Source organism: Vreelandella jeotgali Hwa (genome assembly GCF_000334215.1).
Classification (GTDB): Bacteria; Pseudomonadota; Gammaproteobacteria; order Pseudomonadales; family Halomonadaceae; genus Vreelandella; species Vreelandella jeotgali.
This window is the reverse complement of record NZ_AMQY01000011.1, coordinates 171881-286525: the sequence shown is the minus strand read 5'-3', so window position 1 is coordinate 286525 and position 114645 is coordinate 171881. Positions and strand designations below refer to the sequence as shown.

102 protein-coding genes, 8 tRNA genes and 1 pseudogene are annotated in these 114645 nt (G+C 63.0%); 32 read left to right on the top strand and 79 right to left on the bottom strand.

Going from position 1 to position 114645, the window contains the following annotated elements; translation table 11 throughout:
- Positions 1 to 10: 10 nt before the first annotated feature.
- The 9 genes from ccmI to ccmA all read right to left on the bottom strand — a co-directional run bounded on the left by ccmI (position 11) and on the right by ccmA (position 7398).
- Positions 11 to 1249: a c-type cytochrome biogenesis protein CcmI gene (gene ccmI / locus C793_RS0104600; protein WP_017429779.1), complete on the bottom strand. Its 1239-nt coding sequence runs from the start codon at positions 1247 to 1249 to the stop codon at positions 11 to 13.
- On the bottom strand, positions 1246 to 1719 hold the full coding sequence (locus C793_RS0104595; RefSeq protein WP_017429778.1) for a cytochrome c-type biogenesis protein: 474 nt from the start codon (positions 1717 to 1719) through the stop codon (positions 1246 to 1248). The genes ccmI and C793_RS0104595 overlap by 4 nt, the downstream gene beginning before the upstream one ends.
- Positions 1707 to 2237 carry a DsbE family thiol:disulfide interchange protein gene (locus C793_RS0104590; RefSeq protein ID WP_017429777.1) on the bottom strand — a complete coding sequence of 177 codons (531 nt, stop codon included), beginning with the start codon at positions 2235 to 2237 and terminating at the stop codon, positions 1707 to 1709. Before C793_RS0104590 ends, C793_RS0104595 begins: the two co-directional genes overlap by 13 nt.
- Positions 2234 to 4237 carry a heme lyase CcmF/NrfE family subunit gene (locus tag C793_RS0104585; RefSeq protein WP_017429776.1) on the bottom strand — a complete coding sequence of 668 codons (2004 nt, stop codon included), beginning with the start codon at positions 4235 to 4237 and terminating at the stop codon, positions 2234 to 2236. The genes C793_RS0104590 and C793_RS0104585 overlap by 4 nt, the downstream gene beginning before the upstream one ends.
- 73 nt (positions 4238 to 4310) lie before the next feature.
- Positions 4311 to 4853 carry a cytochrome c maturation protein CcmE gene (gene ccmE / locus C793_RS0104580; protein ID WP_017429775.1) on the bottom strand — a complete coding sequence of 181 codons (543 nt, stop codon included), beginning with the start codon at positions 4851 to 4853 and terminating at the stop codon, positions 4311 to 4313.
- On the bottom strand, positions 4843 to 5085 hold the full coding sequence (gene ccmD / locus C793_RS0104575) for a heme exporter protein CcmD (protein WP_017429774.1): 243 nt from the start codon (positions 5083 to 5085) through the stop codon (positions 4843 to 4845). Before ccmD ends, ccmE begins: the two co-directional genes overlap by 11 nt.
- Positions 5086 to 5826 (bottom strand): heme ABC transporter permease, encoded by a 741-nt coding sequence (locus C793_RS0104570; protein WP_017429773.1) that lies wholly within the window; start codon positions 5824 to 5826, stop codon positions 5086 to 5088.
- Between the two features lie 11 nt (positions 5827 to 5837).
- Positions 5838 to 6581: a heme exporter protein CcmB gene (ccmB, locus tag C793_RS0104565; RefSeq protein WP_156804893.1), complete on the bottom strand. Its 744-nt coding sequence runs from the start codon at positions 6579 to 6581 to the stop codon at positions 5838 to 5840.
- Positions 6582 to 6750: 169 nt separating this feature from the next.
- Positions 6751 to 7398, bottom strand: coding sequence for a cytochrome c biogenesis heme-transporting ATPase CcmA (gene ccmA, locus C793_RS0104560; protein WP_017429771.1), 648 nt, complete (start codon positions 7396 to 7398; stop codon positions 6751 to 6753).
- 436 nt (positions 7399 to 7834) lie between these two features.
- Here ccmA and C793_RS13525 point away from each other — a divergent pair, with 436 nt between their 5' ends.
- Complete coding sequence (locus tag C793_RS13525; RefSeq protein WP_051038334.1) at positions 7835 to 8179, top strand: hypothetical protein; 345 nt, start codon at positions 7835 to 7837, stop codon at positions 8177 to 8179.
- On the top strand, positions 8179 to 8814 hold the full coding sequence (locus C793_RS0104550) for an IMPACT family protein (RefSeq protein WP_017429769.1): 636 nt from the start codon (positions 8179 to 8181) through the stop codon (positions 8812 to 8814). The genes C793_RS13525 and C793_RS0104550 overlap by 1 nt, the downstream gene beginning before the upstream one ends.
- A 35-nt stretch (positions 8815 to 8849) precedes the next feature.
- On the opposite strand, the gene C793_RS0104545 is transcribed toward C793_RS0104550, so the two are convergent.
- From C793_RS0104545 to C793_RS0104535, 3 genes are all read right to left on the bottom strand, one after another.
- A complete protein-coding gene (locus tag C793_RS0104545) occupies positions 8850 to 10172 on the bottom strand; it encodes a sodium ion-translocating decarboxylase subunit beta (RefSeq protein ID WP_017429768.1) in 1323 nt (440 codons plus the stop codon).
- A gap of 10 nt (positions 10173 to 10182) precedes the next feature.
- Positions 10183 to 11982: a sodium-extruding oxaloacetate decarboxylase subunit alpha gene (oadA, locus tag C793_RS0104540; protein WP_017429767.1), complete on the bottom strand. Its 1800-nt coding sequence runs from the start codon at positions 11980 to 11982 to the stop codon at positions 10183 to 10185.
- A gap of 221 nt (positions 11983 to 12203) precedes the next feature.
- Entirely contained in the window at positions 12204 to 12452 is a 249-nt protein-coding gene (locus C793_RS0104535) for an OadG family protein (RefSeq protein WP_017429766.1), read from the bottom strand.
- 160 nt (positions 12453 to 12612) lie between these two features.
- Here C793_RS0104535 and C793_RS0104530 point away from each other — a divergent pair, with 160 nt between their 5' ends.
- Positions 12613 to 13539 (top strand): tRNA dihydrouridine synthase, encoded by a 927-nt coding sequence (locus tag C793_RS0104530; protein WP_017429765.1) that lies wholly within the window; start codon positions 12613 to 12615, stop codon positions 13537 to 13539.
- Positions 13540 to 13621: 82 nt separating this feature from the next.
- Here the strand turns inward: C793_RS0104530 and C793_RS0104525 are convergent.
- From C793_RS0104525 to C793_RS0104480, 9 genes are all read right to left on the bottom strand, one after another.
- Positions 13622 to 13698: transfer RNA gene (locus tag C793_RS0104525), tRNA-Arg, on the bottom strand.
- A 132-nt stretch (positions 13699 to 13830) separates the two neighbouring features.
- Positions 13831 to 13907, bottom strand: a tRNA-Arg gene (locus C793_RS0104520).
- 22 nt (positions 13908 to 13929) lie between these two features.
- Positions 13930 to 14022, bottom strand: a tRNA-Ser gene (locus C793_RS0104515).
- A 152-nt stretch (positions 14023 to 14174) separates the two neighbouring features.
- Positions 14175 to 14417: a carbon storage regulator CsrA gene (csrA, locus tag C793_RS13520; RefSeq protein ID WP_017429763.1), complete on the bottom strand. Its 243-nt coding sequence runs from the start codon at positions 14415 to 14417 to the stop codon at positions 14175 to 14177.
- A gap of 194 nt (positions 14418 to 14611) precedes the next feature.
- Positions 14612 to 15862, bottom strand: coding sequence for an aspartate kinase (locus C793_RS0104500; protein WP_017429762.1), 1251 nt, complete (start codon positions 15860 to 15862; stop codon positions 14612 to 14614).
- A 165-nt stretch (positions 15863 to 16027) separates the two neighbouring features.
- A complete protein-coding gene (alaS, locus tag C793_RS0104495; RefSeq protein WP_017429761.1) occupies positions 16028 to 18640 on the bottom strand; it encodes an alanine--tRNA ligase in 2613 nt (870 codons plus the stop codon).
- 187 nt (positions 18641 to 18827) lie between these two features.
- The gene (locus C793_RS0104490; RefSeq protein WP_017429760.1) at positions 18828 to 19298 is read right to left on the bottom strand and encodes a regulatory protein RecX; all 471 of its coding nucleotides are present in this window, start codon (positions 19296 to 19298) and stop codon (positions 18828 to 18830) included.
- A 2-nt stretch (positions 19299 to 19300) separates the two neighbouring features.
- The gene (recA, locus tag C793_RS0104485) at positions 19301 to 20428 is read right to left on the bottom strand and encodes a recombinase RecA (RefSeq protein WP_017429759.1); all 1128 of its coding nucleotides are present in this window, start codon (positions 20426 to 20428) and stop codon (positions 19301 to 19303) included.
- A gap of 155 nt (positions 20429 to 20583) precedes the next feature.
- The gene (locus tag C793_RS0104480) at positions 20584 to 21114 is read right to left on the bottom strand and encodes a CinA family protein (RefSeq protein ID WP_017429758.1); all 531 of its coding nucleotides are present in this window, start codon (positions 21112 to 21114) and stop codon (positions 20584 to 20586) included.
- Positions 21115 to 21250: 136 nt separating this feature from the next.
- Here C793_RS0104480 and mutS point away from each other — a divergent pair, with 136 nt between their 5' ends.
- Together mutS and fdxA are read left to right on the top strand one after the other, a co-directional pair.
- A complete protein-coding gene (gene mutS / locus C793_RS0104475) occupies positions 21251 to 23821 on the top strand; it encodes a DNA mismatch repair protein MutS (RefSeq protein ID WP_017429757.1) in 2571 nt (856 codons plus the stop codon).
- Positions 23822 to 24070: 249 nt separating this feature from the next.
- Entirely contained in the window at positions 24071 to 24394 is a 324-nt protein-coding gene (fdxA, locus tag C793_RS0104470) for a ferredoxin FdxA (protein WP_017429756.1), read from the top strand.
- A 505-nt stretch (positions 24395 to 24899) separates the two neighbouring features.
- On the opposite strand, the gene eno is transcribed toward fdxA, so the two are convergent.
- The 10 genes from eno to pilM all read right to left on the bottom strand — a co-directional run bounded on the left by eno (position 24900) and on the right by pilM (position 35840).
- On the bottom strand, positions 24900 to 26189 hold the full coding sequence (eno, locus tag C793_RS0104465; protein ID WP_017429755.1) for a phosphopyruvate hydratase: 1290 nt from the start codon (positions 26187 to 26189) through the stop codon (positions 24900 to 24902).
- A 127-nt stretch (positions 26190 to 26316) separates the two neighbouring features.
- A complete protein-coding gene (gene kdsA / locus C793_RS0104460; RefSeq protein WP_017429754.1) occupies positions 26317 to 27186 on the bottom strand; it encodes a 3-deoxy-8-phosphooctulonate synthase in 870 nt (289 codons plus the stop codon).
- 6 nt (positions 27187 to 27192) lie between these two features.
- A complete protein-coding gene (pyrG, locus tag C793_RS0104455; protein WP_017429753.1) occupies positions 27193 to 28848 on the bottom strand; it encodes a CTP synthase in 1656 nt (551 codons plus the stop codon).
- Positions 28849 to 28975: 127 nt separating this feature from the next.
- Entirely contained in the window at positions 28976 to 30085 is a 1110-nt protein-coding gene (gene aroB, locus C793_RS0104450; protein WP_017429752.1) for a 3-dehydroquinate synthase, read from the bottom strand.
- Positions 30086 to 30199: 114 nt separating this feature from the next.
- Positions 30200 to 30766: a shikimate kinase AroK gene (gene aroK, locus C793_RS0104445; protein WP_017429751.1), complete on the bottom strand. Its 567-nt coding sequence runs from the start codon at positions 30764 to 30766 to the stop codon at positions 30200 to 30202.
- Entirely contained in the window at positions 30766 to 32895 is a 2130-nt protein-coding gene (locus tag C793_RS0104440) for a type IV pilus secretin PilQ (protein ID WP_026106105.1), read from the bottom strand. Before C793_RS0104440 ends, aroK begins: the two co-directional genes overlap by 1 nt.
- 45 nt (positions 32896 to 32940) lie before the next feature.
- Positions 32941 to 33489, bottom strand: coding sequence for a pilus assembly protein PilP (locus tag C793_RS0104435; protein WP_017429749.1), 549 nt, complete (start codon positions 33487 to 33489; stop codon positions 32941 to 32943).
- On the bottom strand, positions 33486 to 34160 hold the full coding sequence (locus C793_RS0104430; protein WP_017429748.1) for a type IV pilus inner membrane component PilO: 675 nt from the start codon (positions 34158 to 34160) through the stop codon (positions 33486 to 33488). Before C793_RS0104430 ends, C793_RS0104435 begins: the two co-directional genes overlap by 4 nt.
- Positions 34138 to 34749: a PilN domain-containing protein gene (locus C793_RS0104425; protein ID WP_017429747.1), complete on the bottom strand. Its 612-nt coding sequence runs from the start codon at positions 34747 to 34749 to the stop codon at positions 34138 to 34140. The genes C793_RS0104430 and C793_RS0104425 overlap by 23 nt, the downstream gene beginning before the upstream one ends.
- Entirely contained in the window at positions 34746 to 35840 is a 1095-nt protein-coding gene (gene pilM / locus C793_RS0104420) for a type IV pilus assembly protein PilM (RefSeq protein WP_245550188.1), read from the bottom strand. The genes C793_RS0104425 and pilM overlap by 4 nt, the downstream gene beginning before the upstream one ends.
- Positions 35841 to 36244: 404 nt before the next feature.
- On the opposite strand from pilM, the gene C793_RS0104415 reads away from it, so the two are divergent.
- From C793_RS0104415 to C793_RS0104405, 3 genes are all read left to right on the top strand, one after another.
- On the top strand, positions 36245 to 38746 hold the full coding sequence (locus C793_RS0104415; RefSeq protein ID WP_017429745.1) for a penicillin-binding protein 1A: 2502 nt from the start codon (positions 36245 to 36247) through the stop codon (positions 38744 to 38746).
- Between the two features lie 82 nt (positions 38747 to 38828).
- Positions 38829 to 39824 carry a ubiquinone anaerobic biosynthesis protein UbiU gene (ubiU, locus tag C793_RS0104410; protein WP_017429744.1) on the top strand — a complete coding sequence of 332 codons (996 nt, stop codon included), beginning with the start codon at positions 38829 to 38831 and terminating at the stop codon, positions 39822 to 39824.
- Positions 39825 to 39833: 9 nt separating this feature from the next.
- Positions 39834 to 40775, top strand: coding sequence for a U32 family peptidase (locus C793_RS0104405; protein ID WP_017429743.1), 942 nt, complete (start codon positions 39834 to 39836; stop codon positions 40773 to 40775).
- Here the strand turns inward: C793_RS0104405 and ubiT are convergent.
- The 4 genes and pseudogenes from ubiT to C793_RS13515 all read right to left on the bottom strand — a co-directional run bounded on the left by ubiT (position 40772) and on the right by C793_RS13515 (position 44645).
- Positions 40772 to 41245 (bottom strand): ubiquinone anaerobic biosynthesis accessory factor UbiT, encoded by a 474-nt coding sequence (gene ubiT, locus C793_RS0104400; RefSeq protein ID WP_017429742.1) that lies wholly within the window; start codon positions 41243 to 41245, stop codon positions 40772 to 40774. The genes C793_RS0104405 and ubiT overlap by 4 nt on opposite strands.
- 61 nt (positions 41246 to 41306) lie before the next feature.
- Positions 41307 to 42692, bottom strand: a complete 1386-nt coding sequence (hemN, locus tag C793_RS0104395; RefSeq protein ID WP_026106103.1) for an oxygen-independent coproporphyrinogen III oxidase — start codon at positions 42690 to 42692, stop codon at positions 41307 to 41309.
- Positions 42693 to 43005: 313 nt separating this feature from the next.
- On the bottom strand, positions 43006 to 43398 hold the full coding sequence (locus tag C793_RS0104390; RefSeq protein WP_017429740.1) for a hypothetical protein: 393 nt from the start codon (positions 43396 to 43398) through the stop codon (positions 43006 to 43008).
- A 150-nt stretch (positions 43399 to 43548) separates the two neighbouring features.
- Positions 43549 to 44645, bottom strand: a pseudogene (locus tag C793_RS13515) (RNA-guided endonuclease InsQ/TnpB family protein).
- Between the two features lie 424 nt (positions 44646 to 45069).
- Between C793_RS13515 and C793_RS0104380 the strand changes: the two are divergent.
- Complete coding sequence (locus tag C793_RS0104380) at positions 45070 to 45996, top strand: sensor domain-containing diguanylate cyclase (protein WP_017429739.1); 927 nt, start codon at positions 45070 to 45072, stop codon at positions 45994 to 45996.
- A 29-nt stretch (positions 45997 to 46025) separates the two neighbouring features.
- Here the strand turns inward: C793_RS0104380 and C793_RS0104375 are convergent, their stop codons facing one another.
- The 5 genes from C793_RS0104375 to C793_RS0104355 form a co-directional block, all read right to left on the bottom strand.
- Positions 46026 to 46280, bottom strand: a complete 255-nt coding sequence (locus C793_RS0104375; protein ID WP_017429738.1) for a YkoF family thiamine/hydroxymethylpyrimidine-binding protein — start codon at positions 46278 to 46280, stop codon at positions 46026 to 46028.
- 111 nt (positions 46281 to 46391) lie between these two features.
- A complete protein-coding gene (locus C793_RS13510) occupies positions 46392 to 47216 on the bottom strand; it encodes an alpha/beta hydrolase (RefSeq protein ID WP_017429737.1) in 825 nt (274 codons plus the stop codon).
- A 155-nt stretch (positions 47217 to 47371) separates the two neighbouring features.
- Positions 47372 to 48439, bottom strand: coding sequence for a DNA polymerase IV (gene dinB, locus C793_RS0104365; RefSeq protein ID WP_017429736.1), 1068 nt, complete (start codon positions 48437 to 48439; stop codon positions 47372 to 47374).
- A gap of 10 nt (positions 48440 to 48449) precedes the next feature.
- Positions 48450 to 49931: a protein adenylyltransferase SelO gene (locus C793_RS0104360; protein WP_017429735.1), complete on the bottom strand. Its 1482-nt coding sequence runs from the start codon at positions 49929 to 49931 to the stop codon at positions 48450 to 48452.
- Between the two features lie 36 nt (positions 49932 to 49967).
- On the bottom strand, positions 49968 to 50834 hold the full coding sequence (locus tag C793_RS0104355; protein WP_017429734.1) for an NAD-dependent protein deacetylase: 867 nt from the start codon (positions 50832 to 50834) through the stop codon (positions 49968 to 49970).
- A 183-nt stretch (positions 50835 to 51017) separates the two neighbouring features.
- Between C793_RS0104355 and C793_RS0104350 the strand changes: the two genes are divergently transcribed.
- Both C793_RS0104350 and C793_RS0104345 read left to right on the top strand, forming a co-directional pair.
- Entirely contained in the window at positions 51018 to 52190 is a 1173-nt protein-coding gene (locus tag C793_RS0104350) for a UbiH/UbiF/VisC/COQ6 family ubiquinone biosynthesis hydroxylase (RefSeq protein ID WP_017429733.1), read from the top strand.
- A gap of 78 nt (positions 52191 to 52268) precedes the next feature.
- A complete protein-coding gene (locus C793_RS0104345) occupies positions 52269 to 53372 on the top strand; it encodes a pyridoxal phosphate-dependent aminotransferase (protein WP_017429732.1) in 1104 nt (367 codons plus the stop codon).
- Positions 53373 to 53379: 7 nt separating this feature from the next.
- Here C793_RS0104345 and cfa read toward each other — a convergent pair whose 3' ends face one another.
- The 6 genes from cfa to C793_RS0104315 all read right to left on the bottom strand — a co-directional run bounded on the left by cfa (position 53380) and on the right by C793_RS0104315 (position 59376).
- Positions 53380 to 54534 (bottom strand): cyclopropane fatty acyl phospholipid synthase, encoded by a 1155-nt coding sequence (gene cfa, locus C793_RS0104340; protein ID WP_026106102.1) that lies wholly within the window; start codon positions 54532 to 54534, stop codon positions 53380 to 53382.
- 121 nt (positions 54535 to 54655) lie between these two features.
- The gene (locus tag C793_RS0104335; RefSeq protein ID WP_017429730.1) at positions 54656 to 55516 is read right to left on the bottom strand and encodes a universal stress protein; all 861 of its coding nucleotides are present in this window, start codon (positions 55514 to 55516) and stop codon (positions 54656 to 54658) included.
- A 29-nt stretch (positions 55517 to 55545) separates the two neighbouring features.
- Complete coding sequence (locus C793_RS0104330) at positions 55546 to 57030, bottom strand: SulP family inorganic anion transporter (protein ID WP_017429729.1); 1485 nt, start codon at positions 57028 to 57030, stop codon at positions 55546 to 55548.
- A 105-nt stretch (positions 57031 to 57135) separates the two neighbouring features.
- A complete protein-coding gene (locus C793_RS0104325) occupies positions 57136 to 58071 on the bottom strand; it encodes a DMT family transporter (RefSeq protein WP_017429728.1) in 936 nt (311 codons plus the stop codon).
- 94 nt (positions 58072 to 58165) lie between these two features.
- A complete protein-coding gene (locus tag C793_RS0104320; RefSeq protein ID WP_017429727.1) occupies positions 58166 to 58981 on the bottom strand; it encodes a slipin family protein in 816 nt (271 codons plus the stop codon).
- A gap of 41 nt (positions 58982 to 59022) precedes the next feature.
- Complete coding sequence (locus C793_RS0104315) at positions 59023 to 59376, bottom strand: NfeD family protein (protein ID WP_017429726.1); 354 nt, start codon at positions 59374 to 59376, stop codon at positions 59023 to 59025.
- 267 nt (positions 59377 to 59643) lie between these two features.
- Here C793_RS0104315 and C793_RS0104310 point away from each other — a divergent pair, with 267 nt between their 5' ends.
- Positions 59644 to 60663 carry an isocitrate dehydrogenase gene (locus C793_RS0104310; protein ID WP_017429725.1) on the top strand — a complete coding sequence of 340 codons (1020 nt, stop codon included), beginning with the start codon at positions 59644 to 59646 and terminating at the stop codon, positions 60661 to 60663.
- A 38-nt stretch (positions 60664 to 60701) separates the two neighbouring features.
- The gene (locus C793_RS0104305; protein ID WP_017429724.1) at positions 60702 to 61586 is read left to right on the top strand and encodes an NAD(P)-dependent oxidoreductase; all 885 of its coding nucleotides are present in this window, start codon (positions 60702 to 60704) and stop codon (positions 61584 to 61586) included.
- Positions 61587 to 61590: 4 nt separating this feature from the next.
- On the opposite strand, the gene C793_RS0104300 is transcribed toward C793_RS0104305, so the two are convergent.
- Both C793_RS0104300 and C793_RS0104295 read right to left on the bottom strand, forming a co-directional pair.
- Positions 61591 to 62367: a ZIP family metal transporter gene (locus tag C793_RS0104300; protein WP_017429723.1), complete on the bottom strand. Its 777-nt coding sequence runs from the start codon at positions 62365 to 62367 to the stop codon at positions 61591 to 61593.
- 88 nt (positions 62368 to 62455) lie between these two features.
- Complete coding sequence (locus C793_RS0104295; RefSeq protein ID WP_371827774.1) at positions 62456 to 63499, bottom strand: CNNM domain-containing protein; 1044 nt, start codon at positions 63497 to 63499, stop codon at positions 62456 to 62458.
- Positions 63500 to 63698: 199 nt separating this feature from the next.
- Here C793_RS0104295 and C793_RS0104290 point away from each other — a divergent pair, with 199 nt between their 5' ends.
- Positions 63699 to 64946 (top strand): dicarboxylate/amino acid:cation symporter, encoded by a 1248-nt coding sequence (locus C793_RS0104290; RefSeq protein WP_017429721.1) that lies wholly within the window; start codon positions 63699 to 63701, stop codon positions 64944 to 64946.
- Between the two features lie 181 nt (positions 64947 to 65127).
- On the opposite strand, the gene C793_RS14440 is transcribed toward C793_RS0104290, so the two are convergent.
- The 4 genes from C793_RS14440 to C793_RS0104275 form a co-directional block, all read right to left on the bottom strand.
- Complete coding sequence (locus C793_RS14440; RefSeq protein WP_156804891.1) at positions 65128 to 66489, bottom strand: hypothetical protein; 1362 nt, start codon at positions 66487 to 66489, stop codon at positions 65128 to 65130.
- Between the two features lie 428 nt (positions 66490 to 66917).
- On the bottom strand, positions 66918 to 67280 hold the full coding sequence (locus C793_RS13505; RefSeq protein ID WP_169330546.1) for a DUF1294 domain-containing protein: 363 nt from the start codon (positions 67278 to 67280) through the stop codon (positions 66918 to 66920).
- 50 nt (positions 67281 to 67330) lie between these two features.
- The gene (locus C793_RS14060; protein ID WP_017429719.1) at positions 67331 to 67768 is read right to left on the bottom strand and encodes a lysozyme inhibitor LprI family protein; all 438 of its coding nucleotides are present in this window, start codon (positions 67766 to 67768) and stop codon (positions 67331 to 67333) included.
- Positions 67769 to 67814: 46 nt separating this feature from the next.
- Positions 67815 to 68819: a virulence RhuM family protein gene (locus C793_RS0104275; RefSeq protein ID WP_017429718.1), complete on the bottom strand. Its 1005-nt coding sequence runs from the start codon at positions 68817 to 68819 to the stop codon at positions 67815 to 67817.
- Between the two features lie 226 nt (positions 68820 to 69045).
- Here C793_RS0104275 and C793_RS0104270 point away from each other — a divergent pair, with 226 nt between their 5' ends.
- Positions 69046 to 70587 carry a cryptochrome/photolyase family protein gene (locus C793_RS0104270; protein ID WP_017429717.1) on the top strand — a complete coding sequence of 514 codons (1542 nt, stop codon included), beginning with the start codon at positions 69046 to 69048 and terminating at the stop codon, positions 70585 to 70587.
- 67 nt (positions 70588 to 70654) lie between these two features.
- Here C793_RS0104270 and C793_RS0104265 read toward each other — a convergent pair whose 3' ends face one another.
- The 4 genes from C793_RS0104265 to C793_RS0104255 form a co-directional block, all read right to left on the bottom strand.
- The gene (locus tag C793_RS0104265) at positions 70655 to 70930 is read right to left on the bottom strand and encodes a TIGR03643 family protein (protein ID WP_017429716.1); all 276 of its coding nucleotides are present in this window, start codon (positions 70928 to 70930) and stop codon (positions 70655 to 70657) included.
- Between the two features lie 35 nt (positions 70931 to 70965).
- The gene (locus tag C793_RS0104260; protein ID WP_017429715.1) at positions 70966 to 72144 is read right to left on the bottom strand and encodes a methyltransferase; all 1179 of its coding nucleotides are present in this window, start codon (positions 72142 to 72144) and stop codon (positions 70966 to 70968) included.
- Positions 72145 to 72466: 322 nt separating this feature from the next.
- The gene (locus C793_RS14275; RefSeq protein ID WP_083871893.1) at positions 72467 to 73384 is read right to left on the bottom strand and encodes a restriction endonuclease; all 918 of its coding nucleotides are present in this window, start codon (positions 73382 to 73384) and stop codon (positions 72467 to 72469) included.
- A 114-nt stretch (positions 73385 to 73498) separates the two neighbouring features.
- Positions 73499 to 75781, bottom strand: coding sequence for an AAA family ATPase (locus tag C793_RS0104255; protein WP_026106099.1), 2283 nt, complete (start codon positions 75779 to 75781; stop codon positions 73499 to 73501).
- A gap of 221 nt (positions 75782 to 76002) precedes the next feature.
- Here C793_RS0104255 and C793_RS14435 point away from each other — a divergent pair, with 221 nt between their 5' ends.
- Positions 76003 to 76233, top strand: coding sequence for a hypothetical protein (locus tag C793_RS14435; protein WP_156804889.1), 231 nt, complete (start codon positions 76003 to 76005; stop codon positions 76231 to 76233).
- Between the two features lie 199 nt (positions 76234 to 76432).
- Here C793_RS14435 and C793_RS0104250 read toward each other — a convergent pair whose 3' ends face one another.
- From C793_RS0104250 to doeA, 6 genes are all read right to left on the bottom strand, one after another.
- A complete protein-coding gene (locus C793_RS0104250) occupies positions 76433 to 76900 on the bottom strand; it encodes an S-ribosylhomocysteine lyase (protein WP_017429712.1) in 468 nt (155 codons plus the stop codon).
- Positions 76901 to 76928: 28 nt separating this feature from the next.
- Positions 76929 to 77276, bottom strand: coding sequence for a putative quinol monooxygenase (locus C793_RS0104245; protein WP_017429711.1), 348 nt, complete (start codon positions 77274 to 77276; stop codon positions 76929 to 76931).
- A 174-nt stretch (positions 77277 to 77450) separates the two neighbouring features.
- Entirely contained in the window at positions 77451 to 78947 is a 1497-nt protein-coding gene (locus tag C793_RS0104240; RefSeq protein WP_017429710.1) for an NAD-dependent succinate-semialdehyde dehydrogenase, read from the bottom strand.
- A 180-nt stretch (positions 78948 to 79127) separates the two neighbouring features.
- The gene (locus C793_RS0104235) at positions 79128 to 79604 is read right to left on the bottom strand and encodes an Lrp/AsnC family transcriptional regulator (protein WP_040475317.1); all 477 of its coding nucleotides are present in this window, start codon (positions 79602 to 79604) and stop codon (positions 79128 to 79130) included.
- A gap of 22 nt (positions 79605 to 79626) precedes the next feature.
- The gene (gene doeB / locus C793_RS0104230) at positions 79627 to 80643 is read right to left on the bottom strand and encodes a N(2)-acetyl-L-2,4-diaminobutanoate deacetylase DoeB (RefSeq protein ID WP_017429708.1); all 1017 of its coding nucleotides are present in this window, start codon (positions 80641 to 80643) and stop codon (positions 79627 to 79629) included.
- Positions 80644 to 80691: 48 nt separating this feature from the next.
- Positions 80692 to 81891, bottom strand: coding sequence for an ectoine hydrolase DoeA (gene doeA, locus C793_RS0104225; RefSeq protein ID WP_017429707.1), 1200 nt, complete (start codon positions 81889 to 81891; stop codon positions 80692 to 80694).
- Between the two features lie 251 nt (positions 81892 to 82142).
- On the opposite strand from doeA, the gene C793_RS0104220 reads away from it, so the two are divergent.
- The 6 genes from C793_RS0104220 to C793_RS0104195 all read left to right on the top strand — a co-directional run bounded on the left by C793_RS0104220 (position 82143) and on the right by C793_RS0104195 (position 88179).
- Positions 82143 to 83078 carry a 2-hydroxyacid dehydrogenase gene (locus C793_RS0104220; protein ID WP_017429706.1) on the top strand — a complete coding sequence of 312 codons (936 nt, stop codon included), beginning with the start codon at positions 82143 to 82145 and terminating at the stop codon, positions 83076 to 83078.
- Between the two features lie 172 nt (positions 83079 to 83250).
- On the top strand, positions 83251 to 83931 hold the full coding sequence (locus tag C793_RS0104215; protein ID WP_017429705.1) for a hypothetical protein: 681 nt from the start codon (positions 83251 to 83253) through the stop codon (positions 83929 to 83931).
- 134 nt (positions 83932 to 84065) lie between these two features.
- The gene (locus C793_RS0104210) at positions 84066 to 84992 is read left to right on the top strand and encodes a LysO family transporter (RefSeq protein ID WP_017429704.1); all 927 of its coding nucleotides are present in this window, start codon (positions 84066 to 84068) and stop codon (positions 84990 to 84992) included.
- 22 nt (positions 84993 to 85014) lie between these two features.
- Positions 85015 to 85242: a DUF1656 domain-containing protein gene (locus C793_RS0104205; RefSeq protein ID WP_017429703.1), complete on the top strand. Its 228-nt coding sequence runs from the start codon at positions 85015 to 85017 to the stop codon at positions 85240 to 85242.
- Between the two features lies 1 nt (position 85243).
- Positions 85244 to 86104: an efflux RND transporter periplasmic adaptor subunit gene (locus tag C793_RS0104200; protein ID WP_017429702.1), complete on the top strand. Its 861-nt coding sequence runs from the start codon at positions 85244 to 85246 to the stop codon at positions 86102 to 86104.
- A 2-nt stretch (positions 86105 to 86106) separates the two neighbouring features.
- The gene (locus C793_RS0104195) at positions 86107 to 88179 is read left to right on the top strand and encodes an FUSC family protein (RefSeq protein WP_017429701.1); all 2073 of its coding nucleotides are present in this window, start codon (positions 86107 to 86109) and stop codon (positions 88177 to 88179) included.
- Here C793_RS0104195 and C793_RS0104190 read toward each other — a convergent pair.
- Together C793_RS0104190 and C793_RS0104185 are read right to left on the bottom strand one after the other, a co-directional pair.
- The gene (locus tag C793_RS0104190) at positions 88176 to 88889 is read right to left on the bottom strand and encodes a ZIP family metal transporter (RefSeq protein WP_017429700.1); all 714 of its coding nucleotides are present in this window, start codon (positions 88887 to 88889) and stop codon (positions 88176 to 88178) included. The genes C793_RS0104195 and C793_RS0104190 overlap by 4 nt on opposite strands.
- Before the next feature lie 22 nt (positions 88890 to 88911).
- Complete coding sequence (locus tag C793_RS0104185; RefSeq protein ID WP_017429699.1) at positions 88912 to 90258, bottom strand: DUF945 family protein; 1347 nt, start codon at positions 90256 to 90258, stop codon at positions 88912 to 88914.
- A gap of 175 nt (positions 90259 to 90433) precedes the next feature.
- Between C793_RS0104185 and C793_RS0104180 the strand changes: the two genes are divergently transcribed.
- The 4 genes from C793_RS0104180 (at position 90434) to dauA (ending at position 94974) form a co-directional block, all read left to right on the top strand.
- Positions 90434 to 91843, top strand: coding sequence for a HAMP domain-containing histidine kinase (locus C793_RS0104180; protein WP_017429698.1), 1410 nt, complete (start codon positions 90434 to 90436; stop codon positions 91841 to 91843).
- Between the two features lie 35 nt (positions 91844 to 91878).
- Positions 91879 to 92592: a response regulator gene (locus tag C793_RS0104175; RefSeq protein WP_017429697.1), complete on the top strand. Its 714-nt coding sequence runs from the start codon at positions 91879 to 91881 to the stop codon at positions 92590 to 92592.
- A gap of 141 nt (positions 92593 to 92733) precedes the next feature.
- The gene (locus C793_RS0104170; RefSeq protein WP_017429696.1) at positions 92734 to 93117 is read left to right on the top strand and encodes a hypothetical protein; all 384 of its coding nucleotides are present in this window, start codon (positions 92734 to 92736) and stop codon (positions 93115 to 93117) included.
- A gap of 120 nt (positions 93118 to 93237) precedes the next feature.
- Complete coding sequence (gene dauA / locus C793_RS0104165) at positions 93238 to 94974, top strand: C4-dicarboxylic acid transporter DauA (RefSeq protein WP_017429695.1); 1737 nt, start codon at positions 93238 to 93240, stop codon at positions 94972 to 94974.
- On the opposite strand, the gene exaC is transcribed toward dauA, so the two are convergent.
- From exaC to uraH, 10 genes are all read right to left on the bottom strand, one after another.
- A complete protein-coding gene (gene exaC / locus C793_RS0104160) occupies positions 94971 to 96491 on the bottom strand; it encodes an acetaldehyde dehydrogenase ExaC (RefSeq protein WP_017429694.1) in 1521 nt (506 codons plus the stop codon). The two genes, dauA and exaC, sit on opposite strands and share 4 nt — an antisense overlap.
- A 117-nt stretch (positions 96492 to 96608) precedes the next feature.
- Positions 96609 to 97037 carry a universal stress protein gene (locus C793_RS0104155; protein WP_017429693.1) on the bottom strand — a complete coding sequence of 143 codons (429 nt, stop codon included), beginning with the start codon at positions 97035 to 97037 and terminating at the stop codon, positions 96609 to 96611.
- Between the two features lie 29 nt (positions 97038 to 97066).
- Positions 97067 to 99613 carry a TRAP transporter permease gene (locus C793_RS0104150; protein WP_040475315.1) on the bottom strand — a complete coding sequence of 849 codons (2547 nt, stop codon included), beginning with the start codon at positions 99611 to 99613 and terminating at the stop codon, positions 97067 to 97069.
- A 358-nt stretch (positions 99614 to 99971) separates the two neighbouring features.
- Positions 99972 to 100952, bottom strand: a complete 981-nt coding sequence (locus C793_RS0104145; RefSeq protein ID WP_026106097.1) for a TAXI family TRAP transporter solute-binding subunit — start codon at positions 100950 to 100952, stop codon at positions 99972 to 99974.
- Between the two features lie 274 nt (positions 100953 to 101226).
- Positions 101227 to 101736, bottom strand: coding sequence for a DUF192 domain-containing protein (locus tag C793_RS0104140; protein WP_017429690.1), 510 nt, complete (start codon positions 101734 to 101736; stop codon positions 101227 to 101229).
- A 206-nt stretch (positions 101737 to 101942) separates the two neighbouring features.
- Positions 101943 to 102434: an ureidoglycolate lyase gene (locus C793_RS0104135; RefSeq protein ID WP_017429689.1), complete on the bottom strand. Its 492-nt coding sequence runs from the start codon at positions 102432 to 102434 to the stop codon at positions 101943 to 101945.
- Positions 102435 to 102457: 23 nt separating this feature from the next.
- Positions 102458 to 103288, bottom strand: coding sequence for a bifunctional allantoicase/(S)-ureidoglycine aminohydrolase (locus C793_RS0104130; protein WP_017429688.1), 831 nt, complete (start codon positions 103286 to 103288; stop codon positions 102458 to 102460).
- Between the two features lie 31 nt (positions 103289 to 103319).
- A complete protein-coding gene (puuE, locus tag C793_RS0104125; RefSeq protein ID WP_017429687.1) occupies positions 103320 to 104273 on the bottom strand; it encodes an allantoinase PuuE in 954 nt (317 codons plus the stop codon).
- Between the two features lie 148 nt (positions 104274 to 104421).
- Positions 104422 to 105624 carry a urate hydroxylase PuuD gene (locus tag C793_RS0104120; RefSeq protein ID WP_017429686.1) on the bottom strand — a complete coding sequence of 401 codons (1203 nt, stop codon included), beginning with the start codon at positions 105622 to 105624 and terminating at the stop codon, positions 104422 to 104424.
- A 15-nt stretch (positions 105625 to 105639) separates the two neighbouring features.
- Positions 105640 to 105993 carry a hydroxyisourate hydrolase gene (gene uraH / locus C793_RS0104115; RefSeq protein WP_017429685.1) on the bottom strand — a complete coding sequence of 118 codons (354 nt, stop codon included), beginning with the start codon at positions 105991 to 105993 and terminating at the stop codon, positions 105640 to 105642.
- Positions 105994 to 106134: 141 nt separating this feature from the next.
- Between uraH and uraD the strand changes: the two genes are divergently transcribed.
- The 6 genes from uraD (at position 106135) to C793_RS0104085 (ending at position 113525) form a co-directional block, all read left to right on the top strand.
- Complete coding sequence (gene uraD / locus C793_RS0104110; RefSeq protein ID WP_017429684.1) at positions 106135 to 106680, top strand: 2-oxo-4-hydroxy-4-carboxy-5-ureidoimidazoline decarboxylase; 546 nt, start codon at positions 106135 to 106137, stop codon at positions 106678 to 106680.
- Positions 106681 to 107313: 633 nt separating this feature from the next.
- A complete protein-coding gene (locus tag C793_RS0104105; RefSeq protein WP_017429683.1) occupies positions 107314 to 109017 on the top strand; it encodes an L-lactate permease in 1704 nt (567 codons plus the stop codon).
- 61 nt (positions 109018 to 109078) lie between these two features.
- Positions 109079 to 110578, top strand: coding sequence for a glycolate oxidase subunit GlcD (gene glcD, locus C793_RS0104100; protein WP_017429682.1), 1500 nt, complete (start codon positions 109079 to 109081; stop codon positions 110576 to 110578).
- Positions 110579 to 110595: 17 nt separating this feature from the next.
- Positions 110596 to 111696 (top strand): glycolate oxidase subunit GlcE, encoded by a 1101-nt coding sequence (glcE, locus tag C793_RS0104095; RefSeq protein ID WP_017429681.1) that lies wholly within the window; start codon positions 110596 to 110598, stop codon positions 111694 to 111696.
- A 14-nt stretch (positions 111697 to 111710) separates the two neighbouring features.
- Positions 111711 to 112943 carry a glycolate oxidase subunit GlcF gene (glcF, locus tag C793_RS0104090; RefSeq protein ID WP_017429680.1) on the top strand — a complete coding sequence of 411 codons (1233 nt, stop codon included), beginning with the start codon at positions 111711 to 111713 and terminating at the stop codon, positions 112941 to 112943.
- A 180-nt stretch (positions 112944 to 113123) separates the two neighbouring features.
- Positions 113124 to 113525, top strand: a complete 402-nt coding sequence (locus tag C793_RS0104085; RefSeq protein WP_017429679.1) for a heme-binding protein — start codon at positions 113124 to 113126, stop codon at positions 113523 to 113525.
- Between the two features lie 378 nt (positions 113526 to 113903).
- Here C793_RS0104085 and C793_RS0104080 read toward each other — a convergent pair.
- The 5 genes from C793_RS0104080 to C793_RS0104060 form a co-directional block, all read right to left on the bottom strand.
- Positions 113904 to 113980 (bottom strand) — tRNA-Asp (locus C793_RS0104080).
- Between the two features lie 114 nt (positions 113981 to 114094).
- Positions 114095 to 114170, bottom strand: a tRNA-Val gene (locus C793_RS0104075).
- A 22-nt stretch (positions 114171 to 114192) separates the two neighbouring features.
- Positions 114193 to 114269: transfer RNA gene (locus C793_RS0104070), tRNA-Asp, on the bottom strand.
- A gap of 40 nt (positions 114270 to 114309) precedes the next feature.
- Positions 114310 to 114386 (bottom strand) — tRNA-Asp (locus C793_RS0104065).
- 143 nt (positions 114387 to 114529) lie between these two features.
- Positions 114530 to 114605 (bottom strand) — tRNA-Val (locus C793_RS0104060).
- Positions 114606 to 114645 lie beyond the last annotated feature (40 nt).

Below are 114645 nucleotides of genomic sequence, written 5' to 3'. Positions count from 1 at the left end.
GGCCGGCGGATTACTTGAAGGTGCGGTTGATGGTGACCTCCACGGGGTCACCGTCGCCCACCGAGCCCACGGCGATGCCGTCGGCATCGCCAAAGAGGTCACCCGGCCGGGGCATGGCCTGCCCCGACGGCGACACCCGCACCACCAGGCGAACCTTATCCACGCCGGCGAGCGAGGCCTGCGGCGACATGGCATCGTTCTCGCTCAGCGTCACCGTGGTGGGCAGCTGGGCAACCGTGGTACGCACCACGGCCAGCGGCGGCTTTTCGCCCGCCAGGTCGCGGGCGGTGACAAACACCGTGGTGTCATCCTTCACCTGCGAGCGCAGCGATTCATCCAGCGTTACCCTGACGCGAACACCGTGGCGGTCAGCCTGAGCTTCCTGGGGGTCAATGCCCAGCCGCTGCTGTGCGACGCGGATGCCCTGCTTGAGCGACTCGACGGTATCCGGATTCTTCACGTTGGCCACGGCGCGACGCCAGCGGTCAATGGCCGTTTCATAGTTGCCCTGGCCAAAGGCGTGAATCCCCATCACCCCCAACATGGTGGGCTCGCGGGGGTCCTTGCGGCGAATTTCATCCACCAGCGACCGGACCTCGTCGGTGAGCTCGCGGTCGGCCATGAAAAACCGGATCTGCGCCAGCTGTGCCAGCAGCGGTGCCGGACGGCCTTCCAGCGCCAGCAGGTGTTCCAGCGCATCGGCCGCCTTGGCAGGCTTGCCGGACTGGCGGTAAAGCGGGAACAGCTCGCCCCAGACGCTGGGGTTGTCCGGCTGGCGTTCGGCCTGGGCTTCCACACGCTCGAGATACTCGCTGAGCGACCCATCGGGATCGCCCTGAACATCCTGCTGAATGGCATACAGCGTCAGGTCGCCTTCGGCGCCCTGGTACTGGTACCAGACGACGCTGGCCAGCGCCACTACCGCCATGATCAGCGGTACCGCCATGCGTCCGGCGCCGGCGGATCGGAGCGGACGCCGCGCAGCGCCCCGGGTGTCGTCGAGCAGGTTGCGCTCGAGCTCCAGGCGGTCCTGGTCGTAGCGCGTCGCGTCGATATCGCCGCGCTCCCGAGCCTCATCCAGCGATGCCAGACGACGCTGGAAAATCGCCACGTTCTGCTCGGCGGCGGTATCGTTGGCCTCGTCGTCGGCGAGGCGGTCGTGCAGACGCCGCGACTGGCGCAGCGGCATGGCCAGAAACCACAGCGCCAGCACCAGCAGTACGGCAAACGCAATCCACAGCGGTGTCATGGGGACCTCTTGCGGTTGATCAGTTTATCCAGGCGGTCACGTTCGCTGGCGCTCAGCGAGGCCGTTGAGGCATTGCGCCGGGCCCGCACCACCAGTACAACCAGCACACCGCCGCCCAGCAGCAGCGCCACGGGTATGCCCCAAAGCAGGTAGGTGCGGCTTTCGAGCCGCGGGTTGTACAGGATGTACTCGCCAAAGCGGTCCACCATGTGGTTGATGATTTCGGTATCCGACTGGCCATCCTGCAGCAGGGTATAAACGCGGTCGCGCATGTCACCGGAAATCGGCGCATCGGAGTCGCCGATGGCCTGGTTTTCGCACAGCGGGCAGCGCATGGACGATGTCAGGTCGCGGTAACGCTCTTTCTGTACCGGGCTGTCGAAGTCGCGTATTTCGATGCTGTCGCCTACCGCCTGGGTGGCGCAGGCCAGCAACAGAACAGCCGTCAGCCAGCGGATCAGCGGCGCCATTTTTCCACCTCCGGCATAATGGTGTCCTCGATATCCTCGGGCTTGATATACCCGGTGTGGTGATAGCGGATCACGCCGTCGGCATCGACGAGGAAGGTTTCCGGGGCGCCGTATACGCCCAGGTCAAAGCCCAGGTCGCCGTCGGGATCGAAGATATTGAGCTCGAACGGATCGCCATACTGATTCAGGAACTGCCGGCCCTTTTTGCGGGTGTCGCGGTAGTCCACGCCGATCATGCGGATGCCGCGATCCTCCAGCTCCAGCAGCTGGGGCATCTCCTGCTTGCAGGTCGGGCACCATTCGCCCCAGACGTTGACCAGGGTAACCTCGCCTTTCAGCAGCGAGGCGTCTACCCGGGTCTCCGGCTCGTCCAGCGTCGTCAGATCAAACGCGGGAAAATCCCGGGCAATCAACGCGGAGTCGCGGTACGAAGGGTCTTCGCCCAGGCGATAGTAGAAAAACGCCGCCAGCACCAGAAAACCGATAAGCGGCAGGAACAACAGCAGACGACGCTTCATGACGCTCCCTCCGACGGCGTTGCCGTCTCCGGCGTGCCGGCGCGGCGCGTACGCCCCGGCGCTCGGCGGTAGCGCTTGTCGGCCACGGCCAGCAAGCCGCCGGCGCCCATCAGCAGGCCGCCCAGCCACAGCCAGCGTACCAGCGGCTTGTATTGCAGGCGGATGGCCCAGCTGCCGTCGCCGAGATCCTCGCCCATGGCCACGTACAGATCACGGGTGAAGCCAGCGCGCAGCGCTACCTGGGTCATGGGCATGCCGGTCGCCAGATAGAGGCGCTTTTCCGGGCGCATCATGAAATGGCTGCCGTCTTCGCGCTCCACGCGGATCGTCGCGGTATCGGCCAGATAGTTGGGCCCGCGCCGCTCGCCCAGCTCTTCCATGATGAAGGTATAGCCGGCCATTTCGGTGGAGTCGCCCGGCGCCATGCGCACGTTGCGCTCGACGTTGTCGTTGGATACGACGGTCACGCCCACCAGCGTTACGGCAATGCCCAGATGGCCGAGCATCATCCCCCAGTGAGCCAGCGAGACCTTTTTCAGGCCGACAACCACGCTGCGGGAGGCGCGTACCCGGCTGACAAGGTCGCGCAGCATGGGCAGCACGATCCACAGTGCCAGAATCATGCCCAGCATGACCTTCGCGTTCCATTCGGGGCCGTAAAACACCGGAATCAGCGCGCCCAGTACCAGCGCCACCAGCCCCGACAGCCAGACCCGGGAATACAGCTCCCGCCCGGGCATGCGCTTCCAGCGGGCTATCGGCCCCAGCCCCATGAACAGCGCCAGCACGGTGGTCAGCGGCACGAACAGAGCGTTGAAGTACGGCGGGCCGACGCTGATCTTGCCCAGCCCCAGCGCATCCAGAATCAGCGGGTACAGCGTCCCCAGCAGGATGGTCACGGTCATGATGACCAGCACGATATTATTGACCAGCAGCAAAGAATCCCGGGACAGCCAGCCGAAGCCTACCCGGTGGCTGACACGCGGCGCGCGCAGGGCAAAGATCAACAGCGACAGCGTCACGGTGATCGCCAGCAGCACGAGAATGAAAAACCCGCGCGACGGATCGTTGGCAAAGGCGTGTACCGACGTCAGCACACCCGAGCGCACCAGGAAGGTGCCCATCAGCGACAGCGAGAAGGTGGCGATGGCCAGCAGCACCGTCCAGCTCTTGAACGCGCCGCGCTTTTCGGTCACCGCCAGCGAGTGAATCAGCGCCGTACCGGCCAGCCAGGGCAGCAGCGAGGCGTTTTCCACCGGGTCCCAGAACCACCAGCCGCCCCAGCCGAGCTCGTAGTAGGCCCACCAGCTGCCCAGCGCGATGCCCACGCTCAAAAAGGCCCAGGCGACGTTGGTCCAGGGGCGCGCCCAGCGCGTCCAGGCGGCGTCCAGGCGGCCGCCCAGCAGCGCGGCAATGGCAAAGGCAAACACCACGGAGAAGCCCACATAACCCATGTAGAGCATCGGCGGGTGGACCACCAGACCGAAGTCCTGCAGCAGCGGATTCAGGTCGGTGCCGTCCTCGGGCATGTTGGGCAGCAGGCGAGCGAAGGGGTTGGACGTCACCAGCACAAAGGTCAGAAAACCGGCCCCGATCAGGCCGAGAATGCCGGTAACCCGGGCCATCATGTCCCGGGGCAGGTTGCGTGAGAACAGCGTCGCCATGAGCCCCCAGGCCGACAGCATGAAGCTCCAGAGCAGCACCGAGCCCTCGTGGTTACCCCAGACCGCGCTGAACTTGTAATACCACGGCAGCAGGGAGTTGGAGTTGCTGGCCACGGTGGCCACGCTGAAGTCGTCGAGGAGATAGCTCACCGTGAGGCAGGCGTAGGCAATGCCGATAAAAACAAACTGGGCGGCTGCCATGGGGCGTGCGTAGGCCATCCACAACGGCCGTCGCGTTGCCGCCCCGGCCAGCGGCACCACGGCCTGCACGGCCGCCATCAGCAGCGCAATAATCAGCGCAAAATGGCCGATTTCAGGAATCATTTTCGTCAGCATGGGGACTCCGTATCAGGGCGGTCATGGCGCGTATGTGCCGGGCATGGCCGTCCGGCTGGCTTGCGAGGGTGCATCAGGCGCTATCGTCGCTGCCCGCTCGGGACGCTTCGCCGCTCGCCGCTTCATCGGCTGCCGCCTTGCCGCCGGCCGGATCGCCGGCGGCGGCCTCGTCGGCAAAGTCGGATGGCTGATAGCCGGCTTCCTCCAGCGCATCGGCGACTTCCGGCGGCATATAGTTTTCGTCATGGCGCGCGAGCACATCGTCGGCGCGCAAACGGCCGTCGTCCTGCAGTTCGCCCACGACAACCACGCCCTGCCCTTCGCGGAAGAGGTCGGGCAGAATGCCGCTGAAATAGACCTCCAGCTCACCCACGTAGTCGGTCACGGTAAACCGCACGTTGAGGCTTTCCGGATCGCGGTTGACCGAGCCTTCCTTGACCATGCCGCCGGCGCGTATCTGGCGCTCGATCGGGGCATCTCCCTGGGCGATTTGCACCGGGCTGAAAAACAGGTTGATATTGCTGCGCAGCGCATACAGCGTCAGCCCCACGGCTATCGCCACCAGGCTGACCAGCCCGAGAATAACAAAGAGTTTCTGCTTGCGTTTAGGCGTCATGATGACCTCCACCTGCCGGCGCGTTCTGCCCGCCGGTGCTGTTCTGCGGCGATGCGCGGTATGCCTGGTCGCGCCGTTGCCGGCGCTTCAGTCCCCGGATGAGCTGCCGACGTTCCAGGCGCGCATGCCCCACCGACGCCAGCAGAAAAAACAGCGTAACGCCCCAGGCCGACCACACATAAGGTGCATGGCCGCCCATGGCGAGAAAATCGGCAAACGAGCTGAACGCCATCTATTGCGCCTCCTGGAAAAGCTCTTTGACCCAGCGCTTGTTGGACTCCCGACGCAGGATTTCGTTGCGCGTACGCATCAGCGTCAGGGCGATGAAAAAGCTGTAGAAACCCACCACCATAACCAGCAGGGGCAGCCACATGCTGACCGGCATCGCCGGGCTGGAGGTCACGCTGAACGTCGCCGGCTGATGCAGGGTATACCACCAGTCAACCGAATACTTGATCACCGGAATGTTGATCACGCCCACCATGGCCAGCACCGACGCGGCCCTGGCGCCGCTGTGGCGGCTGGCAAAGGAGCCCCGCAGCGCAATCACGCCAAGGTACAGAAACAGCAGGATCAGCATCGAGGTCAGGCGGGCGTCCCACATCCACCAGGTGCCCCAGGTGGGCACGCCCCAGACCGCGCCGGAAAACAGCGCCACAAACGTCATGGCCGCACCGAACGGCGCCATGACCGCTGCGGCCATGTCGGCCACCTTGATCTTCCAGACCATGAAAACCAGCCCGGCGACCGCCATGCTGACAAACACCGACTGGGCGAGAAAGGCGGCGGGGACGTGAATATAAATGATGCGAAAGCTGTTGCCCTGCTGGTAATCCGCCGGCGCAAACGCCAGCCCCCAGAGCGTCCCGATAACAATCAACACCGCCGCCAGCGCCCAGAACCACGGCTGTAGCCGGGCGCTGAGCGCGTAAAACCACTTGGGCGACCCCAGCTTGTGAATAAATGCCCACATGGATGGCTTCCTCAACCGTTGATACTGATTCGCAGCGCGGCGGCAATGCCCCAGGGCGCGAGTGCCAGCGACGCGGCCAGCAGCGCACCGAGAATGGCCAGATGAGCGCCGGCACCGTCGCCCATGATGGCCGCCTGGACAGCGCCGGCGCCAAAGATAAGCACGGGAATATAAAGCGGCAACACCAGCAGCGACAACAGCACGCCGCCCCGGGCCAGCCCTACGGTCAATGCGGCGCCGATGGCACCGATCAGACTCAGACTGGCGCTGCCCAGCGCCAGCGACAGCGACAGGATGCTGTAACTCCCCGGCGGCAGCGAGAGCATGACGCCCAGCAATGGGGCCATCAGCGCCAGCGGCAGCCCGGTGAGCAGCCAGTGCACCGCCACCTTGGCCAGCGACAGCGCTGCCAATGGCTGCGGGGCGAGCAGCAGCTGTTCGAGACTGCCGTCGTCAAAGTCACCGCGAAACAGGCTATCCAGCGAGAGCAGCGCGGCGAGCAGCGCCGCCACCCACAGCAGCCCCGGCGCTATGCGCTGTAACAGCTCCGGGTCGGGTGAGATGCCGATGGGGAACAGCGTTATCACCAGGGCAAAAAACACCAGCGGGTTGAGCACCTCGCCGCGGTAGCGCAGCATCAGCACCAGATCACGCCTGAGCGTAGCCGCCAGCGCGATCCCCAGGCCGGACGACGGCGCGGCGTTCCGGCTCTCATCGCCTGCCGGTGCGCTCTGCTGTTTCACGCTTTCCGTCATGCCCTCTGTCATGGCCCCCGCTCTATGGTCCGGCGCTGTCCTGCCGGGATGTGTTCGTCCGACGGCGTGGCTCAAACGTCTCTCGCTGCACCGCCGCTTCTCATCGTTTGTTTGGCTTTCCCGCGTCAGCAGCCCGCCTTTTGCGACACCTTTAGTGGGCGCCTGCTGGCTATGCCTCAGCGGACGGCTGCATGGATTCGCCCAGCGGCAAGCGCCGCAGCAGGGGAGACGCTGCCAACTCGTGGTGCGTGGTGACAATAACGCTACCGCCCGCCCGGGCATGGTCCAGCAGCGTCGCCTCCAGTGCCGCCACGCCGTTGCGGTCAATGGCGGTGAAAGGCTCATCCAGCACCCAGAGCGCGCGCGGCGTCAGCTTCAGCCGCGCCAGCGCGATGCGACGCTGCTGGCCGGCCGACAGCTGGCCCGCCGGCACGTCTTCAAAGCCGGCCAGATCGACGTTGGCCAGGGCGTCCAGACGCCGGTCTTCGCTACTGCGTTCACCGCTCAACGCCTGATACCAGACGAGGTTTTCCAGCGGTGACAGCCCGGCCTTGACCCCCGGCGCATGCCCCAGATACAGCAAGTGGCGCAAAAACGCATCGCGCACGTCCTGCATGGGGCGGCCGTTCCAGAAAAGAGCGCCGGAATAGTCTCCCAGCTGGCCGGAAAGAATCTTCAACAGCGTGGTTTTGCCGCAGCCGTTGGGACCCTCCACGCGCACCACTTCGCCGCCCTGGATATCCACGTCGAGATCGGCAAACAGCGATCGATCATCGCGTTCGCAGGCCAGATTCCGGGCTTGAAGGCAGAGGCTCAAAGCTATCTCCAGGGCAGTCTATCGCGCGTGGACTTTACACGGAAACGCGGTACACGGAAAGGCAGTACACGCAAAGACAGTCGCCCGCCGGTCGGCCTGCGACCCTTCACCGCAGCCTTTATCACAGACGGTCGCCAGGACCCTTGCCACCGCCAGAGGCAACGTCGGCTGCACCTCAGCCGACAAAGCGCGATGAACCAGGAAAAAAAGCGGCAAGGGGTTTATCTGTATTAAAAAACACATACAATACATTCAGGCTGTATATAAGGCCATTTAGGCACTATACCCACATCCTCGGTAGCCCACCTGAATACCTGTGCTTCCCGGCCCGCCAGGTGCGCTGACTGCCAGACGCTGGAGAGAGATCATGCTTGCTCAATACGCTGCTCAACCCCAGGATTTTGCCCGGCCGCGGAACGCGGGAACCGCGCGGCAGATGGCACCTACAACCACGCCGACCCCGAGCCGGCAACCGACACCCCGGCGTGTCACGCGCCGCAACACCTACGCGGTGAGGATACGCAGCCACCGCATGCGCGATTGCAACCTCTTTGCCGGCGATGTCATTATCATCCGCCGCTTTCAGCACGGCGGCGGCGACGAAACGGCGAGTGCCGAAATCAACCGCCGCCCTGTCGCGCTCAAGCGGCTGTCCATCCACCATGACGGCCTGCACCTGACGTTTGCCCACGCCGATGACGCCGGCGTCTTCCTGCATAACCGGGATATTGAAGTGCTCAGCCTGGTCATGGGTATTGAACAACATGCCACGGAGCATTGATGCGCTACCCCGTTCCTGACCTGGCGTTGGAAAGCCGGCACAGCGAAAGCCTGGAGGTGGAAAAAAGCCGGTTTATTGCCTGGATCGCCCACACCCCCACGCCCGACGATCTCGATACCCTGCTGGCCGCCGCCAGGCAGGAGCACCCAACGGCGCGCCATCACTGCACGGCGTTTATTGCCGGACCGCCCGGTGAACAGCACGCCATCGGCTTTTCCGACGACGGCGAGCCCGGCGGCACCGCCGGTCGGCCGATGTTTCAGGTGCTGGACGGCAGCGGCCTGGGCGAAATCGGGTGCGTGGTCATCCGCTACTTTGGCGGCATCAAGCTGGGTACCGGCGGGCTCGCGCGCGCCTACGCCCAGACCGTCAGCAACGCCCTGGCAACGCTGCCCACGCGTAACGTGATCGAGCGCGACGGCTACAGGCTACCGCTGGACTTTGCCCAGGAAGCACTGGCGCGCGCCTGGTGTGCAGAGCATGACATTCCCGTGACCGCCGCCGACTACGACGGCCAGGGCGTCTGCCTGACCCTGGCCTGGCCGCGCGATGTCGCCGTCGATGCCGCGTCGCTGGAAAGCCGCCTGAAAACCTCAGTGACTCTTCAGGCGGTTGAAGCGAACAACACAGCTTGACCCGGATGCCTGCTCACAGTCCTTGACCCGGGCTATTAAGCGAAATACTTGATCATGACCCCGGCGGCGACGGCTGAACCGATGACGCCCGCCACGTTGGGGCCCATCGCGTGCATCAGCAGAAAGTTGTGGCGATTGGCCTCGAGCCCGACCTTGTTGGCCACCCTGGCCGCCATGGGCACGGCCGAGACACCGGCAGCGCCGATCAGCGGATTGACCGGGGTTGAGCTGATGCGGTTCATGAGTTTGGCCATCAACAGCCCGGCCGCCGTGCCGATACCGAACGCCACGATGCCCAGCCCCAGAATCCCCAGCGTTTCCAGCGCCAGGAAGCTGTCGGCCATGAGCTTGGAGCCCACCGACAGCCCGAGGAAAATCGTCACGGTGTTGATCAGCGCATTCTGCGACGTATCCGACAGCCGCTCGACCACGCCGCATTCACGCATCAGGTTGCCGAAGCAGAACATCCCCAGCAGCGGCGCGGCGTCGGGCAGAAAGAGCACGACCAGCATCAGCAGTACCAGCGGGAAAACCGTCTTTTCCACCCGGGACACTGGCCGCAACTGGGTCATGGTTATTTCGCGCTCGTGCCGAGTCGTCAGCAGCCGCATGATCGGCGGCTGGATCAACGGCACCAGCGCCATGTAGGCGTAGGCAGCCACCGCAATCGCGCCCAGCAGCTCGGGAGCCAGCACGCTGGAAACGTAAATCGAGGTCGGCCCGTCGGCCCCGCCGATGATGCCGATGGCGGCCGACTGCTGTAGCGAAAAATCCATGACGCCGAGCGCGCTCAGCCCCACGGCGCCGAACAGCGTGGCAAAAATGCCGAACTGTGCGGCCGCCCCCAGAAACAGGGTGCGGGGATTGGCCAGCAGCGGGCCGAAGTCGGTCATCGACCCGACTCCCATGAAGATCACCAGCGGCGCGGCGCCGGAGCCAATCGCCACCTGGTAGAAGTTGTAGAGCATCCCGTTGGCATAGCCGTTGCTCCGGGCCACGTCCCCCGCTGCGCGCACCAGCTCGGGCGCTGCCTCGCCGTCGACCAGGCCGCTCAACAGCTCGCGCCAGGTCTCCACGCCGGCCGCCGGGTCCAGCGACGTTCCCAGCGCGGCGGCCAGCTGCTTCAGCACCGCCGGATCGGCAACGGCAATCGCCTGTTCCAGCGCCGAAAGCGCCAGCCCGGCCTGGGGAATATTCGCCAGAATCCCGCCGAAGCCGATGGGCACCAGCAGCAGCGGTTCGAATTGTTTGCGGATGGCCAGGTAGAGCAGCAGCAGCCCGACGAGGATCATGACCAGCTGCCCCGGCGCCAGGTTATACAGCCCCGAGCCTTCCCAAAGGCCGATTATCTTGTCCATACCGGCCTCCTCAAAGCTCGATGAGCGTATCGCCAACGCTGACGCTATCGCCTTCGTTGACCTTGACGGCCGATACCGTTCCGGCATGCCGCGCGCGGACTTCGGTTTCCATCTTCATGGCTTCGAGAATGATCACGACATCGCCCTCGGCGACGGTATCGCCGGCGGCCACGCTGACCTTGAAGATATTGCCCGCCAGTGGCGCACTCACGACTTCACCGGCGGGAGCCGGGGCTGCGGGCGCCTGCGGCGCAGCCGAAGCGTCATCCACGCGCTCGATCTCACCGCCCTCGGCGACTTCCACCACCCAGGATTTGCCGTTGAGCGTCACGGTATAGGTTTCCGGCGCACCGCTGGATGCCGCCGGTGCGGACGCCTCGGCGGGCGGCTGCGCGGCTGACTCGTCGACCCGGGGCGGCGGCTCGAAGGCATCGGGGTTGTCGCGCTGCTCGAGAAACTTCAGCCCGATTTGGGGAAACAGCGCGTAGGTCAGAACGTCATCAATGCGGCGCTCGCCTTCCGCCAGCGTGATGCCATCGCTATCGGCCCTGTCGACCAGCTCGGTCTCCAGCTGCGCCATCTCGTCATCAAGGTTGTCTGCCGGCCGGCAGGTGATCGCCTCGCCGCCCTCCAGCACACGCTCCTGCAAACCGGTATCCAACGGGGCGGGAGCCGCGCCGTACTCTCCCTTGAGCAGCGCCTGCACTTCCCGGGAGATCGACTGATAGCGCTCGCCGGTCATGACGTTCATCACCGCCTGGGTGCCGACAATCTGCGATGTGGGCGTCACCAGCGGAATAAAGCCCAGATCCTCGCGCACCCGGGGAATTTCCTCCAGCACATCGTCCAGCTTGTCGCCGGCGCCCTGCTCCTTGAGCTGGCCTTCCATGTTGGTAAGCATGCCGCCCGGTACCTGGGCGACCAGAATCCGCGAGTCGATCCCCTTGAGCGCGCCTTCAAAGCCGGCGTATTTTTTACGCACGTCGCGGAAATAGCCGGCAATATCTTCCAACAGCGCCAGGTCGAGCCCGGTGTCGCGGTCGGTATCCTTCAGCATGGCGACAATCGACTCGGTGGGGCTGTGGCCATAGGTCATCGACATGGACGAAATCGCCGTATCGACGTGGTCAACGCCGGCCTCCACGGCCTTGAGGATGGTCGCGGTCGACAGCCCCGTGGTGGCGTGGCAGTGCAGCTGAACGGGAATCGACAGCGTCTGCTTCAGCCGTGTGACCAGTTCAAAGGCGGTATACGGCGTCAGCAGCCCGGCCATATCCTTGATCGCCAGAGAGTCCGCGCCCATGTCGGCAATCGATTTTGCCAGCTCGACCCAGCTGTCCAGGGTATGCACCGGGCTGACGGTATAGGAAATCGTGCCCTGGGCGTGCCCCTGAACGGCGCGCACGGCGCGGATCGAACGCTCCAGATTGCGCGGGTCGTTCATCGCATCAAAAATCCGGAAAATATCCACGCCGTTGACGCTGGCGCGCGCCACGAAGGCATCGACCACGTCATCGGCGTAGTGGCGATATCCCAGCAGGTTCTGACCGCGCAGAAGCATTTGCTGGGGGGTATTGGGCATGGCCTCCTTCAGCGCTCGAATACGCTCCCAGGGGTCTTCGCCCAGATAGCGGATGCACGAATCGAAGGTCGCGCCGCCCCAGGATTCCAGCGAGTGGAAGCCGACCTGATCCAGCTTTTCGGCAATGGGCAGCATGTCGTCCAGGCGCAGACGGGTGGCAAACAGCGACTGGTGGGCATCGCGCAGGACCACATCGGTAATCCCCAGCGGGCGCTTTGTCTCGTTCATGGCTTGGTTCCTCAAACGGTTAAGCTGGCATCAACGCCGGCGCCTGCCGGAAGCCAAACGCCGTGCCGACGATGAAATACAGTTGTTATGCGGCCGGGTATCCCGCTCGCGCAAATAGGCGAGCGACCCGAATCAGGCGGCGCCGCCGGCCGCCAGGCGCGCCTTATGTTGTTAACTTACCAAATAGCGCTGCGATCGACGTTGCTCACTGCCGCTTGCGCTCAAGACGAGCGGCGGTAGCGATGGATGGCGGCGGCGATGATCGCCAGGGTTTCCTCGCCGGGCGCATCCGAGGCCGCCGGCGCTGCCCTGTCGGCGGCAACGGGGGTATCCGGCGCCGGCTGAAAACGCCGCACCAGCGCCGACATCAGCGTCATGACCAGCACCAGAACGGTTAAAAAGACAAACACAAAGCCCATACCCAGCGACATCAGGAAAAACCCTTCGCGCAAAAGTTCGGCTGGCTGCATGGCTGGCCTCCTTGAAAAGCTCCATAAGGCAGTTGGCGCACTGCGCATCTTCCCCTAAACTGCCACGCCGGATAAAGATTGCAATGACGCTATGGTAGAAAGCAAAGGTGTTAATTTACTACAGGATGGCGCCAGGCCGGGCCGGATCGGGCTCGCGCCCATGGAAGGCGTTATTGATGCGGTAACTCGCGAACTGCTGACGGCAGGCCCCGGCATCGACTGGACGGTTACCGAATTTGTCCGGGTAGTGGATACCCGCCTGCCGCCCCGAGCATTCTACAAACACTGTCCGGAGCTCAAGGACGGCACCAACGCCACCCCGACCGGCGTACCGGTGCACATTCAGCTGCTGGGCTCGGACACCGACGCCCTGGCGGCCAACGCCCGCCAGGCGCTGAAACTCGGCGCGACGGGCATTGACCTCAATTTCGGCTGCCCGGCCAAGCTGGTCAACCGCCACGACGGCGGCGCCTCGCTGCTGCGCTGCCCCGATCGCGTATACCGGGCAACTCGTGCCGTTGTGGATGCGATTGACGGCCGGATTCCCGTCACCGCCAAGATCCGTCTGGGGTTCGCCGATCGCCAACAGGCGGTGGCCTGCGCCCGAGCTACCGAAGACGCCGGCGCCAGCCGACTCACCGTTCATGCCCGCACCCGCAACGAAGGCTACCGCCCGCCGGCCCACTGGGAGTGGATCGGCCGGATACGCCACCACGTCAGCTTGCCCGTGGTAGCCAACGGCGATATCTGGACGCTCGACGACTACTGGAAGGCACGCACGCTGTCCGGCTGCGATGACGTCATGCTGGGGCGCAGCGCGCTGGCCGACCCCTGGCTGGCAGCCCGCATTCGCCACTGGCAGGAAACCGGTCAGCGCCTGGCCGCGACGACCTGGCCCATGCGCGCGGGCATCATCGACGACTACGCCCAGCGCCAGCGTCGGAAGCTGCCCGAGCGTATCGTGACGTCGCTGGTCAAGCAGTGGCTGACCCAGATGCGCCAGAACAACGCCGAAGCCGAGGTGCATTTTCAGCGCGTCAAACGCATTACCGCGCTGGATGAGCTACTCGAAGAACTGGCCGCCTGAGGCGTTGGCGGCCTGAAGCGCTGGTGGACCTGCCCAACAGCAAAAAGCCCGCCTCATTCAAGAGGCGGGCCCTGCGGAAATCTGGTGCGCCCGGAAGGATTCGAACCTTCGACCACCTGATTCGTAGTCAGGTACTCTATCCAGCTGAGCTACGGGCGCTTTGGGGAATGGTTGCCGTTTGGCTGTGCTGTCGCTGTTTCAGTAAGTGATCACTTTTTCAGGATCCAATCACTGCTTCAGGACATCGCCAATGCAACAGGGACGGAAGATATTTGCATATCCGTGTCCGGATGGTGCGCCCGGAAGGATTCGAACCTTCGACCACCTGATTCGTAGTCAGGTACTCTATCCAGCTGAGCTACGGGCGCCAACCATTTGAATTATGCCGGTTGGCGGAGAGAGAGGGATTCGAACCCTCGATAGGGCTACAAACCCTATACTCCCTTAGCAGGGGAGCGCCTTCAGCCACTCGGCCACCTCTCCTTAACGGCACGGCGCGAATATTACCGATTGAATCCGGGGTTGTCCAGCCCTTCAGTCAATTTTTTTCACGCCGTTGCTTTTCCCGGTGGTTATGGCGGCCGGGAGCCGCTTGCGGAAAGCCTTTCGACTTCACCGCGCCGTCGGTCATGGCGCTATCTGTCATCGCCAGGCACGACGTCACCCGTGTTGCCATCGTCCACTACTTCAAACTCGACGTCTTCACCGTCGTCACGCTCGCGCTGAATGCGCTGATAAATCTCTTCGCGATGGACAGCCACGTCTTTTGGCGCATTCACACCGATACGTACCTGATTGCCCTTCACACCGAGAACCGTCACGGTAATATCGTCGCCAATCACCAGGGTTTCGCCAACGCGGCGAGTCAGGATAAGCATGGCTGATCTCCTTCTCAGACGTTTTGTGCAACGGGGTTTATCGCCGATGACGGCAGCAGGCCATTATGCGCCATCCTGCCGCCATCACCAATGGTCTTGACGTTTGGCGCCATCCTGCCCGTTGAGTTAAAGCTCGCGGCAGCACAGTAGCAAACCCTTTCCCTCAGGCGTAGAAGGTTGTGACGATGGAACCGTTAGTCTTCTTCAATATCGGCTTGATCTAATCCAAACGCCTTGTGCAGCGCCTTGACCGCCAGCTCCATGTGCTTTTCGTCGATGACCACCGAAATCTTGATTTCGGATGTCGAGACCATGCGGATGTTGACGTTCTCTTCGGCCAGCACGCGGAACATTTTTGACGCCACGCCGGCGTGAGAGCGCATGCCCACACCGACCATCGACACCTTGACGATGTTGTCGTCGCCGCGCAGCTCGCCGCCGCCGAGGTCGGGAATGATGCTATCCTCGAGGAGCTTTTTGGTGGCCTTGTAGTCGCCCTTGGCCACGGTAAAGGTAAAGTCGGTGTAGTCGCCGGCGGGCGCCACGTTCTGCACGATCATGTCGATTTCGATGTTGGCCGCGGCGATGGGGCCGAGAATGCGCGAGGCCACACCGGGGACGTCGGGCGTGTTCAGCAGCGTCAGCTTGGCTTCGTTCTTGTTGAACGCGATACCGGAAATCAGCGGTTCTTCCATGGAGTCCTCGTCTTTATCGGATTCTGCAACAATAAGCGTGCCGGGGCCGTCCTCGAAACTCGACAGCACCCGAAGGGGAACGTTGTACTTGCCGGCAAACTCCACCGCGCGGATTTGCAACACCTTGGAGCCCAGGCTGGCCAGCTCGAGCATCTCTTCCACGGTGATGTTGTCCAGCCGGCTGGCTTTGGAGCATACGCGCGGATCGGTGGTGTAGACGCCGTCAACGTCGGTATAGATCTGGCATTCGTCGGCGCCCAGCGCCGCTGCCAGGGCCACACCGGTGGTATCCGAGCCGCCGCGTCCCAGGGTGGTAATGTTGCCGTCTTCATCCACGCCCTGAAAGCCGGCCACCACGACCACCTGGCCGTCGTCCAGATCGGCTTTCAAATCGTCGGTTTCAATGCGCTGAATACGCGCCTTGGTGTGCTCGCTGTCCGTATGAATGCCGACCTGGGCGCCGGTGTGCGACGTGGCCGGCACGCCCTGCTGCTGCAGCGCCATGGCCAGCAGCGAGATCGTCACCTGTTCGCCGGTGGACAGCAGCATGTCCATTTCGCGCGGATCGGGCTCGGGATTGAGTGACGACGCCATATCGGTCAGGCGGTTGGTTTCGCCGCTCATCGCGGAGACCACCACGACGACCTGATGGCCCTGATCGCGGAAACCCTTGACCTTTTCCGCGACGGCCTTGATGCGCTCGGGAGAGCCCACCGAGGTGCCGCCGAATTTCTGTACGTATAGTGCCATATGCGGTTATTTCCTGTGTGTCGGGAATGAAAAGAAAAAGCGGGAAATGCAGCGAAAAAATGCCAACGAGCCGGATACCATGATTGGGCGCCCCGATGCAGCCCGCACAGCCGAGGCAACACCCATAAAAAAGGCCGGTAGCGCTAGCGCCACCGGCCCCCAAACTCATCGGCTCAGTACGTCTTCCAACCAGGCCGGTACGCTATCCAGTGCCGCCGGCAGCGCCTCCGGCTGACTGCCACCGGCCTGGGCCATGTCCGGACGACCACCGCCCTTGCCGCCGACCTGCGAGGCAACGTGGTTGACCAGCTCGCCGGCCTTGACCCGATCGGTCAGATCCCGGGTGACGCCGCAAATCAGGCTGACCTTGCCGGCGGCTTTATCCGCCACGCCGAGCACAATCACGCCGGAACCCAGCTTGTTTTTCAGCTGATCGAGCATGCCGCGCAGCGCCTTGCCGGAAACGCCGTCGAGCTGGGTAGCCAGCAGCTTGACCCCCGCCACGTCGCGCGCCTGGCCGAGCATGTCGCTGCCAGCGGCGCTGGCGAGCTTGTCCCGGGCCTGCTCCAGTTCCTTTTCCAGGGCGCGGTTGCGTTCAAGCAGCGCATCCACTTTGGCCTCGACCTGCTCGGGCCTGGCTTTCAGCCGCTCGCCCAGCCGCTGTACGCAAGCCTCCTGGGCATGAAAATACGCCAGCGCCGCCTCACCGGTAATCGCCTCGATACGGCGGACGCCGGAGGCAATGCCGGCTTCGCTGACGATATGGAAACTGCCGATATCCCCGCTGTGCGCCACATGGGTGCCGCCGCACAGCTCGATGGAAAAGTCGTCCGCGCCAATGGTCAGCACGCGCACGCTGTCGGCGTATTTGGCCTCGAACAGCGCCGCCGCGCCCTTTTCGCGGGCTTCGTCGAGCGTCATTTCCTCTACCACCGTGGGGGCGTTAACCAGCACCTGGTCGTTGACCAGCCGCTCGACCTCGGCCAGCTGCTCGGCGGTCACGGGCTCGAAGTGGCTGAAGTCAAAACGCAGCCGTTCGTCGGTTACCAGCGAGCCCTTCTGCTGGACGTGGTCGCCCAGCACCAGCCTCAGCGCCTTGTGCAGCAGGTGCGTGGCCGAATGGTTGCGCACGGTAGCGTTGCGCAGCCCGGCATTCACTTCAGTGCGTACCTCGGCGCCCACGACCAGGCGGCCTTCGACCATGCGCCCCTGATGCAGATGGTGGCTGCCCTGCTTCTGGGTGTCGGTCACCTGGAAGCACCCGCCGGCGACATACAGGTAGCCGGTATCGCCGACCTGGCCGCCGGACTCGCCGTAAAACGGCGTTCGGTCCAGCACCACAATACCCTTGTCGCCGGCATCCAGCTCGGCGAGGTCGTTGCCCTCGGCGTCGACCAGCGCCACGATCCGAGCGTCGTCTTCCAGCTGCTCGTAGCCGGTAAAGGTGGTTTCACCGTCGAGGCTGACCGCCGGCGTATAGTCGGCGCCGAACTGGCTGGCCGCCCGAGCGCGTTCGCGCTGGGCTTCGAGCTCCTGCTGAAAGCCCGCTTCGTCGGGGGTTACGCCGCGTTCGCGGCAGACATCGGCGGTCAGATCGAACGGAAAGCCGTAGGTGTCGTAAAGCTTGAACACCGTCTCGCCGGGCAGCACGTCGCCGTCGAGTTCCGCCAGGGCAGCACCCAGCAGGCCCATGCCGTGATCCAGCGTGCGAGCAAACTGCTGCTCTTCTTTCAGCAGAATGCGCTCGATCTGTTCGCGCGCTTCACGCAGCTCCGGGTAGGCGTCGCTCATCTCGGCGTCAAGCGCGGCCACCAGGGTATGAAAGAACGGCTCGGTGGCGCCCAGCTTGTGGCCGTGGCGCACGGCGCGGCGGATGATGCGGCGCAGCACGTAGCCGCGGCCCTCGTTGGACGGCATCACGCCGTCGGCAATCAGAAAGGCGCAGGAACGGATGTGGTCGGCGATCACGCACAGCGACGGCGCCTGAGTATCGTCGTAGCCGGTGGCCTCGGCCGCAGCCTTGAGCAGATTCTGAAAGAGGTCGATCGCGTAGTTGGAGTGCACGCCCTGCATGACGGCGGCAACGCGCTCGAGCCCCATGCCGGTGTCAATGGACGGCTTGGGCAGATCGTGCAGCGTGCCCTCGGCGTCGCGGTCGTACTGCATGAACACCAGATTCCAGATCTCGATGTAGCGGTCGCCGTCTTCCTCGGCGCTGCCCGGCGGGCCGCCCCAAACGCCTTCGCCGTGGTCGAAGAAAATCTCGGAGCTGGGGCCGCAAGGGCCGGTATCGCCCATTTGCCAGAAGTTATCGTCTTCCAGCCGGGAAAAGCGCGCCGGATCCACGCCGATGTCGTCTTTCCAGATACGCTCGGCATCGTCATCGCTGACGTGCACGGTCACCCAGAGCTTGTCGGCCGGCAGCCCCAGAGTTTCGGTGAGAAACGTCCAGGCATAGCGGATGGCATCGCGCTTGAAATAGTCGCCGAAGCTGAAGTTGCCCAGCATTTCAAAAAAGGTGTGGTGGCGCGCGGTATAGCCGACGTTATCCAGGTCGTTGTGCTTGCCGCCGGCGCGCACGCAGCGCTGCGCCGAGGTCGCGCGGACGTAGGGGCGCGGATCGCGGCCGAGGAAAACGTCCTTGAACGGCACCATCCCCGCGTTGGTAAACAGCAGTGTCGGATCGTTGCCCGGCACAAGCGGGCTGGTGGGCACAACGGTGTGGCCGTGGTGCGCAAAGAAATCCACAAAGGCCTGTCTGATGTCTGCGCTTTTCATAGGGTATCCGTGACAAGAAAGCGTGATGCCCCAGGGCGCCTTGGCCGCTACCTGCCGGGGTCGCAAAGGGGTCATTATAGCGAAGTTGCGCGCTGACAAAAGCCGCCGCGCCCGGGCAGACCCTGAAACATCGGCAGGAAGACGCGCAAAAAGCGGCTTTATCGCGCAGCAAAAAGGCGGGACAACGCTACTCCGACAGGGCTGTCAGAGCATGGTGAATCTGGTCGAACTCAAAGCCCCGGGAGGCCAGAAAGCGCTCGCGTCGCGCGCGCTCCTTCGGCGTATCACCGGGGGTTGAAAAACGCCGGGCGAGCACGGCCCGCGCCAGCTCGAACCAGTCCACGTCTTCCTGCTCCACCACGCTGGCCAGCGCCTGACGCTGGGTATCCGTGTCGACGCCGCGCTGAAACAGCTCGCTGCGGATGCGCCGCTCGCCCTGGCCGCGCAGCACCCGCTCACGCGCATAGCTTTCAGCAAAGCGCTCATCGGATTGCAGGCCCTGCTCGGCGAGTTCATCGAGGCAGTCGGCAATGACGTCCGGCTCGACACCCTTGCGCGCCAGGCGGCCTTCCAACTCGGCGCGGGAATATTCGCGCCGGGCCAGAAAGCCGATGGCGATCTCCCGGGGCGAAGCCTGCTGATCGCGGCCGGGTACCATGCCTAGAGCAGCTCGTCGTTACCGGGTGCCGCGTCCGATTCGGCAGCGGCGTCCTTTTTACCCGCCTTGGCGGCTTTTTTATCGCTCTGCTTATCGCCCTGACTATTGCCGGCCTTGTCCTCTTCGCCGGTATCCGGCTGTGCCAGCAGCTGAGCGCGAATCTGCGATTCGATTTCTTCCATGACCTCGGGGTTATCTTCCAGATGCTGGGCAGCATTGGCCTTGCCCTGACCGATCTTCTTGCCCTTGTAGCTGTACCAGGCGCCGGCCTTGTCCACCAGGTTGCACTGCACGCCCAGGTCCACAACCTCGCCGGCGTGATAGATCCCCTTGCCGTACAGAATCTGAAACTCGGCCTGGCGGAACGGCGGCGCGACCTTGTTCTTGACCACCTTCACCCGGGTCTCGTTGCCGGTCACCTCGTCGCCGGACTTCACCGAGCCGGTGCGGCGAATATCCAGGCGCACGCTGGAATAGAACTTCAAGGCGTTGCCGCCGGTGGTGGTTTCCGGGCTGCCGAACATCACCCCGATCTTCATGCGGATCTGGTTGATGAACACCACCATGCAGTTGGCGTTCTTGATGTTGCCGGTGATCTTGCGCAGCGCCTGCGACATCAGCCGCGCCTGGAGGCCGACGTGGGCATCGCCCATTTCGCCTTCGATTTCGGCGCGCGGGGTCAGCGCCGCGACCGAGTCGATGATGATCACGTCGACGCCGCCCGAACGCACCAGCATGTCGGTGATTTCCAGCGCCTGCTCGCCAGTATCCGGCTGGGAGACCAGCAGATCATCGAGGTTGATGCCCAGCTTTTCCGCATAGCTCGGGTCCAGCGCGTGCTCGGCGTCGACAAAGGCACAGACCTTGCCCTGCTTCTGCGCTTCGGCCAGCACTGCCAGCGTCAGCGTCGTCTTGCCCGACGATTCCGGGCCAAACACTTCCACCACGCGGCCGTAGGGCAGCCCGCCGATCCCCAGCGCAATATCCAGCCCCAGCGAGCCGGTCGATACCGACGGCATGGCCACGCGAGGCGCATCGCCCAGGCGCATCACGGTGCCCTTGCCAAACTGGCGGTCAATCTGACCAAGCGCGGCTTCCAGCGCCTTGCTGCGGTTTTCATCCTGAGCCATTTGAACCTTCCTCTTTTATTGGCTACATAAATTTACTGGCTATATAAATAGCCAGTATGGTGCCAAAAATTCGCGTCAAACAAAAGACCGCCGGGGTTTTTCTTCCCTCGGCGCTGTTTCCGGGCAGGCATCTCTCAGTCCCGGGCAGGAGCGTCTCAGCCTCGGGGGCGGGAATCGCGCGCATCGAGGTCGACGATCAGCCGCGCCACGGCCTGACGTACCGCCTGTTCGCGTACGGCCTGACGGTCGCCGGGAAAATGCAGGCATTCGGTCCGCTGTGATTCCACGCCGCCCCAGGCCAGCCAGACCGTGCCTACCGGCTTGTCATCGCTGCCGCCGCCGGGACCGGCGACGCCGCTGACGGCCACGGCGATATCCGCGCCGCTGGCCCGGCAGGCGCCCGTCACCATCGCTCTGACCACGGCCTCGCTGACCGCGCCGTGGGTCTCGAGTGTCGCCGCTTCCACGCCCAGCATGCGGGTCTTGGCCGCGTTGGCATAGGTCACATAGCCGCTGGCAAAGTAGCCGGAGCTACCTTCCACCGAGGTAATCGCCTCGGCGATGCCGCCGCCGGTGCACGACTCGGCCGTGGTCACCTCGATCCTCTGCTCATGGCAGAGCTTACCCAGCCGCCGGGCCAACAGCGACAAGTCCGAATTCTTCAGGCTCTCCACGCCAGGTTCCATGCTCACTCCTTCATGTCGAGGGGCAGTTCAGCGTAGAATACCCACTTTTGCTCGCCCAACGAAACGTTTGTCACGCATACGCCTGCTCGCCTGCTGTACCGGGCGGCCCGCAGCGTTGTCGACCTTCAGGATAGCCATGGCCACCACCACCCCGGCGCACACGCCGATGATCGCGCAATACCTGGACATCAAACGCGACCACCCCGACGTTTTGCTGTTTTACCGCATGGGGGATTTCTACGAGCTGTTCTTCGACGATGCCAGGCGTGCGGCCGCCCTGCTCGATATTACCCTGACTCAGCGCGGCAAATCCGGCGGGCAGATCATTCCCATGGCCGGCATTCCCTACCACAGCGCCGAAGGCTACTTGGCGCGGCTGGTGGCCGCCGGTGAATCCGTGGCCATCTGCGAGCAGATCGGCGACCCCGCTGCCGCCAAAGGCCCCATGGAGCGGCGCGTGGTGCGCATCGTCACCCCCGGCACGCTGCACGACGAAGCGCTGCTCGACGCCCGCCGGGATAACCTCCTGGCCGCCGTGGCGCCTGTCAACAACGACTGGGGCATGGCCTGGCTGGAGCTTTCCAGCGGCCGTTTCAGCGTGCTGGAGGTGGCCAGCGAAGCGGAAATGCTCGCCGAGCTTACACGCCTGGCACCGGCAGAGCTGATTATTCCCGAAAGCCTGACGCCGCCGGAAGCGCTGGCGCAGCATCGCGGCCTGCGCCGTCAGGGCGAGTGGCTGTTTGACCGGGAGAGCGCCACGCGCACCCTGTGCCGGCAGTTCGATGTCAACGACCTCAACGGCTTTGGGTGCGCCCACCTGAACGCCGCCCTTATTGCCGCCGGCGTACTGATCGACTACGCCCGGGATACCCAGCGCAGCGCCCTGCCCCACGTCAATGCCATCGGCGTGGAAAACCGCGACGACGCCGTGGTCATCGACGCCGCCAGCCGGCGCAATCTGGAAATCGACGCCAACCTGTCCGGCGGCACCGACAATACCCTGGCCAGCGTGCTCGATACCTGCACCACGGCCATGGGCTCGCGGCTGCTGAAGCGCTGGCTCAACCGCCCGCTGCGCCAGCGCGAGGTCGTGGCCGACCGCCAGGCCGGCGTCGCGCTGCTCAGCCTTGACGCCGGCTGGATGTCGCTGCGCGAGACGCTTGCCGGCGTGGGCGACATGGAGCGCATCCTCGCCCGGGTAGCGCTATACAGCGCCCGCCCGCGCGACCTGGCCCGGCTACGCGATGCGCTGGCCACGCTGCCCGAGCTCGAGGACGCGCTCGCCGGCACGGACAACGGCAGCGCGCTCGATGCCCTGCGCCCGCACATTCGGCCCTATCCCGAGCTTGCCGACACCCTGGAGCGGGCGATCATCGACAACCCGCCGGTGGTCCTGCGCGACGGCGGCGTGATTCGTGAAGGCTTTGATCCGGAGCTCGACGAGCAGCGCAGCCTCGCCGAAAACGCCGGCGACTACCTGGTCCGGCTGGAAACCCGCGAGCGCGACCGTACCGGGCTGGCCAACCTGAAAGTCGGCTATAACCGCGTTCACGGCTACTTCATCGAGCTGCCCCGGGCTCAGGCCCGCGAGGCGCCGGCGGACTATATTCGCCGGCAAACGCTGAAAAACGCCGAGCGCTTTATTATCCCCGAGCTCAAGGAGTTCGAAGACAAGGCGCTCTCCGCCCGCTCGCGCTCGCTGGCCCGGGAAAAGCACCTGTACGATCAGCTGCTGGAAACCCTCAACGACGACCTGGACGCGCTGCAGGCGACCTCCCGAGCGCTCGCCGAGCTGGACGTGCTGTGCACCTTTGCCGAACGCGCCGAAGCGCTGGACTGGGTGCGACCGTCGCTCAGCGACAGCACCGGGCTGGCCATTCACGGCGGGCGCCATCCGGTGGTGGAACAGGTCAGCAGCGCGCCCTTTGTGCCCAACGATGCGGTACTCAACGCCGAACGCCACATGCTGGTGATTACCGGCCCCAACATGGGGGGTAAATCCACCTACATGCGCCAAACAGCGCTAATCGCGCTGCTCGCCCACTGCGGCAGCTTTGTCCCCGCGGACGCCGCCGATATCGGCCCGCTGGACCGCATTTTCACCCGCATCGGCTCTTCGGACGATCTGGCGGGCGGGCGCTCGACCTTCATGGTGGAGATGACCGAAACCGCCAATATTCTGCACAACGCTACCGGCCAAAGCCTGGTGCTGATGGACGAAATCGGCCGGGGCACCAGCACCTTCGACGGCCTGTCGCTGGCCTGGGCCAGCGCCGGGCACCTGGCCGATACCCGGGCGCTGACGCTGTTTGCTACCCACTACTTTGAAATGACCGCGCTGCCCGAGCAGTGCGAGGGCGTGGCCAATATCCACCTGACCGCGACCGAGCACGGCGAGCGCATCGTCTTCATGCATCGCATTGAAGCCGGGCCGGCCAGCCAGAGCTACGGGCTCCAGGTCGCCCAGCTGGCCGGCGTGCCGCCACACGTCATCCAGCGCGCTCGGGAAAAACTGGGCAGCCTGGAGCAGCCCGGCAGCACTGCGCCCGCCGGTGAGCCGGCCGCTGCTGCCCCGCTGCCGCAGCAGGACGATCTCTTTGCCCGGGGCCCGCACCCGGTCATCGAAGCGCTGGACCAGCTCGACGTGGATGACATTTCGCCGCGGCGAGCGCTGGCGCTTTTATATGAATGGCAGGGCCAGCTGTAATACAATGGCCTGCATACTCTGCCGCTCAATGCGCCATGCCATCCGTACATTGACCGTCCATCGCGTCGCCGCCAGCCGTTAAAACGGCAGCCGAGCATGGCCGACGGATCAGCGCCGGCGCCGGGCCGTGGACCAACGGACGTGAAGAGCGGCCCCTATTCAGCGGACGTGAACCAACAAGTGTTGTACCATTAACCGCCATGACCCAATGACCGGGCACTGCCCCGGTCCCGTACGAGGGAAACCACGATGACGTTTGTCGTGACTGAAAACTGCATTCAGTGCAAATACACCGACTGCGTAGAAGTCTGCCCGGTCGACTGCTTTTATGAAGGCCCCAACTTCCTGGTCATTGACCCCGACGAGTGCATCGACTGCGCGCTCTGTGAGCCGGAATGTCCGGCCGAGGCGATCTTCTCGGAAGACGAGTTACCCAAGGGCCAGGAAGAGTTCATCGAGATCAACGCCGAACTGGCCGAAGAATGGCCCAACATCGCCGAAAAGAAAGACCCGCTGCCCGATGCGGAAGAGTGGGACGGCAAAACCGGCAAGATCGACAAGCTCGAGCGTTAGCCAGCGCCTGCCTCCTGCGTTCCGGTGCCCGTTTTAACCGCCGGGCACGGCTCCCGGGCATAAATACTGGACGCAAAAAAAGCGGCCCGCAGGCCGCTCGCTCCCAGCTTCTCCTCGGGCACGTCCTGTGCCTCGCGCCTGCGGCGCTGTCACCGCCGGCGCCTCCCTGAAGCGACTTCCCTGCCGGGGCCAACGTCACTGTTTCACCCGGCGCGCTACCTGGCTTTTGCCAACTGACTTTCATCAACCGGCTTTCACCAGCTGACTTTCACCAACTAACTTCCGCTAACTGGCTTTTGCCATGTGCACAGTGTCTGCACAATAGGCGCCGGGTTCAAGTATCGCGCGCGGCCGGTAGCGCACCGAGCGAGCCTGTTGCGACTCGCTTTGTTTGAATACCGCCTGAAAAAACAGTCGATTAAGCCGCATAAAGCATCAGGCGCCAAGTTATGTAATACATAACTTACATAAAATAAAGCGCCTGCTTACACTTCGTGGCCGATGCCTACTGTCCCTTGATCGCCTTGCGTCCGGGATAGTCAACGCCGTCCAGCTCGTCCTCGATCACCAGCAGGCGATTATACTTGGCGACGCGGTCCGAGCGGCACAGCGAGCCGGTCTTGATCTGGCCGGCGGCCGTCGCCACCGCCAGGTCGGCAATGGTGGTGTCTTCGGTTTCGCCGCTGCGGTGGGAAATCACCGCGGTGAAGCCGGCGTCCTGAGCCATTCTGATGGCGTCCAGGGTTTCGGACAGCGAGCCGATCTGGTTGAACTTGATCAGAATCGAGTTGCCGATCTGCTCGTCGATGCCGCGCTTGAGGATGCGTGTGTTGGTCACGAACAGGTCATCGCCTACCAGCTGCACCCTGTCGCCCAGCTTATCGGTCAGCGCTTTCCAGCCGTCCCAGTCGGACTCGTCCATGCCGTCCTCGATGGAGACGATCGGATAGTCGTCGCACAGGCCGGCCAGATAGTCGGTGACCCCCTGGGCGTCGTAGCTCTTGCCTTCGCCGGCCAGGTTGTACTGACCGTTTTCGTGGAACTCGCTGGAGGCACAGTCCAGTGCCAGGGTTACGTCCTCACCCAGAGTATAGCCGGCCGCTTCCACGGCCTGCTTGATCACCGCCAGCGCCTCGGCGTTGGAGGCCAGGTTGGGGGCAAAGCCGCCCTCGTCGCCTACCGAGGTCGAAAGGCCACGGCCGGAGAGGACCTTTTTCAGCGCGTGGAACACTTCGGCGCCGATACGCAGCGCTTCGCTGAAGCTTTTGGCGCCCACCGGCTGAATCATGAATTCCTGAATATCCACGTTGTTGTCGGCGTGTTCGCCGCCGTTGAGGATATTCATCATGGGCACCGGCATGCGATACACGCCCGGCGTGCCGTAAAGCTCGGCCATGTGCGCGTAGAGCGGCACGTCCTTGGCGTTGGCCGCGGCCCTGGCGGCGGCGAGCGACACCGCGAGAATCGCATTGGCGCCCAGGGTCGCCTTGTTGTCGGTGCCGTCGAGTTCGAGCATGACGTTGTCCAGGCGGCGCTGGTCGCGCGCGTCCAGGCCGATCAGGGCATCGCGGATGGTGCCGTTGACCGCGTCTACCGCCTTTTGCACGCCCTTGCCCAGGTAGCGGGCCTTGTCGCCGTCGCGCAGCTCCAGCGCTTCACGCGAGCCGGTGGAGGCACCGCTCGGCGCACAGGCATCGCCCGTGGCGCCGCTTTCCAGGCGCACCCGCGCCAATACGGTGGGGTTGCCCCGGGAATCCAGCACTTCCAGCGCATGTATATCGACAATATGGCTCATCAATGTGTCCTTTTTGTAGTGGCCGAAGAGGGTTGGTGATCAAAAAAGGTTGTGGTGACCGAAGAGGTCTCTGTTGATCGACGAGCGTCGCGTTGGCACCGCGCGGAGACCCGAGCTGGCCGCGCGATCAGCCGGTGATCAACGGGTCCAGGCCCTTGACGGTCTCGTCCAGCGCGGCGAGCTGGCGTAAAAACGGCGCCAGCTGATCCAGCGGCAGCGCGCAGGGGCCGTCGCACCGGGCGTTATCCGGGTCGGGGTGCGCCTCCAGGAAAAGGCCGGCCAGCCCGGTGGCTACCCCGGCTCGGGCCAGCTCGGCTACCTGGGCGCGGCGACCGCCGGCGCTGTCGGCCCGCCCGCCGGGCCGCTGGAGGGCGTGAGTCACGTCGAAAAATACCGGATAGCCGGTCTGCTTGAGCTCGCCGAAGCCCAGCATATCGACCACCAGATTATTGTAGCCGAAGCTGGTGCCGCGCTCGCAGAGCATCAGACGCTCATTACCGGCTTCGCGAAACTTGGCGAGGATATGGCGCATCTCGTGAGGCGCCAGAAACTGCGGCTTTTTGACGTTGATGACCGCGCCGGTTTTCGCCATCGCCACCACGAGGTCGGTCTGCCGGGCGAGAAACGCCGGCAGCTGAATGATATCCGCCACTTCGGCGGCGGGGGCTGCCTGCCAGGGCTCGTGGACGTCGGTTATTACCGGCACGCGATGGCGCGCCTTGATATCGGCGAGCATCTGCAGGCCTTTTTCCAGCCCGGGGCCGCGGAAGGAATGAATCGAGCTGCGGTTGGCCTTGTCGAAGCTGGCCTTGTAGACGTAGGGCATGGAAAGCGCCCCGGTGGCCTCGACAAAGGCGCTGGCTACTTCATCGGCCAGCGCCGGGGATTCCAGTACGTTCATGCCGCCCAACAGCATCAGCGGCAGCGAATTGCCGGCGTTCAGGCCGGCAAACCCAATGCGGCGCTCGTCAACAGCGGACGGCTGCGGCTGGCTCATGTGGCATTACTCCTGCGGGCTGGCGTGCGCGCGGGTGCGCGCCGCCTTGTGGTCGACCGCCGCGTTGACGAAACCGCTGAACAGCGGATGGCCATCGCGCGGCGTCGAGGTAAATTCGGGGTGGAACTGGCAGGCCAGATACCAGGGGTGGTCGGCCAGCTCGACGACCTCGACCAGGGTCCGGTCAACGCTGCGCCCGGATACCACCAGCCCGGCGCTTTGCAGCGCTTCCACAAACTGGTTGTTGACCTCGAAGCGATGCCGGTGGCGCTCGACGACTTCCGCCGCGCCGTAGGCATCGTGGGCCCGGGTGCCGTCCGCCAGGTGGCAGAGCTGGCCGCCCAGCCGCATGGTGCCGCCCAGATCGGAGGCCGCATCGCGCAGCTCGACCTTGCCTTCGGCATTGAGCCATTCGGTAATCAGCCCGATCACCGGGTGCTGCGTTTCATGGGTAAACTCGGTGGAGTTGGCATCGTCCCAGCCGGCCACGTTGCGGGCAAACTCGATCACCGCCACCTGCAGGCCCAGGCAAATGCCCAGGTACGGCACGTTGTTTTCCCGGGCGAACCGCGCCGCCATGATCTTGCCCTGAACGCCGCGCTCGCCGAACCCGCCGGGGATCAGGATGGCATCCTTGCCTGCCAGCCGCTCGGTGCCGTGGCGCTCGATATCCTCGGCGTCGACGTGGTCGATGTTGACCTTGATACGCCCCTGGATACCCGCGTGAATCAACGCCTCGTTGAGCGACTTGTAGGCGTCCAGCAGCTCCATGTACTTGCCCACCATGGCAATGCTCACCGACTTCAGCGGATTGAGCTTGGCATCCAGCACGTGCACCCACTCGGTCAGGTCGGCCTCGCCGGCCTCCAGACGCAGTTTGTCGCAGACAATGTCGTCGAGGCCGTGCTCGTGGAGCATCAGCGGGATGCGGTAGATGGTGTCGGCGTCCTGCAGCGGCACCACGGCGCGCTCTTCCACGTTGGTAAACAACGCAATCTTGCGCCGCTCGGCTTCTTCCAGCTCGACCTCGCTACGGCAGATCAGGATATCCGGCTGGATACCGATGGAGCGCAGCTCCTTGACGCTGTGCTGGGTCGGCTTGGTCTTGGTCTCCCCGGCGGTGGCGATGTAGGGCACCAGCGTGAGGTGCATATACAGCGCCCGGCTGGCGCCCAGCTCGCTTCTGATCTGGCGGATGGCTTCGAGAAACGGCAGCGATTCAATATCGCCCACGGTGCCGCCGATTTCCACCAGCGCCACGTCGAAACCCTCGCCGCCGGCGTAGACCCGGCGCTTGATTTCGTCGGTGATATGCGGAATCACCTGGACGGTGCCGCCCAGGTAGTCGCCGCGACGCTCGCGGCGCAATACGTGCTCGTAGACGCGCCCGGTGGTGAAGTTGTTGCCCTGCGTCATCCGCGTGCGGATAAAACGCTCGTAATGCCCCAGATCCAGATCCGTTTCGGCGCCATCCTCGGTGACAAACACCTCGCCGTGCTGAAAAGGACTCATGGTGCCCGGGTCGACGTTGATGTAAGGGTCGAGCTTGAGCATGGTGACCCTGAGGCCGCGCGCCTCGAGAATCGCCGCCAGCGAGGCGGAGGCAATGCCCTTGCCGAGAGAGGACACAACGCCGCCGGTCACGAAGATATATCGTGTCATGGAAAACCTGTCGAAACGTGATCAGAAGGCACGGCAGAAAGCCACGCCGGGATGGGGCGACAGAATAGCAGACTCGCGTGTAGCGCTCAATTTGCGCGGCTCGCAGCCGACCCCCGCCGGCGTTATCTCAGCCGGTGCGGGCGTAGCCATCCAGCAGCGCATCGAGCATATCCGCGGGCGTATCGGTACTCGTGCAGGCATCCCCCGGGGCGCGCAGCAGTACCAGCCGCAGCCGGTCGTCGAGATTCTTCTTGTCCCGGCGCATGTGCGCGAGAAAGTCATCGCGGGTCATGCTCTCGGGCGCACTCAGCGGCAGGCCGGCGGCGTCGATCACCGCCTTGCAGCGCTTGAGCGCGGGGGTATCAATCCAGCCCAGGCGGTGGGACAGCGTCGCCGCCATGGCCATGCCCGTGCCCACGGCTTCGCCGTGCAGCCAGGCGCCGTAGCCCTGGTCTGCCTCGATGGCATGGCCGAAGGTATGGCCCAGATTGAGCAGCGCGCGCACGCCCTGCTCGGTTTCGTCTTCGGCCACCACCTCGGCCTTGATCGCGCAGCTCTGCGCGACGGCGTGAGCCAGCACCTCGCCCTGGCGGTCGCGCAGGGCGGCCATATTGGTTTCCAGCCAGCGTAAAAACGTCTCGTCACGGATCAGGCCGTACTTGACCACTTCGGCCAGCCCGGCGGACAGCTCGCGATCCGACAGGCTCGTCAGGGTGTCGATATCCACGATCACCGCCCGAGGCTGCCAGAACGCGCCGATCATGTTCTTGCCCAGCGGATGGTTGACGCCGGTCTTGCCACCCACCGACGAATCCACCTGCGCCAGCAGCGTGGTGGGCACCTGAATGAAGGCCACGCCACGCTGATAGCTTGCGGCGGCAAAACCGGTCATGTCGCCGATCACGCCGCCGCCCAGGGCAATCAGGGTGCAGCGGCGGTTGAAACCGGCTTCCAGCAGCGCGTCCCAGATGCGCCCGACCTGCTCGACCGTCTTGTGTGCCTCTCCGTCGGGCAGCACCACGCAGCGCACGTCCAGGGTGGCGGGCAGCGCCCGGCGCAGGGCCTCCAGATACAGCGGCGCCACGGTGTCGTTGGTCACGATCATGACCTGGCGGCCGGCGAGGTACGGCACCAGCGCATCGGCCCGACCCAGCAGGCCGGTACCGATGTGGATGGGGTAGCTACGCTCCTCAAGGGCGACGCTAAGCGTGCGCTGCACGCCGTCGATAGGCTTCATGGCGGTTACCTGCAAGCATGTCGGGGTGAACTGATCTGGGTGAACTGACGGGCCAGCGGCCGGAGACGGTCATCCAGCCGGCCACAGGATGTTGAAGGAGAAAACGCGCGGCGCTCAGGACGACACCGGCTTGCCGGCGGCCTGGTCGGCCTGCAGCGGATCGACGAGCCGACGCACGCGGCGGAGTATATCGTTGACCACCGAGCGCGGGCTGCGCCGGTCGGTACGCACGATGATATCCGCCGTGGCGCGGTACAGCGGGTCGCGCTGGTCAAAAAGATCGCGGAGCACCTGCTCGCGGTCGGCACACTGCAGCAGTGGCCGGCTACGGTCCTTTCCGGTGCGCCGCAGCTGCTGCTCCACCGTGGTCAGCAGATAAATTACCGTGCCGCGTTCGCGCAGCGCGCAGCGGTTTTCCTCGCGCAGCACCGAGCCGCCGCCGGTTGCCACCACGACGTTATTATGCCGGGTCAGCTCATCGATCATCTGTACTTCACGCTGACGAAAGCCGTCCTCGCCCTCGACGTCAAAAATCCACGGAATATCCGCTCCGCAGCGGTCCTGGATGACATGGTCGCTGTCGCGGAATTCCCGGGACAGTTCCGCCGCCAGCAGGCGGCCGATGGTGCTTTTTCCGGCGCCCATGGAGCCGATCAAAAACAGGTTGGGTAAAGATTGCATTAGCGTACCGCCGGGCCGTCATCAAGAAGTCGGGGAGTAATGAAAACCAGTAACTCTACCTTTTCATTGCTCTCTTCGGTATAGCGAAACAGATTGCCGACCACCGGCAGGTCACCCAGCAGCGGCGTTTTGGAAATCCGGCGCAGTTCCTCGGTGGTCAGAATGCCGCCGAGCACCACGGTCTGGCCGTTATCCGCCAGTACCTGGGTTTCGATGGTGTTGGTGTCGATGGGCGGCTCGCCGTCGAACCCGGATTCCCGGAAACTGTCGTTACGGATCACCAGATCCATGATAATACGGTCATCCGGGGTAATCTGCGGGGTCACCTCGAGCGAGAGCAGCGCTTCCTTGAATTCGGTATCGGGATTGTCGTTGCCGTCGACGCTCTGATAGGCGCGCTCCTCGCCCTGGCTGATGGTCGCGGTGCGCTGGTTGGCGGTGATGATCCGCGGCTGGGAAATCGTCTGGCTCTTGCCTTCGCTTTCCAGCGCCTGGAGCTCAAGATCCAGCAGGATATCGCCGGACAGATAGCCAAAGCCGAAGGTGGTTGACTGGTTGCCGGAGGCGCCCATATCCACGGACAGACCGCCGCTGTCGGTCGTGCCGTCGGAGACACCGCCAAGGTCCAGGTTGCCTTCGCCGGTCGATGACAGCCCCCAGTTGATCCCCAGTTCCCGGGAAGCGGTATCCCGGGCGATCACGATACGCGCCTCGATCTGGACCTGGCGGACGGCCACATCCAGCCGCTCCAGGGTGCTGATGACTTCGTCAACCTGCTCGGCGGTATCCTGCAACAGCAGCGTATTGGTGCGTTCGTCCACGCTGACGCGCCCGCGGTCGGTCAGGAGTCCGAAGCCGTCTTCCCCGTTCAGCAGCTGGGCCAGGTCCTTCGCCCGGGCGTATTTGACATCAAAGTAGCGGGTAACCAGCGGGGTTAGCGTTTCCTGTTGGCTGCGCGCCTCGAGTTTCCGGCGTTCCAGCTCGGCCAGCTCTCCCGCCGGGGCCACGACGATGACGTTCCCCTGCTGGCGGCTGGCGAGCCCCTGGCTCTGCAGGATCAGATCCAGCGCCTGGTCCCAGGGAACGTCGTTCAGGTTCAGTGTCACCCGGCCGCTGACGCTGTCGCTGGCCACCAGGTTGAGGCCGGTAAAATCCGCCAGCGTCGACAGCACCGAACGTATCTCGATATCCTGGAAATTGAGGCTCAGGCGCTTGCCGGTATAGGCGGGTTCGGACGCGCCGCTATCCGCGCCTTCGCCGCTCTCGTCGGGCCCGTCGACCGGCTCGACGGTAACGCTGTAGGTGCGCCCGTCCTGCGACGACATCATCGCATAGGCGCCGTCGGTGACGAGTTCCAGGCGCGTGCCCTGGGCATCAACCCGGGGCACAATGCGCTGCACCGGGGTGGCAAAGTCGGTGACGTCGTAAATCTGGTTGAGCGCATCGGGGAGCGCCGCCGGCCCGAGATCCAGCACGACCCGGTCGGCGGCTTTCTTGCTGACCCTGGGCGCGCTGCCTTCATGGTTGAACGTCACTTCCAGACGCCCGGCACCGTTCTCGCCGCGACGAAAATCGATATCGTCGACCTGATCTTCGCCTGCCGTCGCCAGCGCGCCCGGAGCATCGGTCCTGGAAACGGTCTTTGAAACGGTCCCGGGAGCGGTATCGGAAACGGTATCAGCGCGGGTGCCGGCGTCCGGCTCGGTGGATCGAGCGGCGTCGGGGGCGCTGCCGGCATCGCTATCCGGCACAAGCCGCAAATGGCTGTCATCGCGCCCGGGCCGCGCCGTATAGGGCAGCGCTTCGTCAGTGGTCATGACCAGGCGCACGCGACCGCCGGCCTCCACCGCGGTGATACGTTCCACACCGCCCCGGTTGACGTCAAAGCGGCGCTTGCCCAGCCCGCTTTCGGTATCCGGCAGGTCAAACGCCAGACGCGGCGGGTCGTCCAGCCGATAGCTTCTGACGCTGGGTACGTCACCGAAAAACTCCAGCTCGACGGCAACGCCGTCTGCCTGCGACGGGGTAAACTGCAACCCGGTCAGCACCGCTGCCGGTGCCAGCGCAGGCAGCCATATCCCTGCGACTGCCAGCAGCGCCTGCCCGATTCGGCGATGTGCTTTACTCATGGCCATGCATTATCCGGCGTCTTGTATCCAATGATTGTCGGCCCCTTACCGGGACGGTTTGTCAGAGCGCAACTCCAGCTCTGCGTCGCGTTTTTGCCAGCCCGCCTTGCGGGAAAAAATCCGTTCGCTGAGCGATATGGCCTGAGGCGTTACCCGGGTCACCTGCCCGTTGTTTTCGCCCATATAGTTGCCCGGCCCCACCGACACGATGTCGTGCTCGGGGGTTGCCACCAGCGCAATTCGCTTTTCACCCATGCTCAGGGTGCCGACCATCTGCAGCTGCTGCAGGCCGAATGCCTCCAGCGGTTCCTTTTTCCGCGATGGGTCGGGCGCCAGCTCGCCGTTGAGCCGCCGGTCAGCCGCCGCATTGCGCTCATCGGCCAGCGCCTCGGCGGCCAGAAACGGGCTGCGCCGATCGCTCTGCCGATACGCCACCGGCTGATAGGCGGGCAGCTCGGGCACCGCCAGCGTTCCGGGGCTGGCCGCGCCTTCCCGGATATCCCTCAGGCGATCATCCAGCGACGCGATATCCGGGTCGGCACAGCCCGACAGCAAGGCGACCAGTATGCCTGCTGCCAGCGGTAGACGCATCATGGCTGCCCTCCCGACGCCTCAGTGTCTTCCGCGTCGGCGGCTGCGGGCTCGCGGTAGCTGTAGGTGCGCGCCAGCATCGACAGACGCAACGCCCCGCCGCTGTCTTCGGCCGGCGCCAGGGTAAAGTCGTGCTGGGTCACGAGGCGCGACAGCGCGGCCATGTCGGCGACAAAACGGGCGATCTGGTGGTAGCCGCCGCGCACTTCGATATCGAAGGCGCGCTCGATGTAATAGTCGTGAGTCACCGTGGGCTTGCGCTCGATCGTGTCAATGTTGAGATGGTTTTCAACCGCGGCATCGTTGATGCTGTCGAGCAGGGAGGGGATCTCGGCGCTCGTCGGCAGCATATCCCGCAGTTCAAGCACAACGGCATCGAGGCTGGCCAGCTGGCTGCGGGTTTCCGGCAGCTGCGCGGCCTGGGCGGATTTCTGCTCGAATACCGACAGCAGCCGGCTCTCTTCCTGCCGGGCATCGGCCAGCGCGGCGCGGTGGTCGCTGATGACCCACATATACATGGCCGCAAGAGCCAAGGCCAGCACCAGCACGCAGCTCAACAGCTTGAGCAGTAGCGGCCAGCCGGCGGCTTCGCGCAGCTCCAGCGCCTGCCAGTCCACCCCGCGCAGCTGTTGCCATTCACGGCGCCATCTGTCACGGCTCCATAGCGTCGCCATCGGCGTCTCCTTCGCTGTCTTCCGACACCGCATCCCCGGTCGACTTCAGCTGGCTTTGCTCCACCACAAAGCGGAACCGGCGCCCCGACACTGCATCCTCGGTGGCGCTTTCCACCCGGGAAAACTCGGGTTCCTCAAGCGCCGGGGTTTCACCGATACGCCGCAGCTGCGCGGATACCTGGCGGTCGGTTCCCGCGCGGGCAGTGACGCGGACGGTATTGCCTTCCCGAGCGATTTGCCGGTAGATGACCCCGGACTCGACGCTGCCGGCGATGGCGTTGAACAGACGCACGGTCTGCACGCGCTCATCCCGCAGCGAGCGGAACAGGGAAAGCTGCTGATTCAGCTGGTCGACGCGGTCACGGTATTCGTGCACCCGGCTGATATCCTCTTCCAGCCGTTGCGTCTGCTGGCGGATATGCGCGTTGCGCTGCTGCTGCGCCTCCAGCCGGACCTGGTAATAATGCGCCGCGCCCCAGCCCAGCGCGCCGCCCACCAGCAGCATCCCCAGCAACAGCAGGTAAAACTGCCGGGCACGACGCTCCCGGCGCGCGTCACGCCAGGGCAGCAGGTTAATCATCAGGCTCATGGTGCCCCCCGCATGGCCAGACCGCAGGCGGTCAGCATGGCCGGAGCGTCGCTGGCGAGCGCTTCGGCACTAAGCCGCTTGTTTACCGTCATGCGCTGGAAGGGGTTGGCGATGGTAACGCGCATCCCGCTGTCTTCGGCGATGCGGTGGGCAAGCCCGGGAATCACGCTCGAACCGCCGGCCAGTACGATCTCTCGGATTTCATGGTGGCGGCCGGCCGAGTAATACAGCTGCAGCGAGCGCCCGACCTGCTGCACCAGCGATTCCAGAAACGGATTCAACACCCGGTCGTGATAGTCATCGGGCAAGCCACCGCGCTTCTTGGCAAAGCCGGCCTCGTTGACCGACAGATCGTAGCGCGTCTGGATGGCCTCGGTCAGCTGACGCCCGCCGTACACGGTATCGCGGCTGTAAACGATGCGCCCCTCGCGGATGACGTGGAAGGCGTTCATGTTGGCCCCGATGTCGACCAGAGCAATACCGCTTTCCGGGGCACTCGAGGCCTGAAGGTCGCGCCGCAGGACGTCGAAGGTGCGCTCCATGGCGAAGGTTTCCACGTCCACGGCGGCCGGCTCAAGCCCCGCGCGCTCGAGGGTCTCGGTCAGCTGCGCCACGTCCTGCTGGCGGCAGGCCACCAGCAGCACCCGCTGCTCATCGGGGTCCAGTTCCGACGGCCCCAGGCACTCGAAATCAAACGCCACTTCGTTGAACGGAAACGGGATATGGCTTTCCGACTCGTCAATAATGCGCTCTTCGATGGCGTCTTCGTCCAGCTCAACGGGAAACGTCAACAGCCGTGTAATCGCAGCACTGGCGGGAACGGCAACGGCTACCTTGCGCGTTGAAGGCCTGGCATGGTCCACTGCACGGCTTAATACACTGGCCACCGCGTCGATATCCTGGATGCGACGTTCGACCACCGTCCCTTCGGGCAGCGGGCGCACGGCATAGCTTTCGACCTGATAATTATCCCGGGTGGGCTTGAGCTCGAGCAGCTTGACCGTTGCCGAGGTAATATCGATGCCTATCAAACCACGGCGTGAAGTAGGGAAGCGCATTATATCCAGGTGCTCCGTATCCGGGTGCTGCATTGCCGGTTGCTGTGTGGCCAGGTGCTATAGGACCGGTTTTTTATAGTCAGGTGCTGTATAACCAGGCGCTGTATTTGTAATCTGTATTTATAAGGTGCCCGGTCTTTCGGATTACTGTTTTTAAGACCATAGTTTTCCAGATCATCGTTTTTCAGACCGTCGTTTTCCAGACAGTCGTTTTCCGGATCGTCGTTTCCAGGTCATCCGGCCTTTGTATCATTCGGTCTCCAGCGACCCCGGTTTGCATCGTAAGGTAACGAGATTACACGAATTTAACACGGTGAACAGGGCTCTGCGTTGCACCGGATCAAGCCTGGCGGGAAACGACCGGGATTTTTATAATGGCCGCTGCGGACAACGGCAGTGCCGGTTTCCTTCATTCCATCCACGGGTAACCTGTTTTCATGACGCTTTTGCGAAAATTCATCGTTTCACTGGTCTTTACGCTGGTTGCTCTGGCGGGGGCAACCCTGCTGGCCACCGTCGGCGCGGCGCTGTATTTCGCGCCCGGCCTGCCCGATGTGCGCCAGCTGGAAGACTTCGAGCTGCATACGCCGCTGCGTATCTACACCCGCGACGGCCAGCTGATCGGCGAGTACGGCGATGAGCGGCGGATACCCGTGGACTATGCGGATATTCCCGAGCCGCTGGTCAATGCGCTGATCGCCGCCGAAGACCAGCACTACTTCGAGCACCCCGGGGTGGACCCCCGCGGGCTGCTGCGCGCCGCCGTGGAGCTGGCCCGCAGCGGCGGCGATATCCAGTCCGGCGGCTCGACCATTACCATGCAGGTCGCCCGCAACTACCTGCTGACGCTGGACCAGACCTTTACCCGTAAAATCCGCGAAATTCTGCTCTCCCTGCAGATGGAGCAGGTTCTGAGCAAGCAGGACATTCTGTCGCTTTACGTCAACAAGATCTTTCTGGGCCATCGCGCCTACGGCATCGCGGCGGCCGCCAAGACCTACTACGACCAGCCGCTGGAAGAGCTGACGCTGGCGCAGTCCGCCATGCTCGCCGGGCTGCCCAAGGCGCCGTCGGCCTTCAACCCGCTGTCCAACCCCGAGCGCTCGCTCATCCGGCGCAACTGGATCCTGTTCCGCATGCGCGAGCTGGGCTTTATCACCCCGGATACCTATCAGCAGGCGGTAAAAAAGCCGATTACCGCCAGGCGCCACGAAACCCAGACCGACGTCGATGCCGACTACGTCGCCGAAATGGCCCGGCAATATGCCGTCGAGCAGTTCGGCGACGACGCCTACACCGGCGGCTACCACCTCTACACCACCATCGACAGCGAGCTGCAGCCCTATGCCCGGCGCTCGCTGGCCGACGGCCTGCTGGCCTACGACAAGCGCCACGGCTGGCGCGGCCCAGAGCAAAGCGATATCGATGCCAGCCTGGTGGAAGCGCAGGAAAATACCGCCACCGAAGGGCTTGAGGAAGAACTTTCGGAATCGCCGGAAATCCGCCAGACCGCCAGGCAGGCCGCCGAGCGCAGCCAGACCGAAGTGGACGGTATTGAAGGCGACGTCAGCAACTGGGTACAGGTCCTCAAGCGCACCTCGCGATACGGGCTGCTCGAGCCGGCCATTGTGGTAGCCAGCAGCGGCCGCGAAATGCGCGTGCTGACCGGCGATGAAAAGCTCCATACCCTTGACTGGAACGCGCTGAAATGGACCCGCAAGGGCAACGCCGGACAGATCGCCGAGCGCGGCGACCTGGTGCGCATCGTCCGGGGCGACGACGACGGCTGGCGTATCTCCCAGCGTCCCGAGGCCGAAGGGGCGCTGGTGGCCCAGAATCCGCGTACCGGCGCCATCCTGGCGCTGCAGGGCGGCTTTGATTTTGACGCCAGCAAGTTCAACCGCGCGATTCAGGCGCGGCGTCAGTCGGGCTCCATCTTCAAGCCGTTCATTTTTCTGGCCGCGCTCAACGAGGGCGACATGAACGCGGCCAGCGTGGTCAACGACGCGCCGGTGGTGGTCAACGACGGCAGCGACACGCTGTGGCGCCCGGTCAATTCCAGCCGCGACTTCGGCGGCCCCACCCGCCTGCGCCCGGCGCTGGCGCACTCGCGCAACCTCGTTACCATCCGCATCCTGCAAAGCATGGGGATTGGCTATACCGCCGACTTCCTGGAACGCTTCGGGTTTAACCCCGACCACCTGCCCCACGGGCTCTCGCTGGCGCTGGGCAGCGCCAGCCTGACGCCGCTGGAGATGACCAACGCCTACGCGATTCTGGCCAACGGCGGGTTCAAGGTGTCGCCCTGGTACATCGACCGCATCATGCGCGGCGATGCCGACGATCCCGACCCTGTCTATCGCGCCGAGCCCGAAGTGGCCTGCCGCGACTGCGCCGAGGACCAGGAGCGCGTGGAAATTGACGGCGAGAGCTACGCCATTGCCCGGCGCATCGCCGATCCCGAAGCTGTCTATATCCTCCGCGACATGCTGCGCAGCGTCATCGAAAGCGGCACCGGACGCGCTGCCCTGACCCTGGATCGCAACGATATCGTGGGCAAGACCGGCAGCACCAACGCCCTCCGGGACGCCTGGTTTGCCGGCTTCAACGGCAATATCGCCACCGCCGTCTGGGTGGGCAAGGACAGCAACCAGACCATCGCCGAATACGGCTCCCAGGCGGCCCTGCCGATCTGGAAGGACTTCATGGGCGGCGCCCTTGAGGGCACGCCCGAGGTCTGGCCCGACAAGCCCGACGGCGTAGTCAGCAAGCGCGTGGACCCGGATACCGGTCTGCGCCTGCACGATGGCCAGCCCGGCGGCATCAGCGAGCTGTTCGACGCCGACCACCTGCCGGACTACCAGCCGCGCCGGGTCAGCCGCGAGCTGGAAGAAGCCAGCGGCGCGGAAGGCTCGGGCACCGCCGAGTCGATCTTCTAGACACGCACAGCATGATCCATGTCAACCGCTCCCGTCGGTGGGCGCTTTACGATAGCGTTTCACCTGTGACGGGAGGCTTCCCATGGAGCTTGTCTGCCCGGCCGGCAACCTGCCCGCGCTCAAGCGCGCCGTAGACGAAGGTGCCGATGCCGTTTATTTCGGTTTCCAGAACACCACCAACGCCCGCGGGTTTGCCGGGCTGAACTTCACCGACAAACGCGCGCGCGAAGGCATTGACCATGCTCATGCGCACGGCAGACGCGTGTTTTGTGCAATCAACACCTACCCCCAGCCCGACGGCTGGAAGATGTGGACCCGCGCGGTCGACGACGCCGCGGCGCTGGGCGTGGACGCGCTGATCCTCGCCGATATGGGCCTTCTCGACTACGCTGCCCGACGCTATCCCGACCTGCCCCGCCATCTCTCCGTTCAGGGCTCGGCCACCAGCCATGAAGCCCTGCGCTTCTATCACGAGCAGTTCGGCATCAGGCGCGCGGTGCTGCCCCGGGTGCTGTCGATCACCCAGGTCCGCGACCTGGCCCGGCAGTCGCCGGTGGAGCTGGAAGTCTTCGCTTTCGGCAGCCTGTGCATCATGGCCGAGGGGCGCTGCTATCTATCGTCGTACCTCACCGGCGAATCGCCCAACACCCGGGGCGTGTGCTCGCCGGCGGCGCATGTGCGCTGGGAAGAAACCGATGCGGGGCTGGAGTCACGGCTTAACGGCGTGCTGATCGACCGCTACGCCGCGGGCGAAAACGCCGGCTATCCGACGCTGTGCAAGGGCCGCTTCGAGGTGGAAGGCGAGACCTACCACGCCATCGAGGAACCCACCAGCCTGAACACCCTGGAGCTGCTCCCCGAGCTGGCCAAACTGGGCATCAGCGCGGTGAAGATCGAAGGCCGCCAGCGCAGCCCCGCCTACGTCTCGAAGGTGGCCGGCATCTGGCGCTCGGCGATTGACCGACTGGACGCCGACCCGGAACGCTTCCATCCCGATCCGGCCTGGATCGCCGGGCTCGGGGACGTCTCGGAAGGCTCTACCACCACCCTGGGCGCCTACGAGCGCCGCTGGAAATAGGAGATCATCATGGCCGATTCATCATCTGCGGGGTCTCCCTCTGTCCGATCACTGCAGCTGGCGCTGGGGCCGGTGCTGTTCTACTGGACCCGCGAGCGCTATGCGCAGTTTTACCGCGACGCCGCCGACTGGCCGGTGGATATCGTCTATCTCGGCGAGTCGGTGTGTTCGCGCCGGCGGGACATGAAGCTGGACGACTGGCTGGGGCTGGGCCGGGAGCTGGCCCAGAGCGGCAAGGAAGTAGTGCTCTCCAGCCAGACGCTGATCGAATCCGAAGCCGACCTGCGCGATCTGCGCAAGCTGTGCGACAACGGCGAATTCCGCGTGGAGGCCAACGACCAGAGCGCGGTACAGCGGTGTGCCAACGCGGGGTTGGCATTTGTCGGCGGCGCCGCGCTGAACCTGTACAACACCGCTGCCATCGGCGTGCTACAGCGAGCCGGCATGCAGCGCTTTAACGCCCCGGTGGAAATGTCCGGCGCGGACCTTGCGCATCTGCTGGACGACGGCCGAGCCCAGGGCGTGGCAGTACCCTGCGAGGTGTTTGCCTACGGCCACCTGCCGCTGGCGTGGTCATCGCGCTGCTTTACCGCCAGACGCTACCGGCACACCAAGGACCGCTGCCGCTTTGTCTGCCAGAAGCACCCCGAAGGCATGGCGCTGCGTTCCCGGGAAGCCGGAGAGGTCTTTACCCTGAACGGCATCCAGACGCTGTCCGGCGCCTGCCAGGATTTGCGCCATGATATGGCGTCAATCGCCGACGCCGGCGCCAGCGTGGCGCGTTTAAGCCCGCGGGCGGAAGGCATGGCCGACGTCGTCGCCGACTTTGACGCCGCCCGGCGCGGCGAGCTTGCCGCCCCGGACCCGCTGACGCTGGTGGACGCCGAGATTTGCGACGGCTACTGGTACGGCCGCCCGGGAATGGACAATACCCGCCGCGACAGCGCCTAGCGCCGCGCCGCCAGGGCGTCGAGCTTGCGCAGCACCTCGCCCAGATGCCCCTGGCTCAAGCCCTCCTCGCGACTGTCGAGGAGGTTTTTGACCGTCAACCCCAACTCGGTGTCGCCTTCGATCATCAGCCGGCGCTGGAAAAACATCGCGTCCGGGTCCTCCCGGCGCGTGGCCAGGCACAGAAACTCCCTCCAGCCGCCACGAATTGTGGCCTCTCCGGCTGCGTCGCTCAGGGCAAAGCGTTCGTTAGCGAGCGTGAGCGTCAGGCGCACACCCAGATCCTCCACGTCCAGCGTAACCCGACGCTCCTCCAGGGCATCAAATTCGCCCTCGGCCAGCGGCTCGGCAAAGGTGCGGTTGAGCAGCGGCTCGATGACGCGGCGCTTTACCGCCAGCGGTACACGCGGGTCAACCACGGCAATCAGGCGCGACGGCGCGGGCAGCACGTGAGAAAACGGCAGGGCAGACATGCAGGCTCCTTGTCAAAAGGCAATAATGATCCGGGCACCGGACGTCACCGGCGACCCCGGCTTAAACCGTGCGCGAATAGCGCCCCTCCTCAGGCTTCAGGTAGGCGTCAAAGGCCATCGCCAGGTTGCGCATCATCAGCTGGCCGGCGGGCCGTACGTCCAGGCGATGCGGGCTTACCTCCACCAGACCGTCGGCCTGCATTTCGCCCAGCGCCTCCAGCGCATCGGCAAAATACGTCGTGAAGTCGATGCCGTGAGCCGCTTCCACCGCGGCGAAGTCCAGCCGCCCGTGGCACATCAGCGTGGTAATTACATCGCGGCGCAGGCAGTCATCATCGCTCAGGCGATAGCCACGCATCACCGGCAGCCGCTCGCTTTCCAGCCGATGCTGGTACTGAGCGGTTTCCTTGACGTTCTGACTGTAGGTATCGTCGATCTTGCCGATGGCGGTCACGCCCAGCCCGATCAGGTCGCAGTCGGCATGGGTGGAATAGCCCTGGAAGTTGCGCTGCAGGGTGCCGTTGTCCCGGGCCAGCGCCAGCTCATCGTCGGGCAGCGCAAAATGGTCCATGCCGATGTAGACATAGCCCGCTGCGGTCAGCCGCCGGATAATCAGCTCCAGCAGTTCGAGCTTGCGTTCCGGCGGTGGCATGTCCTCGTTACGGATCATCCGCTGGGCCTTGAACAGCGACGGCAAATGAGCGTAGCTATAGGTGGCAATACGCCCCGGCCGCAGAGCCAGAATCTTGTCCAGGGTGGCATCAAAGCTGGCCACCGTCTGTAGCGGCAGGCCGTAAATCAAATCCACGCTGATGGATTCATACTCGGCGTCCCGGGCGGCCTCCATCAGGCCGACCACCTGCTCTTCGCTCTGCTCGCGGTTGACCGCCTTCTGCACCTCGGGATCGAAATCCTGAACGCCGAAACTCAGCCGGTTGAAGCCCAGCGCGCGCAGCTCGTAAAGCTGCTCGGGAGTGACGGTGCGCGGGTCGACCTCCAGCGAAAACTCGCGCTCTTCCGGCGCGGCAAAATGGAAGGCGTCGTCCAGCACCGACATCAGCTCGGCCAGCTGGTCATTGCTCAGGTAGGTCGGCGTGCCGCCTCCCAGGTGCAGCTGGGTCATGCGCCGGGTATCGTCAAACAGCTCGCCCTGCAAACGAATCTCGTGTTTGAGCCAGTCCAGATACTCGGCGGCCCGCTCGCGGTTGCGGGTAATGATCTTGTTGCACGCGCAGTAATAGCAAAGGCTTTCGCAAAAGGGGATATGCACATAGGCCGACAGCGGCTTGGGCGCCGCCGCGCCGTTGCTGCGCGCTGCCGCCGCGCGGTATTCATCTTCGGCAAAGGCCGCGTGAAACTGCGGCGCGGTGGGATACGAGGTATAGCGCGGCCCCGGGCGGTCGTATTTTTCCACCAGTGCGCGATCGAACAACAACTCATCCTGCATAGCTTCAAGGCCCTTTTGTCTTTGCGCTTTTTGCACTGTACGTTACGTTTTACGCTCTATTTTCTACTTGCGCTCTACTGGCTACCCGGCTTTGCACTTGCGACATCCACGCGCTTGCCGCCTGCATCGTGTCCGGTATGGCGGTTTTTGCCATACCGGAGCGATCCACTTGGCGGAGTGGGCGAGGTCACAAACAACACCCGACGACGCCGCGTAAGACGAATGCCTCATTTTATGTAAGCCGAGGGACGCGCGGAGTGACTTACATCAACATTCGTCGTATTGGCGCGACACCCTCGTGCCTGGCGAGAGACTACGTCAGGCTGACCGCTTCGCCCTGGCGGTCGAAGGCAATGAACGACTCCACATTGCCCATCTGCAGCGACTCGGTCATTTTGGTCAGCTGGTTTTGAACCTCGTCGTCGCCGTGGACATCGTCCATGCCGGCAACGAAGAACAGGTCCCACTCGGCACCGGTATGCTCGGCTTCCTTGAGCAGCGCGTTGGTATCGTCGAGCTCGTCGGGAGTCTTGTCCGCGCAGACCGTGGGCACCAGCACACCGCCCTCACCCTGCTCGAAGCGCCGGCGCTGCTCGTCGTCGGGGAAGTCGGGCAGCTCGGCCTTGACAAACACCAGCAGCAGCCGCTGGGAACGCGCCTGGCTGCGCGCCTCGCCGAGAAGATCGTTAAAGCTGGAAACGGCCATGCCGGCCTCCTTTGTCTCTTGCTCTGACACTCCCCGCCCGCCGCGCACCGCGCTTTGGGCGAGGGTTCCCGGGTCACCCCGAGAACCTTCCTGCTTCAACACGCCTTCACTGGACCGTGACGATTAGGCCACAGCCCCCGATCCAGTCGCTCAACAGGCTACCCCCGCCAGTCCGGCGGTTTCGATATTCCTGGCCGCGTTGATATCGCGGTCAATGGCCTGGCCGCAGCCATTACAGTGCCAGTGGCGCTGCGATAGCGGCAGCTTTTTGGTCTTGTGGCCGCAGTGGTGGCACGTCTTGCTGCTGGGCAGCCATTGGCTGACCTGAATGAGCTGGCGTCCGGCCCAGTCGGCCTTGTAGGCAAGCTGGCGCAGGAACTCGCCCCAGCCGGCATCGCTGATGGCTCTGGCCAGTGTCTTGTTCTTGAGCATGCCGGTGATGTTCAGTGTCTCGACGCAGATCACTTGGTTTCGTTGACCAGCGTTCGAGTCGCCTTGTGCATGGCATCGCGGCGGCAGTCCGCGATTTTGGCGTGCAGACGCGCCACCTGACGGCGCATTTTGTGGCGGTTGTTCGAGCCTCGCTGCTTCTTGCTTAGTCGGCGTTGTAGATAGGCCAGCCTGGCGGCATACCGTTTGAGGTAGCGCGGGTTGCCCGACTTCTGCCCCTGGCTGGTGATGAACAGATCGGTCAGCCCCAGATCAATACCCACGGTACGGGACGTGGCCGGCAACGGCTCGGGCGTGAACTCGCACAGACAACTGATGAAGTAGCGGCCTGCACGGTCGCGTGAAAGGGTGACGCTGGAGGGAGCGCCAGGCAATGGCCGGCTCCAGCGGATCGGCAATGGCACCTTCGATTTGGCGATAATGATCTCGCCGTCCCGGTAGCGGAAGGCGGCTTTGGTCAGCCGGATGGACTGCCGGCCATCCTTGGCCTTGAAGCGCGGATATCGCGCTTTGAGCGTCGGATTGAAGAAGTTGTCGAAGGCGGCTTTTTGATCGCGCAGAGTTTGTTGCAGGATCACACTCGACACGTCCTTCAGCCACGGATATTCCGCTTTGAGGGCGACCAGTCGCTTCTCTGCTTCGGAATGTGAGATGCTTTCTTTCCGCTCCTGATATGCTTCGGTGCGATACGCCAGCGTGTTGTTCCAGACAAAACGCACGCAGCCAAACGATTGCGCCAGCAAGGCGGCTTGTTCGGGCGTCGGATAAAACCGTTCTTTGTAGGCACGTTTCGTCATTTTGTATAAATATCAGGTGATGATGGAACCTTCAACCCCGGCACCGCGTTGGCGGTGCGCGCTTTTATCACCGCCCGCATTGGGCGATGCTTTACGCGCAGATGGGTAAAAATATGAGGAATGCGGTAAAAACACAGAGATTACCATCGCATGAAAGCAGCGCCAGCCTACCGCCGGCCCTGCCGTTGACGCCAGCATCTACTGCACCACTGCCGACAAGCCTCTATTCGATAGAGCCAGTGTGTTATTCCATACAAGCCGGCGCAATCGAACCCTGGGCACCAGCGATAGAACGGCATTGCAGCGGCCGGACAACAGGGCTACCCTGCGTACAATAATTGTACAAAACGGACCCTTGTACCCACCGTTCCGTTCTGCAGGGCAATACGCCTGCCCGGTCATTTTGCGTAGGCGGAGCTTGCCCATGAAACACCCTGTTATCCCGGAATTATCGCTTGAAAACCCGGCCCTTGCCACGGCCGATGCCCTCAATGCCGCGCCGCTGGGCATCTGCATCACCGATGCCAATGGCTTCTTCGAATTCGTCAATCCGGCCTACTGCGAGTTTTACGGCTACAACGAAAGCGAGCTGCTCGGCGAGCACTTTACCCTGGTGGTGCCCGACGCCAACCGGAAGCTGATGGCGAGCATGCACGACGCCTTTATTACCGATGGCGACGGCAGCGAGTTGCAACAGGAATGGGAAGTTCGCCACAAGAACGGCCAGGTACGCACCATCATTGCCGAGGCCAGCCGGATTATCGGCCACGACGGGCAGCCGCGAAAAATGACGTTCATCGTCGATATCAGCGTGCGCAAACGCCTGGAAGAGCAGCTGCGCCAGGCCAACGAGCGGCTGGAATACATGGCCCGCCACGATACCCTGACCGGTATCCTCAATCGCCGCGCCGGCCTGACGCGGCTGGAAGAGGAAATCACCCGCTCGCGTCGCTATGGCAACATCCTGAGCATCGCCATGTTCGACCTGGATGCGTTCAAGGCGGTCAACGATACCCACGGCCATTCCATCGGCGACGAGGTGCTGGTGGAAATGTCCCGGCTGGTCGGTCGAAACCTGCGCCGCACCGACGACCTGGTGCGGCTGGGTGGGGAAGAGTTTCTGATCATCATGCCCGAAGTCAGCCTGGCCAGCGCCCACCACGCGGTAGAGCGTCTGGGGCAGCTGGTGGCGGATACGCCGCTGACTTCCCGAGAGCTGACAATGACCATCTCGGCCGGGGTCGCCGACTTTGACGACAGCTCACCCGAGCGGCTGCTGGAACGGACCGATCACGCCATGTACCAGGCCAAGCGCAACGGCCGCAACCAGGTAGTGCAGGCCGAATCCTGACGCGGCCCAACCCGGCCCGGCGTCTCGGGTTATCCGCTCACCGGGCGCCGATCACCTTCGAGAAAGTTGACCGTAAAAGCGGCCTTGCCGTAAGTCTCGAAAGACCATTTCATCAGCGCCGACAGCGCATCCATGACCGCATCAAACTCCCCGAACACCTGGGTACTCATGCGGTTGGGGTACACTTCCAGCCCGCTGGCTTCGAGACGTTTGACCACCTCCCTGACCGGCGGCTTGAAGTCGTCCTTGAGGGGATAATAGCTAAGCTGCATGGAAAGATACATAAGCACCTCCGGGGTGATGACGGGATAAAGTGGTGATGAGATAACGTAGTGATGGAATAAAAGGCTAACGATGAGAGCAAGCGTCGAGCCGGGTATGGCCGCCCGACGCCATCAAGGCGCCCGGCCGTCGGCGTCGCGGATCAGCGTCCAGGCGCGACGTATGGCGGCCCGGGTCGCTTCGGGACACTCCATGGGAAACATATGCGCGCCGGGCGTGCCAAGCACCGTCAGCCCCCGGCGCTCAAGCCGGCGGATGCGCGTCGCGGTCAACAGGTCGGAGGCTTCGCCGGCAATCACCACTGTAGGCACCTCAAGCCTGCCGGGTAAACGCGACAGGTTATCGGGGAGATGACGAAAAATCCGCGCCTCGACAGCAGGATCAAACGCCAGCGCTATCCGGCCATCCTCCCGGTCGCGTGACCCCGCCTGCACATAATCGTCCAGCGCCTCGGGCGTAAAGCGGCGAAACAGCGACCGGTGCCTCAACGAATCGGCCATCGCCTCGCGGCTGGGCCAGTATCGGCGGCGCCGTGACGTCTTGCCCGCCGGGGTAATGCGGTCCATCAGCCCCAACCGCTTGGCCACTTTCATCACCAGCGCATCCGGCCCCAGCATCAACGGCGAGTCGAGCATGATCACGCCGCGAAAGCGCTGGGGCTGCCGGCGTGCCGCCATCGCCATCAGAATACCGCCCAGCGAATGGCCAACCCCCAGCACCGGCCCGGCGGAGGGTGGCGGCAGGCTGTCCAGCAGCTCCTCGACCAGCGCGTTCCAGTTGTGCTCAACGGGATAATCCGGATCATGCCCCAGGCACTCCAGCGTATGCACGGCAAAGGTATCGCCCAGCGGCGCCAGCAGGCTTTTATAGCTCAGCCCGGGAAAGCCGTTGGCGTGGGCAAATACCAGCCGTGGGCGGTCGGCGGTGTGTGGCGTCATGGCAGGGCTCGGTTGTCTTGTTGTTCAGGCTCTTGTGGCCGCATCAGGATCGGCCCGCCTAGGGCCGGGCGCGGAGCCGCCCGGAGAGGCCTTGTGCCTCAGCGGCAAGATTATCATACGACTGTTTGATTGCCGATGAAAAGCGTTGCCCGGGATTAAAACAATGCCAGCTGCGATGCCGGCGCCGGCTCGGCCAGACGGTAGCCCACGCCCAGCAGCCGCACCGGGCGCTGGCCGCGCTGCCAGCCGGCGTCGAGCAGCGAAGCAAAAGGTGCGTCATCCACCACGGCGCCGGCGTGCTCGACGGTGGTCTGGGTAAAGTCGTTGAACTTGATCTTGACCACGGCCCCGCGCACCCCGGGCGGCGGGTCCAGCCGGAGGTAGCGGCGCCGGAGGTCGTCGATCAGCGCCGGCAGCTCGTCGTGGCAGGCTTCAAGGCCGGGCAGATCCCGGGAGTAGGTTTGCTCGGTACTGACCGATTTACGCTCACGGTGCACCGTCACCGGACGATCGTCGAGGCCTCGGCTCAGCTCGTGGAGCCGCTGGCCAAAGCGGCCGAAGGACTCCACCAGCTCGGTCAGCGGCCGGGCGCGAACATCGGCGCAGGTGGTAATGCCCAGCGCTTCGAGTCTTTCGGCGGTGCGCGGGCCAACGCCGTGAATCCGGTTCACCGGCAGCGCACGAACAAAGTCCTCGATCGCATCGGGCGGGATAACGCAGAGCCCATCGGGCTTGTGCCAGTCGCTGGCAATCTTGGCCAGAAATTTGTTGGGCGCGACCCCCGCCGAGACGCTGATGCCGACTTCCCGCCACACTCGGGCACGTATCGCTTCGGCCATGCGGGTCGCGCTGCCCTGGTGGGCGCTCACACCGGTCACGTCGAGATAGGCTTCATCCAGCGACAGCGGCTCGACGCGATGGGTCAGGTCGCGGTAGATGGCAAACACCTCCCGGGCGACGGCCTTGTACCTGGGCATGTTGCTGCGAATCAGGTGGAGGTGCGGGCAGCGCTTGAGCGCCTGAGCGGTGGGCATGGCCGAGTGGATGCCATATTCCCGCGCCGGATAGTTGCAGGTGGCCACCACGCCCCGGCGCTCGATGCTGCCGCCCACGGCCACGGGAATATCGGCCAGCGCCGGATTATCGCGCATCTCGACCGCGGCGTAGAAACAGTCGCAGTCACAATGGATGATTTTGCGCTCCGGCGGCGCGCTAGCTGCCATACCGCTGCCGTCAGGTGCCGCAGAAGGTACGCCGCACGCGCTCGTCGGCGGTGGCGGGAGTCCCCAGCCGCCGCGCCTCGGGCGTATCCTCGAAGGGCTGAATCACCGCGCTCAACAGCGCATAAAACGGCTGAAAATCGCCGTCTTCGGCGGCGTGAATGGCCTCGTGTACGCGGTGATTACGCGGAATGATCACCGGATTTGCCCGGCGCATGGCGGCCAGCCGTTCGGCGTCATGGTCGGTCACTCGGGCGTGCTGCCAGCGTTCCAGCCAGTCGCTCAGCGCCTGCGGCGCCTCGCTTAGCGCCAGAAGATCGCGCCGGCGTTCGTCACCGGGCTCGACGGCGAGCCGGTAAAGCGCGGCAAAGGTCGCGGTCATGTCCATCCGACCACGCTGCATGGCGTCTTCGAGCGCTTCCATCAGCGGCGTGGCGCCTTCGCTGGCGGCCTCAAGGCCGAGCTTGTCCGCGCTGACGTTCCGGCGCTCCCGGGCGAAAACAGCGTCAAAACGGCTCAGCGCGGCGGTGGCCTCGTCGACCCGGGCCTTTTCGTCGCCGTCCATCACCATCATCAGGCACTCGGCCAGCCGCGCGAGGTTCCAGCGGGCCATGGCCGGCTGCTGGTCAAAGGCATAGCGCCCGCCTTCGTCGATGGAGCTCAATACCGTATTCGAGGCAAACGCCTCCATGAAGGCACAGGGGCCGTAGTCCAGGGTTTCGCCGGCAATGCTGACGTTGTCGGTATTCATGACGCCGTGGATAAAGCCCACGCCCATCCACCGGGCCACCAGATAGGCCTGACGGTGCATGACCGCCTCGAAAAACGCCAGATAGCGGGCGTTGGGGGCCTCGTCATTGCCCTCGCGCGCAAGCTCGGGATAGTGACGCTCGATGGCATGCTCCACCAGCGCCTTGAGCGCTTCATGGTCGCCGCGCACAGCGGCAAACTGAAAGGTGCCCACACGCAGATGGCTGGCCGCGACGCGTGTGATGACGGCGCCGGGCTCGGCGGGCATACGCATCACGCGCTCGCCGGTAGTGACCGCCGCCAGCGCCCGGGTCGTCGGGATGCCCAGGGCCGCCATGGCTTCGCTGACCAGATATTCGCGCAGCACCGGCCCCAGCGGCGCGCGGCCATCGCCGCCCCGGGAAAACGGCGTGCGCCCGCTGCCCTTGAGCTGAATATCCCGGCGGTGCCCCTGGTGATCAAACACGTCGCCCAGCAGCAGCGCACGGCCGTCACCCAGTTTGGGCACGAAGTTGCCGAACTGGTGGCCGGCGTAGGCCAGCGCCATGGGCCGGGCACCGGGCAGCGGTTGATTGCCGCTGAAATAGCCCGCCATGCGGGCGTCGTCCGGCTGCGCTTCCATGCCCAGGTCGCTGGCGAGGGCGGTGTTGAACACAATCAGCCCCGGTGCGGCGACCGGCGTGGGCTCGCCGTCCGCCCAAAGCATGGCGGGCAGCTCGGCGTAGCGGTGATGAAACGTAAACAAGAGAGTCTCCTCGGGAAACGAACCGCGGCAGGGGCGTCAGGCCGCGCCGCTGGTCTGCTGCAGCTGGTGAACCGCATGCTCGAGCACCGGCGTCACCGGCGCGCACCACTGCTGCTCCAGCAGCGGGTCGGCGCGCGTTACGCCCAGCGACAGCGACGCCAGCGGCATGCCCTGAGCGTAGGCCTCGCGAAAAAATCGGTAGCCGGAAAACACCATCAGCGAAGTGCCCACGGCCAGTCCGGCGTTGGCGCGTAACAGCCCCGCATGCGCCGCCTCGCGGCGCTCACGCGGCACGACGTCACCGTAGTACACCACGTCGGGTTTGAAAATGCCGCCGCAGCGCCGGCAGTCCAGCACCCTGAAGGTGCTGAAATCCAGCTCCAGATCGGCATCGCCGTCCGGCGCGTGGCCGGCCTCCAGCCCGGTGAAGGCAGGGTTGCAGCGCGCCATGTCGGCATGCAGCGCATGGCGCATCATCTTGTAGCCGCAGGCCATGCAGCTGACGGTATCGGCGCGGCCGTGCAGGTCGACGACCCGGCGAGACCCGGCACGCTGGTGCAGCCGGTCCACGTTCTGCGTCACCAGCTGTTCGACATATCCCAGCGATTCGAGTTCGGCCAGAGCCCTATGGGCGCCGCTGACCCGGGCACTGCGCATGGCTTCAAAACCGGCCAGGGCCCGAGCCCAGTAGCGCTGGCGTACCGCCTCGGAGGCCATGAAGTCGTCATGCTGCACGGGCGGTGAGCGCTTCCACGCCCCGCTGGCATCGCGGTAGTCGGGAATCCCGCTGTCGGTGCTGACGCCGGCGCCGGTAATAATCCAGAGGCGCTGCTGACGGTGGATAAAGGCCGCCAGGGCATCGCCGGCGCGGGCCGTGGATTCTGCTGTCGAGGCGATTGCCATGAGTTTTCCTTCAACGCCTGCCTTTCATACCTGCCTTTCATACCTGCCTTGAACACCTGCCTTGAACACCTACCTGCCTTGAACATCAGGCTGACCCACCGTCTTCTCGACGTCTTTTCTGCAAGCCTCGGCGGCGGGATGATGCTGTATGCTATGGCCAGTTTACCCAATGGAGGACGCAACATGCAGCGCGATCATGAAGTCATCATTGTAGGCGGCGGCATGGTGGGAGCTGCACTGGCCGCGCGCCTGGGCCATGCCGGCGCCAACGTGGGGCTGGTGGAATACGGCGACAAGCCGGACGCCCCGCGTGGCGAATTCGATTTGCGCATCTCGTCGCTGAATGCGCGCTCGCTGGCGTTTATCGAAGCCGGGGGCACTCGCATTCCGCCGGACCGCAGCTGCGTATTCCGCCACATCGAGGGCTGGAACCAGTCGGGCAGCGGCCATAGCGTTTTTTCGGCGGAAGACAGCGGCCTGGACAATTTTGGCCGCTTTGTGGAAAACCGCGCGCTGCGCTACGCCCTCTGGCAGCAGCTCGAACAGCTGCCCGGCGTTACCTGCTATACCCGCTGCGCCCCGACCTCCACCCTGGCGGGCCAGGACAGCCGGCTACTCGAGCTGGACAACGGCAAAACGCTGTCTGCCGCGCTGGTGGTCGGCGCCGACGGGGCGCGCTCCACCCTGCGCGAACTCGCCGGCATCGAGGTCAACACCTACGATTATCGCCAGCGGGCGCTGATTACCAACGTCGAAACCGAACTGCCCCAGCAGGATGTCAGCTGGCAGTGCTTCACGCCCACCGGCCCGTTGGCCATGCTGCCGCTACCCGGCCACCACGCCTCGCTGATCTGGTACGACCGCGACATGACCACCCGCACCCGGGAAATGCTCTCCGACGAGGCGCTGGCCCGCGCCATCGAGGCGGCCTTCCCCGCGCGGCTGGGCAACCTGTTGCGGGTCACCGGACGCGCGAGCTTCCCCATCAAGCGCCAGCACGCCAGGCGCTATATCGGCAAGCGCCTGGCGCTGATCGGCGATGCCGCCCATGTGGTGCATCCGCTGGCCGGCCAGGGGCTGAACATCGGCCTGCACGACGCCGACGCGCTCGCCGAGTTGATTCTGGCTCGGCGGGATGCCGGCGCCCCCGGTCTCCTGCGGCGCTTTGAAGTCCGCCGGCGGCTGGCCAATCAGGCCATGCTCACCGCGACCGACGGCTTTCATCATCTGTTTACCGGCGCCCCGCCGCTGCGCCGCCTGGGCGACTGCGGCCTGCACGCCGCCGAACGGCTCCCCGCTGCCAAGCGCATGATGTCGCGCCAGGCCAACGGGCTGAATCCGTTTTCCCGGCCCTGACCCGCGCCGGGTTGCCGGATTTCCGCGTGATCTGGTATCAGGGAGCCATTGCCGACATTTTCCTGCTGGAGAGCCGCCATGCCAACATTCCCCGACCATCTGGCGGGCGACGGCCCGCACAACCCTTTCCCCGGCATCAAGGTGCTGGAGCGCAAGCTGGGCCACGCCATTCCCCATCGCCTGGGCTCCAACGAGGGGTTGGACATGCCCCATCGCGCCCTGCGCGAACGCTTTGGCGATGCCGCCGCCGACCACGCCTACGGCTACGGCGACGCCGAGGCGCTGGGCATACGCCAGCGCCTGGCCGCGCAGCAGGGTATCGACCTTGAAAACCTGATCGTCGATGCCGGCGCTGACAGTCTGATCGCCCTGACGCTGCGCGCCCTGGTCGAGCCCGGCAGCAGCGTTGTGGCAACGGCGGGCACCTACCCGACGTTTGGCTACTTCGCCCGGGGCCACGGTGCCGAGGTGGCGGAAGTGGCCTATCATCAGGCGCCCGGCGTGCTGGCCCCGGACCTGGCGGCGCTGTCGGACGCCGCGCACCGCGAGCGCTCGCGTCTGGTGTATCTCGCCAATCCGGACAACCCCGGCGGGCACCTGCATACCGACGCCGACGTCGCCGCGCTGCGCGACCGCCTGCCCGACGACTGCTGGCTGCTGCTCGACGAGGCCTACGGCGACTTTCGTGACGACGCCGCAGACGGCGCGCTGTCACGGGCGCTGCCCGGCGTGGTACGCCTGCGCACGCTGTCCAAGGCGCACGGGCTGGCCGGGCTGCGCGTCGGCTATGCCGTTGCCGAGTCGGACGTGGTCGAGGTGATGATGAAAGTGAGGATTCACTACGCGATGTCAACGCTGACCCAGGCCATGGCGGAAACGGTACTCGACGCCCCGGAAGAAACCCGAGCGCATATCGACGCTGTCAAGGCGCGCCGGGCACGGCTGGCCGACCATCTTGAACGCCTGGGCGCCGAGGTGCTGCCGAGCGCCACCAACTTTGTCGCCTTGCGCCTGCCCGACGCTGACACAGCCGGCCGGGTCCACCAGACGCTGCTGGGCGAGGGCAAGCTGATCGCCCGTCCCGGCCACCCGGATATCGCCAATGTGCTGCGCATTACCGCGGTGGAAGACGCCCTCGTCCCCGGCCGGATCGAGGCGCTGGAGGCCGCGCTCGGGCGTTGAAGGCGCGCTACACGACCCGGGCATAGCCGCCGGCCACGCCGTTTTTACTCAGCACCAGCTGCCAGAGCTGGAGCTCCCGGGCTCGGAAGGCCCCCGCGCAGCTCAGCAGGTAGTAGCGCCACATGCGATAGAAGGTCTCGCCGTACTGCTCGCGGAAAGCGGGCCAGTGCGCGCAGAAGTTCTCGTACCAGGCCATGAGCGTGCGGTCGTAGTCGGCACCGAAGTTGTGCACGTCTTCCAGCACGAAAAGGCCGTTGGTCGCCTCGGCGATGCGGTTGAACGACGGGATCTCGCCGTTGGGGAAAATATATTTGTCGATCCAGGGGTCGGGCGGTGTGGAAGCGACGTTCTTGCCGATGGTGTGCAGCAGAAACAGGCCGTCGTCTTTCAGGCAGCGGTGGGCCACGGTCATGAACTCGCGGTAGTTCTTGCGCCCGACGTGCTCGAACATGCCGATACTCACCACCCGGTCGAAGGTTTCGTGCTCTTCGCGGTAGTCCTTGAGGCGAAACTCGACCGGCAGACCCTGCTTCATCAGCCGCTTGCCGAATTCCGCCTGCTCGGTCGAGACCGTCAGCCCCACGCATTCCACGCCGTAGTGCTCGGCGGCGTAGGCCATGAAGCTGCCCCAGCCGCAGCCGATATCCAGCACCCGCATGCCGGGCTTCAGCCCCAGCTTGCGGCATACCAGATCCAGCTTGGCTGCCTGAGCCTCGTCCAGGTTGGCGGCGTTTTTCCAGTAGCCGCAGGTGTAGGTCATGCGGCTGTCGAGCATCGCCGCGTAGAACTCGTTGCCCAGGTCGTAATGCTCACGGCCAACCTGCCAGGCCCGGCGGATATTCTGCAGATTGACCAGGCGAGCCCGCAGCGCGTGGTAGACCAGCTGGGCCGGCTTGACCCGGCGATTAAGCCGGGCGCTCATCAGGCAGTGGAAGAATTCATCCAGCGCCTCGGCTTCCCAGTCGCCCCTCATATAGCTCTCGCCCAGCCCCAGGTTGGCCCGCGACAGCGCGCTTTCAATCACGCCCGGGGCGTGCAGCTGGATATCCCGCGGGCGATCGCCGTTGATGCGGATGCCCGCCTCGGCCAGCAGGGATTCGGCGTAGCGGTGGGTCGAGGAATCGGGGGCAAACAACGTATCTCGTTTGGCTGTCATTGGCATGGCACCATTCAAGCATCATGAGAAACGAAGGCGACGCACGGGCGTCGCCCGGATGCAACATCATCCGGGCATTATATAGCATGCTATCAATTTTCGCATGCGGGCACTCGCGACCCTCACGCTAACGCAGGATCAGCACCGGCACATGGGCGTTGCGCAGCATACTGGTGGTGGTACTGCCCACCAGCAGCTGGCGGATACGCGAATGGCCGTAAGCGCCCATGACGGTCATATCAATGGCGTTATCCGTTTCGTAGGCGTGCAGCGTCGCCTCGGTATCGCCGGCCTTGATGGCGCCTTCGGCCGCGTGGCCGGCCTGCTGCAACACGTCGACCGCCCAGGCCAGCGCCATACGGTGCTCGGCGGTATCCGGCCCTACGGTTACCACATGGCATTCAAGCCCCTTGAACAGCGGACTCTGGGCGAGCATTTCCACGCCCTTGCGCGAGGTCTTGCTGCCGTCAAAGGCGATCATGACCTTTTGCGGCCGGCGAAAATCACCGCTCGGCACCATCAGCGTAGGCCGGCGGATTTCACGGATCGCCCGCTCCAGGTTGGAGCCCAGGTGCCCGCTGGCCTGGTCGGCCCTCTCGCCGCGCTTGCCCAGCACCAGCAGGCGCGTGGCGTCTTCGTGGTCGGCCAGAGTCTCGACCAGGGTGCCGTTGCGCTGGCACGAACGGACATCGCTGACTCCCTGCTCGCGGGCGCGCTCGCAGGCGGCCTCCAGCATCAGCCGGCCCTGCTCGCGGTTGATCCGGGCACGCTTTTCGTCAAGTTCGGAAAGCTCGGCCATCAGCGTTTCCCGCGCGCCCAGGCGCAGACTCCCGGACAGATCGGGGGACTCCGCGGTGGGCGGATGATTATCCACGGCGTGGACAAACATCAGCGGCGTACTCAGCGCCTGGCTGACCCAGGCGGCGTAGTCGCACACGCTGGCGGAAAACGACGAGCCGTCAACGGCGGCCATTACATGTTCGGTCATCTTGATTCTCCCGGCGGGCGCGCGTAGCGCTAGCCCATGAGTTTTTCCACGGCCTCGGCGTCATTATGGATGGCGTGACGATCCACAATGGTCGCGCTGGCCTCGTTCAGGCCTACCAGCTCCACGCCGGTGCCTTCGCGGCGGAACTTGATCACCACGCGATCCAGCGCATCCACGGCGCTGATGTCCCAGAAATGCGCGCGTGACAGATCGATCACGACGTTATCCACGCTTTCCTTGAAGTCAAACGCCGCGCCGAAACGCTCGCACGAGGCGAAGAACACCTGGCCGACGACCTGGTATTCGCGGGTTTTGCCGACTTCGACTTCACGGGAGCCCACGTAAAGGATATTGCCCACCTTGTTGGCAAAGTTCATCGCCGCCAGCAGCACACCGACGAATACGCCCAGCGCCAGGTTGTGGGTGGTAACCGTCACCGCCACGGTCGCCAGCATGACCATATTGGTGCTCATGGGGTGCTTTTTCAGGTCGCGGATCGACGCCCAGCTGAAGGTACCGATGGACACCATGATCATCACCGCCACCAGCGCGGCCATGGGAATCCGCGAGACCCAGTCGGACAAAAACACCACCAGCAGCAGCAGGCCGATGCCCGCCACCAGGGTCGAGGTGCGCTGGCGCCCGCCGGACTTCACGTTGATGACCGACTGGCCGATCATCGCGCAGCCGGCCATGCCGCCCAGCAGGCCGGAGCCGATGTTGGCGATGCCCTGACCCTTGCATTCGCGATTCTTGTTGCTCTGGGTATCGGTCAGGTCATCGACGATGGTGGACGTCATCATGGATTCCAGCAGCCCGACCACCGCCAGCATCAGCGAATAGGGGAAAATGATTTTCAGCGTTTCCAGGTTGAGCGGCACGTCCGGCCACAGGAAAATCGGCAGGCTGTCGGGCAGCTCGCCCATATCTCCCACGGTGCGGATATCCATGCCCGTGGCCAGATACACCGCCGTCAGCACCAGAATACACACCAGCGGCGACGGCACCGACTTGCCCACCACCGGCAGGTACGGAAAGCCGTAGATGATCCCCAGCCCGGCGGCGGTCATGGCGTAGACGTGCCAGGTCACCCCGGTGAGCTCGGGCAGCTGGGCCATGAAAATCAGGATCGCCAGGGCGTTGACGAACCCCGTCACCACCGAGCGCGAGACAAAGCGCATCAGATCGGCCAGGCGCAAGTAGCCGGCCGCAATCTGCAAAACGCCGGTCAACAGCGTCGCCGCCAGCAGGTATTCCAGTCCGTGTTCCTTGACCAGCGTCACCATCAGCAGCGCCATGGCCCCGGTCGCGGCCGAGATCATCCCCGGCCGGCCGCCGGTAAAGGCAATGATCACGCAAATGGCAAAGGACGCGTAGAGGCCAATCTTGGGGTCAACGCCGGCGATAATCGAAAAGGCAATCGCCTCGGGAATCAGCGCCAGCGCCACCACGATCCCCGACAGTACATCGGCTCTCAGGTTGGATAGCCAGGTTTGCTTGAAAGACTCGATCATTGATCCGTCCCACGGTTGGAAGTTAAGAGTGCTTGAGGTCAAGACAGGGCGGCGCATTCTACCTGTCCGGGGCCTCTCCTGCATGCCCCGTCCCGGCCGCGGACGTCACTCTTCGTTTACCTCGCCCGGCGTCAGGCCCAGGTCGGCCAGGTACCGCCGCTGGCGCATTTCCAGCCGGCGCTCGTACAGCCCCTTGCCGACCAGGGTGCCGATCACCAGCGCACCGCCGGCGAGCGCCGTGGGCGCCGGCTCTTCGCCCAGCACCAGCCAGACCCAGACCGTGCCGGCCACCACTTCGGCGAGCATCAACAGCCCCACCTCGGCGGCAGGCAGATACAGCGGCCCACGTTGAATAAAGGTAAAGCCCAGCGGCAGGATGCCCAGGCACAGAATCACCAGCCACAGCCAGCTGGCCGCCGAGGGCGCGCTGAAACCGGCGCCAAAGCCGCTGGCAAAAAAGGCCGCCACCGCGACCATCAGGCCCGATAGCGCGAGCATGGGGCTCATGTCCACGCCGGACTTTGTCCGCGACAGGGTGAAGTTGCAGCCCATGGCCGTGGCCGCCATGAGGGCAAAGGCGTTGCCCACCCAGGAGCCGCCGCCGGCGTCGTCGAGGACGATCATGGCGATACCCGCCATGCAGGCAAAAATCGCCGCCCAGGTGCGCAGCGGCAGGCGCTCGTGAAGAAAGACCCGGGACAGCAGCGCCGCCATGAGCGGCGCACCGGCGAGAATCATCAGCACGTTGCCGCCCTTGGTATACTGGTTGCCCAGCACAAAGCCGCAGGTGGAGCAGGCAAAAAAGAACGCCACGCCCACGCCGGTCCAGCCGCAGCGACGGTAGGCCTGCCAGAAGCCGCGCCCCTTGCGCAGCCATACGATAGCGGCAAAGCCAATCGCAGTGAGCAGCCCCCGCCAGAGCAACACGTCGACGTCGGGCAGGCCGATCAATTTGACCATCAGCGCGTCGGGGGAAATTGTCAGCGCGCCGCCGGCCGTCATGATCAGCCCCTGCTGGCGGCGAGAAAGCGAATGCATCATGTATGGGTTGTCATGTTTCGAGTGTCAGGTGTCGTGTGTTGTGCGTCGTTTATCAAGTCTCAAGCGTCAGGTAGGGATAGCCGCTTTGCGGGCGTCACGCGTCGTCTGTCGCGTCACGTTTTTCACTTTCCCCACCACCTCTTTCGCTACTTTCATCACTTCCTTTTATTTTCATGTGCTTAAAAGCTTCCATGATATCCAGCGGCAATGGAAACACAATCGTCGAGGCGTTTTTGTTGCTCATGTCGCTCATGGTCTGCAGGTAGCGCAGCTGGAGAGCGGCGGCGTTTTCGTCCATGACGTTGGCCGCCTGCACCAGCTTCTTCGACGCCTGCAGCTCGCCCTCGGCGTGAATCACCTTGGCGCGGCGTTCGCGCTCGGCTTCGGCCTGGCGGGCAATGGCGCGGATCATGCTCTCGTCGAGATCCACATGCTTGATCTCCACGTTGGCCACCTTGATCCCCCAGGACTCGGTCTGGGTATCGATGATTTCCTGAATATCGCTGTTGAGCTTGTCGCGCTCGGAAAGCATCTCATCCAGATCGTGCTTGCCCAGCACCGAGCGCAACGTAGTTTGCGCCAGCTGGCTGGTGGCCATGATGTAGTTTTCCACCTCGATAATCGCCTTCTCCGGGTCCACCACGCGGAAGTACAACACCGCGTTGACCTTGACCGTGACGTTGTCCTGGGAAATCACGTCCTGTTCGGGCACGTCCATGGTGATAACCCGCAAATCCACTTTCTGCATTGCCTGGATCAGCGGAATCACCACGGTCAGACCCGGCCCCTTGACCGCCTGATAGCGCCCGAGGAAAAACACCACGCCGCGCTTATACTCCGGCAGAATGCGAATCGAAGCGGCAATCAGCAGGACCACCAGCGCAACTGGCACAAGATACGGCAGCATCATGATTCGGCTCCTTCTTTTGAACGTCGAGTATTCGTCCAACGTCAAGTATCGGTTGGGCTTTGAGTCTCCGTTGAGCATCGGGCGGCGGATGGCGCGGGCGCGACATAAAGGGTCAACCCCTCCACGCGCACCACCCGAACCACGTCGCCGTCGGCAACCGGGGTGCGGCTTCGTGCTCGCCAGCGCTCGCCGCGTAGCTGCACATGGCCACGCTTACCAAAGCCATAAAGCGCAGTGGCGCGGGCGTCGCGCAGCGCTTCCAGGCCGCCGCGTATGGCAATCCGGCGCTGGCGCACCAGACGCACCGCCAGCCACAGCACCAGCGCAACCGCCACCACGCCCGTCGTTATCAGCGCCGGCCGACTGAGTGCCAGCGCGCCTGTCTCGGTCAGCATGCAACCTCTCCGGTTATCCATCGGCGGCCCGCCGGTTCAATGCGACAACGCCGCACTGTCCTTTCATCGACAAGCCCGGCCTTCAGCATAGCAGCGAAGACCCCGACCCTATCAGGGGAAATCCTCCGCCAGGGTGACGTTTTATCGCCGGTTGGCGTACCATGACGCCGCGGGTGAGCACGGCAGCCGGCACCTCCGAGCGCCGCTTTCCCGCTTATCCGTCATCCGGCGCAGTCCGCCGTTCAGCGTTTAGTTAAGGAGCACGATATGAGCCAGTCTATTGCAGTCATCAAGGGCGACGGCATTGGTCCCGAGATCATGGATGCGACCCTGCGCGTTCTCGATGCGCTGGACTGCGGTCTGCAGTATGACTTTGTCGATGCCGGCCTGGGTGCACTGGAAGAGCACGGCACGCTGATTCCCGGCTCCTCGCTGGAGACGATCGAAAAGCACGGCCTGGCGCTGAAAGGCCCGCTGACCACGCCCATCGGCAAGGGCTTCTCGTCGATCAACGTGCAGCTGCGTCGGCATTTCGACCTCTACGCCAACGTGCGCCCGGCGATCAGCTTCCCCGGCACCCGCTCGCGTTACGACAATATCGACATGATTACCGTGCGCGAAAATACCGAAGGGGCCTACCTCTCCGACGGCCAGGTAATGGAAGACGACGGCAACACCGGGCTGTCGCAGATCAAGGTAACGCGCCACGGCTCCGAACGCATCGTGCGCTATGCCTTTGAGCTGGCTCGCCGGAACGGCCGCAAAAAGGTCACCGCCCTGCACAAGGCCAACATCATCAAGACCGCCTCGGGCCTGTTCCTCGACGTGGCGCGCGAAGTCGCCCGGGACTACCCGGAAATCGAATTCCGCGAGATGATCATCGACAACGCCTGCATGCAGCTGGTGATGGACCCGCATCAGTTCGATGTCGTGGTCACCACCAACCTGTTCGGCGACATCACCTCCGATCTTTGCGCCGGCCTGGTCGGCGGTCTGGGGCTGGCTCCGGGTGCCAACATCGGCGACAAGGCCGCGATTTTTGAGGCCGTGCACGGCTCGGCACCCGACATCGCCGGCAAGCAAATGGCCAACCCCTGCGCCCTGCTGCTCGGCGCCGCCCAGCTGCTCGACCACCTGGGCATGAACACCAAGGGCACCGCCATCCGCGAAGGTATCCGCGACGTGCTGGAAAACCGCCGCGACATGGTTACCGCCGACATGGGCGGCGAAGGCACCACCAGCTCCTTCGCCGAAGCGCTGGTGGAATCCGCCAGGGCTCGGATCTAACAGCACCCGACCTGTCCGCCTGACACGGGAGAAACAGCATGCGCACGCTACGGCTCGGATTTATCGGCACCGGCCTCATGGGCACGCCCATGACGCGACGCCTTCTGCAGGCCGGCCTTGACGTCACGGTCTGGAACCGCTCGCCGGCAAAAGCCGACGCCCTGGCCGCCGACGGCGCCCGAGTGGCCGGCAGCCTGACCGAGCTGACCCGAAGCGTTGACGTTATCATGCTCTGCCTGGCCAACACCGCCGCGGTGGAAAGCGTGGTCTTCGGCGACGGCGGCGTCGCGGAAACCGGCCGCGCCGGCCAGCGGCTGGTGGACTTTTCCAGCAGCGACCCGGCCGCTACTCGGGATTTTGCCGAACGGCTCAGCCACGGCTGCGGCATGGCCTGGGTCGACAGCCCCGTCTCCGGCGGCGTGGCCGGCGCCGAAGCCGGCAGCCTGGCCATCATGTGCGGCGGCACCGCCGATGACGTGGCAGCCGTGGAGCCGCTGCTGGAACCGCTTTCCGCCCGTGTCACCCACATGGGCGAAGTGGGCAGCGGCCAGCTGACCAAGGTCTGCAATCAGATGGTCGTCGGCTGCCAGGCGGCGGTGCTCGCCGAAACCGTAGCGCTGGCGGAATCCAGCGGCGTGGACGCCACCCGCCTGGTCGAAGCGCTATCCGGCGGCTTTGCCGACTCCAAACCGTTTCGGATTCTGACCCCGCGCATGGCGGCAGCCGACTACGCCAACCCGCCCTGGCATTTGCGCACCCTGCTCAAGGATCTGGACATGGCCGTCGCACAAAGCCAACGCAGCCACAGCGCCACCCCCATGAGCGGCCTTGCCGCCCAACTGCTGCGCGCTCAGGCCACACGCGGCCACGCCGGCGACGACCCGGCGATTCTGGTGGAAAGCTATCGCCAGCCGCAGGGCTAAACGGCTAGCCCAGCCACACGTCCAGAAACAGCATGATCACCAGCCCCAGCGCAAGGCCCAGCGTGGCCTTGTTCTGGTGGCCGCTGCGGTGGGTTTCGGGAATAATCTCATGGCTGATGACGTAGAGCATGGCACCCGCGGCGAACGCCAGCCCCCAGGGCAGCAGCATCTGCGAAAGCGTCACCACGCTTGCACCGAACAGCCCGCCCAGCGGCTCGATCAGCCCGGTTAGCGTGGCAATACCGAACGCGCGCCAGCGTGAATAGCCTTCCCCCATCAACGCCACGGCCACTGCCAGTCCTTCGGGCATGTTTTGCAGGCCGATACCCAGCGCCAGCGGCATCCCGCCTTCCATGCCGTTCGCGCCGAAGCCCACGCCCACCGCCAGCCCTTCCGGCAGGTTATGGATGGAAATGGCAAACACGAACAGCCATACCCGGCGCAGCGATGCCACCGCGGGGCCTTCGCGCCCCTGGGTAAAATGCTCGTGAGGCAGGCGCTCGTTCAAAAAGGCAATGGCGCCCATACCGAACAAAATCGCCAGACAAACGATCGCGGCCGGCACGGCGCCGTTGGCATAGTGCTCGCCGGCCGCGTCCAGCGCGGGAATAATCAGCGAAAAGAACGACGCCGCCAGCATCACCCCGGCGGCAAAGCCCAGCGCCAGGTCACGAAACGCTCGCCCGGGCGTTTTTCCCATCAGCACCGGCAGCGCGCCCACGGCAGTCATCATGCCGGCCACCAGACTGCCCAGAAATCCCAATAACAGCATGTTTTGCATTGTCGATCAGCCCGCTTGTGTGTTTTTGCCGTAACGGCGTGGGCGCTACCTTAACTCGACCGGCGCCTCAGGGCGATCGGCGTGCTCGCTAAATGCGCTGCAGCCAGCGCTGGCAAGCATAGCTTTGCAGGTTGTCCACGCGGTCGGTTTCATCGACGATCTCCTGGCCCAGCAGGGTCTCGATCACGTCTTCCAGGGTAATCAGCCCGACAAAGCTGCCGTGGGTATCGTAGACCGCGCGCATGTGATGATTGTCGTCGAGCATGGCGGTAAACGCCTGCTCGACGTCCTGCTGGGCTTCCAGCCGGCCGATGGGGTGCATCATCGACTTCATGGTGGCGTCGCGCTCGGCTTGATACATGTCGACCTTGTGCACGTAGCCAAACGCCTGCTCGCCGCTGTCCATCACTGGAAAGCGGGTAAACAGCGCCTGGCCGTACGCCGCCTCGAACTCGGCCACCGTCATGTGCAGCAGCACCGTCTGGCACACGATGCGCGGCGTCATCGCCCGAGACACGGGAATCTCGTGCAGGTTGAGCACGTTGGTAATGGTGCGCGTCTCGTCGGCGTCCAGCACCTGCTTCTCCTGGCCCACCCGGGCCAGCACCTTGATCTCGTCGCGCAGGTCGACGGCATTTTCATCGCGCCCGCCCAGCCGCCGGGTAATCTGCTCGGACAGCCAGATAAACGGCAGCAACGCCGCCGTCATCACCCGCAGCACCGTCGGCAGCATCACCGCCAGGCGCTGCCAGTGGGTCGCCCCCAGGGTCTTGGGAATAATTTCGGAAAAGATCAAAATCAACAGCGTCATCACCGCCGACACCATGCCCACCCAAGCCTCGCCGAACACCGTGGCCGCCCGGGCGCCCACGGCGGTGGCACCTACCGTATGGGCAATGGTATTGAGCGTCAGAATCGCCGCCAGCGGGCGGTCAATGTTGGCCTTGAGGCGGTCAAGAGAGGCGTGCAGGGCAGGCTTTTCGTCGCGCAGCCGGGCAATGTAGCTCGGCGTTAGCGAGAGCAAGGCGGCTTCGAGTATCGAGCACAGAAAGGAAAAGCCGATGGCTAAAACGGCGATAACGATCAGATAACGATCAACAGCAGCATAGGCCCTCGGCGCGACGGAAGATATCGCGCCGTTATAGACGGGCAGCGCGATGACCGTCAAGGCCCGGCAGCGGGCTTTCTCCTCCGGCGTGGGCCAGCGCGTTCACCGGCGCCACTTCGGCGCGAAATCGTGAACAGAAATACGTTTATCCCGCCGCATATTTACCGTTAGAATCCCTGCCCTTCTGTAAAACAACAGTTATAAACATCATAGGAGACGCATCATGGCAGCCGGTTCCCCTATTCATTTCTGGCGACGCATCCCGCTCTGGCAACGCATTCTTGCCGGCCTGTTTCTGGGCATCGTCGCCGGCGCCCTGATGGGCGAAAACGCCGGCGTGTTCAAGCCGCTGGGCGATATCTTCATCAGCGCTATCAAGATGCTGATCGTGCCGCTGGTGTTTTCCACCCTGGTGGTGGGCATTACCGCCATGCGCGACCCGCAGAAAATGGGCCGCATCGGCGCGCGCACCATCGGGCTGTATCTGATTACCACCGCTTTTGCCATTGCCATCGGGCTTTTGGCCTCGACGCTGTTTCAGCCCGGCGCCGGGGTGGACATGAGCTTTGACCAGCCGATGGAAGCCAAGGATGCGCCGTCGCTGGTGGAAATTCTGGTCAACCTGGTGCCGCAGAATCCCATCGACGCCCTGGCCGAAGGCAATATTCTGCAGATCATCGTTTTCGCCATCGGCCTGGGGGTCTCGCTGATGCTGATCGGCGACAAGGGCGAGCCGGTGGTGCGCCTGTTCGAGAGCTTCGCCGAGGCCATGTACAAGCTCACCGAGATCGTCATGGCCTTTGCTCCCTTCGGCGTGTTCGGGCTGATCGCCTTCGTCGCCGGCAACTACGGGCTTGAGGTGCTGCTACCGCTGGCCAAGGTCATCGGCGTGGCCTACCTGGCGAGCGTGCTGCACGTGCTGGCGGTGTACAGCGGGCTTCTGGCGCTGCTCGGCCGGCTCAACCCCAAACGCTACCTGAGCGGCATCATCGACGCCCTGGTGGTGGCCTACTCCTCGGCCTCGTCGTCCGGCACCCTGCCGGTGTCGCTGCGCTGCGCGCAGAAAAACCTCGGCGTCTCCGAAGGCGTGTCGGGCTTTGTGCTGCCGGTGGGCGCGACCATCAACATGGACGGCACCGCGCTGTACCAGGGCGTGGTCACGCTGTTCATCGCCCAGATGCTGGGCGTTGACCTGAGCATGGCCGACTACGGCATGATCATCCTCACCGGTACGCTGGCCTCCATCGGCACCGCCGGCGTCCCCGGCGCGGGGCTGATCATGCTCTCCATCGTCATGGCTCAGGTGGGCCTGCCGCTGGAAGCCATCGCCGTGGTCGCGGGCATCGACCGCATCCTCGACATGGCCCGCACCAGCGTCAACGTCGCCGGCGACCTGATGGTGACCACCCTGGTGGGCAAAAGCGAAGGCGAACTGGACGAAGAGATCTACAACGGCCCGAATCAGGCCTGATGGGTTAGACGTCCGGTAAGCAAAACGCCCCTTTGCTGTGCTATGCAAAGGGGGCGTTTTTACGTTTGAGGGATGCGTTTTAGGTGGCTCGGTGGTAGGTGGGGTGTTGCTTGGGATATAACGCCTGAGCTCAGTTGCCGCTGTGGAGCGAAGCGGAACAGCGGTCAACTGCAGCGACTTGTTATGCATTATCTTGACCTTCTTTCTCTGAATCTAGGACAAGAGTATTTTCAGACCAACCATCTTTTGACAAATCTTGATACTTCCCATCGAATCCGATTTTCAGTAGTAGCAGGACGTTAAAAAGGTTTTGACATTTATAGACCTCGTCTATATAGCTCTGAAGCACTCCTATATCTTCGTCTAGGTTGTCTGCATGTGCAGATTTGTTTCTGAGCGAAACCCAAGCACCTACTAGATTTCTATCTACTTTGCCTTCGTCGGCAAGTTTATATAAAGCATTCTTGGGACTAGATGATTTAACTTGACCAACACTTGATTGTATTCTTCTCTTTATTCGTTCGCCAATGTCTAGCTTCTTAATTAGAGATTTCGCCTCATTCGCTTGCTGAACTATCTCATCGTCCGGAAAACCATACTCCGAGTAGTAATTCTTAGTTACCCCTTCAATCGCTGTGCTTATTGAAAGCGCCGCACTTTCAATCCCACCTTGCCATGAGCGATTTATCTTATGCCAATACCCATAAAATAAATTGTGCTCGCTTTCGAAGCTATTGAGGTACTTTTCAATGAACTCTCGAAAGTTAGAAACTTCCCAAGGAGCACGGTGTTTTATTGGAGTAGCCATTCTTTGATTAGGCGTATTGCTGGAGATGCTTCTAAGAATAGACGTTCTCGTATTATGAGCAGAATATGAAGAATATAAAACGGGACATAACTTTCCAAATACTATACTTATTGCCTCAATAAGGCGCTCTTTGAAGCTTTCGCTCATATTCCCAGCAGAGTCGTCCGCTCTTACAGTTAAACAATTTTCTCTATCTTTGATTTCAATATCGATACCCGAAATATTTACTTTGCAGGTATTTAGTGACTGGCCTCCTCCTTTGCCTTCTTCCCACTCATTACATGGGATATGATGCTTTCCGGGAATAACCAAGAAGAAGAAAGTTGATGTTTTATTAACAACACCTTCTCTATATTTCTCGCAGCATAAATTCCTAATTTTACTTTTGACAATTTTTCCTGTGGCGGGGATAGAGAAGCCTTCGGGTACAGAGATGTCATCTGCTGTCCATGTGTTGCCGGATATATCCACAGCCTCCATGCTAAAAAACTCTTCTTTTCTAATAATTTTTCCCGGCATAGTATTACCAAGACTTGGCATCAACTCTTTAGTAACGTCATTAAAAGAATGGTAAAGCTTTAAGTGGAAGTTTCCATCTGGCTTCTGGGTTATTGATCCAGGCCCGGAGTAAATAATAGGGTCATCATCTTTTTGTTGTTTTAGCTCAATTTGAATACAGTCAATTTCAAACTGATTAGCCAATAACAGCTCTAGGTTTTTATCGTTAAGATCCACCAAACCTCCTTATCAGGTTTGCATAACAGATATTAGACGGAACTCTCGGATATTGAATAAACGCGCCGGCTAGTTCAACAAAATTATCCAGCCTAACTTTCTTTCCCTAACTCATTGATATCATAGAGCATCAAGAATAGCTCGGCAGCCTAAGCAAGATTCGCACGCTTGCGCATTTTGCCTGAACATTAATGCTGCACGCATAGCCAAATCAGGAGAAGTGCCACATCCCGCTAGCACCAAAATCTTCTAAAGCCAAATTAGCATTTCCCCATCCAGCCTGCCACGCCCCTGCCACATTTCTCATGCTTTTTTCGTAGAGGCACAAATAACGCCTCCGCAGAGGCGCTTTTCCATCAGTGCGCATGTCTTGCTCAGGCAAATACTTTTCAGCGCTCCGCGATGAAAAGCGCAGCACGATCCTGCATTCAGCCCAGCAAGGCGAGCACTTGGTGCGACCAGCGCGCGGCGTGGCCTGATTCAACCAGCCGCCATGCAGCACCTAGGTTGCACGCGGCAGACAGCCAGAACATCACCTGAAATGCATTCTTGCTGATCTTGTGACGAAGGCTCTGCTGGGCGATAAGCCCACCGGGCCAGCCGCCCAGAATATCCAGCAGGTGCAGCGTACTTTCAGGCGTCCGCCAGGTGTTGCGCTCGACTGCCCTTTTATCTTTCCAGTACATCAGAAACGAAAGGCAGCTAAACACGGCGTGGGCGACGACCAGCGCGAGCGGAAGTACTCCAGCGGCATACAGACCGCCAGCCGCGGCCAAACTCAAGGCACCCACGGCGGCTCGGGGCCAGCCTGAGCGCCGGGAACGCGCACTACGCTTGGCCATCATGATAAACCGTGAACCGCCATATCCTTGTAACGCCGGAGCTGACAGACCCGCGCCTTGAGCAGCTCGATGGCTTGGTCAGAAGCCATCACCGGCTGCAGCGTGCCGCCGCCGGATATGCTCTCCGTCCACCAGAACTCGGATTCTGCCTCACGAAACTTGAGCCACGCCCGCTGGGCTTTCTTCAGCGCGGCCTTCTCGTCCGCCGCAAGGTTTCCCATCAGCTCGCGGTATTCCATGTTCAGCTCGGTATCCCAGCGCTCGTACGCCCGGCCCTGGGCGTTGCGCATCTCAAGGGTCACGCCGTTGCTCGCCTCCATATCACGCTCGAACTGCACGTCGATGGGATGCGGGTGCCCGGAATCGCAGAACGGCTCTGCGGCAAGCGCCAGCGGCGCGAAGGCGGCGAGGGAAAGGGCCAGAAGGGATTTTTTCATTGGGTCTCCAGAGCACGAGATGCGGGGATGTTGCGCTCAATAGCGATTATCGGGGCTCGTTCTTTTTCATCTGCTGCTCCAGCGCTTCAAGCTCTTGCAGGTCCTCGTCATCGGCTTCCAGCGCTTCATCATGTCGCCGGTGGGCATCAAACTGCTCAAAGCGCTCGTAGGCTACTTGCTCCATGTGTTGGCGACTGACATGGCCCGCACCTCGCAATATCGGCCGCTCACTAAATGCCAGTAACTTATCCACGTTAGCTCGCCAATAGTCCAGCGTTAGATCCTTGTGCTCCTTGGCGCGCAGCGCGGCCTGCTCCAGAAAGACCACCACCAGGCGGTTCAGGGTATCTACTTCGTCGGCGGTTAGATAATTTTTGGCGATTACAACATCCTGTTTACGAACTCGCGCACCCTTCCAGCTGGTGAGCGCCATGTTGGGCTCGTCCGGGTCGGCGCGTTGAATCACGATCTCGGCGGCGGTGTGGCGCGTGACGGCAAACAGCAGCTTGTTTTGCACTTCGGCAAAGAATAACTGGGCATCACGATCGTCGGAGCGATAATCGCTGGACAGCGCAAACAGATCGCGCACTTTCTGATAGAAGCGCTTCTCCGAGGCGCGAATGTCGCGAATGCGTTCGAGCAGTTCATCGAAGTAATCCCAGCCGCCGGGCTCCTTGAGGCGCTCATCGTCCATCACAAAGCCCTTGACCAGGTACTCCTCCAGATGCGCCGTAGCCCACTGGCGAAACTGCGTGCCACGGGGGGAGCGCACCCGATAGCCCACGGCCAGAATCATGGGCAGGCTGTACCATTTGACTCGATAATTCTTGCCGTCTGCGGCAGTTGTCAAGGATTCCTTGACAACTGAGCTATCTGATAATTCTTTTTCCTTCAGTATGTTACGAACGTGAAGGCTGACGTTTTGTTTGCTGGTATCAAACAGCTCCGCCATCTCGGCCTGAGTCAGCCAGACGGTATTGCCCTCGGCCCGCAGGTGAACTTCCGCCCGCCCGTCGTCACTGCGGTAAAAAATCAGCTCACCGGCACTCATACGATCCTCCTTTTTCAGCATCTCAGCCATATCCCTTTTTCGTCCTTGGCTATCTCGCCGTATTGTAGCGGATAATTGATCTAAAACCGCACGGCGTGATGCAGCCCTACACCGCTTCTGCCTTATGCTACTGTTGGCACTATCCTTGAAACCTTGCCCATGAAACCTTGCCCATGAAACCTTGCCCTTGAAGCCTTTCCTTGAGCCCTCGCCTGCAGGAGCGCACATGACCACCGTTACCCTCGTCCTCGGCGATCAGCTGACGCCCGACATTGCCGCGCTGCGCTATGCCGACCCGGCCGATAGCGTCGTTTTGTTGGCCGAAGTGGCCGACGAGGCCACCTACGTGGCCCATCACCAGCAGAAGATTGCGCTGGTGTTTGCCGCCATGCGCCAGTTCGCCCACGAGCTGCGCGCGGCGGGGCGAACGGTTGAGTATGTTGCCCTGGACGATGCCGACAACACCGGCTCGCTGATCGGTGAGCTGGAACGGGCGGTTAAGCGCCATCAGGCTCAAGCGGTGCATGTCACCGAGCCCGGCGAGTGGCGTCTGGCGCACGACATGGACGGCTGGCCGGAGCGTCTGGGCGTGCCGGTTCACCGCCACGACGACGACCGCTTTTTCTGCACGCCGGCCGAGTTTTCGCGCTGGATGAAAGATCGCAAGCGAGTGCGCATGGAGGACTTCTATCGCGCCATGCGGCGCAAGCACCGCGTGCTGATGGACGACGATCACCCCACCGGCGGCCAGTGGAACTTCGATACCTCAAACCGCAAGACGCTACCGCGCGAGGGCCTGACGATACCCGCCCCGCCGCGCTTTGAGCCGGATGCCGTCACTCGCGAGGTGCTCGAGCTGGTCGGCACCCGCTTCGGCCAGCATTTCGGCACGCTCGACGCCTTTGCCTGGAGCACCACGCGCGCCGACGCCGAGCGCGCCCGGGATCACTTCATGGAGCACGCGCTGCCGCTGTTCGGCGACTACCAGGACGCCATACGCACCGGCGAGCCGTGGCTATTCCACAGCGTGCTTTCGCCGTATCTGAACATGGGCCTGCTTGACCCTCGGGATCTGGTAGGCCGCGCCGAGGCTGCCGGGCGCGAAGAGCGCGCGCCGCTAAACGCCGTCGAGGGCTTTATCCGCCAGATTCTGGGCTGGCGCGAGTTTGTCCGCGGCATCTACTGGCACGGCATGCCGGCCTACGCCGAGCACAATGCCCTCGGCCACACGCGCAAGCTGCCGTGGTTTTACTGGACCGGCGACACCGACATGCACTGCTTGAGCGAGGCCATCGGCGCCACCCGTGACCATGCCTACGCGCACCACATCCAGCGGCTGATGGTCACCGGCAACTTCGCCCTGCTCACCGGCGTCACCCCGGCGGAGGTCTGCGACTGGTATCTAAGCGTCTACGCCGACGCCTACGAATGGGTCGAGCTGCCCAACACGCTGGGCATGTCGCTGTATGGCGACGGCGGCCTGCTCGCCTCCAAGCCGTATGCCGCCAGCGGCAAATACATCCAGCGGATGTCGAACTACTGCAAAAGCTGTCGCTACAGCGTCAGCCAGTCAACCGGCGAGAATGCCTGCCCGTTCAACGCGCTTTACTGGCACTTTCTGATGCGCCAGCGCGACACCCTCGGCGACAATCACCGCCTGCGCATGCCCTACCGCAACCTGGACCGCATGGCCGCGGAGAAACGCGAAGCGCTCTGGGATCAGGCGGAAGGCTTTCTGCACCGGCTTGAGAGTAACGAGCGAGTCTAGCGGCGCCTTTGCCCCGCGCCGTTCAGGGCCGGTAGGCATTGCGGGAACGAGTCACACCGCCGGCAGGTCAGTGCTTGTACTGCGTGGGGCAGTAAGCGCGCATCACCCCGGCCGGGCGCAGCTGACGGTGCTTGGTTTTACGCCCGCTTACCCGCTGACGCCAGCGCCGAAAGGAGCGCGCTTTAAGCTGATAGCGCATAAAGGCAACGACCTGTTTTTCTTTCAGGCCGTAAAGCGCTTCAATCGCCTCAAACGGCGTCCGGTCTTCCCACGCCATTTCAATAATGCGCGAGGTGTCGGCCGAGTCGAACCGGTCAACCCGCTGCTGAGTGTCTGATGGCATGCCGCCTCCTGAAGCAAACGTTTCTCTATACCCGCCTATGCCGGCGTTAAACACCACAGCGAGGTGACTTCCGCGCTGCGTGCGGCATGGAGCGGGTCCGTGCTGTCCTGGCTGCGGCCGTGTTTGGGCTGGGTGTCGAGCCGGTATTTCACGTCCAATTTTGCCTCGGCAAACCACGCCAGCAGCTGGTCTCGGGTACGTAGCTGCAGGTGCTCGGCCAGATCGGACAGAATCAGCCACACCTCCCCTTCGGGTGCCAGGTGTGCACGAACGCCCTGCAAGAAGCCGCGCAGCATCCGGCTTTTGGGGTCGTAAACGGCAAGCTCAAGCGACGAGCTGGGCTTAGCCGGCAGCCAGGGCGGGTTGCATACAATCAGGTCGGCCAACGGCTGCCCCGTCGGGAACAGATCAACCTCCTGCAGCTGTACTTCTAAGAGCTCTGTGCGCGCAATATTATCTTTAGCGCAGGCCAACGCCCGCGGGTTGGAGTCGGTGGCGACGACCTGCCCCACCCCGCGCTTCGCCAGAATAATCGCCAATAGCCCCGTACCGGTGCCGATATCAAAGGCCACGTCATGGTTGGCCGGTAGCGGTGCCTCCTGCATCAACGGCACATACTCATGCCGCGTAGGCGCAAACACCCCATAATGCGGGAAGATCGGTTGATCCAGCCCGGTAATGGCCACGCCTTTCTCGCGCCACTGGGCGGCACCCAACGCGCCCTGCAGGTCGCGAAACGACATCAGGCAAGGCTCATCCAGCGCGCCAAAAGCGGCTTCGCAGGCAGCGCTCAGGTCAGGCGCGCGGCGCAGGCGGCAAATGTAGCCGGCATCCAGCTCCAACAGCAGCCGCCCCAACGTTCTCGCCCGCTGGGCCTGAGCCTGACGCTGCTGATGAAAAAGGCTGGTGGCTGTCTCTGTGGCGGCAGGCTGCTTGCCAGACCTGGCGGCTTTGCTGAGCTTACGCTGTTCGGTCCGCTTGATGCGCCTGTTCATGGCCTGCATGAGCTGCAGGGCATTCTGAAAATCCCCGCGCCACAACAGGTAGTTGCCCTCACACGCCAGGCGGTAAGCATGATCGGCCGTCGTCTGGTCATCCACGGGTACGATATGCGCCGGTGCCGCATAACCACTCTCGGAAAGCCAAAGCACCTTGCGGGAAGTCTGACCCTCCTGCCACTGCACGTACGGTTTTTCTGCCTGGGACACGTTCATACCTTTAGCTTGTGAATTCGTGGAGTAAGCGCAGGGCTTTGACTCGGTCCGACTTTTCGATAGCTGACCAAGCGCCACGATAGCAGATTCACGCCTTTGGTTGACGCCGCCTTGCCACCACGCATGCGACGGCGCAAGGGATGGAAACTAGCTTGGGGAGTTCTGCATCGAGCCCCATGTGAGTGCCACGTTACGAAACAGTAGTACGGATGTGGCTAAAAATGTTACATCTCTCGGGCAACGAACCTTCGTCTTTTTGCGGATTTAGCTGTTTTTCGTTTCATGACGCTGCAATCACGCGCTCGTCGCGTTCATTGCCTTGTTATCTTTTGCTCAGCTTACCGTTTTCACTAAAGTCGAACTCTCTAAGCTTTCTGTCCGTTAAAAACCTAGAGACATTACCGTCCTTATCTACAAGCACAAAGCGGTGCCCACTATCATCAGTGATTCGAAGCTCTTCCGTATAGTTTTCATAAGGTAGTTCGTATTCCAACCCGTTAATTTCGGCCAAAATACCGTTTATTTGTATATAGTGATCCTTGAGCAAAAAACACCCATGCGACATACCTGTATCGGAATTGGTTTCACCATAACCCGCTGAGGTAAGCTCATGAAGAGATAGAATTTCGTTTCCGTACACGTCGTAGAAACAGCTAAGTACAGTTTGATACTCAACACGATCGGCTCCAGGCTCAGCTAACACTCTCAAAGCTGACTCTCCGCGCTTGGTAAGGCAAGGTACCCATCGCGCTTTTTCGGGTTGCGGCATGTGAATGTGCATCTGAATAACTACGTTCTTTATAAAACCTTCTTCATCAAGCTCAGTGCCTGGTCTTAATCCCCAAAGAGCTATAGGCTTACCAAATATTTCCCCAGCAGACTCCGCATACTTTTTAGCTGGATCTGTATATTCAGTAGCTGAAAAGAACGCACCAGAGTCAATTCCTTTTAAATCCGGCAACGCACCGCCAAGTTTTTGCAAATCCCCTCGGCCCACTTTCTTACCTTGGAGGGAGTAATCTTTTGCTTCCCCCATAGTGGATCCATTATTTGATTTATCATGGATATCCAACTGATAGAGCGTTTTAGAAAATTGGCCACGCAGCTTATCGTCGTGGGTAACGTCCCCTTCATTCAGTAGGTAAGAGGCTATTGATGCTAATCGCTCAAACGCAGTACCGGCCTTGTCGGGAAGATAACCAAATATTTCTTCGAAAATTTTATCTATAGGGGATGGCATTGACTAACCTCAAAGATAACGCTGAGCGCACCGGTGGCCTTTTTGGAGCAACGCGGAAAAAAGGCCGTCCGCGTGGCGCGACTTGTTATGTGACTGATTACCGCGCATATCGGGCTACGCCATTCCGGCATGAACTACCCTGATGGCTTTCTCGACAAAAAGCCGCAACTCACCGTCGGTGATTTGCACTTGATCTGCACCTGGATTCGTATCATGGTGAAACTGGCCAGCGTAACGATTAATTTCATTGAGCTCCGCTGTAATGTTCTGGGCATGAGCCAGCGGACTACCTTGTGGGGCTTTGTTAATGAGATCTATCACCTGCCCGAATAACAAGCCACTACTTATAATCCCCGGGAAACGCCTGTGCAAATACCCTTCTAGCATCGGCCTGATAGATCTAGCGACCTCTATGCTGCTCTGTGCTGTCCCATCTAGATATTCACCCAAAGTTCTGTGGCATCTGAAGTATGCGCTTTCGCATTTCTTGTCAACGTCAATTGCGTCAAAGTCACTATAGCGGTTTGCAACGGTTTTTAACTTCACACACGCTACATTTTGAGGACCGTTATCCTTAATAATATCGTCGCGCAAATTACGCATGAAATGAATGTCATGAACCAAAACGATTAGCTGGTCGCAATTTTCATAAATTCTTTTCAATATGCCGCGGGTTTGCTGTTTCCGGTTTAGATCTAAGCTACAGATGGGATCGTCAACGACAATAACTTTATTAACCAAATCTACGTCAGACTCAACAGATGCGACAAAGAACGCGAAAGCCAGCGTTCTTTTATCTCCTTCGCTTAACGACGTTTTGAAATCTGGAGTGCCTCCGGCAAGCTCAATATTAGAGCCCCGCATGTGCAGATTGTAGTTACTTCTTAACCCTCCACGATAGTTGAAATCAATACTAGGTATAGAAAACTGTGCGCCAAAACGCTGAAGCAACTCATTTATTCTCTCTTTATAGTTCTCCAGGGTGCTCTGCATGATGGCATTCAAAGCATCTTTTTTATTCTTCTTTTCAGTCTTAGCTGCATTTTCCCGAGAAAACGCTAAATCAAGCCGTGAGAAAAGATCAACGACATCTTGATGTTGGCGAGCCTTCGCCATCTCCAAATTTATGATAGACTGTCGCAAATGGGCTGTATTAACTGAAGCCAAGCCTTCTTTGTAAGTCGTTATAATATTAACTGCATTATCTATTCCTTCGTTACACGACCTAACAATGCCGATCAACTCATGCCATTTTCTGATCAGTTCATCCTTTTCCTCTTCAGAACCGACGGATTCCAGTAATTTAGCCTCTTTCGCGCTTTTTAGGGCGTCAAGCCGCTCCCTAATCTCAGTTAACACATGTCTTGCCCCCTCGCGATCGAATTCTGGAGGCGGAACTTCCACATGTTCCTGCCAACCGTCAATGATCGCACTTGCCGTAGCAAAATTAGCTTGAAGCCTTTCAATAATGCCATCGGATGCGCACATCGATATCAGATTCCCCAAACCAGCCACAGAAGCCTTAAGCTGGTTGTAATCGTGATTGAAATAACTTCGATATGCCTCTATGAGGTCGACGCCATCAAGCGGTTGATCACAATAAGGGCACCTTTCATCGTCTCCGTAGGAGTAGCCATCACTGATCCATTTTTCGAGATTTGGCTTGTCGTGGGAGGCTAGATGTTGTTTGACTCGCTCCTCCGCAGCAAGATCAATGTCAGTCAGAGATTTTTTTAACACGCTAAAAATTGGCTCAATATCAAGAGACGGTTCATCCAATTTCCTAGGCAGAGCTTTTGCCTGAATAAGCCCTATATTCTCCGCTTCAACAATTCGTTCATTCAAAATTGCAATCTGGGAATCCGCCTCAGCTACTTCTGCAAGCTCTCGAAACTGTTGAAGTGACATGCCGCGATGGAACCCAGCCAATTCATTCGTAAGATCACGAACTTCTTGGGCCGCAGTCTGCGCATCTTTGTCAGCTTGATCGTAATCGTGCTGCGCATTCACTGCGCTTTTTCCCAACGCAAACTGCAGAAGGCTTTTCCTCTGATCAGTCGTTACCTGACCTCCTGCGTATACGTTTTGCTCTACAAAATCCGCATCAAAAACTAGTAGTTCAGGGCGCGAGGTGTCCCAACTAGAAGTTGTGAACGCCGATTGCTGGCCGTTGGAAAATTGAAGAAGGACTTCAGGTTGGTTGTTACCATCTATAGTTTTTCGGTGATGTATTAAGCTAGGCTCATTTGATGCGCATGAACGAAAAATGGACGCAAGCGTAGACTTTCCTACGCCATTATCGGCGTAGATAAGGCTTGCTTTCTTCAGGCCATGTTGTCGACCATCTGCATCATGCAGAAGGCCAATTCCTTTAACGCGGTGGATTCTTTCTAGCATTCTTTATCCTGAATCGTTATAGCCAATTTCCTCAACTACCGGGCTTTTAGCATGCATCGACAGGCGACAGGCACATAACAGGTATTAGACGGAACGCTCTGATATTGAATAAACGCGCTGGCTCGTTCAACAATGTTCTCCAGCGTTCCACGCTCCACCTAACTCCTTGATATATAAAAGTATTAAGAAAAAAATCGGCAGTCTAAGCAGGATTCGCGTGCTTGCGTGTTTTGCTCGGGCCAAAGTTTATATACATCGCTATATCACGAGAAGCACTGCATAAACATGCGCAGCAGAACTCCGAAGCTGATGGATCGAGTGATGGCCACCATGCGATTGAAATGGCACAACCACTCAATCACTCGATATTTTGGGTGCAGCTCCCCAAAAACCAGCTGTTAACGCAGTTAATTGCATGGCTGCTGTGCTGGGGCAATATCATCGCGGACTAAAGTCCGCTCCCACCCAGTAGGATACTTCAGCGTCGTTGTTACGTGCGTTTATGCCGATCCTTAAAATTTATGGCCCCAAATTAGCACTTAGCGAACTACCCTTCCACAATTCTGCCATATTTCTCATGTTTTTTCGTAGCGGCACAAAAAAAGCGCCTCCGCAGAGGCGCTTTTAGCTATTTCTCAAAGCGTCGCCCTATCAGGCAAACACTTGCGTCCACTCGTCGCGCTTGGCGAGGAGGTCGCGGGCGAGTTCTTGCGCGCCTTCCAGGCTGTGGCTGGCGGCCCAGCCGCACTGCATTTCGTTGCAGGCGGGGACTTCGGTTGCCTGGGTGACGTCGTTGAGGGTTTTTTCCATGATGTTGAGCACGTCGTCGTAGTCGTCGTGGTTGATCATGGCGATGTAGAAGCCGGTCTGGCAGCCCATGGGGCTGATGTCGACGACTTGTTCGGTATGGTTGCGCGAGTGCTCGGCCATCATGTGTTCGAGCGAGTGCAGCGCGGGCATTTCCATGTGGCCCTGGTTGGGCTGGCAGATGCGCAGGTCGTACTTGTGGATTTTGTCGCCGTGGGCGCCTTCGGTGATATCGGCCAGGCGGATATACGGCGCTTTTACCTTGGTGTGGTCCAGGTTAAAGCTTTCCACGTTCATCTTTTCTTCGGCCATGTTGCCTCCTGTTGGCTTGAATAACGCGCTAAACCGCGGGCGCGTCAAAGTCGTTGGGCTCGTCGGTGTAAACGCAGACGTTGGCGTCTTCAATGTCGCCGTCGGGCGATTCGAGGTTGTCGGCAAAGAACTGCTGGATTTCCTTGCGCTGGCAGTGGGCCTCGAAGGCTTCGCGGTTGGCCCAGACTTCGTGAAACACGATGGGATAGCTGTCGCCCGGCGCAAAGGGGCTGTCGATCCGGCGCGTCACGGTGTAACGCAGGCAGGCGTCTTCACGATGCCCGTTGGGCTCCAGCGCCTGCAGTGCCCTGAAAACGGCGTCTTCGCGGCCGGGTTTGGGCTTGAAGCCGGCGACGCAGTAAATCTTCTGTGACATAACCTTATCCTTTCGCAACGAATCACGGGCCTATCGCGCCCATTATGCGATGCGTGATCGGGACTTACCAACCCGCGGCGGGTAGCGGCGGACACGCCGCCTGTTCGAGCAGCGGAGAACCCACACAAAAGCGCCGCTGCAGGGCAGCGGCGCCGTCTTGAGATTCTGGGGCTATCAGCTGCCCGACGCGGACGCCATGCCGCCCAGGCAGAAGAACTTGGTCTCCAGGTATTCCTCGATGCCGGTGGAGCCGCCTTCGCGGCCCAGGCCGGATTCCTTGACCCCGCCGAAGGGCACCGGCGCGCCGGTCATTTTCACCGAGTTGACGCTTACCAGGCCGAACTCCAACCCGCGCATGAGCTTCCAGATGCGGCGCATGTCGTGGGTATAGACGTAGGACGCCAGGCCGTATTCGGTATCGTTGGCCAGCTCGATGGCTTCGTCGTCGTTTGAATACGGCAGCACGCCGGCCACCGGAGCAAAGCTTTCTTCGCGCCAGACCTTCATGTCGCGGGTAATGCCCGTGAGCAGTACCGGCATGAAGAAGTTTTCCCCGGCTACCGGCGTCTGGGTGCTCTCGTGCAGCGTGGCGCCGGCGCTGACCGCGTCATCGACGATGCTCTGGGCCTTTTCCACCGCCTTGTCGTGGATCAGCGGGCCCAGGTCGACGCCGTCGGTCAGGCCGTTGCCCACGGTCTGCGCCGACATGCTTTCCCGGAACGCGTCGACAAAGGCGTCGTGGATCGACTCGTGGACCAGAATACGGTTGGCCGCCAGGCAGTCCTGCCCGGACGTCTGGTACTTGGCTGCGACCGCCGCCTCGGCGGCTTCCTTCGGGTCCATGTCCGGGCCGACGATGAACGGCGCGTTGCCGCCCAGCTCCATTGACAGCCGCTTGACCGTGCTGGCGCTCTGTTCCATCAGCAGCTCGCCGACGCGGGTGGAGCCGGTGAACGACAGTGCGCGAATACGCGGCTCGGCGCAGAGTATCTTGGACACGGCGGGCGGCTCGCCCAGGACCACGTTGAGCACGCCGGCGGGAATGCCCGCGCGCTCGCCCAGCTCGGCCAGCGCCAGCGCGGTGAACGGCGTCTCGTTGGACGGCTTGATCACGATGGGGCAGCCGGCAGCAAGCGCGGCGGCGGCCTTGCGGGTGATCATCGCCAGCGGGAAGTTCCACGGCGTAATCAGCGCGGCAATGCCCACCGGTTCCTTGAGCGAGCCCAGGGCGGCGTCGGGCATGTGGCTGGGAATGGTGTCGCCGTAAGTGCGCTTGCCCTCTTCGGCGAACCAGCGGATGAAGCTGGCGCCGTACTGCACCTCGCCCCGGGAGTCGCCGATGGACTTGCCCTGCTCCAGGGTCATGATCGTCGCCAGGTCCTCGCTGTGTTCCTGCAACAGCGCGTACCAGGCTTGCAGAATCTCGCTGCGCTCGTCGGCGCGCAGCGCCCGCCAGCCGGCAAAGGCATCGTCGGCAGCGTCCACGGCAGCGGTTACCTGGGCGTCTTCGAGCACCGGGATGTGGCCCAGCACTTCACCGGTCGCCGGATCGGTCACGGCTTCTTCGCGGCCGTTTTCCGCGTGGGTCCACCGGGCATTGATGTAGGCGTACTGGCGGAACAGGCGGGGGTCCTGCAAGCGGTCGGAAAGCGTAGTGGATAGCGCTGTCATAAACTCCTCCCTTGGAATATTGGCATACCGGGGCATCGCCCTGTGGATGCCTCCATTCTGGGGAAGAGAGCGCGGAAAGTGCTTTTGAAAACGCCCGCCGGATATCGGTTTTTTTTGGCGGGAGCCGGCGCCAACGGCGGATTTTTTTGCGGCGGCGCCAACGGCCGCGCTGCCGGCGGGTCAGGCCAGGGCGTCTTCGTCCACCGCCAGGGTGGGCCGCTTGACCGTTTTGGTCACGATATAGGTGAAGTAGCGCTCGATACCCGCATCGGACACCAGCCAGGTATCCATGGTGCGCTGATAGCTGTCGATGCTGGCGACTTCGAATTTCACCAGATAATCCACTCCGCCGCCCACGGCCACGCATTCGGTAACCGCCGGCGTGTCCATCACCAGCGCCTCAAAGCGCGAAAAGCTTTCCGCGCTGTGCTGGTTGAGCTCGATCTGCACCCAGACGGCGTTGACCGGTATCAGCACGGCGGTATTGATACGCGCGCTGTAGCCTTCGATGATGCCGGCCTTTTCCAGCCGCCGGACGCGCTCCCAGCAGGGGCTGACCGACAGGCTGATGGCCTCGGCGAGCCTGGATTTGGTGATGCGCCCGTCCCGGGAAAGGATGGCGAGTATTTTGACGTCGAAACGGTCGAGTTTGAGCATGGAAGCGGGCTTGGGCATGGGTTCAGGCGTCGAGCCGCTCCACTACGTCGGCGACCACCGCCAGGGTATCGCCGATATGCGCCAGCGCCGGCGCGCGCCGGGCCATGAGGATGCCGTCGCGCCTGGCGCGGTAGGCCACCGGCGCGGTGCCGGTTCGGGTCAAATCATATACCCGGGCGACAACCTGGCCTTCCTCGACCGACGCCCCCAGCTCGACGACAAACTCCAGCAGCCCGTCGTGATGGCTTTGCACGTAGCAGCTGGCATCGGGCATATCCAGATACACCTGCGGCGCCGGCGACGCTTCCGGCTCGCCGGCCATCAGGCCGTGGTGGCGCAGGAAGTTGCTGACGCCGCGCTCGGCAATGGCGATGCTTTCCGGCGTTGAGGTGCCGCCGCCGCCCAGCTCGGTGGTCACGAATGTCTTGCCCTGATCTTCGCAGGCGGTATCGAACAGGTGGGTGGCGTCCAGCTCGAACATGATCATGGCGTAGGGCGCGCCGAAGGTTTTGGCGCTTTCCAGCGCGGCCGACTGCTGCTGTTTGTTGTCCAGCACGTGCGATGCCGCATAGGGCACGATATCCAGGGTGCGTCCGCCGGAGTGGATATCCAGCACCACGTCGGCCAGGGGCACCATTTCCCGGGTGAAGTAGTCGGCGATCTGCTCGGTGGCGTTGCCGTCCGGATTGCCCGGAAAGCAACGGTTGAGGTTGCCGCCATCGAGCCCCGAGGTGCGCTTGCCCGCCGTCACCGCAGGCGTGTTGAAGCACGGCACGATGATAACCCGCCCCTGAATATCCTCGGCCTTGAGAGAGGACGACAGCTTGAGCAGCGCGGTAATGCCCTCGTACTCGTCGCCGTGGTTGCCGGCGGTCAATAAAGCGGTGGGGCCTTCACCGTTTTTGATCACGGTGACCGGCACCATGACCGCGCCCCAGGCGGAATCGTCTACCGAGATGGGCAGGTTGAGAAAACCGTGCTGCACGCCCTCGGCGTTGAAATCCACCGTGGGGGTGATGGGGCTTGGACGCTTGCTCATGAACGGGCTCCTCGAGAAATACATGACACCGGCGGCACCGGCGCTCGCCTAGTGGACAAACAGCTGGCGGGGAAAGTTGGCGAAGGTTTCACAGCCGTCTTCGGTAATCAGGATGCTTTCGGTAATCTCCAGCCCCCAGCCGTCTTCCCAGAGGCCGGGCATGAAGTGAAAGGCCATGCCCGGCTCCAGCACCGAGTCGTCCGAGGGGCGCAGACTCATGGTGCGCTCGCCCCAGTCGGGCGGGTACGACAAGCCGATGGGATAGCCACAGCGCGCGCCGCCGCGGTCAAAGCCGTATTTGTCCATCGCCGACCCCAGCGCCATGGCGATATCGGCGGTGCGGTTGCCGGGTTTGGCCACGGCCAGGCCGTTTTCAATGCCCTGCAAAAGCGCCGACTCGGCGCGCAGAAACTCCCGCGGAGGGCGCCCCAGATAGACGGTGCGTGATGTCGGACAGTGGTAGCGCTTGTAGACCCCGGCCACCTCGAAAAACGTGCCTTCGCCTTCGCGAAACGGCGTGTCGTCCCAGGTAAGGTGCGGCGCCGCCGCATCGGTGCCGGTGGGCAGCAGCGGCACAATCGCCGGGTAGTCGCCGCCGTGCACCTTGCCGAACTCATCGGTAAACCCTTCGATGGCCACGCGGTAGATTTCCGAGACCAGTTTGCTCTTGCGCAGCCCCGGCTCGATCATTTCCAGAATCCGGTTGTGCATGCCTTCGACGATTCGTCCGGCAATGCGCATGTAGGCGATTTCCTGGGGCGACTTGATCGCGCGGCACCAGTTGACCAGGCCGTTGGCGTCGGTGAAACGCGCGTGGGGCAGCTCCCGGCGCAGCGACAGATAGGCCTGGGCGGAAAAATAGTAGTTGTCCATTTCCATGCCGACCACGCCACGGTCCCAGCCGCGCTGGGGCAGAATCGACTGAGCCAGATAGTCCATGGGGTGCATGTCCGGATTCTGGACGTAATAATCCGGATAGTAGGTAATGTTGTCCGGGTCGATCCAGCAGGTCAGCAGCGCACCGTTGGCGTCCATGCGCCGTCCGTACCACAGCGGCTCGCCTTCCAGGCCGACCACCACGCACTGATGGACATAAAACGACCAGCCGTCGTAGCCGGTCAGCCAGGCCATGTTGGATGGATCACTGACAATCAGCACGTCAATGTCACGGCTGGCCATCTGCGCACGCACTTTCCGCAGCCGACCGGCATACTCATCCAGCGTAAAGGGCAGGGACACCTGAGTCATCGGGCAACTCGCCGTTAACAGACATACAAGAACCGGACGTCATCAAAGCGTTACCGGGCCACGCAAGCGACCTGGCCCACCGCACGAGGCCTGCCAATGTCGTCTCCCGGCGATACTAGCACCCCGTCGCGGCACAGGGTCAAAACCTTTATGAGAAAAACGCCAGGCCTTCGTCCGGAGCTTCGTGATAGCGTGACGCCAACGGTCCGGACGAAGCGCCGGTAACCCAGACCCAACCGCCGGGAGGTCCCATGAAAATCGTCGTCCATAATGATAATCCCGACCGCTGGTGCCGGGCGCTGCAGGCTGCCTTTCCCCGGGCGACGGTCGTCACCGCCGAGGCCCCCGCCGAGGTACGCCGGGGCGCTGATTATCTGGCCGTCTGGCAGCCGCCGGAATGGCTGCTGGCGGAACAGACGCAGCTCAAAGGCATCATCAACCTGGGCGCCGGGGTCGATGCCCTGCTGGACAACCCCGAACTGCCGGCCGATGTGCCCGTCATCAAGCTCCGCGATGCCGGCATGGCCGCCCCCATGGCCGACTATGTGCTTTACGGCGTGCTGCATTTTTATCGCGGCTTTGACGGCTACGACCATCAACAACAGCAGGCCCGCTGGGCGCCGCAGCCGCTGCCCGACAAGGCCGACTGGCCGGTGGGCGTACTCGGGCTGGGGGCCATCGGCCGCCATGTGGCGCAAGCGCTGGCCGAGGCCGGGTTTCCCGTACTCGGCTGGAGCCGTAGCGCCAAACACCTGGACGGCGTCGACTGCCGCCACGGCGAAGACGGGCTCGACGCTGTTTTGGCCCAGGCACAAAGCCTGGTCACGCTGCTGCCGGACACCGCCGACACGCGCGGACTGATCAACGCCGAGCGCCTGGCGAAGCTGCCTCCCGGCGCCAGCCTGATCAATCCCGGGCGTGGCGCGCTGATCGACGAGTCGGCGCTGCTCGACGCCCTCGGCGACGGGGATACCCCCGGGCATTTGCGCGGCGCCCTGCTGGACGTCTTCTCCACCGAACCGCTGCCCGACGACAACCCGCTGTGGCAACACCCGCGCGTCTGGATTACCCCGCACACCTCGGCGCCGACGCCGCTTGACGGGGCCATCGACCAGGTTATTCGCTACCTGCACAGCTTCGAGGCCGGCAAGACGCCAACCGCCGTCAATCCCGATGCCGGTTACTGACGCCTCGGGTTCATGGCGCCTCCGACTACTGACGGCCTCGACTACTGACGCCTAGAGTGCCGGCCGCTATACTGGCGGCTTTGCTGCGGCGTTCTGCCGCTGCCGCTCGCTACGGGCAATTTTACTCTGGTCGCCGCCCAATGCGGCGGACACGCATGACGGGAGAAGCACCATGCCGTTCATTTTACGCGCCCTGCCCGTTGCGGCCCTGGCGCTCGGACTGCTCACCGGACTCGCGAATTCGGCGCTGGCCGACGACGATACGGCGCTGCGCCCGGTCAAGACATTCGATGCCCGCTACCGGCTCAAGGTCAACGGCTGGCCCGGCGCCACGCTGCGCCACACCCTGAGCCATGAAGGCCGCCACTGGAAAAGCGCCATGCGCTTCTCCATCGCCATCGCCCAGGGCCAGGAACGCAGCCGCTTCCTGGCGGACGACCAAACCACCGACTCGCTGCACTATTACAGCGGCTACTCGCTGTTCGGGGTGGGCGACAGCTACGAACTCGCCGACGCCGACATCCGCACCCTGGACCGCCAGACCGCGCTGGTCGATCTGGCTCGCCGGGCCGGGCGCGACGACTGTACGCAGAGCGACCCGTGCGACCTGACCTTCGTGGACCACAAGGGGCGCGATGAGAACTTCCGCTATTACGCCGACAGCAACACAATGCTAGATGCCCCTGCCGGCACCTTCGAGACCACCCCGGTGGTACTGCTGGACCCCGAGAAGCCCGACCGCGAGGTGCATATCAACTATCATGCCGACTACCCCGGGCTGATTGTGGATGCCAGCTACTGGAAAGACGACAAGCGCGATACGCATATCACCCTGACCCGCCTGAATGACTGAGCCTGAATGACCAAGTCTGAATGACCAAGGCGGCCTGCCCGCTCTGCGCCAACGTACGCCGATAGCCAATCCATGCCGATATCCAACATACGCTGATAGCCAACCTACGCCGATAGAAGGGACGCCCACGCCTCATGTTTTCCGGACTCATCATTGTGTTACTGCCGCTGGTCGTGGGCTACCTCGTCCGCGTGCCGTCGTCGCGCCTGCAGGGCTATATCAACCACGCTGTCAACGGCTCAGTGTACGTCATTCTGCTGTTGATGGGCATTAGCCTGGCCGGGCTGGAAAACCTCTCCAGCCAGCTGTCGCGGCTGGGCGGCCACGCCCTGGTGCTGTTCGTGATCACCAGCGCCTGCAACCTGGTGGCGCTGTGGTGGCTGTCGCGCCGGCTGGCGCTGCGTGCCGGCGGCTCGCCCAGCGTGAAGAATGCGCCGACCAGCAAGCTGGCGGCGATGCAGGACTCGCTGATCCTCGTCGGCGTGGTGGCATTCGGCGTTACCGCCGGTTTGCTGCTGGGCCCGGTGCTGGGCAAGGCGCTGTTCCAGCACGCCGAAACCCTGGCCGAATGGGTGCTCTACGTGCTGTTGGCGCTGATAGGCTGCCAGCTGCGCAACTCGGGCATGCCGCTCAAGCAGATTCTGCTCAACCGGACCGGGCTGGCCATTGCCCTGACGCTGGCCGGCAGCTCGCTGCTGGCCGGGCTGCTGGTCGCCCCGCTGCTCTCGCTCGACTGGAACGAAGGGCTGGCAATGACGGCGGGCTTCGGCTGGTATTCGCTCTCGGCCATTCTGGTCGGCGACCAGCTGGGACCGCTCATGGGCGGCGTGGCGTTTTTCAACGACCTGACCCGGGAGCTGCTGGCGTTTATCCTGATTCCGCTGATCATTCATCGCCACGCGGCGCTGGCGATCGGTTACGGCGGCGCCACCTCGATGGATTTCACCCTGCCGGTGATCCAGCAGCACGGCGGCGTGGATTGCGTGCCCATTGCCGTGGTCAGCGGTTTTCTGCTGTCGCTGCTGTCGCCGCCGCTGATTCTGTTTTTGCTTTCGCTGTAGGCAACCGGAGGAGCACAACGCCATGGAGTTACACGAGCTGGCCATTGGCGGCCTGCTGCTGCCGCCGCTGTTTGCCTATGTGCTGATAGGCCTGGCCGCAACCCTGGTACTGCGTGCGCTGCTTTATCGCCTGCAGAAGGGCCGGCGACCGTGGTTTGAAGCCTGGTTTGATACCGCGCTGTTCGTGCTGTGCACCGCGGCGACGGCCTATGTGTTTTCCGCGTCGTCACCCGTTACCGGAGCTTTCTAATATGTCGACCCTGCTGCGCACGCTGTTGACCCTTGTCATCGTGGCACTCGCCGCCGCGGCCGGCTGGTGGCTGTGGCACTATTATCTGTATACGCCCTGGACCCGCGACGGCCGTGTACGCGCCGATATCATCACGGTGGCCCCCGACGTCTCGGGGCGCGTCACGGCGCTCAAGGTCAGCAACAACCAGCGCGTGGCAAAGGACCAGCCGCTGTTTCAGATCGACCCCACCCGCTACCGCACGGCCGCCGACAAGGCCGAGGCGGTAACCCAGCAGCGCAAGGCCGAGGTGGAGCTGGCACGCCATGAAGCCTCGCGGCGCAGCCGCCTCGGGCGCGAAGCCATCAGCGCCGAAAGCCGGGAAACATCGCGTATCAACAGCCGCGTGGCGGCCGCGACCCTGGCTCAGGCGCAAAGCGCGCTGGCCAGCGCGCAGCTGGATCTGGCGCGCGCCGACGTGACCGCCCCGGAGGCCGGGCACGTTCTCAACCTGCAACTCAACGAGGGCAACTACGCCAGCGCCGGCCAGCCGGTGCTCGCGCTGGTCGAAGCCGATTCCTGGTATGTGACCGGCTACTTTGAAGAAACCAAGATTCCCCGGGTCGAGGTGGGCGACCGCGCGCGCATCGACCTGATGGGCGCCGACGAGGCACTGTCCGGCCATGTGGAAAGCATCGGGCGGGCCATCGCCGATCCCAATACGGCGCCCAGCGAGCAGCTCCTGCCCAAGGTACAGCCGACCTTCAGCTGGGTCCGGCTGGCACAGCGCATTCCGGTACACATCGCGCTGGACGAGATTCCCGATGAGGTCACCCTCAGCGCCGGAATGACCGCTTCCGTGCACATCGAGCCGTCTTCCTGAGCATGTCCATCACCGCGTCTCCCTGGTATCAGGCCTATCTGACCCCCGACGCCCGGGCGGTCAAGTTTGCGCTCAAGGCCACGCTGGCGATGCTGCTGGCGCTGTATATTGCCCTCTGGATGGATCTGCAGCGCCCCTACTGGGCGCTGATTTCGGCGGCGTTTCTGCAGATAAGACCGATGAGCGGCATGGTGCTGGAAAAAGGCCTGAGCCAGGTCAGCGGCACGCTGGTCGGCGCCATCGCCGGGATTACCCTGATGGCGCTGTTCGCTCAGGCCCCCATCCTCGCGCTGGGCGGCCTGACGCTATGGATCATGCTGTGCACCTACGGCAGCGCGCTGCTGCGCAACAACGCCGCCTACGGCTGCATCATGGGCGCGGTGACCGCCATGCTGATTGTGGTGATCGGCGCCGGAGCGCCGGAGCGAATTTTTTCGATTGCCGTGGCGCGGCTTTCCGAGCTGGCGCTGGGGGCTACCTGCGCCACCCTGGTCAGCGCGTTGCTGTGGCCGTCGCGGGTGAGTACGCACCTGGGGCAACAGGCTGACAGCGTGGTCAACCAGGCGTTTTCCCACGCCGCCTACCGCCTGCGCGATACCCCCGATAACGCCGCGCTGGAAGCCACGCTCACCGACACCCTGGCGCCGCTGACCCGGCTGGAAGGCGACAGCCAGGCCGCGCGCTACGAGGGCCCCGAAGGCGCCGGGCGCATTCGCGCCAGCCATGTGCTGACCCGCCACACCCTGCGCCTGATGGCAACACTGCATGCGCTACAGCAGCTGTTTCACTACGACGACCAGCAGATCAGCGCGCCCGTCAGGCAGCTGGCCGAACAGCTTGCCGACGGCTTCGAGGATGCCGCCGGGCAAAGCGGCACCCAGCCGGCCCGGCAGTCGCTACACGCGCTGCGTCGCCGGGCGCTGGACTACCCCGATACCGCGCTGACACCGCTGGAACAGCGCTGCCTGCTGGGGCTGCGCGAGGCGCTGGGCCATGCGCTGGTGATGCTGGATGCGCGCGATGCCATCACCCACCCGAGCGGCAAATCCCTGCGCGGCGTGGCGCTGGCGTGGCACCGCGATCATCTGGTGGCCGGTATCAACGCCCTGCGCGCCGGCGCCATTTTTGCCAGCCTGGCGACGTTCTGGCTGACTACCGGCTGGACCAACGGCCAGGTCGCAATGCTGCTGGGCACGCTGTTTTCGGCCTTTTTTGCCAGCCGTGAAAACCCCGTCGCGGTGTGCATGACGTTTGCCAAGGGCATGCTGGCCGCGATTCCCAGCGCGTTCATTTTCGGCCATGTGTTGCTGGCCCAGGCCAGCGGCTTTCCCATGCTCGCGATGATTTTTCTCACCCCGCTGTTTCTGGGGCTGCTGGGCTCGGCCAACCCCCGGCTGCTCGGCTACTGCCTGGCGTTTACCATCGGCAATATCCTGCTGACCATGCCGGGCAACGGCATGGATTTTTCCTTTGACAGCTTTATCAACCGCGCACTCGCGGTACTGGTAGGGCTCAGCGCGGTGGTAACCGGGTTCCGCTTTATTCCCGGGCCTGGCGCCACGCTGCGGCGCAAGCGCCTGGTGCGCTCGATTGCCGGCGACCTGCGGCGCCTGGCCGGCGACCCGGTTGAGGATGCCGAGACCGGCTTTATCGGCCGCATGGCGGACCGCCTGCTGCACCTGTCGCGCCACGATGACACCCTGCCGGAAGACCAGCGCCACCTGTTCAGCCTCGGGCTCACCGGCCTGGACCTGGGCTACGCCTGCCTGCAGCTGCGCCGCCGCCTCGATGGCCTGGACAATCCCGTGCTGGCACGCGCGCAGCACGCTTTCATTACCGCGCTGGCCAGCGACTATGCGGCGACTGCTCGGGGGCATGCGCCGCAGTCGATCCACTCGGCGAGCGCAGCGCTGATTGCCGCGGCGGAGGATGAACCTTCGCTCAATCCGCGCCGTCAGGCGCTGCTGGCCGGGCTGGTCAAACGCCTGACGCTCTCGCTCGAGCGCCAGGCCACCCGCACCCGCCAGGTGCACCACGCCCACGCCGCTGCGGTACCGGCGCCCCGGCGCGACTAAGCGGCCAGCATGCTGCCGATAAGCCCGAGCAGAAAACCCGCAACTGCGCCCAGCGCCGGCATCCAGGTGGTTTCGCGCTTGGCCTGGGGCGCAATATCGTCGAACACCAGATACAGAATGCCGCCGCTGGCAAACAGCAGAAGCGCCCCCATGATGCTTGGATACGCCCCCAGCCAGTAATAGCCGGCGAGCGCAGCCGCCGGGCCAGTCAGCGCCATGGCGGCAAAGGCGGCCAGGATGATGCTCGGCGCCAGCCGGGTCGAAGCGTCCAGCTCCTCAAAGGCGTTGAAGCCTTCGGGGAGGTTTTGCAGCGCGATCAGAAACGCCAGCAGAAAGCCGGTGTTGTCGCCGGCGGCAAAGGCGGCCCCCAGCGCAATGGCCTCGGGAATAAAGTCCGCGAGCATCGCAATCAGCTGGCCGGCGGAGCTTTTCAGCCGGCCGAGCTGGATATCCATCAGGCAGAACACCACGCCGCCGACGGCAAAGCTCAAACCGGCCGCCGGCGTGGACAACCGCGCCGTACCATCGGGCACCAGCACCAGAGCAATCGCCGACACCAGCGCGCCGCCGCCGAAGGCCACGATGAAGTGGCGCCACTCGCGGCCCAGCCAGGCCGGGTGCAGTCGGTCAAAATAGGCAAACAGCGCGCCGGCGGGCATCGCCGCGCCGGCGCCCAGCGCCAGCAACAGGACGCACAGGGTTACGGGCATGACGGCAGTTCCTCCGGTGCCATCAGCGCGGCAGCGCCTGCGCCAGCGGCTCGCCGTTATACAGCAGTTCGCCGTCCTGCCAGGCGAAAACGTGCGGCGCGTCGTTTTGGGTCATCAGATACCCCAGCGCCGGGGGCAGCTCTGCCACTATCGCATCGGGCAGCCGAGTCACCGCCAGCTCGCTGCTGAGCCGAGGCGCCAGCTCGGCGAGGGCCTGCTGTTGGCTCATGGCCGGCCGGCCCTGGCTCTCTACCACCAGGCGGCGGGTTTCGGCGTCGATATTGGCCAGCAGCGCGTTGGTCGCATCGCGCGGGAGATCATCGCCGTCAAACGTCAGGCTCCCCGACAGCTGCGCCTCGGCACGACCCAGAAAAGGCACCGCGGCATCCAGCGACAGGGTTTCCAGCTGAAGTTCGGGGGAGTGCGCCAGCAGAGTATGCGCCTGCTCGACCATTACCCTGCCCAAATCACGGTTTAGCGCCTGCTGCTGCGCCGGCGACAGGGCGCCGTTAACCGCAGCGTTCTTCTCGGCATCGTCCAGGTGGCGCTCCAGCACCTCGGCTAGCGCCTCGAAGGCGGCGTAGTCCAGCTGGCTGGCGGTGACGTCCAGCTCGGCACGGCCCGGCTCGCTGCCCATGAAGACGGCATCCTCGGCCACCAGATACAGCTGCGAGGACAGCGTATCGCCGTCAAGCGTAGCGGTATTGCGCACTTCGACGGGGCCCAGGCTGAGCGCCTCGGCGGTGCCGCCGCGATTCGCCGCGGTTACCTCGGCGCCGTCCGCCGCCATTTGGACGTGGGAACGGCCCTCGCCCTGGTCGGCCGCCAGGTTATGCTCGAGTTCGAGCGCCGCGCCGTCTATCGACAGGCGGTTGCCGTTCTTCTGCAGCTGCGTATGGCGGGCCTGCATATTGAACGCAAAGTGCTCGCGCTCGATATTGACGTAGCCGTCGCCTTCGACATTGTCGAGCGTCATGTCATCGTCGTCGGCGTTCAGCGCGTCGGAGTGGAAGCTGTAGTCCTGCCGGCCGCTGCCCAGTCCGGCGGTAAAATCGACGCTGCCGCCGAGCGCCTCGCCGGTCAGCGCCAGGGTGCCGTCGGCGCTGCGCGACATATACCCCACGTCCATGTCGAGGTCGCCGCTGACGCCCGGCACTTCCACCGCGTCCAGATGCGCGCTCACCGAGGTTTTGCCCCATCCCCTGTGCGTTTCGACGTCGCTGACGGCAATCGCGGGCTCGTCCTTCAACGCGGCGAGGCTTTGCTCGATCTGCTTTTCTGCCGAGTTGCCCGCGATGTGGTGCGCTATCAGCCCACCGGCGATAACCACGGCGCCCCCGGCGCCGATGATGATTCTTTTATCCACCATGAACATCCTTATTTTTGCCAGGATTATTGAATGATCCGGGTTGCTGTATCCAATACCATAATCAGGCATCATGATTCTGCTGTGCGCCACACCGCAGCCGGAGACCACCGCGACGCGCGGCCATGCTAGCACGCCATGACCGCACTGAAATGCCGGCACTATCCTGAGGTATCCATTGGGGATCAATTTTCGCCACGCCCGCTACCGCCGCCTGTCACGGCTGGGCTTCAAGCTCTTTGCGATTATTCTGAGCGTCAACGTGGCGATTTCCGGCGCGGTGTTTCTGGCCGTTTCCTACAGCATTGACCGCGGCTTTCTGGACTACCTGAACAAGGCGCAGGAGCGCCGCGCCATGCGCCTGGCCGAAGGCCTGACCGAGCGCTGGCAGCATCACCGCAGCTGGCAGTGGCTCGCCGACGACCCGCTGCGCTGGCCCACCATTGTCTACCACGAGCTGGGGCGCGGCGATGAAGACCGCCCTTCGCCGCTCGGCGAGGCCCGTGACTTTGCCCTGCGCGATGCCGACGACGACTTTGTGGTCGAGCCCCGGCATGCCGAGGATACGCCCGACAGCTGGCACTGGATGCCGCTGCTGGACAACGAAGTGGAAATCGGCTCGCTGGGCTTTCGCCCGCCTCAGCAGATCATGAAACGCATGGAAAGCCGGTTTCTCGACCGCCAGCGCAGCAACCTCTCACTGATCGTGGTGTCGCTGGGCATTGCCTCGCTGCTGCTGGCGGGCGGGCTGTCCTGGTGGCTGGGTCGGCGTGCCCGGGCGCTGGCGGCGGGAGCCTTGCGTCTGACCAAGGGCGACTACCATATCCGCCTGCCGGTCCGCGGCCGCGACGAGCTTTCCCGGCTGGCCCGGGACTTCAACGTGCTGGCCTATACGCTCGAATCCAACCGCAACGCCCGCGCCCGCTGGGTGTCGGATACCGCCCACGAGCTGCGTACGCCGCTGGCCGTGCTGCGCGGCGAGATCGAAGCGCTGCAGGACGGTATTCGTCCGCTCAACGCCGATAACCTGGGCTCGCTGTCGCAGGAAGTCGAACAGCTGGAGCGCCTGGTGTCCGATCTGCGCCTGCTGTCCCAGAGCGACGCCGACGCCCTGGATATTCAGCTGGCGCCGCTGAATCTGAGCGACAGCCTGGACGACCATCTGGCGACTGCCCGGCGGTGGCTGGAAGACAGCGAGCTGACGCTCACCAGCGACATCGAGGACGATGTCAACATCCACGGCGATGCCCAGCGACTGCGCCAGCTGTGGCATAATCTGCTCGACAACACCCGCGCCTATACCCGTGAGCCCGGCACTCTCAACGTCACGCTCCACCGCGAGCAGAACGAAGCGGTGCTGATCTGGGAAGACAGCGCTCCCGGCGTTCCCGAACGCGAACTGGCGCTGTTGACCGAACGCCTGTACCGCGTGGAAGGCTCCCGCAGCCGCTCCAGCGGCGGCAGCGGCCTGGGTCTTTCGATTGTCAGCGCCCTCGTCCATGCCCACGACGGCCATCTGGATGCGGCGGTCTCGCCGCTGGGCGGGCTGCGCTGGATACTGCGCTTTCCTCTGATATCACCGGCCTGATGCCGTCGACCACCCGACTTACCGTGAGCCCTACCATGTCTACCGAGTCTACCGATACGTCCCTGCTGATCGTTGAAGACGAACCCAAGATTGCCCGCCTGATGGCGGACTACCTGCAAACCCACGGGTTTACCACCACGACGCTGGGCGACGGCAACGAGGTGATGCCGTGGCTGGAAGAGCAGACCCCGGCGCTGATTCTGCTGGACCTGATGCTGCCGGGTCAGGACGGTTTGAGCCTGTGCCGCAGCATTCGCCAGCAGTATCCGCACACGGCGATCATCATGGTGACCGCCAAGGTCGAGGAGGTTGACCGCCTGCTGGGGCTGGAACTGGGCGCCGATGACTATATCTGCAAGCCGTTCAGCCCCCGCGAAGTGGTGGCCCGGGTCAAGGCCGTACTGCGCCGCAGCCAGGCGGCCAAAAGCGCGCCCGGCCTCGACACCAGCGACCCCGACGCGCCGGTGCAACTCGACGAAAACGGCTGGCAGGCGATGGCCGGCGGCCAGGACCTGGGCCTGACGGCGGTGGAGTTTCAGCTGCTGCGGGTCATGATGCGGGCGCCGGGGCGGATTTTCAGCCGAGAACAGCTGATGGATCACATGTACCGCGACAACCGCATTGTGTCCGAACGCACCGTGGACAGCCACGTCAAGAAACTGCGCCGGAAAATCAGCGAGGTGCTGCCGGAACGCGATATCATTCGCTCTGTCTACGGTGTGGGCTACAAGTACCAGCCGGACGAATAACCGGATACCGGGTGAACAGACCCGGGATCACGATTGTTGCACAGTGATTGCAACCGGCTTGCACCCCGATGCCGGATGCTGGCCATAATGTTGAGTTGCCATTGCTCGTCCATTTCCCCATTGCCAAATCAGGGAGTCGCCATGACCACGTCTACGCTACGCCAACGCCTTGCCTCCGGCCTGTTTGCCGCCGCCCTGCTGCCGCTGGCCGTGTCCGTACACGCTGCCCCCGGTAGCCAGCCCGGCGGCCAAAACGCCGGCCAAATGCCCGATGCGCTCAAGGCACGCATGGAAGAGCGCCGTCAGGCCGTCTACGAAGACGCCGGCATTGATGCGGCCACCCAGGAAGAGCTCAATGCCGCCCAGCAGGAGCACTACGAAGCCATGCAGTCGCTGCGCCAGGAGTACCGCGCGCGCATGCAGGAAATCCTGACCGACGAGCAGCAGGAAGCGCTTAACCAGGCCATGCGCAACATGCAGCGCCAGCAGATGAAGCAGGCGCCCGGCCGCTCGGCGAACGAATAGCGCCGTCGCCCGGCGCGCATGATGGGCTTGCTCCACGCCGGATCAAGCAGCAGCTGATATAATACCTCGCGGCGCCCTCCCGGGCGCCGTTGTTCTGTCTGCTTTTTGCCCGGAGTGTTCATGTCGCGCCAGCGCTCTTCCGCCTTTACCGACTTTCCGTTTCCCGGCCGTGCCCTGGCCAATACCTGGCGGGCGGGGTACAGCCCCGGCCGGCTGAAAAACGATGTGCTCGCCGGCCTGACCATCGGTGTCGTCGCCGTCCCGCTCTCCATGGCGCTGGCGATCGCTACCGGCGTGGCGCCTCAGCACGGCCTCTATACCGCTATCATTGCCGGCGCGGTGATCGCGCTGACCGGCGGTTCGCGGTTCAACATTTCCGGCCCCACGGCGGCGTTTGTCGTCATCCTTTTTCCTATCGTCACCCAGTACGGGCTGGGCGGGCTGCTGCTCGCCACGCTGATGGCGGGGATGATTCTGGTAGCGCTGGGGCTGGCGCGGCTGGGCAGCCTGATCCAGTACGTGCCGTACCCGGTCGTGCTCGGCTTTACCGCGGGCATCGGGGCCGTGATTGCCCTGCTGCAGCTACCCGATTTTTTCGGCCTCGACGGCCTTGATCTGGGCGACAATACCCTGGCCAACGGCTGGCTGATTGCCCGCTCGCTGCCGGGGCTGGCGCCCGCCGAGCTGGGTATCGGCGTGATCACTCTGGCCACGCTGCTGTACTGGCCACGCCTGAAAACGCCCGTGCCTGCCCCGCTCGCGGGCCTCGCCGTGGGGACGCTGGCGGCGATGCTGCTGGCAACGTCGGGGATCGAGGTCGATACCATTGCGTCGCGCTTTGACTGGAGCATCGACGGCCAAAGCGGCAACGGCATTCCGCCGCTGGCGCCGGCCTTCAAGGCCCCGTGGCAGTTTCCCGGCGCCGACGGCGAGCCGCTGACGCTGAACTTTGCCCTGATCCGCGACCTGACCGGGCCGGCGCTGGCCATCGCCCTGCTGGCGGCCATCGAGTCGCTGCTCTGCGCCGTGGTGGCCGACGGCCTCAGCCGCACGCGCCACGACCCCAACGCCGAACTCGTCGGCCAGGGGCTGGGCAACATGGTGGTACCGTTTTTCGGCGGTATTACCGCCACCGCAGCGCTGGCGCGTACCGCCACCAACATCAAGAGCGGTGCGTTTTCCCCCGTCTCGGCCGTGGTGCATTCGGTGGTTGTGCTGCTCGCCGTGGTGGCGCTGGCCGGCGTTCTCGGCCGCGTGCCCATGGCCGCGCTGGCCGCCCTGCTGCTGGTGATTGCCTGGAACATGAGCGAAGCCAGAAATTTCGTGCATACGCTGAAAAGCGCGCCGGCCAGCGACGTGGGCGTGCTGGTGATCTGCTTCGCCCTGACCGTGGCGTTTGACATGGTAGTGGCCGTGGCCGTGGGCATCAGCCTCGCCGCCGCGCTGTTTATTCGCCGCATGGCCCGGCTCACCGAGGCCCAGCACCTGCCCGAACCGCCCGCCGGCAGCCCCGCGCTGCCCGCCGGGACCGCGCTTTACCGGATCAGCGGGCCGATGTTTTTCGGCGCCGCCGAGAAAGCCATTGCCACGCTGCGAACGGTGGACCCGGACGTCACCACGGTGCTGCTCGACATGCGCACCGTGCCCAGCCTGGACGCCACTGCCACGGTTGCGCTTGATAGCCTGCGTCGGGAGCTGGCCGAGCAGCAGATCGGGCTGGTATTCGTGGGGCTGCCGGCGCGCCTGCAGCTCAAGCTCAAGCGCGCGGGGATTCGTCGGGAAGCAGGCAGGCTGGCCACGGCGGCCAGCCTGGAGCGCGCCGCGCGGATCGCGCGGCGCTGGCAGGAAGCGAGCTAGAAAAAGCCCATGGGATTGATGTCGTAGCTGACCAGCAGGTTTTTGGTCTGCTGGTATTGCTCCAGCGCCATCTTGTGGGTTTCGCGGCCCACGCCGGACTTCTTGTAGCCGCCGAAGGCGGAATGAGCCGGGTACTGGTGGTAGCAGTTGGTCCACACGCGCCCGGCCTGGATGCCGCGCCCCATGCGGAAGGCGACGTTGATGTCACGGCTCCAGACGCCGGCGCCCAGGCCGAACTCGGTATCGTTGGCCAGCTCCAGCGCCTCGGCTTCGTCTCGGAAGGTGGTCACGGCCACCACCGGGCCGAAAATTTCCTCCTGGAACACCCGCATTTTGTTGCCGCCCTTGAGCAGCGTGGGCTGAATGTAATAGCCCTGATCCAGGCTGTCGTCCACGCGGGCTTCGCCACCGCCGGTAAGAAATTCGGCGCCGTCTTCCCGGGCGATTTCCATGTACGAGAGGATCTTTTCAAACTGCTCGCGCGAAGCCTGAGCGCCGACCTGAACGTCGGTATCCAGCGGGTTGCCGCGCTTGATCGACAGCGTGCGCTCGATCACTTTGGCCATGAAATCGTCGTACATGCTCTCCTGCACCAGCGCCCGGGACGGGCAGGTGCAGACTTCGCCCTGGTTGAGAAAGCCCAGCACCAGGCCTTCCACGGCCTTGTCGATGAACTCGGGCTCGGCGTTCATGATGTCGGCAAAGTAGACGTTGGGGGATTTACCGCCCAGCTCAACCGTGGACGGAATGATGTTTTCCGCCGCGCAGCCGAGGATATGCGAGCCCACCGGCGTGGAGCCGGTAAAGGCAATCTTGGCAATCCGCGGACTGCTCGCCAGCGCCTGACCGGCTTCTTCCCCGTAGCCGTTGACCACGTTGATCACACCCGGCGGCAGCAGATCGCCGATCAGCTTCATCAGTTCGAGAATCGAGGCCGGCGTCTGCTCGGCGGGCTTGAGCACCACGCAGTTGCCCGCCGCCAGCGCCGGCGCCAGCTTCCAGGTCGCCATCAGCAGCGGGAAGTTCCAGGGAATGATCTGGCCCACCACGCCCAGCGGCTCGTGGAAGTGATAGGCCACGGTGTTGCCGTCGATCTCCGCCGCCGAGCCTTCCTGAGCGCGAAGGCAGCCGGCAAAGTAGCGAAAGTGATCGGCCGCCAGCGGCAGGTCGGCGTTGAGGCACTCGCGTATGGCCTTGCCGTTGTCCCAGGTTTCCGCCACGGCGAGCTTTTCCAGATGCTGCTCGATGCGGTCGGCAATGTTCAGCAGCACCTGGCTGCGTGCCGCCGGGGCGGTTGTGCCCCAGGCCGGTGCAGCGGCATGGGCGGCGTCCAGCGCCTTGTCGACGTCGTCGGCGGTAGAGCGCGGAATCTCGCAGAACACCTGGCCGTTGACCGGGCTGACGTTGTCGAAATACTCGCCGTTGACCGGCGGTACAAACTCGCCGCCAACGTAGTTGCCGTAGCGCTTTTCAAAGGTGATCAGCGCATCGGCTTCGCCGGGGTTGGCATAGATCATGGCGTGGCTCCTCTGTGGAACGAAATTCAACCCCGATCAGTATTGGCCAGTACCGGGGTTTTGTAAAACCGTCCGTTGAGCCGCCACGCCGTTCCGCCAGGCCGTTCTGCTGGAAAACTACCGCACGATCATCACCGATACCGGAGAATGATGGACGACGTGCTCGGCGTTGGGCCCGAGCACATAGTCCACCAGCTTGTGGCGCGTGTGCGACGCCATGATGATCAGGTCGATATCCAGCTGGTCGCTGACCTTGATCAGCGCCTCCCACGGCGAGCCGTCGACCACCACGTTCTGTGTCGTGATGTCGTCGGGTATGTGCTCCTCGATAAAGGCACGCTGCGCCTCTACCACTTCGGCCTCGGCATCCCGCGAGAAGTTTTTGGGCAGATAGGCGCTGACCATGGGCATCCTGACGTCCGGCCGTACGGTAACGACATGCAGCGAGGCGCCGAAGGTCCTGCACAGCGTTATCGCGGTGGGCAGCGCCTTTTCCCAGGACGAAGCTTTGTCCAGATCCACCGGCAACATGATTTTATCGTACATGGTTCCTCCTTGTTCCCCGGCCACCGGCGTCATGCGCCGGCGGCAGGCAGGGTTTCACGACGGCGACGGCGGCGTTGCAGGGCAATCACCAGCCCCAGCACGCCCAGCGCGGGCAGCCACATCCATTCCTTCGTCCAGCGATCCACCGGCGCCTGGACCTGGATGATCTCCTGATCAAAATCAAAGCCCATGTCGGCGGCCTGGCTGCCGTAGGTCACCATGTCCACCAGCGCCTTGCCATCTTCGGTGACCAGTTCGAGGCCGAGATTGTCCATCCGCGCCTGGCCGCTGTCGCCGTCGGGCACCGGCAGCGTCATATAGGTGGTCATGGGCTCGCCGTAGGCGTCCAGCCCGCTGATCTGCAGGCGCAGCTGAGTATCGGCGTCGACATTGCCCAGCGCTTCGACAAACTGCGTCGGCGGAATGTCGCGGTACGGATCGTGGAGCTGGTCCATCCAGAAGCCGGGACGGAAGAGGGTAAACGCCACCAGCAATAGCAGCGCGGATTCGTACCAGCGGCTGCGAGTGATCATGTAGCCCTGGGTGGCCGCCGCAAAGATCAGCATGGCAAAGGTCGCCACGATAAAGACCAGCACGCCCTGCAGCGGGCTGACGTCGATCAGCAGCAGGTCGGTATTGAAAATGAACAGAAACGGCAGCGCGGCGGTACGCAGGCTGTAATAGAACGCCTGGAAGCCGGTGCGGATGGGGTCGCCCCCGGAAATCGCCGCCGCGGCGAACGAGGCCAGTCCCACCGGCGGCGTGACGTCGGCCATGATGCCGAAGTAGAACACGAACAGGTGCACGGCGATCAGCGGCACCAGCAGGCCGTTTTGCTGCCCCAGCTGGATGATGACCGGCGCCAGCAGCGCCGAGACCACAATATAGTTGGCCGTGGTGGGCAGTCCCATGCCCAGTATCAGGCTGAGCACGGCGGTAAAGAACAGGATGAGCAGCAGGTTGCCCATGGAGATGGTTTCGACCACGTCGGCCAGCACCAGCCCGACCCCGGTCTGCGATACCGCGCCGACGATGATGCCCGCGGTGGCGGTGGCGATGCCGATGCCGATCATGTTCCGCGCGCCGGTCACCAGGCCATTCCACAGGTCCAGCGCGCCCTCTTTCAGGTCGGCGCTTACCTGGCTACGCCCGCGGAAAGCGGCAATAATCGGGCGCTGGGTCAGCATGATGAAGATCATGAACACCGTGGCCCAGAACGCCGACAGCCCCGGCGACAGCCGCTCGACCATCAGACACCAGATCAACACCACCACCGGCAGGATATATTGCAGCCCCACCATCACCGTCGGGCGGGTCTTCGGCAGTTCGTAAATCGGCTTGTCGGGGTCGTCGAGCTCCAGCTCGGGATAGCCGGCGGCAACTTTCAGCAGCCCCAGATAGAGTGCCACCAGGCCGGCGGCAATCACCCAGGGAGCCGCCGCGCCGAGTAGCGGCTTGAGCCAGCCCAGGCCGTAGTACACGCCCAGCGCGGTCACCATCATCAACAGCAGACCGCCGAGGAAGCCGGCCACCTTGCGCACCAGGGGTTTGGGCGGGTTGCTGCTGGTCAGCCCCTGCATGTTGGCCTTGAGCGCTTCCAGGTGGACGATATAAATCAGCGAAATATACGAGATCAGCGCCGGCAGGAAAGCGTGCTTGATCACTTCCACGTAGGAAATGCCGACGTATTCCACCATCAGAAAAGCGGCCGCGCCCATTACCGGCGGCATGATCTGGCCGTTGACCGACGATGCCACTTCAACGGCGCCGGCTTTTTCCGAAGGAAAGCCCACCCGCTTCATCATGGGAATGGTAAAGGTGCCGGTGGTGACGGTATTGGCAATCGACGAGCCCGAAATCAGCCCGGTCATCCCCGAGGCGACCACGGCGGCCTTGGCCGGCCCGCCCTTGTAGTGCCCGAGCATGGAAAACGCCACCTTGATGAAATAGTTGCCCGCGCCGGCCTTGTCCAGCAGCGCGCCGAACAGCACAAACAGGAAAACAAAACTGGTGGAAACGCCCAGGGCAATACCGAAAACCCCCTGGGTGGTGAGCCACTGGTGATTGATCAGGCTGTCGATATCAATCGCCTTGTGCGCCAGCAGCCCCGGCATCCAGGGGCCGGCGAGCGAATACACCAGAAACACCGAGGCCACGATCATCAGCGGCGGCCCCAGCGCCCGGCGGGTGGCTTCGAGCAACAGCAGGATGCCGACCACCCCCACTACCACGTCCTGTATCAGGGGCGCACTGGGCCGCTGGGCCAGGCTTTCATAAAACAGAAACATGTAGGCGCCGCAAAACGCCGCCAGCCCGGCAAGAATCCAGTCCTGGAGGGGAATATGGTCCCGCGGCGAACGCTTCAGCGCGGGATACGCCATGTAGGCGAGAAACAGGGCAAAGGCCAGATGCACCGAGCGGGCTTCGGTGGCGTTGAACACGCCGACACCGAAGATGAACGGCAGCGGCGAGGCAATCCACAGCTGGAACAGCGACCAGACGGCGGCAATGCCTACCAGCAGTTTTCCCGGCACGCCGTCCGGCTTGCGCGCCCCGGAATCGGTCGATGCCACCATGTCGTCAAGGTTGTCACCGCCATCGTCCGCATCGACGTATGGCCGGGTCGCTGCGTCGGTTGGCGTCAGCGATTCCGGCGCTTGTTTGCTGTGCTCTGTCATAAGCAAGCCCTGCACGTGAATGGATAACAAGACGCGTGACCGGAAGACGGCAGACCGTGCTCCGGCGCGCGAGGCAGGCGATTTTCGTTGTCTTTGGCCGCCGGTGCAATCATTGTTTTTTCAACACAATCGGCTAATAAACCAGCAGCTTACGTCCAACGCGTACCGCCGACGTTGACCTTGCCTGAAACACAACGCGCGGCCCCCGTGGGAGCCGCGCGCATCGGTTGAAAGCGGTCATGGACGCGCTTCGGGGCTATTCGATCCAGCCCTGCTCACGATAGTAGCGCGCCGCGCCCTCGTGCAGCGGAGCCGACAGGCCGCTGGTGACCATGTCTTCCGGGTCGAGGTTTTCAAACGCCGGGTGCAGGCGCTTGAAGCGATCAAAGTTGTCGAAGACCGACTTGACCGTCTGGTAGACCACGTCCGCATCGGTATCGGCGGTGGTTACGAAGGTCGCGGCAACGCCGAAGGTTTCCACGTCCTCGGGGTTGTTCTTGTACAGCCCGCCGGGGATGGTCGACATCGAATAGTAGGGATATTCGTCAACGATGCCCTGGATGTCCTCGTCGTTGAGCGGAATCAGCTTCGAGTCCACGGTGGTGGTCGCTTCCTGGATAGCCCCGTTGGGGTGGCCGACCACATAGGTCATGGCGTCGATGTTGTTGTCGGACAGCGCCGAGGCCATTTCCGCCGCGTCCAGCTGAGACGCCAGCGCGAAGGTTTCCTTGTCCCAGCCCTTGGCATCCATGACCACTTCCATGGTGTTGCGCTGGCCGGAGCCCGGGTTGCCGATGTTGACGCGCTTGTCGACCAGGTCATCGAGGTTTTCGATACCCGAGTCGGCGCGCGCCAGCAGCGTCAGCGGCTCGCCGTGGATGCGGAAAACCGCGCGCAGATCGTCGTAGGCATCATCCTCGAAGTTGCCCGTGCCGTTATAGGCCTGGTACTGCACGTCGGACTGCACCACGCCCATGTCCAGATCGCCGGACTTGATGCCGTTGATGTTGGCCACCGAGCCGCCGGTGGACGGCGCGTTACAGCGGATATTCTCGTCACTGTTGCTCTTGTTGACCAGGCGGCAGACGGACTGGCCGACCACATAGTACACGCCGGTCTGACCACCGGTGCCGATAGTGACAAAGCTTTCTTCCGCGGCCACGGCGGGCGACGCAAAGGTAGCCGCCGCCAGCAGCGCGCCGGAAAAAGCAGCCGTCGACATTACATGACGCTTCATGAGTCTTCCCCTTGTTCTCGTGTTGTCTTTACTCGTGTTGTCTTTCCGAGTGACGGGTCATCGTCTTTTTGGCAAGGACCTTTCAAACAGCGCTTTTTAATCCATCAGTGCCTTTTAATCAGCACCTTGCCAATGGTGACCGTGATGTTGCCGGGTCTCCCGGGTCACAACATATCAGGCTCTGCCAAGCTGCAAAATAGGGCGCCACTCGGCTGATTACAAGCATTAATGCAAGATGACGCGTTTTTCAACGTATGGGCTCTTATCCGGGCTCTCATTGGCATCGGCCATCGAGCACCCTCGACGAGATGCAGTCGCCTTCGCGTATTCCCCGGTCGGCAAAATAGCCGGCGTTGACTTCCAGCGCTGCGTAATAGCCGCTTCCCGGGGCATAGGCAGGACATTCCGAGGAGCGCGCCGATTCGCAGGGCGGCATGGTTTGCAGGCTGACGATGCGACCGTCGCGGTCGATGAAGGCTATATCCAGGGGGATCAGCGTGCGGTACATCCAGAACGCGCTGGTGGCCGGCTGCCGCCGGTCGTAGACAAACAGCATGCCGCGCTCGGCGCCCAGGTGCTGGCGCCCCATCAGGCCGTGCGCGCGACCGGCGGGAGTATGGGCGACCTCCACCCGCAGGCGATGGGGCCCCTGATCGGTATGAATCACCGCCGTATGGCGTTCAGCTGCTTCCGACGGCTGCGCCTGGAGGAGGCCGGCAGGCATCAGGGCGGCGGCCGGCAGCGTGAGAGCGGCCGCGAGCATCCGGCGGCGAGTCAGCATCATGGCGATTTCCTCGTGTTGGCCTGCCCCGGCGGCAGACAGCGTCAGGGCTTCAGCCTACACAAAAGCCCCCGGGAAAACAGCAGGCTGCAGCAGCAAGGTGTAACAACGCGGGGGCAACAACAAGGCGGGTAACAATACGAAGGGCAAAAACACGACAGGGCTGCCGACCGGCAGCCCCGAAGCGTGGGAAGCGACGATGTGGAGATTCAGTCGCCGAGGGTAATACGCAGGTCCAGCGGGTGTTCGTCGCAGTTGTTGCCGTCGCCGCCGCGATCCACAACGAGAAACTCACCTTCGCGCTCCAGCACCGATTGAATCGCGTGCCAGACGCCGACGCCGTAGTTCACGCCCTGGCGACCGTCGGTCACGAAGGCGCGCACATCGTCGGGGTTGATGGTGTCCCCGGGAGGCGCGACCACCACGATAAAACGCTCTTCGTGGAGCGGCATGAACGCCTGGCTGCCCTGGGGGTGGCGCTCGAGGAACGCCAGTTCCAGCGGGGTGCTGATCGGCTGGCTGACAAAGATGCTGATCAGCGGGTGAGCGTTGTCGCCCAGGGTTTCGACCCGGGCCAGGTCGTGGTGACGCTGGGTCAGCCCCGAGTTGATGGCAAAGGAGTCGGAGGTGCGTACATCAATCACATCGCCAAAGGGCGCAAAAGCATCGGCCGTCAACGGCTCTGCCACAAGTTCCAGCATGGGGGTCTCCTTGACGTGACGTCTTAACGGGCGTTGAGCCTGAGACTCGGATGGCGGTTGACGTCCTTGTACAGCAGGTAGCGGAACGGGCCCGAACCGCCGGCGTAGCAGGCCTGGGGGCAGAAGGCGCGGAGCCACATGAAGTCGCCGGCTTCGACTTCGACCCAGTCCTGGTTGAGGTGGTAAAGCGCCTTGCCTTCCAGCACGTAAAGGCCGTGCTCCATGATGTGGGTTTCGTCAAACGGGATAACGCCACCCGGCTGGAAGGTCACGATGGTCACGTGCATATCGTGACGCACGTCGGTGGGCTCGACAAAGCGCGTGGTCGCCCAGCGGCCGTCGGTATCCGGCATCGCCGTCGGCTCGATGTCGTTTTCGTTGGTGACAAACGGCTCGGGGACGTCGATGCCTTCGACAAACTCGTAGGCCTTGCGAATCCAGTGGAAGCGCACCGGCGCGTCGGCTTCGTTGCGCAGCTGCCAATCGGTGCCCGGCGGAATAAACGCATAGCCGCCCGGCGTCATGCAGTGCTTCTCGCCTTTCAGCGTCAGCGTCATTTCGCCTTCCACCACAAACAGCACGGCCTCGGCAGCGGCGTCGGGCTCGGGCTTGTCGCTGCCGCCACCGGGCTGCACTTCCATGATGTACTGCGAAAACGTCTCGGCAAAGCCGCTCAGCGGGCGCGCCAGCACCCACAGACGCGTGCCTTCCCAGAACGGCAGGTTGCTGGTGACGATATCCTGCATGACGCCCCGGGGGATCACCGCGTAGGCTTCCTTGAAGACCGCGCGGTCGGCCGTCATCTGCGACTGCGGCGGATGGCCGCCGTGGGGCGCGTAATACGTATGGCTCATGTCAATTCCTTGTGCGTATCAATAACAGCGATTAGCGGCCGGGGGCGGGATGTTCCCTGGCCCAGTGGCGCGCGATATCCACGCGGCGCGCGATCCAGACGTCGTCGTGGGACTGGATATAGTCAAGGAAGCGCTGCAGCGCGCGGAAACGCCCCGGGCGACCCAGCATACGGCAGTGCATGCCGATGGTGAGCATCTTCGGCGTTTCTTCGCCTTCGGCGTAAAGCACGTCAAACGCATCGCGCAGGTAGGTGAAGAAATGCTCGCCGGTATTGAAGCCGCCGGGGGAAGCAAAGCGCATGTCGTTGGTGTCCATGGTGTAAGGCACCACCAGCTGGTCATGCTCCTCGCCCTGGCTGTCGGCTTCGCGGACCCAGAACGGCAGGTCGTCGCCGTAGTAGTCGCTGTCGTAGGTAAAGCCGCCCTCGTCCTGCGCCAGACGACGCGTGTTGGGGCTGTCGCGGCCGATATACAGGCCGTCGGGCTTTTCGCCGTAAAGCCGCTGGAAAATTTCCATGGCTTTTTTCAGGTGTTCGCGCTCAACGTCCTCGGGCACTTCCTGATAGTTGATCCAGCGGTAGCCGTGGCACGCCACTTCGTGACCCAGGTCCTTGAACGCCTGCGCTACATCCGGGTTACGCTCAAGCGCCATCGCTACGCCGAATACGGTCAGCGGCAGACCGCGCTTTTCAAACTCACGCAGAAAGCGCCAGACGCCCGCCCGCGAGCCGTACTCGTAGATGGACTCCATGCTCATGTGGCGATCGGGAAACGACGCTGCGCCGACCATTTCGGAAAGAAACTGCTCGGAGCCTTCATCTCCGTGAAGCACGCAGTTTTCGGCGCCTTCTTCGTAGTTAAGCACAAACTGTACGGCAATCCTGGCGTTGCCCGGCCAGTTGGCCTGGGGCGGATTCCTGCCATAGCCGATCAGGTCACGCGGGTAGTCTCGAGAAGGGTCACGCGAAGGGTCACGTTGCGACATAACACACACTCGTTGTCAGGTAGGACGGGAGGCGCGCGGCCGAACGGCCGCGCGCCGGAGGTTGCCGGAAACGGTCGGCGCCGTGCCGGTGGTTATCAGGCGACAGTCACCAGGCAACAGTCACCGGGCGACAGTCACCAGACGATAATTACCAGGCGGCAATCACGTCGCGCTCTGCCTGGGTCATATCGGTCATGTTGCCCAGGGGCATGATGCCACCGTCGACCTGGCGCTTGATCTTGGCCTTTTGCTCCAGCACCGTTTCCCAGTTATCGAAGGCGTAGCCGGCCGGCGGCGCGGAATAAGCCTGATTCGACGGGTCCTGGGCGTGGCACTGAACGCAATGCTTGCCCATTTGCAGCATGACGTCCTTGCCGGAGACGTCCATCTCGGCAATGGGCGTGCCTTCTCCCGTTTGCGTGTCGCTGCTGATGGAGCCGACCCCTATCGCTACCAGGATCAGTACGGCACCGGCAGCCAGATACGCCGGCTGCTTGCTGCCGGCGTGCATCAGCACGAAGTACTGGCGGATCACCGCGCCGGCAAAGATCAGCAGCGCCATCAGAATCCACGACAGCTCGTGGGCATAGAGCACGGAGAAGTGGTTGCTGACCATCAGCAACAGCACCGGCAGAGTAAAGTAGGTGTTATGCACCGAACGCTGCTTGCCGCGCTTGCCGTCCAGCGGGTTGGGCGCTTCGCCGGCCTTCATCGCCTTGACCATGCGACGCTGGCCGGGAATGATCCAGAAAAACACGTTGGCCGACATGGCCGTGCCCATTACCGCGCCGGTAAGCAGGAAGGCCGCCTTGCCGGAGAAAATATGCGTGCTCAGGTACGACACCACGATCATCATGACCGCCACGGCAGCGCTCAGAATACCGTCGCGTGTCATGTTGGGGCTGATACGCTTGCACAGCTCGTTGTAGACGACCCAGCCGCCCAGCAGGAACAGCACGGCCACGGCGTTGGTCTGCCAGCCGTTCATCGCGGCTGCCCATTCCCAGGACTGCTGACCGCCGGTCATCGAGCTGGGCTTGGTCATGTAGAACAGGATGAACATGCCGAAGCCGGTCAGCCAGGTGGTATAGGCCTTCCAGAACGACCAGTGCAGATCCTCCGGCAGTTTTGCCGGCGCGGTGGCGTATTTCTGGTTGTGGTAGAACCCGCCGCCGTGAACCGCCCACATTTCCCCGAACACGCCCTTCTCGCGGTCTTCTTCCGCCTTGGGCTTGCGCAGGCCGTTGTCGAGCATGACGAAGTAGATCGATTCGCCGATCCAGGCCACCGCGGCGATGACGTGCAGCCAACGCATGAGCAGGTTGGCAATTTCAAGAAGATAAGCTTGCATGATGACGGCTCCGCTTTAGCTACCGCGATAAGTGGAGTAGCTGTAGGGAGACACCAACAGCGGTACGTGGTAGTGCTGGCTGGCATCGGCAACGCCGAAGCGCAGCGGAATCACGTCCAGAAAGCGCGGCTCGTCCGCTTCAAAGCCCTGGGCGCGCAGGTAGTCGCCGGCGTAAAACACCAGTTCGTAAGAGCCGGTGGTGAATTCATCACCGTCGAGAATCGGCGCGTCGCAGCGGCCGTCGTCGTTGGTGGTAACGGTCTTCAGTGCCTGGCGCTCGTCGCCGGTGATGCGAAACACTTCGATTTTGATACCCTGGCCGGGGCGGCCCTGAGCCGTGTCCAGCACGTGGGTGGTTAAGTAACCCATGGTGGCTCCTCGTTTGTCATCGACAGGTTATTGTTAGATGGAAAGCAGCACGCTAATGCCGCATGGGCACTTCAAGAGTACCGTTCGCCAACTTTATTGTATACAGTATTGACGTTAATTCACGACAATAATGGAGCCATCATGACGTCCAATGCAAGTCTCACGACGCTCGATCCTCGCCCCAGCACCCTGTCACGGGATGAGTTCGTGGCCCACTACGGCGACGTCTACGAGCACTCGCCCTGGGTCGCCGAAGACGCCTTTGAAACCGGCATCACCGAGGCACAGGATGTTCCCGAGGCGCTCGCCGATCTCATGGGCGAAATGCTGCAAAACGCCTCCAGCGAACAACAGATCGAAGTCATCCGCGCCCACCCGGACCTCGCCGGCAAGGCTGCGACGTCCGGCGAACTCACCGGCGACTCCACGCGCGAGCAGGCCGGCGCCGGGCTTGATCAGTGCACGCCGGAGGAATTTGCCCGCTTTGAGACGCTCAACAACGCCTACCGGGAAAAATTCGGCATCCCCTTTGTAATCGCCGTCAAGGGGCTGGACCGCCACGCGATTCTGGCCGCGTTTGAGCAGCGCCTGGAAAACGACCAGGCCACAGAGCGCCGCACGGCCATTGAGCAGATCATCAACATTGCCCGCTTCCGCCTGCGCACACGCGCCGAAGAAGGCGCCTGATAACCGGCGCGGCGGCGCCATGTCGCCGCGCCCTGTCACGCATTTTTGTATACAAAATGTGGGTTTGTTGGCAACACATTGTCGTAGCAGTAATGCGCCGCAACGCGCGGACGTCCCTGCCGCCACGGCATCCTTACCCGACCAGACCAGCCGCTTATCCTCGACTACCCCGACACTTTGTTCTCGTTTCCTTTTCATTCACTTCGTTCTCCTCGTTTTCTTCTCCCCCCTCGTTCTCCGTTATCTGAATAGCCGCGCCGGGCAACGTCGCCGGCATTAACTATTAGTCTAAGATAGCGCAGCGCGGCATTTTCCGCCTGGTGGATAAAAATATCTGCAAATCAGCGGCTTGATACCCACCCCGGGTGTTGCAACCGGCTGCATTAGCCTCCGATTTTGGTATGACCAATGACCCAGCAGTAGTCATACACCTTTCGTCTTCGTATCCTGGCTTTCCGGGCTGCATGCCGTGCGACAGACGCAGTGAGGCTCCATCGCTGTGATGCCTCGCTGCCCTGAACCCTGACGGCAAGCAATGAGCGCAGCGAGCGCCATAAACCGCTGCCATAACAATCCCTGTCGCAGCCCGGCGCCATAACACTCCATATCAATAACAAAGGGAGCGTTCCCGACATGAACGACACGACTCTTGCGCTGATGGCCTTTGTGCCTCTGGTGCTTGCCGGCATTCTGTTGATCGGCTTTCGCCTGGCGGCCCGAACCGCCATGCCCATCGTCTTTGTGGTCACCGCCCTGATCGGCCTGCTGGCCTGGGATATGACGTTTACGCGCGTAGCGGCTTCCACGCTTCAGGGGCTTATCCTCACGGTCTCGATTCTGTGGATCATTTTCGGTGCCATTCTGCTGCTCAATACGCTCAAGCATTCGGGCGGCATTACCGCGATCCGCAAAGGCTTTTCGGGTATCAGCCCCGACCGCCGCGTGCAGGCGATTATCGTCGCCTGGCTGTTCGGCTGCTTTATTGAAGGCGCGTCCGGCTTCGGCACCCCCGCCGCCGTGGCCGCACCGCTGCTGGTAGCGCTCGGATTTCCGGCGCTGGCGGCCGTGGTCGTCGGCATGATGATCCAGTCGACGCCGGTATCCTTCGGCGCCGTGGGCACTCCCATTGTCGTCGGGGTGTCCGGCGGGCTTGACCGTGCCGGCATCACCGAGCAGCTACAGGCCGGCGATGCCACCTGGCTGGAGTATTTCCGCCTGATCGTCAGCGAGGTATCCATTATTCACGGCATTGTCGGCATTCTGATGCCGCTGATCATGGTCGTGATCATGGTGCGCTTCTTTGGCGCCAACCGCTCCTGGAAGGAAGGGCTGTCGATCACCCCCTTCGCGCTGTTTGCCGGTACCGCCTTTGTGATCCCCTACATGATCGCCGGCGTGGTTCTCGGGCCGGAATTTCCGGCGATGATTGGCGCGATGGTCGGCCTGGCGATTGTGATCCCCGCTGCCCGGCGCGGCTTTCTGCTCCCCCGGGATACCTGGGACTTCCCGCCGTCCGACAGCTGGCCGGATAACTGGGTCGGCAAGCTTGAGCTGAAGATGGACGACGTAACCGGCAAGACGCCGCTCGCCACCTGGATGGGCTGGGTGCCCTATGTGCTGCTGGCGGTCTTTCTGGTGGCCTCGCGCACCATCGAGCCGCTGAAAAATGCGCTGACATCGCTGGCACTGGGCTGGGAAAACATCCTGGGTGAAGGCATCGGCGGGAGCATCCAGCCGCTGTATCTGCCCGGCGGCATCCTGCTGCTGGTGGTGTTGGTGACCGCCCTGCTCCATCGCATGAAAGCCGGCGAGCTGAAAGCTGCCTTCGGCGATTCATCGCGGACGATTCTGGGTGCCGGCTTTGTGCTGATCTTTACCATCCCCATGGTGCGTATTCTGATCAACTCGGGCGTCAACGGTTCGGACTTCGTATCCATGCCGGTGGCCATGGCGCAGTTTGTGGCGGAAGGCGTCGGCAATATCTATCCGTTCTTTGCGCCGGCCGTGGGCGCGCTGGGGGCCTTTATCGCCGGTTCCAACACCGTGTCCAACCTGATGCTGTCAGATTTTCAGTTCAACGTGGCCAGCCAGCTGGAGGTTTCCACCGCGATGCTGGTCGCCCTCCAGGCCGTTGGCGCCGCCGCCGGCAACATGATCGCCATCCACAACGTCGTGGCGGCATCGGCCACCGTGGGCCTGCTGGGGCGCGAAGGCACAACCATCCGCAAAACCCTGCTGCCGACGCTGTACTATATCGTGGCCTCCGGGCTGCTGGGCCTGATCGGGATTTACCTGTTCGGCCTGGACGATCCGCTGATGGCGGCCCTGACCGGCTGACGCGCGTCTTTCGGCAGATAGTTCACTCCGGCCGGATTGTTTCCGGCCGGCAGGAGACAGCATGAACATACAATACGACGAAGCCATCGACGGCGCCCTGGCGCCGTTTGCCAAGGCCGATGTGCTCAGCGATTTGCAGCACCGCATTCCCACGCTCAGGCTTTTGCACCGCGAGGAGGACCTGCGCCCCTTCGAGTGCGATGGCCTGGCGGCCTACCGCGTGCTGCCCATGCTGGTGGCCATGCCCGACAACCTGGCGGACGTGGAAACTCTGCTTGCCCGCTGCCACGCGCTGGGGGTGCCGGTGGTCACGCGCGGGGCCGGCACCGGCCTGTCCGGCGGCGCACTGCCGCTGGAACGCGGCGTGCTGCTGGTCATGTCGCGCTTTCAGGAGATTATCGACATTGACCCCGACGCGCGTACGGCCCGGCTGCAGCCGGGCGTGCGCAACCTGGCCATCTCCGAGGCGGCAGCACCCTACGGGCTGTACTACGCGCCGGACCCCTCGTCCCAGATTGCCTGTTCCATCGGCGGCAACGTGGCCGAAAATGCCGGCGGCGTGCACTGCCTGAAATACGGCCTGACGGTTCACAACGTGGTCCGCGTTGAGGTTATTACCATCGAAGGGGAGCGCATGTCGCTGGGCGCGGAGGCGCTCGACGCACCGGGATTTGATCTTCTGGCGCTGTTCAACGGCTCGGAAGGCATGCTCGGCGTGATCACCGAAATTACCGTCAGGCTGCTGCCGCTGCCGGAAGTGGCCAAGGTGCTGATGGCCAGCTTCGACGACGTGGAAAAGGCCGGTGAGGCCGTGGGCGATATTATCGCCGCCGGCATTATCCCCGGCGGGCTTGAGATGATGGACAGGCTCGCCATCCAGGCCGCCGAGGACTTTGTGCATGCCGGCTACCCGCTGGATGCCAGCGCCATTCTGCTCTGCGAGCTGGACGGCGTGCTCGCCGATGTCGATGACGATTGCGCGACCGTGCGCGGCGTGCTGGAAAAGGCCGGCGCCACGGAGATTCGCCAGGCGCGCGATGATGCCGAGCGCGCGGTCTTCTGGTCGGGGCGCAAGAATGCCTTTCCCGCCGTCGGGCGGCTGTCGCCGGATTATTACTGCATGGACGGCACCATTCCCCGCCGGGAGTTACCCCGAGTGCTCAACGGCATCGCCGAGATCTCGCGGGAAAGCGGGCTGCGGGTGGCCAACGTCTTCCATGCCGGGGACGGCAATATGCATCCACTGATCCTGTTTGACGCCAACCGCGAGGGCGAGCTTGAACTTGCCGAGGACGTCGGCGGCCGGATTCTCGAGCTGTGCGTCAACGCCGGCGGGTCGATTACCGGTGAGCACGGCGTTGGCCGGGAAAAGATCAACCAGATGTGCAGCCAGTTCGACGCCGATGAGATCACGGTGTTTCACGCGCTCAAGGCGGCCTTTGACCCAAAGACACTGCTGAACCCGGGCAAGAATATCCCCACCCTGGCGCGCTGCGCCGAGTTCGGTGCCATGCACGTTCACCATAATCAGCTGCCCCATCCCGAGCTGCCCCGTTTCTGATCATTGCAGGACACACCATGACAGATCGCCCGACTTCACTGCCCGACCGCGATATCAGCGCCCGCCTGTGCGAGCAGGTCGGCGAGGCCCATGAGCGCCATGCGCCGCTGCGCATCGTCGGCGGTGATACCCGCGCCTTTTATGGCCGCCCGGTGGAGGCCGACCCGCTGGACGTCGCCGAACACCGCGGCATTATTCACTACGACCCGGTCGAGCTGATCGTGACCGCGCGTGCGGGCACCCCGCTCGAAGACCTGGAGGCCGCGCTGGCCGAACATCACCAGATGCTCAGCTTCGAGCCGCCGCGTTTTGGCCCGCAGAGCACCCTGGGCGGTGCGGTTGCCAGCGGCATGGCCGGCCCTCGCCGCCCCTGGGCCGGCGCTACCCGCGACCTGGTGCTGGGCTCCCGAGTGATTACCCAGCAGGGCAAACTGCTGCGCTTTGGCGGCGAGGTGATGAAAAACGTGGCGGGCTACGACATGTCCCGGCTGATGACCGGCGCCCAGGGCACCCTGGGGGTTCTGGCCGACGTCTCGTTCAAGGTACTGCCCCGGCCGGCCGCCCATTGCGACCTGCGCCTGGCAATGCCGCTGGACGAGGCTCTGTCACGCCTGGCCCGCCTGGGCCGCCGGCCGCTGCCGATTACCGCCGCTGCCTGGTACGACGGCGAGCTGCTGCTCCGCCTGGAAGGCGGCCGCAGCTCGGTTGACGCGACCCGCCAGGAGCTCGGCGGCGAGACGCTGGAGCCGGGGTTCTGGCAGGCGTTGCGCGACCTGCGTCACGATTTCTTTACTCTGTCTCCCGGCCAATCGCTGTGGCGGCTATCGCTGCCGCCGAACACCGCCCCGCTGACGCTCGACGATAGCCACAGCGATACGCTGTACGACTGGGCCGGCTGCCAGCGATTCGTCAAAACCTCGCTGGAAGACGAGGCGGTGCGCCGCGCCTGCAGCGCTGTCGGCGGGCATGCCACCTGCTACACGCCCGCCGCGCAGGGCGGCAGCGACTCGCCCTTTACGCCCTTGCACCCGGTCGTGGAAAAGCATCATCGCCGGCTGAAAGAGCAGCTCGACGCCCGGGGCATTTTCAATCCCGGCCGCCTGTACGCCGCGTTTTAATCCGGAGGGCCGCCATGCAAACGCACTTTAGCGATGCCGATCGCCAGAAACCCCACATTCAGGAAGCCGACGAAGTGCTGCGCGCCTGCGTTCACTGCGGCTTTTGCAACGCTACCTGCCCGACCTACCAGCTGCTGGGCGACGAGCGCGACGGCCCCCGCGGGCGCATCTACTTGATGAAGGAGCTGCTCGAAAGCCCCGATGACGACAACGTCACGACCGAAGAAACGCGCCTGCATCTGGACCGCTGCCTGACCTGTCTGAACTGCGAAACAACCTGCCCGTCGGGAGTGGAATACCACAAGCTGCTCAATATCGGCCGCGCTGAAATCGAGCGGCGCGCCCCGCGCCCGGCAGCGGAACGCCTGATGCGCTACGGGCTGCGCCGGATGCTGGTCAACCCCGCCCGCTTTCAGGCACTGCTGCGGCTGGGACAGACATTTACACCGCTGGTCCCCGGTACGCTGCGCGATAAAATGCCGCCGGCCCCGGTGGATGCCGGCCAAAGGCCCGCTGCCGACCGGCATTCGCGGCGGGTGCTGATGCTCGAAGGCTGCGTGCAGCCGGCGCTTTCACCCAATACCAACGCCGCTACGGCGCGCGTGCTGGATCGCCTGGGCATCAGCGTCACTCCGGTTACGGAAGCGGGCTGCTGCGGTGCCATTGACTTTCACCTCAATGCCCAGGAACAGGCCCGCGAGCGCATGCGCGCCAATATCGATGCCTGGTGGCCCTACGTGGAGCAGGGCGCCGAAGCGATTGTGCAGACCGCCAGCGGATGCGGCGCCTTCGTCAAGGACTATGGCGACATGCTCAAGCACGACCCGGCCTACGCCGACCGCGCACAAACCATCAGCCACATGGCCCGGGATCTTGTCGAGGTACTGCGCGACGCGCCGCTTGACCAGCTCACACTCAAGGACGACCGGCATCTGGCGTTTCAATGCCCGTGTACGCTGCAGCATGCACAGCAGCTGGGCGGCGCCGTGGAAAACGTCCTCTCCACGCTGGGATTCTCGCTGGCGCCGGTGCGCGATGCCCACCTGTGCTGCGGCTCGGCGGGGACCTACGCGATTACCCAGCCCGGCCTCGCCAACCAGCTCCGCGATCAAAAGCTCGACGCCCTGGAAGCGGACAATCCCGAGCTGATCGTCACCGCCAACATCGGCTGTCAGACCCACCTGGCCGGCGCCAACCGCACGCCGGTGCGCCACTGGATTGAAGTGGTGGATGATACCTTGGTATAAAGGGTCCAATAGATTGTCGAGCACTCAAGGCTGCACGGCTCCCGTGCAGCCTTTTTATGGGTGGGCACCTGCCGCTTGCAGCGTCCCCGCATTCGCGGCAACCCTCCGCCCGACGTCGTGCTCGTCCGTGCATCCCTACAACGTTTCAACAAAAAAATGCACCTCAAAAAGGACCCAACCATGCAAACCAAAGTCATCCTGACGCAGGCCGACGTTGACCAGGTGCTGGACGCTGCCCAGCTTGAGGCCAACCGGCAGAGCTGGGACGTTACCATCGCCATCACCGATGACGGCGGCCACCTGCTGGCGCTACGTCGGCTCGACGGCACCGCGCCGTTCACCGCCGAAGCCGCGACCCACAAGGCGCGCAATGCCGCCGTTGGCCACAAGAAAACCCAGGTGTTTGAAGACATGATCAACAACGGCCGCACAGCGTTTCTGTCGGCGCCGCTCAAGGGCCTGCTGGCCGGCGGCGTGCCCATTGTGATCGACGACAGCGTGGTAGGCGGCGTAGGGGTTTCCGGGGTCAAACCCGATCAGGACACCCGAATTGCCGAAGCCGGTATCAACGCACTGCCCTAGCGGAAACCATCGGCAGCTCGCGGCCATCCGGCGTCCCAATCAGGGCCGGATGGCCGAATAAAGCGCGCGCGTGCCATCAACCCTGAACGGCAGTGACACCGGGGCCAAAATTCATCGGGCATTGATCCGGTTTTGCTTTGGAAAGCCAGGTTTGGAAAACAGGATCTGGAAAACAGAGTCTGAAAAACAGTGGCTGGAAAGACGAGGGTGGAAAACACGATGTGGAAAGACGAGCTTGGAAGACAGAGCTTGAAAAGCCGGGTTTGAAAATCAAAACAAGGAAAGCGGAATTCGGGAAAGGACTTGAGCCGGAAAGCTGCTGGATCCGCAGAAAGGCTTGATTCGGAAAGTCGCTTGATACTGAGGGGTGGCTTGTTGTGGCGGACCGGACGAGACTCGAACTCGCGACCTCCGGCGTGACAGGCCGGCATTCTAACCAACTGAACTACCGGTCCGCTGTAAAGCCGTGGATGAAGACAGTATGCAGCGCGTCAGCGTGCAAATACCGTGGCTCATGCCTGGGGGTATTCCCTCCAGCCGAGTCAACAGCGAAGTCTTCAAACCTGACGTGGTGGGTGGTACTGGGTTCGAACCAGTGACCCCCAGCTTGTAAGGCTGGTGCTCTCCCAACTGAGCTAACCACCCACGATAAAGCGGGGTGTTACCGTGGCGGACCGGACGAGACTCGAACTCGCGACCTCCGGCGTGACAGGCCGGCATTCTAACCAACTGAACTACCGGTCCACTCAAGTAACGGGGTAAAGGCTTAATGCGGCATTGGCGCTGGCGGACCGGACGAGACTCGAACTCGCGACCTCCGGCGTGACAGGCCGGCATTCTAACCAACTGAACTACCGGTCCACACAATGCAATGCGGCATATCCTTTTCACATGCGTCGCTGCGCCTGTCGGCATATGAGCATGCTTTCTGCCTGGCGAACGGACGCTATCCGTTCAACGCGATAGCTTGGCCACACAGCGTTGAATGTTGAATAACGCTTGTATGGTGGGTGGTACTGGGTTCGAACCAGTGACCCCCAGCTTGTAAGGCTGGTGCTCTCCCAACTGAGCTAACCACCCGCCGATCACGTGGCGCTGCATTCTACAGTTTGCCGCAGGC

Bases quoted from the DNA above. Each gene is read 5' to 3' on its own strand.
- C793_RS0104315 (WP_017429726.1), bottom strand. From the start codon at position 59,376: ATGCTGACCGAGACAGGCGCGCTGGCACTCAGTCGGCCGGCGCTGATA.
- ccmB (WP_156804893.1), bottom strand. From the start codon at position 6,581: ATGACGGAAAGCGTGAAACAGCAGAGCGCACCGGCAGGCGATGAGAGC.
- C793_RS0104440 (WP_026106105.1), bottom strand. From the start codon at position 32,895: ATGAGTAAAGCACATCGCCGAATCGGGCAGGCGCTGCTGGCAGTCGCA.
- pyrG (WP_017429753.1), bottom strand. From the start codon at position 28,848: ATGACACGATATATCTTCGTGACCGGCGGCGTTGTGTCCTCTCTCGGC.
- C793_RS0104530 (WP_017429765.1), top strand. From the start codon at position 12,613: ATGGAAGGCGTTATTGATGCGGTAACTCGCGAACTGCTGACGGCAGGC.
- C793_RS0104390 (WP_017429740.1), bottom strand. From the start codon at position 43,398: ATGGCCGTTTCCAGCTTTAACGATCTTCTCGGCGAGGCGCGCAGCCAG.
- C793_RS0104205 (WP_017429703.1), top strand. From the start codon at position 85,015: ATGGAGTTACACGAGCTGGCCATTGGCGGCCTGCTGCTGCCGCCGCTG.
- aroB (WP_017429752.1), bottom strand. From the start codon at position 30,085: ATGAAGCCTATCGACGGCGTGCAGCGCACGCTTAGCGTCGCCCTTGAG.
- alaS (WP_017429761.1), bottom strand. From the start codon at position 18,640: ATGAAAAGCGCAGACATCAGACAGGCCTTTGTGGATTTCTTTGCGCAC.
- doeA (WP_017429707.1), bottom strand. From the start codon at position 81,891: ATGACTCAGGTGTCCCTGCCCTTTACGCTGGATGAGTATGCCGGTCGG.
- C793_RS0104355 (WP_017429734.1), bottom strand. From the start codon at position 50,834: ATGGCAATCGCCTCGACAGCAGAATCCACGGCCCGCGCCGGCGATGCC.
- C793_RS0104335 (WP_017429730.1), bottom strand. From the start codon at position 55,516: ATGACCGAACATGTAATGGCCGCCGTTGACGGCTCGTCGTTTTCCGCC.
- C793_RS0104250 (WP_017429712.1), bottom strand. From the start codon at position 76,900: ATGGCCGAAGAAAAGATGAACGTGGAAAGCTTTAACCTGGACCACACC.
- C793_RS0104430 (WP_017429748.1), bottom strand. From the start codon at position 34,160: ATGGCGACGCTATGGAGCCGTGACAGATGGCGCCGTGAATGGCAACAG.
- C793_RS0104255 (WP_026106099.1), bottom strand. From the start codon at position 75,781: ATGCTAGAAAGAATCCACCGCGTTAAAGGAATTGGCCTTCTGCATGAT.
- C793_RS0104550 (WP_017429769.1), top strand. From the start codon at position 8,179: ATGCGCTACCCCGTTCCTGACCTGGCGTTGGAAAGCCGGCACAGCGAA.
- C793_RS0104375 (WP_017429738.1), bottom strand. From the start codon at position 46,280: ATGTATCTTTCCATGCAGCTTAGCTATTATCCCCTCAAGGACGACTTC.
- C793_RS0104300 (WP_017429723.1), bottom strand. From the start codon at position 62,367: ATGCAAAACATGCTGTTATTGGGATTTCTGGGCAGTCTGGTGGCCGGC.
- hemN (WP_026106103.1), bottom strand. From the start codon at position 42,692: ATGCAGGATGAGTTGTTGTTCGATCGCGCACTGGTGGAAAAATACGAC.
- exaC (WP_017429694.1), bottom strand. From the start codon at position 96,491: ATGATCTATGCCAACCCCGGCGAAGCCGATGCGCTGATCACCTTTGAA.
- dauA (WP_017429695.1), top strand. From the start codon at position 93,238: ATGTCGCGCCAGCGCTCTTCCGCCTTTACCGACTTTCCGTTTCCCGGC.
- C793_RS0104345 (WP_017429732.1), top strand. From the start codon at position 52,269: ATGCCAACATTCCCCGACCATCTGGCGGGCGACGGCCCGCACAACCCT.
- C793_RS0104330 (WP_017429729.1), bottom strand. From the start codon at position 57,030: ATGATCGAGTCTTTCAAGCAAACCTGGCTATCCAACCTGAGAGCCGAT.
- C793_RS0104245 (WP_017429711.1), bottom strand. From the start codon at position 77,276: ATGTCACAGAAGATTTACTGCGTCGCCGGCTTCAAGCCCAAACCCGGC.
- dinB (WP_017429736.1), bottom strand. From the start codon at position 48,439: ATGGCAGCTAGCGCGCCGCCGGAGCGCAAAATCATCCATTGTGACTGC.
- ccmE (WP_017429775.1), bottom strand. From the start codon at position 4,853: ATGACGCCTAAACGCAAGCAGAAACTCTTTGTTATTCTCGGGCTGGTC.
- doeB (WP_017429708.1), bottom strand. From the start codon at position 80,643: ATGAGCAAGCGTCCAAGCCCCATCACCCCCACGGTGGATTTCAACGCC.
- C793_RS0104570 (WP_017429773.1), bottom strand. From the start codon at position 5,826: ATGTGGGCATTTATTCACAAGCTGGGGTCGCCCAAGTGGTTTTACGCG.
- C793_RS0104290 (WP_017429721.1), top strand. From the start codon at position 63,699: ATGGCAGCCGGTTCCCCTATTCATTTCTGGCGACGCATCCCGCTCTGG.
- glcD (WP_017429682.1), top strand. From the start codon at position 109,079: ATGAACATACAATACGACGAAGCCATCGACGGCGCCCTGGCGCCGTTT.
- C793_RS0104175 (WP_017429697.1), top strand. From the start codon at position 91,879: ATGTCTACCGAGTCTACCGATACGTCCCTGCTGATCGTTGAAGACGAA.
- C793_RS0104265 (WP_017429716.1), bottom strand. From the start codon at position 70,930: ATGCCATCAGACACTCAGCAGCGGGTTGACCGGTTCGACTCGGCCGAC.
- C793_RS0104210 (WP_017429704.1), top strand. From the start codon at position 84,066: ATGTTTTCCGGACTCATCATTGTGTTACTGCCGCTGGTCGTGGGCTAC.
- C793_RS0104325 (WP_017429728.1), bottom strand. From the start codon at position 58,071: ATGATGCATTCGCTTTCTCGCCGCCAGCAGGGGCTGATCATGACGGCC.
- C793_RS0104310 (WP_017429725.1), top strand. From the start codon at position 59,644: ATGAGCCAGTCTATTGCAGTCATCAAGGGCGACGGCATTGGTCCCGAG.
- fdxA (WP_017429756.1), top strand. From the start codon at position 24,071: ATGACGTTTGTCGTGACTGAAAACTGCATTCAGTGCAAATACACCGAC.
- C793_RS0104435 (WP_017429749.1), bottom strand. From the start codon at position 33,489: ATGATGCGTCTACCGCTGGCAGCAGGCATACTGGTCGCCTTGCTGTCG.
- C793_RS0104405 (WP_017429743.1), top strand. From the start codon at position 39,834: ATGGCCGATTCATCATCTGCGGGGTCTCCCTCTGTCCGATCACTGCAG.
- C793_RS0104490 (WP_017429760.1), bottom strand. From the start codon at position 19,298: ATGGTACCCGGCCGCGATCAGCAGGCTTCGCCCCGGGAGATCGCCATC.
- C793_RS14275 (WP_083871893.1), bottom strand. From the start codon at position 73,384: ATGCCATCCCCTATAGATAAAATTTTCGAAGAAATATTTGGTTATCTT.
- C793_RS0104185 (WP_017429699.1), bottom strand. From the start codon at position 90,258: ATGGTGGATAAAAGAATCATCATCGGCGCCGGGGGCGCCGTGGTTATC.
- ccmI (WP_017429779.1), bottom strand. From the start codon at position 1,249: ATGACACCGCTGTGGATTGCGTTTGCCGTACTGCTGGTGCTGGCGCTG.
- glcF (WP_017429680.1), top strand. From the start codon at position 111,711: ATGCAAACGCACTTTAGCGATGCCGATCGCCAGAAACCCCACATTCAG.
- puuE (WP_017429687.1), bottom strand. From the start codon at position 104,273: ATGTCGCAACGTGACCCTTCGCGTGACCCTTCTCGAGACTACCCGCGT.
- C793_RS0104105 (WP_017429683.1), top strand. From the start codon at position 107,314: ATGAACGACACGACTCTTGCGCTGATGGCCTTTGTGCCTCTGGTGCTT.
- C793_RS0104085 (WP_017429679.1), top strand. From the start codon at position 113,124: ATGCAAACCAAAGTCATCCTGACGCAGGCCGACGTTGACCAGGTGCTG.
- C793_RS0104590 (WP_017429777.1), bottom strand. From the start codon at position 2,237: ATGAAGCGTCGTCTGCTGTTGTTCCTGCCGCTTATCGGTTTTCTGGTG.
- C793_RS0104195 (WP_017429701.1), top strand. From the start codon at position 86,107: ATGTCCATCACCGCGTCTCCCTGGTATCAGGCCTATCTGACCCCCGAC.
- C793_RS0104480 (WP_017429758.1), bottom strand. From the start codon at position 21,114: ATGGAACCTGGCGTGGAGAGCCTGAAGAATTCGGACTTGTCGCTGTTG.
- C793_RS0104190 (WP_017429700.1), bottom strand. From the start codon at position 88,889: ATGCCCGTAACCCTGTGCGTCCTGTTGCTGGCGCTGGGCGCCGGCGCG.
- cfa (WP_026106102.1), bottom strand. From the start codon at position 54,534: ATGCCAATGACAGCCAAACGAGATACGTTGTTTGCCCCCGATTCCTCG.
- C793_RS0104425 (WP_017429747.1), bottom strand. From the start codon at position 34,749: ATGAGCCTGATGATTAACCTGCTGCCCTGGCGTGACGCGCGCCGGGAG.
- csrA (WP_017429763.1), bottom strand. From the start codon at position 14,417: ATGCTTATCCTGACTCGCCGCGTTGGCGAAACCCTGGTGATTGGCGAC.
- recA (WP_017429759.1), bottom strand. From the start codon at position 20,428: ATGGCTCAGGATGAAAACCGCAGCAAGGCGCTGGAAGCCGCGCTTGGT.
- C793_RS0104235 (WP_040475317.1), bottom strand. From the start codon at position 79,604: ATGCTCAAACTCGACCGTTTCGACGTCAAAATACTCGCCATCCTTTCC.
- C793_RS0104215 (WP_017429705.1), top strand. From the start codon at position 83,251: ATGCCGTTCATTTTACGCGCCCTGCCCGTTGCGGCCCTGGCGCTCGGA.
- C793_RS0104545 (WP_017429768.1), bottom strand. From the start codon at position 10,172: ATGGACAAGATAATCGGCCTTTGGGAAGGCTCGGGGCTGTATAACCTG.
- aroK (WP_017429751.1), bottom strand. From the start codon at position 30,766: ATGCAATCTTTACCCAACCTGTTTTTGATCGGCTCCATGGGCGCCGGA.
- C793_RS0104500 (WP_017429762.1), bottom strand. From the start codon at position 15,862: ATGGCACTATACGTACAGAAATTCGGCGGCACCTCGGTGGGCTCTCCC.
- C793_RS0104130 (WP_017429688.1), bottom strand. From the start codon at position 103,288: ATGAGCCATACGTATTACGCGCCCCACGGCGGCCATCCGCCGCAGTCG.
- C793_RS0104380 (WP_017429739.1), top strand. From the start codon at position 45,070: ATGAAACACCCTGTTATCCCGGAATTATCGCTTGAAAACCCGGCCCTT.
- C793_RS0104270 (WP_017429717.1), top strand. From the start codon at position 69,046: ATGACCACCGTTACCCTCGTCCTCGGCGATCAGCTGACGCCCGACATT.
- C793_RS0104145 (WP_026106097.1), bottom strand. From the start codon at position 100,952: ATGAAGCGTCATGTAATGTCGACGGCTGCTTTTTCCGGCGCGCTGCTG.
- C793_RS0104350 (WP_017429733.1), top strand. From the start codon at position 51,018: ATGCAGCGCGATCATGAAGTCATCATTGTAGGCGGCGGCATGGTGGGA.
- C793_RS0104120 (WP_017429686.1), bottom strand. From the start codon at position 105,624: ATGCAAGCTTATCTTCTTGAAATTGCCAACCTGCTCATGCGTTGGCTG.
- C793_RS0104535 (WP_017429766.1), bottom strand. From the start codon at position 12,452: ATGCAGCCAGCCGAACTTTTGCGCGAAGGGTTTTTCCTGATGTCGCTG.
- C793_RS0104135 (WP_017429689.1), bottom strand. From the start codon at position 102,434: ATGCTGGAACTTGTGGCAGAGCCGTTGACGGCCGATGCTTTTGCGCCC.
- oadA (WP_017429767.1), bottom strand. From the start codon at position 11,982: ATGAACGAGACAAAGCGCCCGCTGGGGATTACCGATGTGGTCCTGCGC.
- C793_RS0104415 (WP_017429745.1), top strand. From the start codon at position 36,245: ATGACGCTTTTGCGAAAATTCATCGTTTCACTGGTCTTTACGCTGGTT.
- eno (WP_017429755.1), bottom strand. From the start codon at position 26,189: ATGAGCCATATTGTCGATATACATGCGCTGGAAGTGCTGGATTCCCGG.
- uraD (WP_017429684.1), top strand. From the start codon at position 106,135: ATGACGTCCAATGCAAGTCTCACGACGCTCGATCCTCGCCCCAGCACC.
- C793_RS0104260 (WP_017429715.1), bottom strand. From the start codon at position 72,144: ATGAACGTGTCCCAGGCAGAAAAACCGTACGTGCAGTGGCAGGAGGGT.
- C793_RS0104240 (WP_017429710.1), bottom strand. From the start codon at position 78,947: ATGACAGCGCTATCCACTACGCTTTCCGACCGCTTGCAGGACCCCCGC.
- uraH (WP_017429685.1), bottom strand. From the start codon at position 105,993: ATGGGTTACTTAACCACCCACGTGCTGGACACGGCTCAGGGCCGCCCC.
- C793_RS0104275 (WP_017429718.1), bottom strand. From the start codon at position 68,819: ATGAGTGCCGGTGAGCTGATTTTTTACCGCAGTGACGACGGGCGGGCG.
- ubiT (WP_017429742.1), bottom strand. From the start codon at position 41,245: ATGTCTGCCCTGCCGTTTTCTCACGTGCTGCCCGCGCCGTCGCGCCTG.
- C793_RS0104305 (WP_017429724.1), top strand. From the start codon at position 60,702: ATGCGCACGCTACGGCTCGGATTTATCGGCACCGGCCTCATGGGCACG.
- C793_RS0104155 (WP_017429693.1), bottom strand. From the start codon at position 97,037: ATGTACGATAAAATCATGTTGCCGGTGGATCTGGACAAAGCTTCGTCC.
- C793_RS0104140 (WP_017429690.1), bottom strand. From the start codon at position 101,736: ATGATGCTGACTCGCCGCCGGATGCTCGCGGCCGCTCTCACGCTGCCG.
- ccmD (WP_017429774.1), bottom strand. From the start codon at position 5,085: ATGGCGTTCAGCTCGTTTGCCGATTTTCTCGCCATGGGCGGCCATGCA.
- C793_RS0104320 (WP_017429727.1), bottom strand. From the start codon at position 58,981: ATGATGCTGCCGTATCTTGTGCCAGTTGCGCTGGTGGTCCTGCTGATT.
- C793_RS0104220 (WP_017429706.1), top strand. From the start codon at position 82,143: ATGAAAATCGTCGTCCATAATGATAATCCCGACCGCTGGTGCCGGGCG.
- C793_RS0104585 (WP_017429776.1), bottom strand. From the start codon at position 4,237: ATGCTGACGAAAATGATTCCTGAAATCGGCCATTTTGCGCTGATTATT.
- C793_RS13525 (WP_051038334.1), top strand. From the start codon at position 7,835: ATGGCACCTACAACCACGCCGACCCCGAGCCGGCAACCGACACCCCGG.
- C793_RS0104170 (WP_017429696.1), top strand. From the start codon at position 92,734: ATGACCACGTCTACGCTACGCCAACGCCTTGCCTCCGGCCTGTTTGCC.
- C793_RS0104150 (WP_040475315.1), bottom strand. From the start codon at position 99,613: ATGGTGGCATCGACCGATTCCGGGGCGCGCAAGCCGGACGGCGTGCCG.
- C793_RS0104595 (WP_017429778.1), bottom strand. From the start codon at position 1,719: ATGGCGCCGCTGATCCGCTGGCTGACGGCTGTTCTGTTGCTGGCCTGC.
- glcE (WP_017429681.1), top strand. From the start codon at position 110,596: ATGACAGATCGCCCGACTTCACTGCCCGACCGCGATATCAGCGCCCGC.
- pilM (WP_245550188.1), bottom strand. From the start codon at position 35,840: ATGCAGCACCCGGATACGGAGCACCTGGATATAATGCGCTTCCCTACT.
- C793_RS0104200 (WP_017429702.1), top strand. From the start codon at position 85,244: ATGTCGACCCTGCTGCGCACGCTGTTGACCCTTGTCATCGTGGCACTC.
- kdsA (WP_017429754.1), bottom strand. From the start codon at position 27,186: ATGAGCCAGCCGCAGCCGTCCGCTGTTGACGAGCGCCGCATTGGGTTT.
- C793_RS13510 (WP_017429737.1), bottom strand. From the start codon at position 47,216: ATGACGCCACACACCGCCGACCGCCCACGGCTGGTATTTGCCCACGCC.
- ubiU (WP_017429744.1), top strand. From the start codon at position 38,829: ATGGAGCTTGTCTGCCCGGCCGGCAACCTGCCCGCGCTCAAGCGCGCC.
- C793_RS14060 (WP_017429719.1), bottom strand. From the start codon at position 67,768: ATGAAAAAATCCCTTCTGGCCCTTTCCCTCGCCGCCTTCGCGCCGCTG.
- mutS (WP_017429757.1), top strand. From the start codon at position 21,251: ATGGCCACCACCACCCCGGCGCACACGCCGATGATCGCGCAATACCTG.